Raw genomic sequence first — 113,911 nt, forward strand, 5'->3', positions numbered from 1 at the left:
CCCCCCCCCCCCCCCCCCCCCCCCCCCCCCCCCCCCCCCCCCCCCCCCCCCCCCCCCCCCCCCCCCCCCCCCCCCCCCCCCCCCCCCCCCCCCCCCCCCCCCCCCCCCCCCCCCCCCCCCCCCCGGGGGAAGCCGAGGATATTCGTGACGGTCGTCAGGGGCGGCGGGCATCGACCGCCGGGCTGGAGGGGAGAGGTCCCGGGAGCGGTATACGGGCTCTATCAGAGTTGCCTGTTGTCGACCCCATGGGAACTCGAAGCAACCCGAAGAACCCACGGCTGCCCCCACCCAGCCCGGCGGTCGATGCCCGCCGCCCCAGGTCGATGCCCGCCGCCTCGTTAGAAGCTGAGGAAGTTCTTGAGCATGGTTTTGCCGTGCTCGGTGAGGATGGACTCGGGGTGGAATTGGACGCCGTGGACGGGATGCTCCTTGTGACGCAGGCCCATGATTTCGCCCTCCGCAGTCCAGGCCGTGACCTCCAGGCAGTCGGGCAGCGTGTCGCGCTTCACGATCAGCGAGTGATACCGCGTCGCCTCGAAAGGGCTCGGCAGGCCGGCGAAGATGCCGAGATCCTCGTGCAGGATCGGCGAAGTCTTGCCGTGCATCAGCCGGTCGGCGCGGACGACCTCGCCGCCGTAAACCTGGCCGATCGATTGATGCCCGAGGCAGACCCCGAGCACCGGCATTTCCTTCCCGAACTCGCGGATCACATCCATCGAGACGCCCGCCTCATTCGGCGTGCAGGGACCGGGGGAAATGCAGATCCGCGAGGGCTTCATCGCGCGGATCTGGTCCACGTCGGCGTCGTCGTTGCGGATGATCTTCATCTCCACCCCCAGCTCCCCGAAGTACTGGACGAGGTTGTAGGTGAAGGAGTCGTAGTTATCGATGACGAGAAGCATGGGGGTAAGAGCTGAAAAGCTGAAAAGCTGAAAAGCTGAAAAGCTGAAATGCTGAAATCAATCTTCCAGCGTGCGGGCCAAGGCGATGGCACGTAGCATGCCCTTCGCCTTGTTGACGGTTTCATTGTACTCGTAGGTCGGGTCGGAATCGGCCACGACGCCGGCGCCGGCCTGAACGTAGGCGCTGCCGTCCTTGAGGAGGCAGGTGCGCAGCGTGATGCAGGAATCGAGCGAGCCATCAAAGCCGAACCAGCCGACCGCGCCAGCATAAGCGCAGCGCTTGTTTTTCTCGAGCTCGTCGATGATCTGCATGGCCCGGATTTTCGGTGCGCCGGACACGGTGCCCGCGGGAAAGGTGGCGCGCAACACGTCGTAGGCGCTGTGCCCGGGGGCAAGCGTGCCGTGGACGTTCGAGACGATGTGCATGACGTGGCTGTAGCGCTCGATGATCATGAAATCATCGACCGTCACGCTGCCGTGCTCGGCGATGCGGCCGACGTCGTTCCGCGCGAGATCGACCAGCATCAGGTGCTCGGCGCGCTCCTTCGGGTCCTGGAGCAGGTCGTCGGCCAGGGCGTCGTCCTCGTCCTGGGTTTTCCCCCTCCAGCGGGTGCCGGCGATCGGGCGGATATCGATGCGGCCCGCGATCGAGCGCACGTGGACTTCCGGCGAGCTGCCGACCAGCGAAAAGCCGTCCATTTCCAGGATGAACATGTACGGCGAGGGATTCACGTGGCGCAGCGCGCGGTAGAGATCGACCGGCGAACGCTCGAAGGGCGTGCGGAAGCGCTGGCTGGGCACGAACTGGAACACGTCGCCGGCGGCCACGTATTCCTTCCCGCGGCGGACCATGTCCTCGTATTCGGCCTGGGTGGTGTTGCTTTCGGCCTCGACCGGGTCGATCTCGACCAGCCCGTTGAGAGCCGGCACGTGCAGCGGGCGGGCGAGCATCTCCACGGTGGCGGCGATCTTTTCCCGCGCGGCGATGTAGGCGGCCTCGGAGCTGTCGTGCTCGTCGAGCAGGGCGTTGGCGATGACCAGCACGCGGTGGAGCTTTTGGTCGAAGACCACCAGCGTGTCGGCCAGCACGAACATCGCGTCGGGCACGCCGAGGTTGTCCGGCGGCGGACTGGAAACGGTGGGCTCGAACTGGCGGACGGCGTCGTAGGCGAGGTAGCCGACGAGGCCGCCGCAGAACGGCGGCAGGCTGCCGTGGAGCACCGGCTGGTAGGATGCCATGTGGCGCTGCAGCGCGGCGAGCACGTCGTCCTCGACCGTCTCGGTGGTCACTCCGGCACCCTCGCGGAGGGTGATTTCCTTCCCGCGGGCCTCGATCACGCGCCGCGGGCCGCTGCCGAGGATCGACCATCGTCCGCTCTTGTCGGTGCTCTCGGCACTTTCGAGCAGGAACGAGTGACGGCCGTCGCGCACCTTGAGGTAGGCGGACAACGGCGTCTCGAAATCCGCGGCGAGCTGGGTGAAGACGGGAACCACGTTGCCCCGCTTCGCCAGCCGCGCGAATTCGTCGAGCGACGGTTCGATCGGGATGGGATTCACTTCGCGGCGGAGTGTGGCCGTGAAGCGCCGGCGTGCAAGTCTCCAGCGCCCCGCGCTTGGCCGGTGGATCGCCCCGCGCCCGCCTCAGCGCCCCTTCAGCAGCTCGCGGCTGCTCCACAGATAGTTGGCGCCGGAAATGACGGTCAGAGCCAGCGCCACCCACAGCGAGATCGGCATCAGCCAGCCGCCCTCGGCTGCCGGCTTGGCGAGCTTCCAGAGCAGATCGGCGATCACCCCGCGGGACTCCATTTTGGAAAACGAAAGCCACACCAGCGCGGTGATGACGAAGGTCAGCTGGAAGGTCGTCTTCCATTTTCCCAGCCGATCCGCGGCCAGCACCCGGCCGGCTTCCACGGCGATCTGCCGCAGGCCGGTCACCAGGAACTCGCGCCCGATGATCACGCAAGTCACCCACACCGGCGCGAAACTCAGTTTCGACATGAAAACGAAGGCCGCGCAGACGAGGATCTTGTCCGCCAGCGGGTCGAGCAGCTTGCCGAGCGGCGTCACGAGACCCATTTTCCGCGCCAGATAGCCGTCGAGCCAGTCGGTCGCGGCCGCCACCGAGAAGCAGACCAGCGCCGTCAGGTAGCCGGGAAATCCCGGAAAACTCATGGCCGCGACGAAGATCGCGGCCAGGACCAGGCGGGAAAGGGTGATCGCATTAGGCAGATTCACTTCCCGACTGTGGAGAATGCATACCTGTATGGCAACTAGGGGTTGCGTGAAGCTTTCGCCTTCCTTAACAGGGGCGCCGCTCCCCACCAGAGCCTCCACCATCATGAGCAACAGTGATTTCGGCCTCATCGGCCTGGCCGTCATGGGCCAGAACCTCGTCCTCAACGTGGAATCCCGTGGATTCCAGGTCTCCGTTTACAACCGCACCACCTCGGTGACGGAGGAATTCGTCGCCGAGCACCCGGACAAGAAAATCGTCGGCACCAAGACCCTCGAGGAATTCGTCCAGTCCCTCGCCACCCCGCGCAAGGTCATGATCATGGTGAAAGCCGGCGGCCCGGTCGATGCGGTGATCGAGAGCCTCATCCCGCTGCTCGACAAGGACGACATCATCATCGACGGCGGCAACTCGCTCTACACCGACACCGAGCGCCGCGATGCCTGGTGCAAGGAGCACGACCTCCGCTTCATCGGTGCCGGCGTTTCCGGTGGCGAGGAAGGCGCTCGCAAGGGCCCATCCATCATGCCCGGCGGCCCGCCGAGCACATGGGAGGTCATGAAGCCGATCTTCGAGAGCATCGCCGCCAAGGTCGATGGCGTGCCCTGCGTGACCCACATCGGCCCCGGCGGTGCCGGCCACTTCGTCAAGATGGTCCACAACGGCATCGAATATGGCGACATGCAGCTGATCTGCGAGGCCTACAACATCTTCAAGGCCGCCGGTTTCTCGAACGACGAGCTGGCCAACATCTTCGCCGACTGGAACGCGGGCGACCTCGAGTCCTTCCTCATCGAAATCACCGCCAACATCTTCAAGCAGAAGGATCCGGAAACCGGAAAGGACATCGTCGACCTGATCGTCGACAAGGCCGGCCAGAAGGGCACCGGCCGCTGGACCGTGATGGGTGCCGTCGAGCAGGCCGTGCCGCTTTCGACCATCGCCTCGTCCGTCGAAGCCCGCATCCTGTCGTCGATCCGCGACCAACGCCTGGCCGCCTCGAAGGTGCTCACCGGCCCCTCGAACACTGGGTTCCAACTCGGCGACCTGAGCAAGGAAGAGCTCGTCACCATGGTCCGCGACGCGCTCTACGCCTCGAAGATCGTCTCCTACGCCCAGGGCCTCGACCTCATCTCGAAGGTCGGCAAGGAAAAGGAATGGGGCCTCGACCTCGGCGCCATCGCCCGCATCTGGCGCGGCGGCTGCATCATCCGCGCGAAGTTCCTCAACCGCATCACCGAAGCCTACGAAGGCGACCAGCAACCGACCAACCTGATGCTGGCTCCGTTCTTCACCGGCGTCCTGACCGACGCCCAGCAGAACTGGCGCAAGGTCGTCGCCCTCGCCTGCCTCAACGGCATTCCGGTTCCGTCCTTCGCCGGCTCGCTGGCCTACTACGACAGCTACCGTGCCGAGCGCCTGCCGGCCAACCTGCTGCAAGCCCAGCGCGACTTCTTCGGTGCCCACACCTACGAGCGCCTCGACAAGCCCGAGGGCGAGTTTTTCCACACCTCCGACTGGCCCGAGCTGATCAGCTGAGGCTCCCGGGCATTCATTTTACGAAAAAGGCGGCTCCGATCCCGGGGCCGCCTTTTTTTGGAGCGCCGATTTCATCATCGGCGCTCCATTTCACCGCTCCACGCTGATCATCACCGCGCGCTGCGGCACGCCATGCTCGTCCCGCACGCAGGCCGTCACCTGCGGCTTCTCCCACGCCCAGTCGAACGATAGCGTTCCGAAGTTCGCCGGGCGGAACATTTCCCCCACCCGGTAGCGGTTCGGTTCGGTGCCATCGCCCAGCGGCAGGTTCAGGCTACTCGAGGTGATGTCATACAGCGGGTAGCCCGTCGTTTCCCGATCCACGGAAATCTCCGCCACATGCCGGTCGCCGCTCAGAATGATCACCGGCGGCATCTCCGGCTTCGCCAGCAGGTCGAGCAGCCGCTTCCGCTCCGTCGGGAAGTTCCCCCACTTCTCCCACGGATGCTCGGCCGCCAGCACTTGGATCGACGACACCAGCACGTTCACTTGCGCCTCGCTTTCCCCCAGCACCTTTTCCAGCCACTGCCACTGCGCCTCGCCGAGCATCGCGCCATCCGAGCCGACCTCGTCGCGGAAATAGCGGAGGTCCAGCAGGATCACCCGCACCATCTTTCCCGGCGGGCCGAAATCCGCCACCGAGTAGACCCCCTCCTGCACCCGCCGCGGGCTGTTTTCCGGCACATCCAGGAAATCCAGCAAGGCCACCTGCGCCTCGACCTTCTTCGGATATTCCTTGCCGGCGTCATTGCGGCCGTAGTCGTGATCGTCCCAAGTCCCGATCACCTGCGAGCCCGCGCGGATCCGCGCATAGGCCGGCAGCTCGCGCACCACCTGGAACTTGGCCCGCGTTACCGCCATGTCTTCCGTGTCGGCGTAGATGTTGTCGCCCATCCACAGGAAGACATCCGGGTCCAGCTCCGCGATCGCCTCCATGGCCGGCGCGGGCAAGGCCTGCTGGAAGCACGAGGCGAACGCCAGCTGCTTGATGGGCTCGGCGGCAGTCAACGATGAGACCGACACAAAAAGGGTAAAAAAGAAGGACTTCACGGAACCCCATTGGCCTCCGTGAAGTCCCCGTGGCAAGCCTTTCCCGATGACCGGTCAGACGCCACGATTCACCTCGTCGACCTGCTCGTTCAGCGTCAGGTAGTCGTAGACATAGCCCACGAGGAACAACCCGCCGGTGAGGAGCCAGATGATCCCGCTGAACACCTTGCCCATGTAGAAGCGGTGGATGCCCAGCGGGCCGAGGAAAGTTTGCAGGATCCAGGCGATGGAATAATCGCAGCGGCCCGCCTGGTATCTCAGCCCCGCCTTGCGGTCCATCGAGGGGATCAGGAACAGGTCCACGATCCAGCCGATCAGGAACAGGCCACCGGTGAAAAACCAGATGGTCCCGGAAATCTTACGTCCATAGTAGAAGCGGTGCGCCCCGAAGAATCCGAAGATCCACAGGAGGTAGCCGATGGTCTTGCTGTGAGTCTTTTGCATGACCGGAGCATCGCAGGGCCGGCGCCGCCCGCGATGGGAATTCCCGCCTGCGTTTGGAACCTGAAATGACACCCGCAGCCCGACCGTAACCGCCAGCTCGATGAAACTCCTGCTCCTGGCCTTTCTCATGACCACCCTCAGCTCGCTCGCCGATGGCGAACTCCGCCACCTCGTGTTCTTCAAGTTCTCCGACACGGCCACGCCGGAGAAAATCGAGAGGGTTGAAAAGGCCTTCGCCGAGCTGCCGGAAAAGATCGACACCATCGTCGCCTTTGAGTGGGGCATCAACATCAGCAAGGAGCAGAAGGACAAGGGCTTCACCCACGCCTTCCAGCTCACCTTCAAGGACCAGGCCGGGCTCGATGCCTACCTGCCCCACCCCGCCCACAAGGCGTTCGGCGCCAAGCTCGCCGGCCTCATCGACGACGTTTTCGTGTTCGACTACATCGCGAAATAACATGGCCACGCCCGATCGCCGCACTTTCCTCGGAACCTCGATCGCAGGACTTGCCGCCGCCTTCGGTCCGCCCGCGCGCGCCGCGGAAACGGAGGCGTCGGTCGCGCCCCCCCGCTCCTTCGTTTACCCCTTCCGCATCGGCGAGGTGGAGGCGTGGTCCATTTCCGATGCCGACCTCGAACTCGGCGAGGGCCTCGACCTGATGTGGCCCCGCGAGGCTCATCCTCGCATGACCGAGCTCATGCAGCAGCACGGCGAGTCCACCGCCACCCTGCCGCTTTACGTGAACGTTCTGGTGCTTCGGCACGGAAACGAGGTCGTCCTTTTCGACGCCGGCTTCGGCGGCCGCGGAAACCCGAAGCTCGGCTGGCTGGCGGACGGGCTTGCCTCGATCGGCATCCTTCCGGACCAAGTGACCGCCGGCTTCCTCAGCCACGCCCACTCCGATCACCTCAACGGCTTCATTTCCGACGGTCGCCCTGCCTTTCCCAACGCCGCCTTTCATCTCCTGCCGGAAGAACTCGCCTTCTGGCAGGGCAAGGATCCCGACTTCTCCAAGTCGAAGCGCGACAAGCGACCCATCCCCGGGATGATCGACGAGGTCCGCCGGAACTTCGACATCCTCCGCTCCCACACCCAACCGGTGAAGGACGGCGACAAGCTCCTGAATGGCCTCGTCACGGTTCATGCCGCGCCCGGCCACACCGCCGGCCACGCCTGCTTCCGAATCCGTTCCGGAAACGCCGAACTCCTCCACCTGATGGACCTCGCCCACCACCACCTGCTCATGTTCGCCGATCCGGCGTGGACCATCGCCTTCGACCACGATCCGCAGACCGCCGTCGTGACCCGCAGACGCTTCTGGTCCGGCGCGGCGGAAAGACGCACCCGCTGCTTCGGCTTCCACCTCCCCTGGCCCGGCCTCGGCCACATCGTCAGCGACGGACCCGTCTACCGTTGGCAGGCGGAGCCGTGGCGGTGGTTGGCTTGAGAAGCGCTGCTCAGCCTATTTCCTCGGTGCCGGGATTTCCTCCATTTCCCCGTCCGAGGCCGGCAGACCCACGTCGGCGGGAATGGACTCCACCGACGCATCCGCCGAGAGCACCAGCCGTTTCCGCCCCACCGCAGGCGACACCAGAACCGGGCGATCCGCCGCAGGAGTTCCACCTTCATAGGAGTAGTAGATCCACTCGCCCGCAGCCATTTTAGGAACGGTAAGGACGGTGGTGAGATCTTCGACGCCAGCGGCCTCCAATTGCTCGAAAGGATGGATGCCATCGATCGGCAGGGTGACCTCGGTCTCGGTCTGCACCAACTCTTTGGTTTCCCGATTCGGATACGATCCATACTCCACATCGAACTCGATGAGATGCATCGAGATGCGTTTCATGTTTGTGATCACGAGCGTTCTTTCAGCCGCCTGCTTCTGCCGGAGGATCATCGGTGCCGCCAATCCGGCCAGCGCCGAAATGCCTACCAGCACCATCAAGACATAGCTCGTCACCAAGCCTGCAACCGCGAGGCCTCTTCCGTCCTTGCCCGTCTTCTTGATATCCGACAGCGCGAGATGACCGAGGATCACGCCGACCAGTGAACTCACCCCACACGTGACCAGGCCGGCGATTCCACAAATCAGACTGGCCAAGGCCATCCCGGATCGGGCGGCGACCTGAGAAGGAGGAATGGGCGGCATGTTAGGGTTGGATTCCATATCGCCATCCAAGCACCCGGATTATCGCCCGGCAAGCCTGCCAGCCAATGGGGCGGCGGGCATCGACCGCCGGACAGGGCCGTGGAAGCACGCCTTCCCGGATAAGACGCTCCGAGCCCCTCCGAGCCCTTTCCCGATCAAAAAACCGCCGTCAAGGACCTCGAACCAACACTCCGACGTGGCCACCTCTCCGATCCAGCCCGGCGGTCCATGCCCGCCGCCCCGGTCTCAGCCCTTCGCTGCCCCGCCTCGGCCAGCTGGGCGGGCTCGATGGATTCGATCCCGCGCTGCAGCCTCGTCAGCCAACGGGGCGGCGGGCATCGACCGCCGGGCAGGGCCTTGGAAGCACGCCTTCCCGGATGAGACGCTCCGAGCTCCTCCGAGCCCTTTCCCGATCAAAAAACCGCCGTTAAGGACCTCGAACCAACACTCCGACCTGCCCACCCCTCCGATCCAGCCCGGCGGTCGATGCCCGCCGCCCCGGTTCTCAAGCTTTGGCTGCCTTGGCCATCCGCTTGCGCTCGTTCGGATCGAGGATCCGCTTGCGCAGGCGCAGGAAATGGGGCGTCGCCTCCACCAGCTCGTCGGCCTCGATGTATTCGATCGCGCGCTCGAGCGAAAAGTCCTTCGGCGGGCTGAGCTTGCCACCCTTGTCCTTGCCGGCGGAGCGCATGTTGTCGAGGTGCTTCTCCTTCACCGGATTCACGATGAGATCCTCCGCGCGCGGGTTTTCCCCGACCAACATGCCGGTGTAAACCTCGGCACCCGGACCGACAAAAAGCACGCCGCGATCCTCCAGCGCCTGCAGCGAGTAGGCCGTGGTCACGCCCTTCTCCATCGATACGAGGGTTCCCGTAATTCGCGTGGTGATCTCGCCCGCATGCGGCGCGTATTCCTTGAAAAGGTGGCTCATGATGCCGTGGCCGGAGGTCAGGTTGACCAGCTCGGTCTCGAAGCCGATCAAGCCGCGGGTCGGGATGTGCGCCTGGATCAGGGTCCGGCCGCTGGCCTCGACCTCCATGTTTTCCAGCATGCCCTTGCGGTTGTTGAGCGCCTTGAGAATACCCTGCGAGTACTCGTCCGGCGCTTCGACGTAGAGCGTTTCGAAGGGCTCCATCAGCTGCCCGCCCTCGTCGCGGCGGTAGATCACCGTCGGCCGCGAAACGAGCACCTCGTATCCCTCACGGCGCATCGTTTCCACCAGCACCGCGATCTGCATCGCACCGCGGGCCGAGACCTTGAACACGCCGGCCTTGTCGGTTTCCTCGACCATGATCGAAATGTTCGTCTTCACCTCGCGCATCAGGCGGTCGAAGATCGCCCGCGAGGTCACATGCTTGCCGTCCTTGCCGGCCAGCGGGCCGTCGTTGATCGAGAACTCCATCTGCACCGTCGGCGGATCGATCGCCACGAAGGGCAGCCGCTCGGCGTCCTCGTTGGCGGCGAGCGTGTCGCCGATGTCGATGTCATCCATGCCCGCCGCGATCCCGACGATCCCGCCGGCGCTGCCGCCTTCGGAGTCGTGCGTGGCGAGGCCCGAGTAAGAAAAGGTCTTCATCACCTTCGAGCGCTGCTTGGTGCCGTCCTTGCGGAGCAGCCAGACGCTGTCGCCCTTTTTCACCGATCCACCGAGCACCTTGCCGATCGCCACCCGGCCGACGTAGTCGTCCCAGTCGATGTTCGAGACCAGCATGGAAAACGGCGCGTCCTCCTTGGCGGCCGGCTCCGGGACGTATTCGACGATCTTTTTCAGCAGCGGCACGCAGTCGACCCGCTCGTCGTCCGGCGAGTCCATGAAGTAGCCGTCGCGCGCCGAACCATAGAGGAAGGGTGCCTCGAACTGGTCCTCGGTCGCGTCGAGGTCGAGGAAAAGCTCCAGCACCAGGTCGTGAACCTTCTCGGGCGTCGCCAGTTCGCGGTCGATCTTGTTGACCACCACGATCGGCTTCAGGCCTTCCTGCAGCGCCTTTCGCAAAACGAAGCGGGTCTGCGCCTGCGGGCCACCGGTCGCATCCACCACGAGCAGCACGCCGTCGACCATCTTCATCACGCGCTCCACCTCGGCGCCGAAGTCGGCGTGGCCCGGAGTATCGACGATGTTGATCGTGTAGCCCTCCCAGTGAATGGAAGTGTTCTTCGCCTTGATGGTAATGCCCTTCTCGCGTTCGAGGTCCATCGAGTCCATCGCACGCTCCTGTTTCTCCTGGTTCTCACGGTAGGTGCCACCGGCCTGCAGGAGTTGGTCGACCAATGTGGTTTTCCCGTGGTCGACGTGGGCGATGATGGCGAGATTGCGGATATTCAGGGACATGGCGTCGGCGGCGTTGGCGGAATTGCCGCGGCCCTATGGACGCAATCCCGCCCCATGGCAAGCCCCGAGGCGGGACAGGGGTCCTCACGGGTCCATCCAGGCCCGCAAGTCGAGCTCCGGGTCGATCGTGGTCCCATCCACCAGCCACTCCGCCAAGCGCCGCGCCACGCCCGGCGCATAAAGCGATCCCTTCGAGCCCAGCCCGTTGAAAAACACCTCGCCCTGCCACTGCCCGATCAGCGGCATGCTCCGCCGCACGATCGGCCGCACCCCGGCCTCGTGGTTCACCACGTGGAAATCCCCGACTCCCAGAGTCCGCAAAATTTCCTCCACCCGGGTCCGGCCCGCCCCGGTCGGTTCGCCATCCAGATGGTCCCATTCGTAGGTCGCGCCGGCCTTGAAAAACCCGTCCCCCACCGGCACCAGCCAGCCGCCTCCCCCGATCAAAATCCGGGACTCGTCCCACCCCGGAATCCGCACCGTCAGGATCTCGCCCTTGGCACACCGGTGCTCTCCCAACTTTCCGGCCACCAGATCAAACATCCCGCCACATCTCACCACGCGTCCCTTCTTCGATCTTTTATCTTCGATCTGCCATCTACCGATCGTCCCCTCGCAAAACGCCCGCGCATCTACCCGCCCGCCGCCTTTCAGCCACACCGCCGCCCGCCAGCCATCCACGTTTTCCTCCACCCGCTCCACCCACCGCGCCACCTCCGGCAGCTCCAGCTTCTTCGCCACCTTCGGCCACTCTTTTTCCGCCACCAGGCGCACCACCGGATGGGGAAACCACAGCTGCCTGCCCAGCTCGCGGCCGATCTTTTCGAAAAACGCCACCGACTCCGGCAGGAACTCCGCGATCCGCCAGCTCGGCTGGTAGTTTTTTCCCGTCACTGGATTCACCAGCCCTGCCGCCACCCGGGAGGCCTCGCCGCTCCGCCGCTCGCCCACCAGCCGCACCTCCACGCCGCGCGCCCTCAGCTGCCAAGCCAGGCAGCACCCCGCCAATCCGGCCCCCACGATTTCCACCCCTTCCGACATGCCCGGAGATGTAGCTGCCTCCCCCCCCGCCAGGCCACCTTAGAGTGCGGGGATTCATCCCAGCTTTCCCAAAGGCGATTCATCGCCGTCGCCTCACCCCACGGGCCTGAAGTCCCCACCCTGAAGCTGCGACCAATCGCACCCGTCGAAATCCACAGTGCCCACGCTACCCCATCACGTCCTTCTATCTCCTTCCCGCCCTCGGTCCGATCCGCTAGATAACCCACCATGAAACCCAGCCTTCTTCCCCTGCTGGCGGCCTTGGCCGTGCTTCCCGCCCGCGCCGAGACCGACCTCGGCTTCGCCGAAAAGTTCGCCGACCCCGCCACGCGGACCGAAGCCTTGTCCGAGCTTGTCCCCGGCACCCGCGACTGGTTTTTCCACACCGCCCTCGACCAGCAGCTGCGCGGCGACGCCACCGGCTTCGCGAAAACCCTCGCCGACTGGCGCGCCGCCTCCGAGCGCAAGCAGAGCCCGGTCGATCGCGACGGCCTCGACTCCCTCGCCACCCGCGAGCTGCTGCTCCGCTATGAGTCGGATCCGGAAAAATGCCTCACCGACCTCGCCCGCACTTTCCACCTCAAGTTCGAGGATGCCCGTCCCGACGCCCGCGCCGTTGAGAAGCTGCCCGACGCCCTCGACCCGCAGCTCGTCTCCGACGAAGCCTTCGAGCAAGCTGCCGCCCGCGAGGTCAATGGGACTCCCTGGCGCAGCTACCGCGAGGAGCGGCTCCTCGCGTCCCTCGATCAGCTCGACACCTTCACCGAGCCACGCCTCCGCTACTACCTCAGCACCCTCCGCCGCGCCGACCATCCGGGCATCGTCCGACTCGTTGCCCGCGGCCTTGCCCTCGATCCACCGGTCGCCTTCGGCCAAAGCCCGCTGCACGAAAAACTCACCCTTGCCCAGCTCGACGAGCTGCTCCAGCTCCAGCCCGGGCTCAATTCCAGCCAGGCCTTCGTCACCGCCCGCCTGCGGAAAATGCGGCGTCACACCCACGACGAACTCGTCCGCCAACCCGAGCTCCACCTCGCGCTGCTCCAGCGCCTCCGCGAGGCCACCAACGATCTTCCGCCCGCGCTCATCTCGCTCCGCGCGCACATTCTTTTCCACCTGCTCCGCCTCGAGCGGGAAACGGGCGAACCGAAGCTCGACGACTTCCTCGCCTACCTCGCCATCCCGCGCCGCAGCCACGAGCTGCTCGCCACGGACGAAAATGCCGACGCCCCGCGCATCGACCTCTCCGAAGAATGGCAGGACATCACCGACTGCCGCCCGATCGGCGACGATACCCCGCTCATCCGCGACCTCCTCTACCATTTCCTCGCCACCACCGACTCCGCCGACCGTTTCGCTCCCTTCATTCCCCACCACCTCCTCACCCCCATCCACGCCCGCGCCCGACTCCTGGCCGGGGCCGATCCCGAACGCTGGGGCAAACGACTAGAACCCTCGGAGTTCGCCGACCTCCGCGACAGAACCCTCATCGAGTTCGCCCCCGGCCGACCGGATGTCTTCGACGCCGAGTCCGCCGTTTCCCTCCGCCTCGACCTCAAAAACACTCCCGAGCTGCACATCCGCATCCACGAGCTCGACCTGCCCGGCATCCTCCGCCGCCACGGCCGCCAGCCGGAGGTCGATCTCGACCTCGCCGGACTCGTCGCGCATCACACGCGCACCCTCGTTTTCGAGCAGCCGCCGCTGGTTCTCCATCGGGAAAAGATCGACCTCCCCGAACTCGCAGGACCCGGCGCCTGGATCGTGGAATTTGTCTCCGAGGGCCACTCCTCCCGCGCCCTCATCCGCAAGGGCAGCCTCGTCCCCTATCTCGAGCCATCCGCCAGCGGACAAGTGCTCCGCATCTTCGATGAGCACGGCGAGACCGTCACCGGCAGCTCCCTCACCCTCGGCACCGAGACCTTCACCGCCGATCAGGCCGGCCTCATCTCGATTCCCGATTCCGACCTGCCCGCCGCCGGTCCCGCCGTGCTATCCCGCGGCCGCTTGGCTTCGCTCGTCGAAATCGGCAGCCGCCAGGACCGCTTCCAGCTCGCCACCCGTTTTCATGTCGATCGCGAGCAGCTCCGAGCCGATGCCGAGGCGCGCGCCCGCATCCAGCTCCAGCTCTCCAACCACGGCATCCCGGTCGACCTCGACCGCATCGAAAACGCCCGCCTCACCCTCGCCGCCACCTTCGTTTCCGGCGTGACCACCGAGCACGTGGTGTCCGATGATCTCCAGCTCGCGCCCGTCTTCACGGTCCCGTTTCAGGTTCCGGCCGACTCCATTTCGCTGACCCTCCGGCTCGATGCCACCGTGGTCCCGCGGGAAAAGGCCGACCCCGTCGAGCTGAACGGCTCCGCCACCTTCCACTTCAATTCGCTGCTCAAGGACGGCTTCGCCCACGCCCACCTCACCGCCACCGACCAAGGCCATTTCCTCGAACTCCGCGGTCGCAATGGTGAGCCGCTGCCCGAACGGGCCATCGACTTCCGTTGGAAACGCGACGGCTTTTCCAATACCATCGATACCCGCCTCCGAACCGCTTCGAACGGTCGGATCGAGCTCGGCGCGCTCGACGGCATCGTCAACTTCACGGCTTCACTGAACGGGAAACCCATCCTTGAGATCAGCCAGTCCGAGCTGCGACCCGTGATCGACCTGCCAGCTTCCATCCGCATCGCCTCCGGCGAAACGATTCGCCTGCCCCTCGAGGGTTCTCTCGACCGACTCCACTACTCGTTTCTCGAGCTCGGCATCGATGACCGGCCCAAGGCCGATCGCTTCGACGCGCTTCGCGCCACCGACGGCCAGCTGGAGATCGCCGGGCTTTCGGCTGGCAGATACTCCCTCGCCACACCCGGCTCATCCGTTTCCGTCCACGTCCTCGCCGCCGAGGAAAAGAACGGCCTGCTCCTCACGCCAAGCCTCATCGTCCCTCACCAGCCCGCCGAGCTGCCGGTCACGCTTGCGGCCGCCATCGAGCACGAAACCCTGACCCTCCGTCTCGCCCGGACCACCGCCAACACCCGCGTCCACCTCATCGGGACCCGCTTTCTCGAAACGCCCTTCAGCGACCGGCCACTCATCCCGGTCTCCGCGTCCAGCCGGCCAACCATTGAGGCGGCCTTCATCCCCTCCGGCTACCTCACCGACCAGACGCTCGACGAGGAAACGCAGTACATTCTCCGCCGCCGCAGCCTCAACCATTACCCAGGCACCCTGCTCCCGCGGGCCGGGCTCCTTGCCCACCGCTGGAGTGAGGAGGAAAGCACCGGAGTCCTACCCCCTCCGATGAAGGGTGAGGCAGGACGCCTCGAGCCGGCGCCGTCACGGGATGCGAGCCGCTCCGGAGGCACCGATCCCTTCAGCGCCGGCGGCGGAGGCTCTGCGGACGGATTGCCGGACTATCTCGACTACCTCTCCAGTTCCTCGGAGGTGCGCTATGATCTCACGCCCGCCGAGGACGGCACCATCGCCCTACCCTTGGCCGGATTCGAGCGCTGCCAATCGATCCGGGTGGTCATCACCGACCGCGACTACTACGAACGCCGTATCATTCCCCTGCCGGAAAGCGAACTCCCGCTCCGTGACCGCCGACTCGCCCGGCCACTCGATCCCGAAAAGCACCACGTCGGCACCCGCCGCGCCGCCGCCCTCATGCAGGGCGCCGAGGCCGTCATCGACAACATGCTCGACGCCGACTGGCGCGCCTTCACGACCCTCAAGGAAGCGCACGGCTTCCTCTACGGCGCCACCCGCAGCGAACGACTCCGCGACATGGCCGGCATGCTCGATTGGCCGGAATTCGACGAGCAGTCGAAGCTCGCCTTCTGGTCCGACCACGCCTGCCACGAACTCCACCTCTTCCTCTCCCGGCGCGACCCGGAGTTCTTCGCGAAATATGTCAAACCCATGCTCGAGCAGAAACTCGAGCCCACCTTCATCGACGACTACCTGCTCGGCCGCGACCTCACCGCCTACCTTCGCCCCTTTGCCTGGGACCGCCTCAATGCCGCCGAAAAGGCTCTCCTCGCCCGTGCCCTGCCCGACGCCAAGGCGCGCATCGTTTCCGAACTCGAAAACCGCTGGCAACTTGAAGCCCCCGCCCCCGAGCAGGAAGCCCGACTCTTCACCCAAACCCTCCGCGGCACCGACCTCGCCACCTCGGACTCCCTTGGTATGGCTCGAAATGAAGCCAGCGACACCGGAGGCGTGATCCAGAAATCCGCCGGTTCAAGTTACGTGCTTCAAAAGCTCAAAAACATCGTGATTCCGGTCATCGACTTCGAGGACACCAGCGTTGAGGAGGCCATCGATTTTCTCCGAGTGCGATCCATCGAACTCGACACGATCGAAGCCGATCCTTCGAAAAAAGGCATCAATTTCTTCCTTCGGAGACCGCGAGGCGGAGGCGGATCGTTTCAGACGGGCGTCGATGACGGAGGTTATATCGAACCGGGGGACCAACGCATTGCCGAACTCCGGCTCCGCAATGTCCCGCTGTCCGAGGCACTAACCTACATCTGCGAAGCCACCCGCCTCCGCTGGTCGGTCGATGATTTCGCGGTGACGATCAAGCCCGCCACCGAGGTGGGTGAGGACCTGTTTACACGCAGCTTCCGCGTCCCGCCGGACTTTCTGGCGAGAATCTCGGGCTACGGCGCTGACGATAGCGGGGTAGACGATCCGATCGCCGTCACCGGCGATAGAGGGGCGTCCGCCCTCGCTCCAAGAATGAGCATCATCGATGCCCTCAAAGCTAATGGCGTGAAGTTCCCCGAAGACTCGGCCGCTCAGTTCCGGGCTGCCGATGAGATGCTGATCGTCCGTTCGACTCCCACCAACCTCGACCTCATCGAACAGATTGTCAGCGCCACCGGCGTAACGTCGGGATCAGGCGGTGCGGGACTCGATCCTGGAGATTCGGATCCCTTCGCAGCACCCGAACTTCCGAACTCGGTCGGAGGTAGCTTCTACTTCGGCCGCCAGTCCTGGTCCGGCGATCGCTCGCAAACCCGCATCTGGTCCGAATCGAACTACGATCACCACCGTAGCACCGACACCGGCGAGTCGCTGATCCCGCTCAACGCCTTCTGGCTCGACCTCGCCAAGTGGGACGGCAACGGCCCCTTCCTCTCGCCGCATTTCAATGCCTGCACCCACTCGCACAACGAGGCCCTCATGTGCCTCGCCCTGCTCGACCTACCCTTCTCCGCCGAGCGGCCCGAGGTCCACACCGATGGCCCCACGCTCCGGGTGAAGGCCCGGGAACCGATGCTGCTTTTTTACAAGGACACCCGCGAGACCGACCAGGTCGCGCCCGAGTCGCCGGTCCTCGTCCGCCAGACCTTCCACCGCCTCGACGACCGTTTCCGCACCGAAGCCGGCCGCCAGATCGAGAACACCCTCACCGGCGATTTCCGCACCGGCACCGCCTATGGCTCGTCGCTGGTTGTCACCAATCCCACCGGCGCCGGCCGCCGCATCGACGTCCTCGCCCAGATCCCCGCCGGGGCGATCCCGTTGTCCGGAAAAGACGCGACGCTTTCCGAGACCCGTGAGCTGCCACCCTATGGCGTGCTCACCTTCGACCTCGCCTTCTATTTCCCGGAGCCCGGCGACTTCTCCACCTACCCGCTCCACGTGGCCGAGGGAAAAACCATTCTTGCAACTGGTCCGCAGCGAACGCTCCACGTCACCGCCGACGATCCGGTTGAGGACAAGGCTTCGTGGAAGGTGATCGCCCGCGACGGCACGGACGAAGATGTGCTGGCCCGCCTCCGCAGCGAGAACCTCCATGCCATCGACCTCAGCCTTATCGCCTGGCGGCTGCGCGAACGAGGCTTTTACAACCAGGTCATCGCCACCCTGCGCGACCGCCTCATGCTGCCGCAATCGATCGCCCGCTACGCCTTCCTCCACGGGGACACCGCCACCATGGGAGCCTGGATTGAGGCCGAGGTTTTCCCCCAACACCTGCCCTCTTTCTTGAGTCTCGGCGATTTCCTCACCTCTCCCGTCCTCGACGTCCGCCCGACCGTTCACCGCGGCTGGCAGTCGCTGGAATTCGATCCGCTTGTCAACCCGCGAGCCCACCAGCTCGGCGACAACCCGCGTTTCCACCAAGATGCCGTGCAGTCCCACTATCGCGACTACCTCGACCAGCTCGCCTGGAAACCCGCGCCCTCCGGCGACGACCAGCTTCACCTCACCTGGTTCCTCTTCCTCCAGGACCGCATCGGCGAGGCCCTCGACCGCTTCGCGGAAATCGACCGCAGCCAGGTCGCTACGACCCGCGCCTACGATTACCTGCACGCCCTCGCCCTCTTCCATCAGTCGAAGCCCGGCGAAGCCGCGGCCATCGCCGCTCAATACGCCGAACTTCCTCCCGGACCGTGGGCCGAGCGCTTCCATGCCGTCATTTCCCAAGCCGCGGAAATCGCCAAGCTGACCGACCAACCGGATTCGAAAGACAGCAACGCCGCGCCTGAAAAAGAAGCCCTGCAGCTCGAACTCGGCATGTCCGAAAACGGCAAACTCCGAATCTCCGGCCGCGGCCAGGAGCAGGTCGAGCTTTCGCTCTATCAGATCGATCTCGAGATGCTTTTCTCGCGCAATCCCTTCCTCCAGGAAGCCGGCGAGCTCCCCGGCACCCGGCCGAACCGGGTCGAGACCGTGGCCACCGACGAAGTCGATCTGCCCTCCGGATTCCAGCGCGGCAATGTCCTCGTCTCCGCCGAGTCCGGCACCGCCAAGACCTTGCGCATCCTCGACAGCCGGGACCTGGAAATCGCCTGCCGCCGCGCCGATCCCGTGCTGCAGGTCCGCGCTCCCGACGGCGCCCCCATTTCCGCGGCCTATGTCAAAGTCTATTGCGAGCGCGCCGGCGAGGCCGAGTTCCTCAAGGACGGCTACACCGACCTGCGCGGCAAATTCGACTACCGCACCCGGACCGACGACCTCGCTCCGCCAAGCGGTCGCATCGCCATCCTCGTCACCCACCCCGACCACGGCTGCCGCACCCTCGTCGTCGAGTAAGGGGGCGCGAGCCTCCGGCTTGTGACAGGAGCGACGGACCTCCGCGAACAGGAAACAGCAGCCCGCCTCTACGACCTCTGTCCTCAAGGACCCTTAAAACGAATCCCTCTCTTTTTTCTCTGGAAATAAATAAGATGGCACTTTTTATACCTCCGTGCCTGAAACGGAGTCAGAAAACCTCTCCCTCGATTTCACCGTCATCCGCGATCTGCGCAAGCAATCGGGCCTGACCTTGCAGCAGGTCTCCGATCAATCCGGGCTTTCGATCGCCTCGCTGTCCAAGCTCGAGCGGAACCAGAACCTCATCGAGCTGCCCACCCTCCACCGGCTGGCCCGCGTGTTCGGGCTGTCCGCATCCGACCTGCTCTCGCTCGCCGAGTCGCCCACCGCACGGCGGAAATCGGCGACGCACTACCGTTCCGGGCCTTTCGAGTTCGAAAAGATCGCCTTCGATGGCGTCGAGCTTTTCCACGCCACCGCCAAGGCCGGCGACTCGCTGCTCCACCCGGAGGCCCATGGCGACGAATTCGAGATCTGCTGGGTCCGCAAGGGCCGCGTCCACATCGCCTTCACCCACGAGCAGCACACCCTCGAAGCCGGCGATGCGCTCAAGTTCGACGCCGTCCTCCCCCACACCTACGAGATCCTTGCCGACGCCGAACTCACCATCGCCCACCTCACCAAAACCCACCGGTTCTAACTATGGAGAAGGAGTTTAAAACTCCTTCCCCCCATTCCCATGATCGACCTCTCCACCCCACCCGCCCTCCAAACCCTCGCCCCCGCCCTCGATCGCTTCTTTTCGAACGCCGGGGAAAAAATCGCCGCCATCGATCGCGAATACGACGATTCCCAGGGCTCGCCCGTTTTCACCGTCGGCGGAAAATACACCACCCGTGGCTGGACCGAGTGGACCGAGGGCTTCCGCTACGGCATCGCCATCCTCCATTTCGACGCCACCGGCGATGAGTCATCGCTCGGGTCCGGCCGCCGCCGCACCGTGGAAAAAATGGCCAGCCACGTCAGCCACATCGGCGTCCACGACCACGGCTTCAACAACCTCTCCACCTACGGTAACCTCCGTAGGCTGATGCTCGAAGGCCGCCTGCCGGAAAACGAGTGGGAACGGCACTTCTACGAACTCGCCCTCAAGGTCAGCGGCGCCGTCCAGGCCGCCCGCTGGACCGAGCGCCAGGGCGGTGGCGGCTTCATCCACTCCTTCAACGGCCCGCACTCGCTCTTCGTTGATACCATCCGCTCCTGCCGCATCCTCATCCAGGCGCACCAGCTTGGCCACGTCCTCATGGGCGAGGGCGACAAGCCGATTTCCCTGCTCGAACGCGCCCTGCTCCACATTGAGTCCACCGCGAAATACTCCGTTTTCTACGGCGAGGGACGCGATATCTGGGACGTGCCCGGCCGCACCACCCACGAAGCCATCTTCAACACCAAGGACGGTGCCTATCGCTGCCCGAACTCGCAGCAAGGCTACACCGGCTTCTCCACCTGGACCCGCGGCCAGGCCTGGGCGATGCTCGGATTCGCCGAGGAACTCGAACTCCTCGCCACCCTCTCCGACGCTGCGCTCGAACCCTTCGGAGGCCGGGAAAAATGGGAGTCGCTCATGCTCCGCGCCGCCACCGCCATCGCGGAGAACTTCATCGAAAACACCGCCGCCGACGGCATCAGTTACTGGGACCAGGCCGGCCCGAACTCCCACCGGCTCGACCTCAGCCAGCCCGCCGATCCCTTCAACGAGTGGGAACCCGTCGACTCCTCCGCCAGCGCCATCACCGCCCAAGGCCTCTTCCGCCTCGCCCGATATTTAAAGGAGCACAGGCGTCCCGCCTGTGAATCGGATGCCGCCGAACGCTTCGAAAAGGCCGCCCTCGTCACCGCCGCCAGCCTTTTCTCCGAGGCCTACGCCAGCGCCGACCCCGCCCACCACGGCCTGCTGCTCCACAGCATCTACCACCACCCCAACGGCTGGGACCATCGCCCCGAGCCCGACAAGGTCCCCTACGGCGAGTCCAGCATGTGGGGCGACTACCACGTCATGGAACTCGCCGTCTACCTCCAGCGCCTCATTCAGAAAGCCCCTTATCTCACCTTCTTCTAAAGGAGCACAGGCGTCCCGCCTGTGAATCGTTCCAAGCCACTCCTCCTCCCCCGTGCACCGCCTCGCCATCCACACCATCACCACCAAGTCGTGGGACCTCCCCACCGCCGCCGCGAAATACCGCGCCGCCGGGGTGCGAGGCATCGGCGTCTGGCGGCAGTGGCTTGAAGGCCGGTCACTCAACGAGTCCCGGCGCATCCTCGACGACCACGGCCTCAGCGCCGTCTCCCTCGTCCGCGGCGGGTTCTTCCCCTATCTCAGCGCGCAGGAAAGACAGTCCGCCATCGACGACAACCTCCGCGCTCTCGACGAAGCCGCCGCCATCGGCGCCCCGCAGGTCGTCCTTGTCTGCGGCGCCAAGCCCGAGCTTCCGCTCAGCGAATCCCGCAAGCACATCGAGGAAGGTCTCGCCGCCTGTCTCGACCACGGCCGCGCCACGGGCGTGAGGCTCTCCATCGAGCCGCTCCACCCGATGTACGCCGACTGCCGTAGCGCCATCAACACCCTCGGCCAAACCAACGACCTTCTCGACCGCCTCGGCTCCCCGCCCGAAATCGGGATCGCCGCCGATGTCTATCACCTCTGGTGGGACCCGAACCTCGAGGCCGAAATCCAGCGCGCCGGGAAGCGCATCATCGGCTTCCATGTCTGCGACTGGCTCACGCCCACCGCGGATTTTCTCAACGACCGCGGCCTCATGGGCGAGGGCTGCATCGACATCAAGGGGATCCGCCGCCAGGTCGAAGCCACCGGTTTCAACGGCTGGATCGAAGTCGAGATCTTCTCCCACCGCTGGTGGTCCCATGATCCGGATGAGTATCTCCGGCGCATCGTTCGGGCCTTTGAAGCACATGTTGAGTTCCCTTGATTCACGAGCGGAACGCCTGTGTTCCTTTTTATGAAAACACATCGCATCGGCATCATCATGAACGGCGTCACCGGACGCATGGGCACCAACCAACACCTGCTGCGCTCGATCGACGCCATCATCAAGCAAGGCGGCGTCAAAGTCTCGCCCACCGAGACCATCATGCCCGACCCCATCCTCGTCGGCCGCAACGAGACCAAGCTCAAGACGCTCGTCGAAAAGACCTCGGTCGAGAAATACACCACCGACCTCGACTCGGTGATGAACGACCCGGCCTACGAGATCTACTTCGATGCCCAGAGCACCCTGCGCCGCTTCGATGCCGTCAAACAGGCCGCCGCCGCCGGCAAGCATGTCTATTGTGAAAAGCCGACCGCGATCAAAACCGAGGACGCCTACAAGCTCTACCAGATCTGCCGCGATGCCGGCGTGAAGAACGGCGTGGTGCAGGACAAACTGTGGCTTCCCGGCTTGGTGAAATTCACGCGGCTCAAGGAGAACGGCTTCTTCGGCGACATCCTCTCGGTCCGCGGCGAGTTCGGCTACTGGGTCTTCGAAGGCCACACCGTCCCGCCCCAGCGCCCATCGTGGAACTACCGCAAGGAGGATGGCGGCGGCCTGATCGTCGACATGCTCTGCCACTGGAGATATGTCATCGACAACCTCTTCGGCCCGGTGAAAAGCGTCTCCACCCTCGCCGCGACGCACATTCCCGAGCGGATCGACGAGGCCGGCCAGCCCTACCGCTGCACGGCCGACGACTCCGCTTATAGTACTTTCGAACTCGAGAACGGCATCATTTGCCACTTCAACTCATCCTGGAACGTCCGCGTCCGCCGCGACGATCTGCTCACCATGCAGGTCGATGGCACCAAGGGCTCCGCGGTGATCGGGCTGCGCGATTGCTGGATCCAGCACTACGGCAACACCCCGCGCCCGGTGTGGAATCCCGACATCCCGCAGCCGATCGACTTTTTCGAAGGCTGGAGCAAGGTGCCCGAGCAGGAGACCTACGACAACGCCTTCAAAACCCAGTGGGAGATGTTTCTCCGCCACGTGGTGCTCGACGAGCCGTGGCACTACAACCTGCTCGAAGGCGCGAAGGGCGTGCAGCTCGCCGAGCTCGGGCTGCGGTCGAGTGAAGAGAGGCGATGGCTTGAGGTGCCGGCTCTTGAACCCTGAATGACAGCCTGAACCTTTCACAGGCGGGGCGCCTGTGCTCCTTTTTCCCCTCATGATCACTCTCATCACCGGCGGCAGCCGTGGCATCGGACTCGGCATCGCGCTCGCGCTCGCGAAGGAAGGACACTGCATCGCCATCAACGGCATGCGGCCCGAGGAGCAGGTAACCGACGTGCTCGACCGGATCCGGCAGGCCGGCGCGCCGGAAACGATCTACTGCCAGGGCGACGTCGGGAACTCCGAGGATCGTCGTAGTATTCTGGAGAAAATCCGCTCGCACTTCGGCGGCTTGGGCATGCTCGTCAACAACGCGGGCGTCGCCCCCACCGAGCGGAAGGACGTGCTGGAAACCACGACCGAAAGCTTCCGGCGCCTCGTTTCCATCAATCTCGAAGGCCCCTACTTCCTCACCCAGGCCGCGGCGAACTGGATGATCGAACAGAAGCAGGCCGACGACTCGTTCCAGGGCTGCATCGTCAACGTCAACTCGATCAGCGCCACCGTGGCGTCGGTGAACCGCGGCGAGTACTGCGTGAGCAAGGCCGGCCTGGCGATGGTCACCCAGCTCTTCGCCGCGCGGCTCGGGGAATTCGGGCTGCCGGTTTACGAGGTGCGGCCGGGGATCACGCGCACCGACATGACCTCCGGCGTGACGGAAAAGTATGACCAACTCATCGCCGACGGCCTCTGCGTCACGCCGCGCTGGGGAACGCCGGAAGATGTCGGCAAGGCGGTCGCCGCGCTGGCGCGCTTCGATTTCCCCTACTCAACCGGCCAGACGATCCTGATCGACGGCGGCCTGACCCTGCCACGGCTGTGATGTCCTATTCGAAGTTCCGCGGCTCGCGGGCGTGGAAGAGGGCTTCCTCCAGCGTAATGTAGCCCTGCTGGAGCCGGACCTTGATCGATTGGTCGATGGTCCGGTTGCCCTCGCGCGACGAGATCTCCATCAAGCCGACCAGTTGCTCGATCTTGCGTTCGCGGATGCAGGCGCGGATGCCGTGGGTGGCGCGCATCACCTCCGAGGCGAGCACGCGGCCCTCGCCATCGGCGCGGGGGATGAGCCGCTGGGAAATCACGCCCTCCAGCACGCCGGCGAGCTGGGTGATGATCTGCTGCTGCTGCTCGGGCGGGAAGACATCGACCAGCCGGTCGATGGTCTGCGGAGCATCGACCGTGTGCAAGGTGGCGAGCACGAGGTGGCCGGTCTCCGCCGCCGTCAAGGCGATGCGGATCGTTTCCAGATCCCGCAACTCGGAGACGACGACCACGTCCGGATCCTGGCGCAGGGCTTGGCGCAGCGCGATCGGGAAGCCCTTGGTGTCCCGGCCGACCTCCCGCTGCTTGATGAGGCAAGAGTTATGGGAAAAGACATACTCGATCGGGTCTTCGATGGTCACGATCACGCCCGAGCGGGTCTCGGAAATGCGCCTGAGCATCGCGGCGAGCGTGGTGGTCTTGCCGGAGCCGGTGATGCCGGTCACCAGGATGAGTCCGCGCCGGAGGTTGCAGAGGTCGGCCACGGTCGAGTGGTGGCCGAGGTTGTCGAGTTCCGGGATCTCCTCGGGGATGAAACGATAAGCCGCCTCATGGTGTCCGCGCACCACGTGGACGTTGCCGCGGAAACGGCCGACGTTCTCGAGCTGCAGGGCGTAGTCGAGTTCCAGGTTTTCCTCCAGGTCGGCGCGTTGTTTCTCGCTGAGCGACTGGTCGATCACCGACGCCACCGTTTCCGGGTCGAACAGGAAGTCCTCAAGCGGCACCATCGATCCCGATACGCGGGCGGCTGGCGGCGCCCAGCCGGAGAGGTGGAGGTCGGACCCGCCCAGCTCGACGGTCTGGCGGAGGTAGTCGGAGATTTCCTTGGGTTCGCTCATGGGATGGATCAGGAAAAGCCTCGCATCGCCCGATCAAAGTCCTGCGGCCGGTCGCAGGCCGAGCGGGCGGTATCGCGGTCGATGATGTTCTGCTGCGTCGCTGCGACGAGATAACGCAGGAACGCGCAGGCGGTGCGGGCGTCGCCGTTATCGACGTGGTCGCGCAGCTCGGACACGCGGTTTTCTCCGATGAGGCGTCGGGTGGAGGCGACGTTCTCGAAGTATTCGAGCATCGGCACCACGCCTCCATCGAGCCGCGGCAGAAGCTGCTGGGCCATCACGCCGATCAGCTGCGAGGCGAGCAGGTAGGAGGTGCCCGCCATTTCCGCCCCGAGCAAGCGGGTCAGGCGCTCGATGGCGATCGGCACGCCTGAAACGCCAGCGGCGTGCAGCGTGGAGATGACGAGGTGGCCGGTTTCCGCGGCGCGCAGGGCCGAAAGGGCCGAGCCAGGATCGCGGATTTCCCCGAAAAAGATGACGTCCGGGTTCTGTCGCAGCGACTGCCGCAGGGCCAGGTCGAAGTCCCCGGTGTCGCGGTGAATTTCCCGCTGGGAAAAGAATGACCGCTGATTCTTGAAGAGGTACTCGATGGGATCCTCCAGCGTCACGATATGGCGAGAATGGTGGCGGTTGATCCACTCCAGGCAGGCGGCCACCGTGGTGGACTTGCCGGAGCCGGTCGGTCCGCAAATGAGGATCAGGCCCGAGCGTCGCTCGACCCATCTCTCCAACATTTCGCCCGGCAGACCGAGGTCACCGAATTCGGGAATCTCGCTCTTGATCGGGCGCATCACCACGGCCATTCGGCCGAGCGTACGGTAGACGTTGACGCGGAGCCGCCCGATGCCCTCGGCCACGAAGCTGGCATCGCCGTCGGCGACATGTTCGGGATCCAGCCCGCAGGCTTTCCAGATGGCGCTGATCGAAGCGGGGTCGAGGGCTTCGCCGTGGGCGATGATCACCTCGCCATCCTGGCGGACCCGGGGGCGTTCCCCTTCCACCAGAAACACGTCACTGGCCCCGCCACGAAAGGAAGTGGCGAGCAATTCGAGCACGAACGGATCCATTCGCCCCCGACGCTAACAGCCGCGGTGCCGTCGCAAAGGAGAATCCCCGCCGAGTCTGAATCAGCCGGAGTCGTCGGAAAAATCGACCTCCGCAAAATCGGCCGCCGCGCGTTGGCAGCAACACTTCTCCGCCAGCGATTCCGCCAGCACGCCGGCATCGTCGCCGAAATCGAGGGAAGCGGCGAACTTCTCCGCCACCCGGTAGGCAGCCTCCTCGAATTGGCCGAATTGAAGCAGCGACACGAGAATCAACGCATCGCGCACTTCGCCGGGGACGCTGCCCGCCGCATGTCGTCCCGCTTCGTCGATCAGGCCCCCCATCGCGACGCAGTCCTCGCCCTTTGGCGAAATGAGATGCCGGGCACACAGACGCTCGATCCGGGCCAACTGACGGACGCCCCGCTCGAGGCGGGCTCGGATCAGGCGGCTCAGCGATTGATCCGAAACCTGCCGCGACAGCCCCGGCAAGGCCGCTGACAGCTGGTTTTCCAAGCTGTAGAGGTCCCGCAGACGGCTGAAGTAAAGCTCTTGGAGGTTCTGAATCATGGTCGGGTGGGGCCGAGGCGTGCCGGCAGCGACGGAGGATTCGCGCGGACGATCGTTTCCCCGCCGACCGCGGAGTGAAGGAGACGGGCCGGCCGCCGACCGGGGCGGCCAGCCCGTGAGGGAATGGAAGAAAGACGTCATTTGGCCATCGCGCTCTCCCCGCTGTCGTCGCCGGGTGAGCTGATGCCGATCACGCCCGCTCCAATGCGACTGCCGGCATTGCCGGTCGGCTGGCCGCCGTCGTCGGCCTTTTCGTGGATGATCACGGCCCGGCCCACGATCGGGTCCTTGCCGCTTGTCAGCGAAATGTTGTCCACGGTCAGGGTCAGAGTGGCGTTGCCATCGTCATCGGCTTCGAGGTTGCCGAGGTCGCCCGCGTGGCGCTTGGACTCGGTGGGCAGCGCGTGGTCATTTCCCTCCGGATTGTAGTGACCTCCGGCGCTGGTGCCATCGGCGGCGGTGATATCGCCGAACTGGTGGATATGGATGCCGTGCTTCGAGTTCGGCTCGAGACCGCCCACCTTGGCGGTCACCTTGACCCCGCCGGACACCTTCTCGAAAAGGACCGAGCCTTTCACGTTGCTGCCGCTCACCGGCTCGATGGCGGCGACCAGCTCGGTCACGTCGGCGAATGCGGTCGTTCGGGCAGCATCCTTTTTCATGGTTTCGGCCATCTCGTTGTCCTCCATGGCACCCTCTTTCATGGCGGTCCCGGATTCCTTGTCCGGAGTCATATCCTTGGAGTTGTCCATGGGCATATCCTTGGACGTACTCGGATCCATGTCGCCCTCGGCGGCGAGGGCCGGCGGCAGAGACATGCCGAGCGTCAGGGACACGGCCATCAGTGCGAATCGGTTCGAAATCGTTTTCATGTTCGTTATGGGTGGGATCGGTTTGGTGGATCGGCTCCGCTCCGGTTTCGGCGGATCGCCGGGGCTTAGCTTTTCGCAGGGAACGTTCCTTCCTCCGAATCCTTGCTGCGCCGGGGCCCGCAGCGACCATCGCGCTTCATGGGCCGTGCTAGTTGCACGGGCTATCTCGGGATTTGCAATGATCCCCGGCCCGCAGCCGCCGGAAAAGCTACCGGCCGGGCGCTTGCCACCGTGGGATCGCCCGCCCGCGCGCTCTTGGCATGCCGCTGGCGAAAGGATCCGGTGTTATGAAGAACATCCAAAACCTTCGTCTTGTCCTTGCCAGCATCGTCACCGCCTCGGCCGGCCTTCTCGTCACCTCCTGCGGGCCGGGCTACTCGAATGCCCAACGCGACGCCGCCACGGGCGCCCTCATCGGCGGCGCGGCCGGAGGCATTATCGGCCACCAGTCGGGCCGCACCGCGGAAGGTGCCGCGCTCGGCGCCGCCGTGGGCGGAGCGGGTGGCTACGCCGTGGGCAACGAAAAAGACAAGCGCGGCTACTGAACTTTCACTCAGCCCGACTTCTCGCCGTCGATCCGCTGCCGGGTCGACGGCGTTTCTTTTGGAGGTGAAGCGAAAGGCCCTCACCCTCCCGCAAAGGGGGGTGACTTCACCCGGCGTCCCGATAGCGTCGTGAAACACTCCCGTCCATGACCGGCCGATTTTTTCCCGCTGCCACCGTCCTGCTCGCGCTTGTGTCCGCGGGCCATGCCGAGCCCGCCCGCGAAGTGCGCCTGCTCGACGACTGGGCTTTCCGCCAGGGAGCGGTGCTCGGCTCCTCCGACCTCAAGCCGGCCGAAGACGCCGCCGCCGAGTTGCCGGATGGGCCATGGTCGATGGCTCCTCGGACAATACCTTCGATGAGTTGCCCAGGGAGATCGAGGGCGCTTCGTGGATCTCGACCAAGCGACTCTCCGATCCGACCAAGAAGACCGACCTGACCTTCACCCTGAAAGCCGACGCCACGGTGATGGTGATGCACTCGACCGGCACCTTCCCGGCCATGGTGCTGCGGACCCCGGACCCGGCGCGGGTGGAAGCCGCCAGGGCGCTTTCGGCCGACCTTCAGGGCCTCGGTTTCACCCGATCCGAAGGGCCCGCCCGCTGGCGCGGCCACGACCTGTGGCTTGCCGATGCCGCGGTGTGGTCCAAGCAGGCCAAGGCCGGCGAAACGATCGCCCTGCCGGGACGCACCCTCGACTACGTCATCCTGATTCGCCGTTAGGATTCCCCCTTGGACGGGTGAAACACGCTCGCCGCCTCGGTCGCAGAGACCGCACGCCAGCGTCCCCCATAACGCCGGGTCGATGCCGTTTTTATTTCCCCGGCCCCTGTCGGGGGACCCATCCCCCCACTTTGGTGTGGGCACCTCCAATCGGGTTGACGCCGAGAGATCGACACCCCTTTAATGCGACTCATCGCAGTGAAACAAGAATCGTTTCTCATGCGGTTATTGAACAGCCAACCCCACCAGAAAACCCCTCCATGAAAGCATGCTTCATCTTAGCTACCCTGCTGGCCACCCCCGCCTTTGCGGCGTCCGTCGTGATGACCGGTGGCGACGGGTTCGGAGCTTCGTCCTTCAACTCGGCCGGCTCCTGGGATTCATCGGCCGCCCCGACCGCTGGCAACGACTATGCGAACAACGGTTTCCTCCTCCGCACGCCGAACGCGACCAATGCGAGCTTCACCTTCGCGGGTGATTCGCTGACCATTTCCGGGTCCGCATCCTTCTCGGGCGTCAACAACGAAGCCTTGATGTGGAAGGGCAGTGGCACCGGCGCGGTGATCACGGTCGGAAACCTGATCGTCAACGGTGGTCAGCTCCGACACGGGCAAGGAGATGGCGATTCGTTCACCCTCGCCGGAAACATCAGCGTCGGCCCCACCGGTATGGGCGTCGCCGCCCAGGGAGGATTCGACATTGCCTCGGCGATCTCCGGGAACTCCTCGATCACCGTAATGGCCAACGGCAGCGGCTCGACCGCCCGCATGGTGACCTTCAGCAGCCCCTCGAGCACCTTCAATGGCAACTTGTCGCTCAACAACGTGCAGAGCCTCGCCACTTTTGCCGACGATGCGGTATTCAACTTCCTGATCGGTTCAGCGGGCGTGAACAACAGCATCTCAGGCACGGGCGTGCTGAGCTTGAACGGTGATTTCATCCTGGACCTGACCGGTGCCGGCACGACCTTGGGTGACAGCTGGCAGCTGGTGGACAACGCGACCCTCGCGGAAACCTATGGCTCCACCTTCACCGTGGCCGGCTTCACCGACAACGGCGACGACACCTGGTCCTCCGGCATCTATCAGTTCGACGAAGCCACCGGGCTGCTCTCCGTGGTACCCGAGCCCTCGGTCGCCCTGCTGGGCGGACTGGGCATGCTCGGAATGCTCCGCCGCCGGCGCGCCTGAAACAGGCCGGTCGATTTTTTTGAAGCGGCATCCCCGGCGGGGGCTGCCGCTTTTTCATTCGTCCATCCCGAAGGCCTCGCGCAACTCGGCAAGGGCCTGGTCGGGCATGGGGACCAGCTCGCCGAGCGACTGGCTCAGCTGCAGGGCTTCGGCGGTGGCTTCGAGGACCTCAAGGCGGTCGAAGGCATCCAACAGGTCGCGCCCGACGATGAGCGCACCCTCGTTCTGGATCAGAATCACCGGCCGCCGCTTGAGGTCGATGTGGTCGGCGAGCGCATCGGCATCGTTCACGATGCAGGAAAACGGGACCTTCGGCGCGTCGAGGAGCACCAGGTAGCTTTCCGGAATGGTCCGCGTCGAAAGCTCGGCCGAACTCACGCAGTAGGCGCTGGCCGCGGCGGGCTGGGCGAGGATCACGGCGCCGACGTCCGGATGTCGCTCGTAGATGCGGGCGTGCAGCAGTGCCGCGCGCGAGGGCTGACCGCCGGCCTCGCAGCTGCCACCTCGCGTCCGCACCAGCTTGTCGCGCTCGATTTCCATCCGGTCCCGGCGGTGCGGCGTGACGACGAATTCGTTTCCATCGAGCCGGGCGGAAAAGGCACCTGCGGTGCTGATGAGCAGCCGCTTCTCATAAGAGCGGCGGACGAAATCGCAGATCGCGCCGCGCAGCTCACGCTCGCGGTTGCAGGGCGCCCGGTCCACCAGCACGCCGAACTCCGCGCGCGGCGGGTGGCGCAGGATTTCCGTGGGCACGGAGGTGATCGAGCCGAGCCGGTGGGCGTGAATCAAGGTGCGGGCGACGAACTCCAAGGTCTCGAATCGCTGGAAGGCATCCTGGAGGTCGCTGCCGCCCACCACCACCCCGTGATTCTCCAACATCACGCAATCGGCTCCACCAGCGAAGGCGTCGGCGATGTTGTCGCCGAGTTCATCGCTGCCCGGAGGGGCGTAGTCCGCATAGGCGATCTTGCGGCAGACCTCGTAGGCATGGCTCTGGACGCGGAGGTCCGGCATCTGGCGGCAGATGCTGTAGGCAACGAGCGCGCCGGGATGGGCGTGGACGACCGCGCGGATGTCGGGCCGCCGGCGGTAGATCGCCTTGTGGAAGGGAAACTCGGACGAGGGGGCGACCGTTCCCTCCCGGCTCCCGTCGGGAAACACCTGGACCATGTCCGAGGCACGCAGCCGCCCTTTGTCGAGGCGCGAGGGGGTGATCCAGATGCTGCCGTCCGGGTCGTGGATGGAAAGATTTCCCCCCGAGGTGGTGGTCATGTTGTAGCGGTAGATCCGGGCCATGGTGCGGACCAGTTCCTCGCGAGGATGCAGCCAGCTCGATTCCATGCCCTACCCTGCGTCCGGACCGCGCCCTCTGTCCCTCACTTTCTTGCCGTTTCCTCCCTGAATCATCGCATGGGATTCCGGCTCCCCCGCTCCGCAGACCACGGAGACGACGCCGTCCGGAGGGAGGCTGACACACTCCCCCGCTTGTCGGCGATTTGAACCTTGCCGCGGGATGGGTGGAGCCCGAAAGCTGTAGGACAACCTTTTAAAAGCCCCAGCCGCCCAAACCCATGTCCGATTCCTTGAAGCCAGCCGGTCGCTACCGTTACCGGATCCTCGCCCTGCTCTTCGCCGCGACTTCGATCAACTACTTCGACCGCAGCCTGATGGGCATCCTGTCGCCCGAACTGATTGAATGGTTCGGGTGGACCAACGCGGATTACGGCAAGATTCTCGTGGCTTTCCAGATCGCCTACGCGATCGGCATGCTGAGCATGGGGGGCATCATCGACCGTCTCGGCACGCGCAAGGGCTACGTGCTTTCGATCGGAATCTGGAGCCTTTGCGGCATGCTGCACGCCACCATCGGCCGTGGATTCAGCCTGATCGGTTTCTCGCTCGCCCGCTTCGGCCTCGGTTTCGGGGAATCCGGCAACTTCCCCGCCGCGATCAAGACCACCGCCGAGTGGTTCCCGAAAAAGGAGCGCGCCTTTGCCACCGGCATCTTCAACGCGGCCACCTCCATCGGCGCCATCGCCGCACCGCTGGTGATCGCGGCCTGCGTTTCCTGGAGCGGCGGCGAGCGCGGCCAGGGCGAGTTGATGCATTGGCGCTATCCCTTCCTGATCACCGGGGCGCTGAGCGCGATCTGGGTCATCCTGTGGCTCAAAACCTACCGCAAGCCGGAGGAGCACCCGAAACTGCCGGCCGGGGAACTGGCCTACATCAACAGCGACTCGGTCACGGAGGCGAAGGTCACGCCGTTGTCGTGGTCGAAGGTCCTGCCCAAGCGCCAGACCTGGGCCTTCGCGCTGGCAAAGGTCACCGATGCCGTGTGGTGGTTCTACCTGTTCTGGGGCGCCATCTTCCTGGCCCGCAAGTTCGAGGTGGACATCAAGCACATGGGTGCGCCGTTCTTCGTGATCTATGCCATCGCCGATACCGGCAGCATTTTCGGCGGTTGGCTTTCCGGCAACTTTCTGGGCCGAGGCTGGTCCACCAACAAGGCCCGCAAGATGACGCTGCTGATCTGCGCGCTGATGATCCTGCCCGTTTGCTACGTGGCGGTGACCGACATCAAGTGGGTGGCGATCGTGCTCATCGGCATCGGGGCCGCCGGCCACCAGGCGTGGTCCGCCAACATCTTCACGCTGGTGTCCGACGTGTTTCCGAAAAAGGCGACCGCCTCGGTGGTGGGCATCGGCGGCATGGTCGGCGCGCTGGCCGGAATGGTCAGCAGCTACGCGCTGGGCAAGGCTCTCGACGAAGCCGGCAACACCGGCTTCTTCTGGGCTTTCCTAGTGGCCGGATCCGCCTACCTGGTGATCCTCGGGTTGGTCCACCTGCTCATGCCCCACATGAACCCGCTGGATGACAACCTGGACCCGGTGGAGGAATAGCCCGGCACGACCCGCGGCGCGTTTTTTCCCGGATCGGCTGGCCTCCGGCGGACAAAGGGGCCACCCTCCAGCCCGGCTATGAATCCTTTCCCATCAATCGCTCTCGCCGCGGCCATGGGCACCGCCGCAACGGCGGAACTCACTACCGACGGCGTGCTCACCGACATGAAACGGGCCGCCGACTGGCAGCTCGAGCACCCCTCCGACCATCCCATCACCGACTGGACGCAGGCCCCGTATTTTCTCGGCCTGCTGCAGCTCCATCAGGTGAGCGGGGAAACGAAATACCTGGAGGCGGTGAAGGATTTCGGCCAGCGGGTCGACTACGAGCCCGGCAAGCTGGTGTTGCATCCGGACGATCACGCGGTGATGCAGGCGTGGCTGGGGCTCTACGAGATGGACCGCGACCTCGCCAAGCTGAAGCCGACGATCCAGCGCTTCGACCAGATCAAAGCCAAGCTGCTGGGCAAGCCGGCGGTGTCCGACTCGGGCGGGACCTTCACCTTTTCCTGGTGCGACACGCTTTTCATGTCACCGCCGGTGTGGGCGCATCTCAGCGAAATCACCGGCGACGATCGTTTCCTCGAGTGGTCCGACCGCGAGTGGTGGACCTGCACCGACATCCTCTACGACCCGCAGCACTGCCTCTACTACAGGGACCGTAGGTTCTTCGACCACCGGTCGGAGGGCGGCCACAAGGTATTCTGGTCGCGCGGCAACGGCTGGGTCATCGGCGGCCTGGTGCACGTGCTCGACTACCTGCCCGCCGACCATCCCTCGCGGGAGAAATATCTGGGCCTCTACCACGACATGATGCATGCGCTGGTGAAGCTGCAGAACAAGGACGGCCTCTGGCGCACCAGCCTGCTCGACCCGGATGGCAAGGTCGGCGAGGCGAGCGGCACCGCGTTTTTCGTCTATGGCATGGCCTGGGGCCTCAACCGCGGGCTGCTGGAAAAAGATATCTTCCAGCCCGCCCTCGAAAAGGGCTGGCAGGCGCTGGAGGGCTGCATCCAGCAGGACGGCATGCTCGGCTTCGTCCAGCGCATCGGCGACCGGCCGGACGCCGCCGGTCCGCCATCGACGGAGGTCTACGGCACCGGTGCCCTGCTGCTGGCCGGCTCGGAAATCGTCCGCGGCCTCGATCCCTCCAAGGCCCGGCCCGACCTCGCGAGCTTCGAGGGTGTGAAGCTGCCCGATCGTTTCCTGCGGGAAACCCCGCGCGTGGTGGTGCGATACGTGCCGGAACGCATGGACGACTTCGCCTTTGAAAACGACAAGGTGGCCTTCCGCGCCTACGGCCCCGCGCTGCGGTCGGGCCCGGAGGATGGCGGCATCGATGCCTGGCTCAAGCGCGTCCCCTACCCGGTGCTGGACAAGTGGTACCTTGAGGACGTGACCCAACTCACCGAGTACCAGACCGCCGAAGCTTCGAAGCGCGCGGAATGGGGCGCGAAGACCTACCATGCCGACCAAGGCGAGGGCTATGACGCCTACAAGGTGGGCGACACCCGCGGCTGCGGGGGAATCGCACTGTGGATCGACGGCAAGCCGGCCAACCTGGAAACCTGGGCGAGCTTCAAAATTCTCGAGGACGGTCCCGATCAGGGCGTGTTCGAGCTTTCCTACGAAAACCCGCTGCCCGACGGCCGCGTGGCCCGGGAGACGAAGCGGGTCACGATCGTCATGGGCAGGCACCTGATCGATTGCGTTTCGTCCTTCACCATCGATGGCCGACCGGGCGTGTTCGAAGTGGCGATCGGCCTCAAGCACCAGACGGCCGAGGCCGATTTCATCGCCTCGCCTGCCACCGGCCGCTTCGCCTTGTGGGAAACCTTGGACGACCTCGGACTCGGGACCGGTGTCGTGGTCGACCCGGCGCAGGTGGTGACCACCACGGCCCAGGGCGCGGGCGAGGACGTGCAGTCGCTGGTCATCGCGAAGACCGACGACCAAGGGCGCATCGCGTGGTCGACCGGCTTCGGCTGGGAAGGCCAGGGCGGGATCAAGACCAAGCAGGACTGGATCGATTATCTGCGCGACGCCCGCTGAGCGGTCGTTTCACTCCTCCGCCAGGCGGCGGATCCGGTCCGCTCCGAGCGAGGCCTCGAAAATCGTGACCTCGTCGATTTCACCGCGGAATCCGCGGCCACGCTCCGGGCGGTCGGTGAAGCCGACGACCACCGGCATGGAGGCCTTGCCGCGGGTGCGGGTCATCGGCCCGACGATCCGCCGCGGTTCGATCGACGAATGCTCCAGGTCGAGCTCTTCCGGCCGGCCATCGACATAGAGCCGAACCACCGGGCGGTCCTTGCCCTCGGTGTTGACGTGGAAGCTCGCCGCGACGTGGTGCCATTTTCCGTCGGCCAGATCGGTGCTGCCGGAAAAGATGTATTGGTCCAAGGAAAAGCGCAGCACGGTCGGCGCGTCCTTGGACGGCTGGAGCAGGAGCAGCTCGCTCTTGGCGGCCAGGCCGATGGTGGGATCTCCCCAGGCGACGATGGTCTGATACTGGCGCCAGGGCTGCCCGGGATCGGTCCGGATCCAGGCACTGATAGTCCGCGGAGCCCGGCCATCAACCCCCCGCCAATCGGTGGTGACCTGCATCCGCTTCCCTGCGAAGGAGGCCGCCATGCCGTGCGGTCCCCGCACCCACCGGACGCCGCGTAGCGGCTTCACCTTCATGGAGGCGGCTTCCGGATGGGTTCCGACGGCGTGCAGGGAGCCGTCGGCACCGGGTTCGAATCCGAGCCGGACATAGGGCAGATCGTCCGGCAGATGTTGATAGAAAAGATCGGGATCCACCCGGATCGGCCGGAGTTTCCCATTCAAGGCCACGCGAACAGCGGAACCAGCCGCGAGCGTCTTGGAATCACGCAGCCCGGTGCGGGCGGTGACGGCCACCCTGCCCTCGAAGACATGAATCTGCGGGTCTTTGTCCGGGCGGTCGATGATCCCGAAGTCGGTGCCGAGATCGACCGCCTGCCAGCTGCTGCCCGTGGCGCGGAAACCGGTGGCTTGGTGGGGCACATGAAACCGTCCCATGCCTTGGATGAAACGGACCCACTGGCGGTTCTCGAACACGAATTCCGCCGGCGCCTGAATGATGGCGGCGACACCGCTTTCGAAGTCGAGCTTCAGCGTCCCCTGATCAAGCGTCACGCGGCTTCCCGGCGACAATTCGGCGGCGGAGAGCGGACGCCCACTGGGATCGCTCATCGAAAACTGCGAGTTCGGCGCGGCCACGATCGTCAGGGGCGGTGCCACCGTGCGGGATTGGACAAGGTGCAGGGCCAGGGCCGCCGCCAACATCACCACCGCCGCGGCGGCCAGGGCGAGGCGCACCGATTTGCGGCGCTGGCGACGGAGGATTTCATCGACGGGAATGACATGGGTGGAGGTCAGCGTGGCCGAGGCTCCGGTGGCCTCAAGATGAAGCATCTCGTGAAGCAGGTGCGCCTCCCGATACTGCCGGCGTTTCTCGGGCGATTGCTGAAGCTCCTCTTCCAAGGCCCTGAATTCGGCCTCGGAGCACATGCCCTCCATCTGTCTCTCGACGAGTTCCTCGAACTGACGGCGGTTCATGGGGAGAGGGGGTGGTTCTGGAGTTCACGCTCGACGCATTTCCGCAGGGCGATCCGCAGGCGGAAAAGCATGGCCCGCAGGGCGGCGGCGCTGCGGCCGCTGCGTTCGGAGTGGCGGGTGACCGCGCCGTGCTCCGAATAGCGGTCCAGCAGCAGCCGGCGTTCGGTCTCCGGCACCTTTTCCAGGCAGCGCCGGAGGGCCGGCAGGCGTTCTTCCATGCTCGGGTCGGCCTGCTCGAATTCCTCGGCCAGCCGCTCGATCAGTTCGTCGCTGAAAACCAACCGCCGGTCCCGGCGGGCCTTCTTTTGCCGGCTCATCACCACGAAGCGGGCGCAGGTGAAGGCCCAGTTCTTGAAGCTGGTGCCCGGCTCGAAGGACTCGCGCTTTTTCCATAGCAGGAGATTCACCTCCTGCAGCGCGTCAGCCCGCGCATCGACGATCGGCAGCAGGTGCCCGATGAACGCCCTCAGCTCGGGCTGGATTCCGATCAGTTGGCAGACGAAATCCCCTTCCCGCTGTTCGGAAACGGGATCGGCGGACTTGGCGGAGGTGCGGAAGGTCATGGCGGGGCGCACGGGGAGGAACAACCTCCCAAGTGGGCATGTCCGGGAAAGCGGAAACGTTCGGAAATTCCCCGGTCACCGGGGAAATGCTTGGAAATCTCCCCCACCCGCACGAGGGGTGGCTCATTGATGGAAGCGATCGGCCCCCATATCTGGCACCGCAGCTACCGGCTTGCCTTCGCCGGGCTGGACATCGGCCGCCACGTCACGGTCATGCGACTGGGCTCGGGCGCATTGGTCATCCATTCGACGGCTCCGTTTTCCGAGGACGACGCGGCGGAGATCCGGGCGCTCGGCAGGCCGGCATGGATCACGGATCCGATGCTGGACCACGACACCTTCGCCGCTGCAGGCGCCGGAGCGTTTCCGGAGGCGATCTACCTGGCACCGCCCGGGTTCGCCGACATCGGGCGGCGGGTCGAGCCGCTGCTGCCCGCGCCGGAGTCATGGCAGGGGGAAATCGAAGTCCTGCCGATCGAGGGTGCGCCGGGGTTTTCGGAGCACCTTTTTTTCCACGCCCCCAGCCGCACGCTGATCGTGTGCGACCTGCTGATGAACTTTCCCTCGCCGGGAAATCCGTGGCAAAAGCTGCTTCTGCGCGCCGGGCTTGGCGCGGAGCGAAATCCGGGCACTTCGCGGCGGTTGCGCGTGGCGGTGCGGAACCCCGAGGCCTTCCGCAAGTCGGTCCGGCAGATGATGGCCTGGGATTTCCAAACGGTCATCGTCGGCCACGGCGAGCCGCTGCGCGAGGATGCCAAAGCCCGGGCCCGGCACGCCTTCGAGCGGGTCGGCTGGCTGTAGCCGGCGATTTCGCCGCTTGCGGAAAGCGGTCGATCGCCTTGAATGCGCGGTATTGAAACTCCTGCTGCCATGGTTGATGGGCGTCCTGTCACTGCCCGCCTTGCTGACGGCGGGCGAGAGGGTGGTGATCGCCACCGCCAATCTGACCAGCGGCCATCGCCAGAGCTATCGGGAGGCGGGTGACCGCATCCTTCAGGCGCTCAAGCCGGACATCGTCGCGGTCCAGGAATTCAACGTCCCGGACGCCGGCGGGCCGCGGGCCTGGGTGGACCGCGTGTTCGGGGAGGACTTTCATTTCATGATCGAGGAAGGCGACGACCCGATCCCCTGCGGAGTGGTCAGCCGCTACCCGATCACGGCCGCGGGCGAGTGGCAGGACCCGCAGGTGCCTGACCGGGATTTCGCCTGGGCAACGATCGATCTCCCCGGCGCGATCGACCTGCACGTGGTCAGCGTCCACCTCCACGGCTCCGGCAAGCGGGCCTCACGGAAAAAGGAGGCCCGGGTGCTGGTCGGGCAGGCCGCCGAGTTCCCGGCGGCCGACTACATGGTGCTGTGCGGCGATTTCAACGCGACCGACCGCGACGAGCCGGCGGTCAAGGTGCTGGAGCAGCTCTTTTCCGACGCGCAGGTGCCGCTGGACCAGAACGGGAACTCGAACACCAACCTGAACCGCAACAAGCCCTACGACTGGGTAATGCCCGACGCGGAACTCGAACGTCTGCACGTGCCGCTGGAATTCGCCGGGCGAACTTTTCCCCACGGCATGGTCTTCGATTCACGGCTGTGGGATCCCCCGCCCGCTCCCGCGCGGAAGGAGGATTCCGCCGCACCGATGATGCAGCACATGGCGGTGGTGAAAGCCTTCGAGCTGCCGGAGGGAAAAAACGCCGGCCCGCCATCAAACGCTGCCGGCCCGGACGGGTCGGCAGCCCTCCGCAGGCGCCACGCCGGGGCGCGGATCAGCAGGTGACGGCGCGATTTCGTGTCCCGAGCAGGGCCTCCGTTTCCTGATGGCTCATGAGGTGGCCGCGGGGCGGCAGGCTGGCATCGAAGCGCAGCAGCCATTGCCCGAACACCCCGCAGATGTGCTCCGCCATGTCGCGAACTTCATGCGGATGAGGCTCGATGCGAGCCGACACGTCGGCTTCCTGACAGGCGACGCAGTGCCCGACCATCACCCGGCAGACGTTCGGCAGCTCGTGGGTGGCATCCATCGCGGCCGAGCCGAAAAGCACGACTCCGCCGATGGAGGCGAGTCCCCGCAGGACCCTTTCGTAATCGTTCCACTCCTTGTAGCGGGAGTCGGCCAGCCCCGCACGGACGAGGATGTAGCTGCGGATCGCGGGATCACCGGCGAGTTGCCGGATATCCTGGGGATCGAACTCGTGAAAACGGGCACCGTCGAACCGACCCGCGCGGTTGAGCCGGGAGGCGATTTCTTTTTCCAACAGGAAATGATCGCAACCGCAGGTGGCACCCACGGCGAGAGAACAGGGGGGAGAAGGCACTTCAATCCAATGGCTGAAGCGCCCGACCGCGGAACAACGGTCGATCATGGTTTTCATGGGATCCGTAGCTTGGTCCCGTCGCCGCGAGGAATCAATCTAATCCTTGGGTGGATCCGGCCAGAATCCGCATTTTTTGCTCAACGGCGCCGGCGCAGCACCAGCAGCAGCCCGATCCCACCCAGCAGCGCGACTTCCGGCTCGGGTACCAGATCGATATGTTCGACGATCACGCCGTCATTGGTCGATCCGATCCGCGAGGCGATCAGGATATCCTGGTAGCCGTAGCCGTTGTCCGGGTTCCCCGACTCGTTGATGAGGACCCACAGGTGGTAGTTCTGCGCCTCGTAGGTCTCGTCGATGTTGGCCGTGGAGAGCTGGTTCAGCCAGCTTTGCGCCAGCTTGATCGCGTTGTTGCGGGTGGTGTTGGACTGGGTGCCCACGTAGATGTCGCCACTGGTGGAGCTGAGGCTGAGATCGGAGTCGTGGGTGACCTCCCACAGCGCCAGCTGAAAGGCTTGGGTGAGCGGCTGGCTGCTGATGTAGGTCCAGTCGCTGAGGATCTCCGAGGGTGCGAAGTGGTCGAACAGCCACTGCGCCCGTGCCGCGCGGAGGTTCCCGATGCCGCCCGCCGGGATGCCGGAGCTGGCCGTACCGGCCTCGCCCGCCCGTCCGGCGGCCGCCAACTGCATGGGGGCGAGGTGGAAGGTGTAGGAAGAAACACTGATCGGTTCCGCCAGTTCGGTGCAAAAGGTCACCAGCGGGTCCATGGCGTACGCGGTGCCATCGACATCCGTGATTTGCGCCTGGAAGCCGATGGCATACACCGAGTTGACGCCGGCACCTCCTTCGTGGAAGCCGGTATAAGTGTTGCCGGGTTGGCCGGAATCGAGGGACACGGAGAACGAAACCCAGCTCTGTGCCTGCAGCGGGCTGGGGGCCAGCAACAAGCACGCAAGGGCCGTCCTTACGTACGGAAATGGGGTCATGTGGGGGTTGCCCTCCCAAGGGGTGGGGAGGGCCAGGGGTGGGTGAACTAGCGCGGGTGACGCCGGGGGTTCCCGGTGGGGACGTCCCGTTCTTCCACAAACCTCACTTCAACTCCATTAAAATCTTAGTTTGCTTAACTAAATGCGCAAGGTTTCCCGTGAGCGGGGGGTGACCCCGGTCACGGGATGATTGACGGCTGCTGGCGCGGGATTACTCGATGCCGAGCCGCATGAAGCGGCGCCCATCGCCCTGATCCACGCTTGCGCGGATCATCTCGCTATCCCCATCGTCGCTGATCACTTCGGTGCTCACCCCCAGGCTCGACCACTCCGCAAGGTCATCGGACCATTCGATGGTCAGAGTCCCCTCGGTCGAGGATTTCAGGTGAGGGAAATCCATGACCAGTTCGCTTTCCACCACGGAGCCGGTCGGGCCGGCGCTCGGGGCGGTGGGGTCGCTACCCAGGTAATACTCGAGCAGGTTGGAGAGACCATCACCGTCCGGATCGCCGCCGAGGGTGGTGTCAACCGGCGCATAGCCAGCGATCCAGGTGGCGAAGGGCACCGTCTGGGCCACCGTCAGCGTGAAGCTCTGGGTGACCACTTCATCAAGACCGTTGTAGCGCTCGATCTCGATCGCGTAGTGCCCCAGCGGAGCGGTGACGGACCCCGAAATCGCCCCGGTGTTGGGGTCGAGGGTCAAGCCCTCCGGCAGCGAGGTGCCCTCGGCCAGCCGGAACAAGGCCGGAGAATCGAAGGCCGCGGCACGGAGGTCCGCCACAAAGCCCGCATTGTCGCGTTGGTTCCCGAGGGCGGGCGTGACACCGGCACCGGTCGGGCTCGTCGGCGTGCGGTCGGCATTGGTGACGGTCCAGTTCGAAGAGGTCTCGAGCCCGTCGGTGTTGTCCAGCTCGTAGTAGATCGCCTTGTTGTTCTGGATGTTGCTGAAATGCGGGCCGGGGCCGGTTCCCGCGCCCCAGGAAAAGGCCGTCTGCACGGTGTCCTCGTCGTCGCGGAAAATGACCGCATCCCCGCTGTTGGTGAAGCCCGGCCATTCTCCGGAGAACAAGCTGAGGTCCTTGCTGGAAATGACCATGGATCCGCCCGCCAGCTCACGATCATCCGCAGGCAGCATGGTATCCTTGGAAAGCCCGTAATAGATGACGATCAAGGTGCCGGCCGGCACCGATTCCCAGGTTTCCACATCGCTGAAGGTCAGCCGCTTGGTGGAGTCGTAGTCTCCGATCGACCAGCCGACGAGCGAGGTCTCACGCACCACCAGGATTTCCATCCACTCCGCCGGGCCATCGACGCCCTGGCTGAATTCATTGACGATCGCCCAATGGCTGTACTCCGCGGGCGTACCACGGAGCACCAGCTTGCTCTGGTAATCGTAGGTGGCACCGCTTTCGACCACCATCTGGGGGCGATCCAGCACATTGACCGTCCCGGTCGTGAACGGATCGCTTTCCAAGCCGTTGGCGCTGGCGACGATCTGGCACCGCCAGAGCTTGCCGGAGTTTTCAGGTGCCGCTGGAAGAGTGGACCCCGTTTCCGACGAAGCCTGCCAATTGCTGCCATCCGACGAGTATTCCCAGGTGTAGGAAAATGTGATCTCGTCGCCTTCCGGATCGGAAGCCGTCAGGTCCACCACCGACAGCGGCTCGTCCGAATAGGCGGGGCTCGACGGTGAAATCCCGGCATCGGTGATCTTCGGAGGCTGGTCTCCGATGATGATCGTCACGGCAGCGGAAATGGCGGAAGCCCCCTCCGAATCGGTGGCGATGGCGGTCAGCGTGTGGTCGCCCTCGGTCGGCGTGAAGGAGAAGGTGAACGGCGCCTCGGTGACCGTCCCGACCGGGGCGTCCCCGTCGAGAAGTTCCACGCTCGCAACCACGCCAGGCGCCCCTTCCAGGGTCAGGTCGTCGGCGGAGACGTCCACCGTGACCTCGGTGCCGACGCTGAAAGAATCGCCGGAATTGGGCGACACGATCTGCACCGTGGGGGCCGGATTCTGGGGTCCGTCCGGGGTGCCATAGATCTGGAGGGAGGCCAGGGTCAGCGTTCCGGTCGAACCGGGAGAGGTATCCGCCACCCGCAGGGTCCAGATTCCGCCGGAGTTCTCCCCCCAGTGGTGGGTGCTGGTGAACTGCCATGAAAAATAGTTGGCGTTATCGTCGCCGTGCTGCTCGGCAAGCACGCTCTCCGTCCCCGAGGGCGAAGTCAGCGTGACCCGCAGGTCCCCACGGAAGGGGTGCGTGGCACTCAGCGTGAGCCCCACCCTCTCGCAGCGAATGTTGGTGCTGCTCATGTCGAAGGTGGTGGTCACCCCGTCGGTGTTGCCATCGGGAATGGCGAGGCCCAGGGAACTCTTGACCATTCCGACCGAAGTCCGGGGTTCGAGATTGGTCCACCCTTCGGCCATGTTCACGGCGGCGGTGGCGTCCACCCGGCCGGCCCCATACTTGTGGTTGAAATGGAAGCCGGCCCCGTTGTCGACCCAGTCGTCATCCGTTTCGTCCACCTTGGCAGCGGTGCGGATGAGAATCTCCTGAACGTCCCGCCAGCCGAGGCCGGGGTTTTTCTCCAGCATCAGAGCCACCACGCCGGCGACCGTGGGCGTGGCCGAGGAAGTTCCTCCGAAGGTGGAGGTGTAGTCGGTGGGATCGTAACCGTCGGCTCCAACGATGTCCGTGGTGGTGATCCCCAGTGCGCCCAAAGAGGTGCTGCCGCTGGACGGGGCGGTGAGCAGGATGTTGGCTCCCGGCTCGGCGTAGTAGGATTGGTGGCCGAGGCTGTCCATCGCCGTGACGGCCATCACGTTGATGTTGTTGGCCCAGCCATCGTAGTTCGAGTTGTCACTGGATTGCAAACCGTTGCCGGCCGCCCACAGGAACACGGTGCCGAGGCCGCCGCGGCCGTTTTTCACACCATCTTCGATCGCGGCGCGCGCCAGCGAGCCGGGACCGGCCAGCAGCTGGCCGCTGTCCATCGGACCCCAGGAGTTGGTCTTGATATCGATGATGTCGTTCTTGTGCGCCATGGCGCTGGCTTCCTGGCTGTCGGTCGTGGCTCCCGCAATCAGCCGCATACCCACCAAGGTGGCCTCCGGGGCCGAGCCGCACACGCCAAGGTTGTTGTTGCCCTCGGCGGCCACGTCACCCGCGCAGGCGGTACCGTGATAATCGCCCACGCCGGGACTCGGATTGGTATCGCCGTCGTTCCAGTCGTAGTCGATGGACGGGTCGATGTTGTTGATCAGGTCGGGGTGGGCGTTCTGAAGACCGTCGTCGCAGACGCCGACCACCACTCCGGCGCCCCGGACGCCGCCCTCGCCGCCGTAGTTCCAGGCTTCCTCCACGTTGATGTCAGTGCCTTCGGCGGTAAACCCGTTGTTCTTCAGGTGCCACTGGTTGCCGATCAAGGTGTCATTGGGCATCGTGCGGCGTGACAACTGGCGCGCCAGCTGGACCTCGGCCATGAGGACGCCGTCCTCCTGCTGCAGTCCGCCGACCGCGGCCAGCGCGGCAAAAGGATCAGCCGCGGAAATGACCACATGGTCCGGCGCATACGACGGCCGTTCCTTGACCTTGAGGCCGGCGGGCAGCGCCACGTCCCCGCCCGCCTGCGCGAGCTTCACCGTGATGTCGTTGGTCACGATATGATAGACACCGGGCATCTGCTCGGAATAACACAGCGGCTGGACCGTGCCCTCCACGTTCATGGCGGCGAGGCGGCCCGGCAGCTGCTCGGCGGTGGCGGGAGGATCGAGCTTGACGATGCGGTCGTGCCCGTCCGGCTGGCGCACCACGGCCTTGTCCAGCATCAACTCATAGGAAACCGGAGCTCCGTCCCCTCCCCGGCCGACAAAGGTTCGGCTGACCGGATCGGCGACATGACCCGCCACGGTGGGAGTGATCGAGGCCGCGGCGGCAGGGGTCTCGGAAGAAGCGGTACCGGGAGTGGATCGTTGGCAGCAAACGACGGCCACAAAGGCCAGTCCAAGTCCGGCAGGAAGAAGGAGATAGTGGGATTTCACGATGGGGTTGAGCTAGCAGGCAAAATCGGTATAATTACTAAAATCGGGGATGCAAAGTGCGGGGTTTGACAAAATGACTCATTATTTTCCCTTGTGTCACCGCGGATCGACCTCTCCCCGCCAACGCTGTTAGTTACCGCCGCCGTGGCCGACTTCTCTCAACGGGGACAAAGTAAAATCGACGAGGCCACCGCCGCGGGCGATTTGCTTCCGAAGCTGCCGGGGACCCCTCTGGACCTCGGCGCCTGCTTCGCCGCACCCGCCGAATGCAGGGCCAGCCTGTCCGTGCTCAAAAGCCACGGCTGCCTGCCACCGGAAATCGAATGGAGAAAGCGGAGCGAGCGTCTTGGGGCCGACTTGAAGGAAGTTACGGATCCCGCGGAGAAATCCCGCCTCGCCGCCGGATTGAGGAGCTGGAAGCGAAGTTCCGGATGACCTGTTCCCGTCGCGCCCGGTGACTTTCAGGCGCCAAAACGAGGGGAAATCCGCCGTCCCTTGACTTGCGGGCGATTCGTCGATCCGCTGGAATGGCCTCGTGTTCCTGCCGAAGCTCAATGCCTTGTCCGCCCTTTGTGCCCTCGGCCTGTTCTTCCTGCCTTGGCTCGATCTCCGCTGCAGCGGCCGTCCGGTGCTCACGCAGACCGGTTTCCAGACCATCACCGGCAGCTACAAGCGCTCGGCGGACTTCGAAATCGGATCGCGTCATCAGATCGAGCGCCAGCTCGATCCCGACCGTCCGCCCCGCGCGCTGCTGGTCGCCGGCGCCTTGGCTGCCACGATCCTGGCCCTCCTGTTGGCCTTCGGAGGGATGATCTACGGTGCGCCGGACGGCGGTGCCCTGCGTTCCGGCCTGCTCGCAGCGCTCGCCCTGGTGCTGCTGGTGATGCAGGACTCACGCGGCTTTCCGCTCGATGAGGAAACCCGCGCCGACCGCAACCCCCATGAAATGGCCGCCCGCGCCTTGGTCGGCGGCACCCTCGACGTCCGCCGGACGCTCTGGTTTCACGCCACCTTGGGCACGCTGGGATTTTCAACGCTGATCGGACTGAACGCCTTGGTTGATCGCTCGCGAAGGAAACGCTGACCCTGTGGGATCAGCGCATCCTCGAGCTGTTTCACCGGGTGGGGCGAACCCGGTCGGTCAAGGCCCCTCGCGGCGCTCCATGGCGTCCAGTTCGGCCGGCCGTTGGGGCGGAGTGGCGGGCGGATGTTCGATGTCGTCCAGATTTTCCTCGGCGTGAGGAGAATCCTTGGCGCGGTCTTCCTCCTCGCTCTCGACCGTTTCACGCAGGTCGTTTTCAGCGGAATTGACGCCGCCTTCGACAAGCTCCTCGACCAAGCGGTCCTCGCCGGGTTCGGGAAGCTTGGCGCTGGTGTCGCCGGACGGGACGGAAGAATGGGGATCCAATGGCATCATGATTTCGTGGATTTAGGTTCGGCACAGGGTCTCGCAGAACCTGTTCCAACGAAGGCGCGCCTTCATCATCCGTTGATGATCTCCCCGCCGTTCGGATGGATCACCTGGCCGGTCACGTAGTTGGCCGAGGAGCTGGCGAGGAATACATAGCACTCCGCGCATTCCCAAGGCTGCCCCGCCCGGCCGAGGGGCGTGGAGGTGCCGAAGCTCTCGACCTTTTCCGCCGGGAAGGTGGCCGGGATGAGCGGCGTCCAGACCGGGCCGGGGGCCACCGCGTTGACCCGGATCCCCTTCGGTGCCAGCTGCGCGGAAAGCGAGCGCGTGAAGCTGACGATCGCTCCCTTGGTCGCCGAGTAGTCGACGAGACCGGCGCTGCCGCGGTAGGCCGTGACCGAAGTGGTGCTGATGATCGAGGAGCCGGGTTCCTTCTCCAGATGTGGCAGCGCGGCGCTGGTCAGATAAAAGAGCGGGAACACGTTGGTCCGGAAGGTCCCCTCCAGCTGCTCCTCGCTGATGTCGAGAATCGAGTCCGCCCGATGCTGTTCCGCGGCGTTGTTGACCACGATGTCCAGCCCGCCGAGTTCCTCCACCGCCGTCTCCACCGCCTTGCGGCAGGCATCCTGCGAGCGCACGTCGCACCGGTGACTCACTGCCTTGCGGCCCTTTTCCCGCACCTCGCGGCAGGTTTGCTCGGCATCGGCATCTTCTTCCAGATAAACGATCATCACATCCGCCCCTTCCCGGGCAAAGGCCAGCGCGATCGCCCGCCCGATGCCGGAATCGCCGCCGGTGATCAGGGCACGTTTGCCTGCCAGGCGGCCGGACCCCTGGATCTCGGCATTCTCCGAGACCGGCCGCGGCCGCATCGATTCACGTCGCCCCGGTTGGTGCGATTGAGTCTGGCGAGGCGGAGCGGAGGGGGTCGGCGCGGAAGTGGATGAGTTGACCATGATCGGCCGCCTCGCAGACGGGGCACCACCCGCGGCGCGGAATTTTCCCCCGCCATCTCAAGGCTGGAGGCGGACGGTCGTGAAGCCCCAGCGCGCGACCGGGCGATCTGCCTTCATCCACCATGCTTTCTGCCCGCTTCCGCGTCACGAAAGGCCGCAGCAATGCCGGGTCGGCCGACCCCGTGCCATGTCATCAGCGCCGCGGTGGTGCCATGGGGGTAATTGAAGAAGTTCGCCACCGAGCTGGCGCGCACGAACCCCTTCGCCCGACATTTCAGGGACAGGACCCCGGATACCACCAAAAGCAGGCCGAAGATCCATCCATACATCATCTGAAACGTCACAAAACCCGCCACCAGACTGGAAAAGGCTCCCTGGCCGGAAAACCTCTCAACCACATCGACCGGGTTGGCCAGGCCCGCCGCACCGATCGCGGTCACCCTCCACCAACCCAGGCCGGAGAAGACCAAGCTCAGCAGTCCGGCTCCGATCTGGAGCAGTCCGACGAAATAGAGATATCCCTCGCCGCGGCGGAAGGGATCGGCAGTCATGGAGGCGGTGGTTCGGTTCATCTTTTTTACGATGGGGTTGCCACCACGCTTCACTTCGATTCCGAAAAACGCAAATCCTCTCGATCTATCTGGTTGATTCATGCATATGGCACGAAACCGCGCACGAACCATGCAATTGTCAGCCCGGCAAGGCGACGACACCGGATCCAGCGCCTGAAATTCAATGCCCGGCGGGTGGTGCATCGCCTGCTCGGAAGACCTGATCCGGAGCCGGCATGTCGAGATGCCCGATGGCTCGAACCCGATCTCCAAGATGCTACGTTTTCTCCCCTGGCGCCTCCTTTTGAAATATGCCGCCCGCCGGTATGGCATGCTCGATCCCCTCACCTTGATGGCGCGCCTGCGCAGCTTCGCCCAGCCTTCAGAAGTGGCCGAGCCCATCGAGCTGCTGCGCGCCGGGATGGTCTTTCATGCCCGCGGCCTGGTGAATGCCAAGGCAATCCAGCACAACCTCGACTGGGTCTGGCCGTTCTGGGTCGAGCGCCAGTTCAATCCTTCGGATCCGTCCTTCGTCCCCCGGGCCTTTTCCTTCAGCCACATCAACCTCACCCACCGCAACTGGACCGCGCTCGGCACTCCGGACCTTCCCCTCTACCCTCTGGTCGATCCCCGGGGACTGGTCACCCCGCTTTACGACGGGTGGTCGATCGATTTCTGGATCCTTCCCGATGAGGGCCCGCGGCTCCTGCCGAGCAAGCTTTCCGAGGATCAAGTCCAGCAACAGCTTCAGCTCGATCCCGACCTGGCCGTCCACACCCACTGCCAACGCGGCGGGCTACGTCTTTCCCAGACCGCACGTCTGGTCGATGCCGGGGACGGCCTTCCCGAACTCAAGCTCACCGCCGCGGCCGCGGCCGAGATGCCCGGCTGGCTGGCGGTCGCCATCCGCCCCTACAACCCGGAAGGCATCCAGTTCGTCCATGAAATCGCCGTTCAGCCTGACCGTCGCCGGGTCCGGGTGAACGACGAGGCGACGCTTGCCTTTGACCGCGAACCCGACGCCATCCGCATGGCGCGCTACGAGGAGGGCGACGTTTCCCTCCACCTCAAGCGCGAGGCGCGCGGCACCGGGATCGACTGCGAGGTCGGCCTCGCCACCCTCGCCGCCCTGTTCCGGATCGAGCCCGGCCAGCCGACTTCCGTCGATCTGCGCGTCGACCTTCCCCCGGGAAAAGCCAGCCCGCCACCGGCCGCGCCGATCGCCACCCGCTGGGAACGCGCGCTGGCCCCGACCGCGCGCCTCCGCATCCCCGACGAGCGCATGCGGTTTCTCTACGATGCCGCCGTGCGCACGTTGCTGATGCTTTCGGCCGACGACTATTTTCCCGGCCCCTACACCTACCGCCGTTTCTGGTTCCGCGACGCCTGCCTGATGCTCCAGCCGCTGCTGGCGATCGGTCTGGACGACCGCGCCGAGCGGATCCTGTCCGGCTTCCCATCGCGCCAAACGCTCGGCGGCTACTTTTCCTCCCAGGAGGGCGAGTGGGACTCCAACGGTCAGGTGCTGTGGATCTCGGCGCTGTTCCAACGCTTCAGCGGACGCCGCGTGCCGGCCGATCTGAATCGCGCGCTGCGCAAGGCGGTCGACTGGCTGCGTCAGAAACGTCTGCCCGCCACCGCCACGCGCGGCACCGCCGGCCTGCTGCCGGCCGGTTTCAGCGCCGAGCACCTGGGGCCGAACGACTTTTATTACTGGGACGACTTCTGGGCCCTCGGCGGGCTCCGCGCGATGGCCGCCGAGTGGCGCCGCAGCGGTGAAACGGAGGCCGCCGACGAGGCCGCGGAGCTGGCCGACGAGTTCGAGGCCGACCTCCGCGACAGCATCGCCACCATCCCCGACAGCCGCTCGCTCGGCGGCATTCCGGCCGCGCCGGGGCGCCGCATGGACGCGGGTGCGGTCGGCTCGATGGTCGCCGACTATCCCCTGCGGCTTCACCCGCCCGGCGATCCGAAAATCATGCGCACGCTCGAGTTCCTGCTCGAGCGCTCGTTCCACCGCGGCGGGTTTTTTCAGGACATGATCCACTCCGGCATCAATGCCTACCTCACGCTCGATCTCGCCCAGACGCTGCTCCGCGCCGGAGATCCGCGCTTCGCGGAGCTGGTGCGCACCGTCGCCGATCTGGCCAGCCCGACCGGCCAGTGGCCCGAGGCGATCCACCCGAACACGCTCGGCGGCTGCATGGGCGATGGCCAGCATGGTTGGGCCGCCGCCGAGTGGATCATGATGATGCGCAACTGCTTCGTGCGGGAGGAGGACGAGGCGCTGGTCATCGGCGCCGGGCTGCTGCCGGAGTGGCTGGAAAACGAAGCGCCGCTGGAGTTCGGCCCGACCTCGACGCCGTGGGGAAAGATCACGGTCCGGCTCGCCGACGGAAAGCTGCGGATCGAGGGCGCCTGGCGCGACGAGCCGCCTGCGCTACAGGTCCGCGTTCCCGGATTCCAGCCACTCGACCTCGTGGCCGGGACCGACCCCATCGAGCTCACCCCCGCATGAACCTCGCTCTTTTCACCAACACCTACGCGCCCTTCATCGGCGGGGTCGCCCGCTCGGTGCAGACGTTGGAAAACGAATGCCGCACCCGTGGCCACGAGGTGGCCGTGGTCGCGCCCGAGTTCGATGGCGCCGCGCCCGCCGGCCACGTCCTGCGGGTGCCCGCGATCCAGGATTTCAACGGCAGCGGCTTCTGCGTCCGCATCCCGCTGCCGAACCTGGTGCGGGACTTCATTGATGACTTCTGCCCCGACCTCATCCACAGCCACCACCCGTTCCTGCTCGGCGATGCCGCGTTGCGTGAGGCCTGGAAAATGCGCGTGCCGCTGGTTTTCACCCACCACACACTCTACGAGCAATACACCCACTACCTGCCGCTCGACTCCCCCGCCCTGCGGCGCGCCGCCATCCAGCTCGATACCGAATACTGCAACCTCTGCGACCGCATCATCGCGCCCAGCGGCAGCGTCCGGGAGCTGCTGGTCAGCCGCGGGGTCGAGACGCCCGTCGAGGTCATCCCCACCGGCATCTGCCTTGACGACTTCGCCTCCGGCGATCGGGCTCGCGGTCGCGAAAAACACGGCATCCCCGCCGACGCCAAGGTGGTGGGTCACGTCGGACGCCTGGCCAACGAAAAGAACCTCCCCTTTCTCGCCGAGGCGGTGATCGACGCGCTGCGTCAGCGCGACGACGCCGTGTTCCTGCTGGTCGGTGATGGCGACGCGCGCGAGGCCGTGGAAACGACCCTGCGCGACGCGCTCGGCGAGCGGGTGTTCGTGGTCGGCGGCCAATCGGGCCAGGATTTGTTCGATGCCTACGCGGCGATGGACCTGTTCGCGTTCAGCTCGCAGTCGGAGACCCAGGGCATGGTCCTCGCCGAGGCCATGGCCGCCGGCCTGCCGGTGGTCGCGCTCGATGGACCGGGCGTGCGCGACATCGTGGTCGATGGCAAAAACGGTCGCCTGCTCGACGCCGCTGCCGGCAGCTCCGAACTCGCGCTGGCGGTCACCGATTTCCTCGACGATCCCGGCCTCCCGACCGCCTGGCGTGAGGCGGCCTTGGCACGCGCCGAGGACTTCGGCACCGAGGCCTGCGTCGAGGAAATGCTGGCCTGCTACGGCCGCGCGATCGCCGACTATGAACATCGTAGATCGGAGGATCTCGGCGTGTTCCAGCGCCTGCTCGACGGGGCCGAGGCGGAGTGGGACCTGATGTCCGCCAAGCTCGCCGCCGCGGCGGCCGCCGCCGTTTCCCCGCTGGTTCCGGAGACCTGACATGATCAGCCGCGTCCATGTCCGCCTGCGCTGGCTCCGCCGCAAGCTGAGCCGCACGCATCTCGCCGCCCGCTTCCTCGGTGTCACGCCGCCGCCCGGCGACAGCGAGCAGGGCGGGCTGATCCTGATCCAGCTCGACGGCCTTTCGCGCGAACAGTTCGATCACGCGCTCCGAAGCCGCAAGCTGCCCTTCCTTTCCCGGATGATCCGCAAGGGCCACTTCAAGGCCGAGGACTTCTACTCCGGCATTCCCTCGACCACGCCCGCGGTCCAAGCCGAGCTGTTCTACCACCGCCGCACCGCGGTGCCCGCCTTCCAGTTTCTCCACCGCGAGACGCGCCAAATCTTCAAGATGTACGAGGCCGAGTCGTCGCGGATCATGGAGGAAAAGATCGCCGCGGAGTCGCCCGAGCCGCTGCTCCGGGGCGCGCACTCGTACTCGAACATCTACCTCGCGGGCGCCACCGAGTCCCGCTACTGCGCGCAGGACTTGTCGGTGGACACCCTCATCCAGCGGCTGCATCCGCTGAAGACCGTCATCCTGTGCCTCGCCCACATCGTGCGCCTCATCCGCATGCTGGGACTGGCGCTGCTGGAGGTCGGCTTCGCCTTGTTCGACCTGGTGAAGGGACTCTACGAAAAACGGGATTTCTGGAAGGAGCTGTCGTTCGTGCCCGCGCGGATCACCATCTGCATCCTGGTGCGGGAGGCCATCCGCTTCCGTGCCTTGCTCGACCTCGAACGCGGCGTGCGCGTGATCCACGCCAACTTTCTCGGCTACGACGAGCAGGCGCACCGCCGCGGGCCGACCTCGATGTTCGCGCACTGGACGCTCAAGGGCATCGACCGCGCGATCCGTGACATCCAGCGCGCCGCCGTGCGCTCGCCGTATCGCGAATACGAGATGATCGTTTACTCCGACCACGGCCAGGAAGAGACCGAGCCGTACGAGCGGCGTTTCCAGCGGCCGGTGGAAGAGGCGATCGCCGAGGTCTTCGCCTCCGGCCCGGCGGCCGGGCACGCGTTATGGTCGAGCCGCACCGCCGCGCCACTCGGTGGCACGCTCGGGCGCTGGCTGAGCCTGTTGAAGCTCGAAACGCCGGCCACCCAGAAGGCCGACGCCGACCAGATCGTGCTCACCGCCATGGGTCCATTGGGGCACCTCTACCTGCCGCACCCACTCGATGAAACGGCGATCCGCCGGTATGCGCGCGAGTTGGTCGCAAAGGCCGGCATCCCGCTGGTGCTGCTGCCCGCCCGCGGGGGCGAGGCCGCCGCCTTCAATGCCCGCGGCGGGTGGGTGCTGCCGCGGGACTTCGAGGAAGTGGTCGGGCCGCACCATCGCTTTGCCAGCGAAGTGGCGGAGGACCTCGTCGCGCTCGCCGGTCATCCGGATGCCGGCGACTTCATCCTCAGCGCCTGGTCGCCCACGGGAAAACCCCTGACCTTTCCGCTGGAAAACGGCGCCCACGCCGGCCCGGGCTACCAGGAAACGCGCGGCTTCGTGCTGCTGCCCGAGCGCATCGACCGCTGGCACCACGAGCGGGATCCGGAAAACGATCGCCCGATCCGCGGCGCGACGCTGCACCGCATCGTCCGACATTTTCTCGACGAGGATCCGGTGCTCGCCGGCACCATGAGGACCGGCGAAGCGAGCGCTCCAGCGACGCTGCGGGTCGCCACCTACAATGTGCATAGCTGCGTGGGCCTCGATGGCCGCGTGCGGCCCGACCGCATCGCGCGCATCATCAACAGCCTGGCGCCCGACCTGATCGGGCTACAGGAAATCGACGTCCACCGGCCGCGCAGCGGCGGACTCGACCAAGCGCACGAGATCGCCCGCCGGCTCGACATGGAGCACGTCTTCCACTCGATGCTCGAGGAGCACGACGAGCGCTACGGCATCGCCATCCTGTCGCGCCACCCCTTCGAGCTAGTGAAAAAAGGCCTGCTCACCCCGCCCTCGAAACGCCCTTGGCGCGAAGCCCGCGGGGCGATCTGGATCAAGGTGCGGGTGCCGGATTTTCCGCAGCCGATCCACTTCGTGGTCACCCATTTCGGCCTCGGCCGCGACGAGCGGAAACGCCAGGCGGAGATCCTGCTCGGGCCGGAGTGGCTGGGCGGCATCCCGGCCGACGAGCCGGTGATCCTCGGCGGTGATTTCAATTCCGGCCGCCGGTCGGTGGTGTGGCAGCGCCTCGCCGGATCGCTGGCCGAGGCGCAGGCACAGTTCGCCGGGCAGCGTCCGCGATCGACCTTTCCCTCGATGAAACCGCTGGTTGGGCTCGACCACGTGTTCCTGAGCCCCCATTTCAGGGTCCGCGAGGTGCTGGTCCCGGACAGCCCGATGACCGTGCGGGCGTCCGACCATCTGCCGCTGCTGGTCGAACTCACCCCGCCCACCGACAAGGCCTGATGCTCCGATTTCTCAAACAACATCCCGGAAAAGCCGCCACCGCGTTGGTCATCCTGATCGCCGCGGCCGCTCTGTTGTGGGCGTTCCGCGATCGGTTGGATGCCGATCGGTGGATCGACTTCGGCAACACGCTGCCGATCCCCGTGCTCATCCTCGCCTTCCTGGTCCTGCCGCTGCTCGGCGTGCCCATTACGATCTTCCTCGTACTTGCCGGGATGCGCTTCGGCGTGGTCAACGGCATGCTGATCTCCACCGCCTGCATTTTTTTCCACAACGTGGCGGCCTACAAGCTGACCCACGGCATTTTCCGCCGCCGCCTGCGCGCTTGGCTGGAGAGCCGCGGCCGCTCGATTCCGCCGATCAGGAAGGAGCGGCAGGTGCTTTACACCGGACTGTTCGCCGCGGTCTCGGGGCCGCCGTATGCCTTCAAGCTCTACCTCTCGGCCCTCGCCGACATTCCCTTCCGCGTCTACCTGTGGGTCGGCGCGCCGATCTATGCCGTGTTCAGCCTGATCCCCGTGGCCACCGGTGCCGCCGCCTCAAGCATCAAGCCCGTATGGATCGTGGCCGTGCTGGCCGGGGCGTTCCTGCTGACCCTCGGCCTGCGCTGGGCGGTCAACCGCTTCCAGCGCCGGGTGGCCCGTGCTCCGAAGGCCTAACGGTTTTTCATCCGCTTCTTCAGAGCCGGCAGCTTGTCCAGCCAGCGGCGCGACCAGTCGAACTCCAGCGCCAGGATTGCGAGGCCGGCCGGGATGACGATCAGTGCCGGTCCGGGCAGAAAAATCAGCGCCACGCCGACCAGCAGGACGAGGCCGCCCGCCACGGACACCGCCACCCGCCGGACCTGGGTCATGGCGGTGCGGGTGCCGGCGTCGGGCGGCTTCGCATCCTGCGGCGGACCGTCATTCATGGGACTGGATCCAGGTCAGCGCGGACAGCCGGTCTGAGATGGGGAAATAGCGGATCTCGGCACTGGTGAAGGGCTTCATCAGGCCGCTCATCCACTTCTCCCACTTCTTGTCGCCCACGATGGCGATCTTCGACAGGTCGTTGGCGTGGCGGACATCGAAGCCGACGTCCTTGCCGAAGCCCTCGATCGTCCAGCCGTCGCAGTCGATCATTTCCCAGAACACCCGGATCTTGCCGTGGTGCTCGATGTGACTTTCGAGGGTGGGGATGATCGACTCGTAGTCGGTGGCATCCAGCTTGCCGCTGAGCCGCAGGGCAACGACGTCGTCGCGGGTTTCAGGTAGGATTTGGTGCATCTTCGTTCGGGGGTTCGGATTTCAAAGTCGGCCCTCTTCCAGATCGTAGACGTCGAACCAGACATAGACCGGCCGATGTTTCGGCACGCATTCCTCGATGTAGCCTTCGAGGAATTCCTGCAGCCCGTCGTCCATCTCGCTGATCCGGAGATAGCGCAAATGATTGTTCCACTTGATGACTTCGATCGGCTCCTTTTGCTTCGCATTGTCCCGTACCCAGGCGTCCATCTCGTCGTCGGTGGCTCCGGTCTCGACCTGCTTGCGGAAAGCGTCGGCATCGATCCCGCTGAACTCGAGGAACATCTGGTCCAGCGGGCAATTGTAATGGTATTCGCCCTCGGTCCCGGCGCACACGGCGCGGCACTTGTCGAGGGTCCGGCAGGCCAGCACGTAGCCGCCCAGCGTTTCCCGAGGGCTGCGGGGGAAGTCTTTCGTGAGGTCGCGGGCCAGCAATTTGAGTGAGTCGTTCACGGCGATCAGTTGTTGAGTGTCACGTTCACCTCGATGTTCTTGAAGCCGGGCTCGAGCAGCTTGTAGATGGGGCAACCCTGCTGGGTTTCCTCGACCGCCTTGCGGAATTCCTCCTCGCTGTGCCCCTCGACCATGCCCGCCACGTCGAGCTGGAGGGTGTCGACCACCGGTCCGTCGTCGGTCAGGCTCAGGGTCACCCCGGCCGTGACCACCAGTTGCTCGGCGATCATGTCGTGTTTCCCCAGCGTGGCGCTCAGGGCCATGCTGAAACAGGAAGCGAGCCCGGCGGCGATCAACTCCTCCGGATTGGTGTGCACGTGGTCGCCCTGACTGGTGCGCTTGCTGAAGGAAAATTCCTGCTTCACCAGCACCTGGCTGTCGGTGGTGACGAGTCCATGACCCTGTTCAAGATTCCCCTTCCAGTCGGCTTCCGCTTTTCGAGTGATGGTTTTCATAGGCTATTCGAGATATTCGTTTGGCGGGCGGAAAACAGCCGCCCGAGGGTCCACCCTAGGACCGATGTGCTTGATGAAAAGGGGAGACTTCGTTGGGTCTTATTTCGAGGCCTCGCCCTCGTCGTGGACGATCCAGCCCCGGAGCCAACGCCAATCCCAAGCAGCCGGCCATCGGATGCCGCCGCGCTCATGACTTCGTCAGTTCCGAGTGGAGCTTGAGGACTCGGTCGCCGTCGTCCTGCTCGATAAGATAGGCGGGGTTGTCACCGCTGCCCTTGCGGGTGATTTCCTCGCCCTTAAGGGTGCGGGTGACCTTTTTGTGAAAGACTTCGCGGACCTTTCCTTCGGCGCTGCCGTTCCCCCAGTTCCAACTGACCTTCGAGTTCGTGGCGTAGGATTTCATGCCCGCCTGCACCGCACCTCATGTGCCATCCGTCTTTTTGCCGGAATCCCCGCCATCCGCGATGCCCGGGAACCGGAAAGGATGACGGCTTGCAAGCTCGGCCGCTCAACTTGCACGCCCGCTCAGGGGGACTCGAGGCGGTAGAACCCTTGGGTCGCGGACGGCCGGTCGAGGATCAGGAAAAGGCAGGGATCCTGAGTGCTGAAGGTCCTGACCGGGGCCGGTCCGAAGCCGAGGCCGGAGTCCTGTTTCACCTGGATCGGCACTCCGGTCGGCGGTTCCGCGGCGAACACCCACGCCTGCGAACCATCGAGTCCGACCAGCTGGCTGCGGAAGCGCTGCGGCGAACCGCCTGCGAAGACATCATCGAAAACCCGACCGGCCAGATGGGCGTGGACCTTGGTGGTCGGTGCGATTTCATCCCAGAAAAGATAAGTCGAGCCGGGGTTTCCGAAGTAGTCGCGGTAGGGCGTGGGGCCGGTGTCGAGATGATAGCTGTCGAGATCCGTGAAGCCGAAGCCCGCGGGGTTGGCGCTCAGCTCGGAGAGGTAGTCGTTGGGATCCACCAGCGATGTCCGCATGCCGGGAAAAAGCCCGCCGAACCAGTTCTGCCGGTAGGCATCCAGGTCCGGTTCAAGGTCGAGCACCAACTGCTGCAAGGCCGCCAGGGAAGCTGGGGGAAGCAGCTGTTTCACAAAGGGAGCGATCGTGACATCGGCCGTGCTGAGCATCAGGTAATCGCGCAGGCCCAGCGTGTAGGCCAGCTCGGCCATGCGGACGATCTCCTCCTGCGCGGCGACGCCCAGGGCGTTGAAGAAGCCCTCGTCCTCGCCCGCGAAGAGGATCACGACCACCGCCGAAAACACGGCCGACTGGGACCAGTAGATCCCGAGCGAGCGGTCGTAAGCGTAGTCCGCGATTTCCGGGTAGGACGGCATCACGATCCCGCCGAAGGCCGAGAAGTTCAGCTTCGGATCGTAATCCATGTGCAGCAGCCATGACAGATATTCGACCCACACCGGACCGTTGGTGACTCCTCCATTGAAATACTTGTCGGGGTCGGCGCCCGGGTTTTCCGTGGCGGAAAGACTGTCGCCGAACACCACCGGATGGGCGTAGCCGCCCCTCCGCACCGGCGGCGGAGTGGGGCCGGGTGCCACACCCTCGGCGCGCGCCCAGCCGAAGCCGAGGATATCGGTATAGGTCGGCCCGCCACCGGGGACGGTGCGCTTGACCCCGAACTTGGCGCTGATCAGGCGGAACGATCCGGTTCCGAGATCCTGCGTCAGGTCGTCGGTCGCCGGGGGCATGCCGGGCTTCTGCAGCCACTCCAGCTCCAGCACGTAGGTTTCGGACGAACCGGCGGCGGTGAGGTCCAGGGCGACCTCCACCGACGGTTCATTGAGCGGCTGGTCGGTACGGATGAAAAGTGTGTGCGTGCCGGCGGTGGCGTTCAGCGTGTAAGACGTCGATGGCACACTGAAGGTCACCGAGGAAACGCAGTCGGCATAGCGACCCTCGTATTCCGCGTTGAGTCCGTCGGGAACGGAGTCGTCGAGTTCGAAGCTCACGTGGAAGGCCGCGCCGGTCGGAAAGTCGCCGCTGGCATCGGTCAGGTTGAGCAGCTTGCCATCGATCTCCACCGTCCGGGCTCCAGCGATGGGGATGAGCGACAAGAGGGAAGTGGCGAGGAAAAGTCGGGGGATTTTCATCGAAACAACAAACGTCCGAGCCTAGCGAAAAGCCCGCCCGGCCTGAAGCCGCAATGTCTCGGAATTACGCGCGGAATTTTCCCGCTGGCACCCATGGCGATCCACCGGAGGGTATGGCATGCCACCGGTCCTCCGCCATTTCAGCGACGACGGCGAAACGCCCAACCATCCCCAGCTGCCGGTCGTCATCCAACATCTCGACGACCTGGGCGATCGATCCGATCCGGCCGGCTGGCTGGAGCAAACCTTCACCCGCCACGGTTGGACCGGGACCTGGAGGTGGGGCGTGTATCCCTTCCACCACTTCCACACCACCGATCACGAGGTGCTTGGCGTGTTCGCGGGAAACGCCACGCTGCAACTCGGTGGCAAACGGGGCGAGCGCTTCGAGGTGACGCGCGGTGACGTGATCGTGCTGCCCGCCGGCACCGGCCACAAGTGCCTTGAGGCCTCGCCGGACTTCCAGGTGGTCGGCGCGTACCCGCAGGGTGACTCGCCCGACCTCGTCCGCTCGGGCGAGGGGGACCTGGAGGCCGCCCGCGAGCGGATCCTGCAGGTCCCGCTGCCGGAGAACGATCCCGTCCACGGGGCCGACGGACCCTTGATCAGAGCCTGGACCGAGCCATGAACCGCGTCGCCCGCCGCTGCCGGATCGGCATCTCCGGCTGGACTTACCCCCCCTGGCGCGGAGGGTTTTATCCCGAAGACCTGCGCCACAAGGACGAGCTTCATTTCGCCTCACGGCAGGTGAACACCATCGAAATCAACGGCACCTTCTATTCGCTCCAACGGCCGGAAAGTTTCCGAAAATGGAGGGAGGAAACTCCGGACGACTTCGTGTTCTCCATCAAGGGCGGGCGTTTCATCACCCACATCAAGCGGCTCAAGGACGTCGCCACGCCCCTGGCCAACTTCTTCGCTTCAGGAGTGCTCGCGCTGGGAACCAAGCTCGGTCCCTTCCTTTGGCAGCTGCCGCCGAGCTTCCGCTACGATCGCGGGGTGCTCGACGAGTTCCTCGGGCAGCTCCCGCGCGATACCGGGGAAGCCTCGCGGCTCGCCCGCCGCCACGACGACAAGCTGACCGGCCGCAGCGTTCTCACGCCGGCGGCCGACATGCCGCTGCGCCACGCGCTGGAGATCCGCCACGAGTCCTTCGAGAACGAGGAGTTCATCGAACTACTGCGTTTCCACGAGGTCGCTCTGGTGATCGCCGACACCGCAGGCAAGTGGCCTTTCCTCGAGGACATCACCGCCCCTTTTCTCTATCTGCGGCTGCATGGCGACGAGGAGCTCTACGCCAGCGGCTACACCAGTGAGGCCCTGGAAGGCTGGGAGGCGAAAATCCGCAGCTGGACCCGCGGCTCGACTCCCCGGGGCTCGAAGTGCGTCGCCCCCCGCCTGCCGCCGCGAAAATCGGGCCGGGACGTCTACGTTTACTTCGACAATGACATCAAGGTGCATGCGCCCTTTGATGCGATGTCACTCGCCTCCCGCCTCGGGCTCCGAGCTCCGGAGGTTTCCCCGGACGACCTGCCCGGTGTGTGACGGGCCGCGCGGATTCCGCCCACGCGGGCGAGTTGGACGAACCGGAAATTCCGGCGATGGTATCGCATGCTTGGACTCAAGGCGAAGATCATCCTCAGCATCATCGTCTGCGAACTTCTCGGGGCGTGGAGCGGTTTCTCCACCGTGAGAACCATCGAAGGATGGTACGACCGGCTCATCCATCCGCCCGGGACGCCGCCGGACTGGGTCTTCGGGCCGGTGTGGATCGCGCTCTACGCCGCCATGGGGGCGGCCTTCGGGCTGGTCTGGGAGCGCGCCCCGGCGGGCATGAAGAAATGGCAGGCCATGGCCATGTTCGTGGTCCAGCTGCTGCTGAACCTCGTCTGGTCGCCGGTCTTCTTCGGCATGCGCCGCACCGAGATCGGGCTGGTGATCGTCGCCGCGCTGTTCATGGCTGTCTTCATCACGGTGCTCGCCTTTCACCCGCTGGAAAAGAAGGCCGCGTGGCTGCTGCTGCCCTATCTGGCGTGGACGGGCTACGCCGCCTACTTGAATGCCGGCATTCTGGTCCTCAACGGCTGACACGATTTCCCCCCTCCGGGTCGAAAGTTTTCCCCCGCCTCCGGGCTACAGGGGGAATGGTTTTCCGCTTTCTCACCGCCGCCCTCGCCGCGGCGGCCTCCTGCCACGCCGCCTCGGTCCAGCTCGGCGAGCTTGACCTCGCCTCGATGTCCACCGGCTGGGGCCAGCCGCAGGCCAACCGCTCCGTCGATGGCAACGCCCTGACCATCGGCGGTCGCCGCTTCGAGTCCGGTGTTGGATCGCACGCGACGAGCGTCTACCACGTCAAGGTCCACGGCCGCGCCAGCAGGATCACGGGCTTCGTCGGCGTCGATGACGAGGTCGGCCACCGCGGCAGCGTCCGCTTCCGCATCCTCGCCGGCAGCCGCAGCGCCTTCGATTCCGGCGTGCTTCGAGGGGGCGACGCGGCCAGGCCTTTCGAGGTCGACCTCACCGGAGTGGACGACCTTTTCCTGATGATCGACGACGCCGGCGACGGCAACACCTACGACCACGCCGACTGGGCCGAGGTGGCGATCGAATACATGGGCACCAAGCCTGCAGCCGCCGAGGTGCCGGAGGAAAAGCCCTACCTGCTGACGCCCAAGCCCGGCCCCGCCCCGCGCATCAACGGCGCCACCGTGTTCGGCGTGCGGCCGGGCAAGCCGTTTCTCTACCGCATCCCCGCGCAAGGCACACGGCCGATGCAATTCCGCGTCGAGGGCCTGCCGGACACGCTGCGGCTCGACACCGCCACCGGCATCCTCACGGGTCGCGCGCCGGCCGAGGCCGGCGACTATCCCCTCACCTTCCACGCGGAAAACGGCGCCGGTCAGGACCGCTTCGCCTTCACCTTGAAGGTCGGCGACACCCTGGCCCTCACGCCGCCGCTCGGCTGGAACGACTGGGCCACCAACTACACCGACATCTCACAGGACAAGATGGAGGCCGCCGCGCAGGCGATGATCGACAGCGGCATGGCCGACGTCGGCTTCTCCTACGTCTGCCTCGATGACGCCTTCACCCAGCGCAAGGGCGACGAGCCTTACCGCCACGAGAACGGCACGCCGGTGCTCAACGAGCGCTTCCGCGACCTCGGGGAAATGGCCGCCCGGATTCACTCGCTCGGCCTGCGCGCCGGGCTCTACAGCTCCCCCGGGCCGTGGACCTGCGGCCAGTATCTCGGCAGCTGGGAGCACGAGCGGACCGACGCGAAATTCTATGCCGACATGGGTTTCGACCTGCTGAAATACGACTGGTGCAGTTATGGCGACGTCGCCACCGGCGAGGGCCGCGAACGCTTCAGCCAGCCTTACGAGGTGATGGACCAGTGCCTCAACGACCAAGACCGCGACATCCTCCTCTACATGTGCCAGTATGGCATGGACAACGTGTGGGAGTGGGGAAAACAGGCCGGCGGCGAGCTGTGGCGCACCACCGGTGATATCAACATCAACTTCAGCTTCGCCAACGTCACCCGCCACGCCGGCGTATGCCTGGAGCACCGCCGGTTCACCGGCCCGGGCGGCTGGAACGACCCCGATTTCCTGATGGTCGGGTCCATCGGCCGCGAACAGGCCTACATCGACGGCTTCCACGACAAGAACGTCGAGATCCCGCTCATCCCCGTACCGCTGACTCCGAGCGAACAGTACAGCTGCGTCACCCTGTGGGCCATCCTGCCGGTGCCGATGATCTTCAGTGGCAGCATCACCCACCTCGACGAGTTCACCACCAACCTGCTGACCAATGCCGAGGTCATCGCGGTGAACCAGGACGCCCTCGGTGCCGCGGCCGAACCGGTGCGTCAGGACCTGCTGTCGTGGGTGCTGAAAAAACCGATGCAGGACGGCTCGACCGTCGTCGCCCTTCTCAATCTCCACAGCGTGGAGCAGCAGGTCACCGCCACCTGGGAAGAGCTCGGCCTCGACCGCCCGGCGCGGATCCGCGACCTCTGGCGCCAGAAGGATGGTGCCCCGGCCTCCGCGGGAGTCGCCGCCCGTCTGCCGCGCCACGGCGTGGCCTTGCTGCGCCTGTGGCCCGGCAAGAGCTGAGCCCTCTCCATCCGACGGTTCCGCCATCGCGGGATGGGGATGGGGGACCAAAACGTGCATCATTTCCCTACCCCCAGCGCGGCCGGCTTGCTTCGGCCGCGGCTTCCTTACCTGCCTGTCCGCACCATGAATCCGCTCATGCCCCGTACCCTCGCGTCCCTGCTGCTCGTCACGGCAGGCACCGTTTCGGCCGCCTCGAAAAACAAATCGATCTACCAGGATCCCGCGCGGCCGCTGGGTCTTTCCCCCGTGGCCAAGGTTTCGGCCGCAGGCTCCGACGCCGCCGCGGCTTCGTTCCAGCTCGAGACGCTGCCGGTGCTGCTCCAGTTCGTGAACACCAATCTCGGCGAGTCCCAGGCCCTGGCGGACATTTCCGCGGTGTCGCTGGATCCGCAATCGATCACCCTCAGCCAGGATGCCAGCGTGCGCGTCTACTTCGTGAGCGACGGCGCCGGTTACTCGAACACCCTCGGCTTCACCGCGGCCGATCTTTCCACCGGGGAAACAACGACCCAGCTGATCTTTCCGGACGCCTCCTCGGAAAACACCTACTACACCAATCTCAGCCGCCTCTCGAACTCCAACGCCCTCCGCGACAACGCCGCTCCGCTGGTCCCGGGCGACTTCGTCGATCTCGGAAAAGTCAGCACCTCGTCCGTGCTCGACTTCTTCCTGATCGCCGACGGCGCAAACGGTGGGACGCAAATCTATGGCACTGATGCCAGTGCCAATCCGGACCTGCTTTCCCACATCGTGGCCTTCGCCCTGGAGGACAGTCCCTTTCTCCTGATCGGCTTCGAGGACGTCTACGGCGGCGGCGATCTCGACTTCAACGACCTCGTCATCGCGGTCGACATCGGTGCTGCCAAGGTCGCCCACCTCGCCAATCCGGAACCCGCGACGTGGCTCATGATGGGCGCGCTGGCCGGAGCCGGCTGGTGGTTTCACCGCCGCCCGGGATCGACGGCTTCCCGCCGGGCCTGATCGACTCCCTCCAATTGGGGGTCGCGCGAAGGCGGTATGGTTTCTCTCCGTCCACTTGGGCAGAGTTCGCACCGATCGCCGCGGGGCCTCAGCCCGCCGGCCAACCATCACCCACCCTACCTCCCCCTGCATCCGATGAAATCCGCCACCCAACCTGACCACGCGCAGCTCGCCCTGGGAACCACTCCGGCCTGCCACCGCAGCCGTCGCCTCCGCGCCGCCTGGCTCGCCGTCCTTGCCGCGACCGTGCCGGCCGCCGAAGCCCAGACCCAGGCCAGCTATCAAGACCCCGCCCGCCCGTTCGGGCTGAGTCCCGTCGGCCCGGTCATGGCCGCCGGCTCCGATGAAACCTCCGCCTCGTTCCAACTGAACGACCTCCCGAACCTGCTCAAGTTCGTCAACACGAACCTCAGCGAGTCAAAGGCCCTCACCGACGTGTCCGCGGTGGCGCTCGATCCCCAGGCCCTGACGCTCGGCCAGGAGTCGACCGTCCGCGTTTACTTCCTCAGCGAAGGTGCCGGCTACCGCAACACCCTCGGCTACACCACCGAGAACATCACCAGCCACGACACCTCGGAGGCCCAGCTCATCTTCCCGGACGCCTCGTCGGACAACGTCTACTCCAGCAACCTCCATAAACTGACGTCGAAGTCCCTCCGCAACAACGACACCCCGCTCGTCCCCGGCGACTTCGTCGATCTCGGCACGATCGGCTCCGCGACGCTGATCGACTTCTTCCTCATCGCCGACGGCGCCAACTACGGCGGCAACATCTACGGGGCCGATAGTAGCTCGAACCCCGACCTCATCCAGCACGTGGTCGCCTTCGCCCTCGAGGGCAGCCCCTACCTGTTGATGGGCTTCGAGGACATGTACAACGGCGGCGACCTCGACTTCAACGACCTCGTCATCGCCATCGACATCGGCGCCGCCAACGTCGCCCGCCTCGCCAACCCCGAGCCCGCCTTCTGGCTCATGATGGCCGCCCTCGCTGGTGCCGGCTGGTGGTTCTACCGCCGCAACCCCACCCTTGGCTCCGCCACCGCCGCCTGATCCCCGTATGAAACGACTCGCCTGGATTTCCCTCATCGTCGCCGTCCTCGCCGGCGTGGCGTTCACCGGATGGTTCGTCCACCGGAAATCCAGCGAGCGTTCCGCACAGGCGGAGCGCAACGAGGCTTTCGAACGCGCGGGGGACCTGCTGCAAAGCGGACGCGCCGATGAAGCCCTGGAGCTTCTCCAGTCGAAGTTCCAGCCCGACCTCGCCTTCTCCGAGCTGGTCGCATGGCCGGACCGCATGGCCGAAGCCGCCGCCGCGTCCCGCCACTTCGGCCAGCTCGAAAACCTCGTCGCCCGCTACCCCGCCATCCTGCGGGAGGTCGAGCCCGCCGCGCTCTGGTGGCTGCGCATGCAGCTGCACCGCGACCGCTGGGACGCCACCGGCACCGTGCTCGACCACTGGCCGGCGGAGCGCCAGCAGCACCCGGACCGCTGGAAGCTGCTCGAGGCCGACCACCTGCTGGTCGACAAGCGCATCCGCGAGGCTCGCGAGTCGCTCGAGTCGTGGTCCGGCGAAGGCGAGGACGAGGTGAACCGCCAACTCCGCCTGGCCCTCTTGTCCGGCGATGACGAAGCGAAGATCCTTTCTGCGCTCGATGCCGCCCGCCAGGCGCTGCCGGAGTCCGTGGACCTCCACGCCACCGCCGCCCGTTACCTCGAGCGCTTCGGCCACGCCGTGATGGCGCGCCGCGAGTACATCGCCGCCTTCCTGCTGGAGCCCGACAATCCCTTCCACGGCGACCAACTCGCCCGCTTCTACCTGCGCACCGCGGCCCTGCCCCAAGCCATCGAAACCTGGCGCCAGACCGCCGGGAAAACCGGCGACGTCCGCAGCTGGTGGAACGTCTGGTTCTGGGAACGCGTCACCGTGCCGCGCGGCGAAAAGCTCGAGCCGAAGACCGGCGACTGGTGGGCCGGCGTGGCCCTCGATGCCGCGGAAACGCCCGACGCCGATTTCCTGCCCGCCGCCCTGCTCGGCGACGACGTGCCGCCCATCCTTTCGAAGAACGAGGCCTACCACTGGCTGCGCGTCCTCCAGGCGGCGAAGGGCGGCGATGACGCCCGGGTGCTGGCCGAACTCGACGGCCTGAACGTGGAGAGCGACTCCATTTCACGCGACCTGCTGGCGGTGATGAAGGCGCTCTACCAGTTCCGCGTGAACGGCGAGTGGCCGGAAAAGATCGAACTCACCCGCGGCCCGCTCAACCACCGCTTCCTGCAGGAGCTCGCGAAACTCCGGCCGGCCGAGGCGGCAGCGCTGAAGGACTTCCTTTCCTCGAAGCTCGCCCCCGCCGCCGTGCTGCTGGCCAACGGGTGGACCGGCGCGGCCGACCGCCTGGTGGCTACGGCAGACATCGTAGATCTGCCGCCGATCGCCGACTGGCTGCCTTTCGCCTGGACCAAGTCCACCGCCCGCCTCCACGGCCCGCAGGCCGGCCTCGAGGCCGCCGCCGCGTTTCCCGAAGACATGGCCGTCCGCGGCCTCGCCGGCGAGCTGATGCTTTCCGCGGGAAAAACCGACGAAGGCCTCGAGCAGCTCGAAACGGTCGCGAACGAACCCGGCGGCGTCGGTTTCCGCGCCAGCTACCTGCTCGCGCTGGCCGATCTCGAACGCAGCCGCTTCGACGAGTTCGATACCCGCATCGCCGGCCGCAAGGACCTCGCGGAATCGGTCGGCGGGCGCGAGCTGACCGCCCGCGCCGCACTCGCCCGCAAGGACGAGGCCAAGGCCCGCGCGATCTACGACGCGCTCGGCACCGAGTCGGTCGAGGGCTGCGTGTTCCGCTACCGCGCCGCGATGGATGCCTCCGACAAGGCTGGCGCGCGCACGATTCTCCAGGACCTCATCCGGATCGCCCCGAACGAGCCGGTCTTCCACCAATGGCTGAATGAACTCGATCGCGGCAACTCCTGAGCGCAGGTGGGCGCACGGCACGCCCGCGCGGTGGCTGCTGGCCGCCATCTTTCCGCTGATCTGGCTGCTCGACCGCAGTTGGTGGCAGCTCTCGCCGGATGTGCTCGTCGTCGCGGCGATCCTTCCACTCGCGTGGAAGCTGGCCGCCGCGCATCCCGCCACGGAGGGCCCGAGGCCGCGCCTCGTGGTGCCCGCCGCGGTGCTGCTCGCGCTGGGCATCATCACTTCCCGCATGTCGGTCATGGCCTTTGCCTGGGCCTGGCTGGCGGTGGTGTTTTTCCTGCCGAAAAGCGCGATCCCCGCCGGCCGCCTGTGGCTGCTGGTGGCCGGCGCGTTCCCCTGGGTGCTGACCGATGGCAACACGCTCGGCTGGCTGTTCCGCCTCAGCGGGGCGAACCTCACCGCGCGGATTTTCGAGGCCACGGGCTACGAAGTCATCGCCCACGGCACCGAGCTGACGATCGGCGGCGTGCCGATCTCGGTGGAGGCCGCGTGCGGCGGCATGAAGCTGCTGCAGGTCCTGATGAGCGGCGGCCTCGCCCTCACCGCCCTGCGTTTTCCGCGCAGCCGGGCGTTCTGGATCATGGTCGCGCTGCTGCCCGCACTCGCCTGGGCGGCCAACACGCTGCGCATCATCGTGATCACCGCCTGGGGCCTGGCCCACGGGGTCGCCTCCGCGGCCGGTGCCTTCCACACCTGGGGCGCCATGGTCGTCATCGTCGCCATGCTCGCCGGCTACCTCGCGCTCGCCGCGCTGGTGGCGAAACGCTTTCCGCTAAGCCGCCCATGAGGCCCACCCCGACCCAGCCCGGCCGCGCCGCGCCCCTCCTCGTGTGGGTGGCGGCGCTGGCCGCGGCCACGTCCCAGTGCCGGCCCTTGTTCATGGCCTGGCTGCACGATCCCACGATGCGCGGCTCCGGCTGGGTGTTTCTGCTGTGGCTGCCAGCCGTGGCCAGTCTGTGGCGCTGGCCGGCGAAGATGCCGTGGGCGTGGATTCTCGGCGCCTTCGCGCTGCTGTTCCTCGGCATCCTCGGGGAAATGCAGGCCCTGATCTACGGCGGGCTGTCCCTGCTGCTGTGCCTGCCGGTGCCCAAGCTCGGGGCACGGCTCGGCTTCGCCGCCACCAGCGCCGCGTGGATGCCGCTTTGGTACTGGGCGCTGCGCCCGCTGGCCGGCCCCTCGATCGCTCTCTGGACCCTCGTCGGCAGCGCCGCGCTGTTGGGCGGCCTCCTTGTTTTCACCCACCTCACCCTTCGCCATGAGCCAAAAGAAGAGTCTCATCCTGTTTAGCGGGCTGCTCGGCCTCATCGTTCTTGCCCTGGTTGCCCGCAGCATCGACCTGCCGGATGCCAGCGAGCGCATCGCGCGGTTTCCGACGGCCGGCCCGGCGTTCTCGTCGAAGCCGGTGGAGCTGAGCGATTTCGAGAAGGACACGCTGGGCGAGGCGCAGGGCTACAAGGCGATCTACCAGTGGCGTGGTCTGCGCTACGCGATCACCATGATCGATGGCACCCGCAACCGCCAGGCGGTCCACGACCCGCGCTACTGTTTCCGCGGAGCGGGCTGGAAGATCGGCGAGGAGTCCACGCTCGACCTCGCGGGCGGCCAGGCCCGCCACGTCCACCTCGAGCGCGAGGGCGACCAGGCCGACGCGCTGTTCTTCTACTCCGATGGCAAGCGCGCCTTCGACTCACCGGTCGAATACTGGGCGCGCACCACCGCCCGCCGCTGGCTGCGCGGCCTCGGCGGCGAGGAGCCGGTGCTGGTGATGGTCCAGCCGCTCGATCCCCGCATCGGCCTCGATCCCGCCGTGCACGGGCTGCTGCCGCTGCTGGGGATCCCGTGACGCAGGGGTCGCGGGACTCCTTCTTTGCGCCCCGGCCGGACCCGCGCTAGGATGGAAAATGTCTGACATTTCCACGCCCGACATCGTCCTCCGCCCGCTCGATTCCCTCGATGCCGATCATTTCAAGCAGCTCAGCTCGGCGCCGCCCTGCGGCGGTCAGGTGGCCACGCTGCTGCTGCCGATGGAGAAAAAGGGAGCCGAGACGCGGAAGAACCGGATCACCTTCAAGAACGCCCTCGGCGACCTGCGCGAGCAGTTGGAAGCACTCGGCATGAAGCAGGGCAAGCTCGCCGTCGCGCTGCGCGGGCTGGCTCCGCTCGACGCGCCGACGCACGCCTTCTGGCAGCACCAGCGGGAGGGCCTGGCGATGATCCTGCGAGAGGATGGCCGGATCGACTGCTTCGGCCTGCCCTTCCGGCCGGACGCCTACGTTCATCTCGGGGAAACGCCGTACTTGCGCCCGCTGGCCCGCCTGATCGGGGGCTTCGAGGCCCACGTGCTGGTGCTCGACCTCGATCGAGTCCGGCTTTTCCGCGCCACCCGCTGGCGGGTCGAGGAAATGGAGCTGCAGCACACGCCGCTCAGCCTCGCCGAGGCGATGGCCACCGACGACCCGGAGAAAAGCCTCCAGCAGCGCACGGTTTCCTCCTCCAACCTCGGGGGTGAGGGCGGTGCCACCACCGCTTTCCACGGCCACGGCATTACCGGCGACGAAACCCGCCGCAAGCGCGCCCGGCGCTTTTTCGAGCAGGTCGAGAACGGCGTCCGGGCTACCATCGGAAAGCTCGAGCTGCCGCTGGTGCTGTTCGGCCCCGACGACGAGGTCGGGCTCTATCGCTCGCTCAACCATCACCCGAAGCTCTGTCCCGGCGATATCCGTTTCAATGCCAGCCACCTCGATCGCGGCCGCCTGGACACGATGATCCGCGACTGGATGGCGGAGCGCGACGCCGCCCAGCGGACCAAGAATCTCGAGTCTCTCCACGCCGGCCTCGCCAAGGGCGGCGCGCTGGACCGCATCGATGAAATCGTGCGCGCCGCCGACAACGGGCGGGTCTCCACGCTCTTTCTGCAGACCGGCGCGCGGCGTTTCGGCGTGGTCGATGCCGAAGGCGCGACGGTCCATCCCCAGCCCGAGCCGGGCGATGAGGAACTGCTGGGTCGCGCCGTGCGCACGGTGGCCAGCCAGGGGGGCGACATCCATTTCCTCGCCGCGGACGCCATGCCCGATGGGCGGCCCGCCGCGGCGCTGCTGCGGTTCTGAGGACGGGAGGACCTCACCCCGCCCGGTGTTCTTGGTCAGCGGTTTTCCTCCAAGGCGTGGATCACCGCTCCGAAGGCGGGGACTCGGATCTTCCAGACGCGCCCTAAAAAGAACCGTTTCCTGAAAGATCACCGTCCCGTCCCACGATTCCCCCTCCGTGCGCTTCCGCGTCCTTCTTCTCATGCTCCTGGCTGGCTCCGCCTTGGCGGAAAAAGCGGACCATTTCACGCCCGGCGAACTGTGGCCGGACGATCAGGGCGTCCCCATCAACGCCCACGGGGGCGGCGTGATTTTCCATGGCGGCGCTTATTACTGGTTCGGCGAGCACAAGATCTCCGGCCAAGGAACTCGAACCGCCTCTCCCTCCAACCCTGCTTCCCTCGCCCTGCCCGGCGGTCAATGCCCGCCGCCCCCGGGAGCCTCTCTTTTCGGAAAACGGCTTCCAGAGACGCGATGCAACTCGCAGGGGGGCGGCGGGCATCGACCGCCGGGCTGGGTGGTTGAGCGCTTTTCCCACGCGAGATACTTCGAGGTCGGACCGGCGCTTCCCGCGGACAATCGGGCTGCAAGGAACGCGAACCGCCTCTCCCCCCAACCCCGCTTCCGCCACCCTGCCCGGCGGTCAATGCCCGCCGCCCCAAAACCGCTCCCACTCCTCTTCCTTGAAGCCGGTCAGCGCGACGCCATCCCCGATCACGAACGGCCGCTTGACCAGGTTGCCGGTCTTCGAAAGCAACTCGAACGCTTCCTCCTCGCTCATCTCCGGCAGGCGCTCCTTCATGTTCAGCTCGCGGTAATCGCCGCCCGCCGTGTTGAAAAGGCGCTTCAGGTCGCCGAGCGATTCCTTCATCTCCCGCAGCTCCGCCACGCCCGGCGGCTGCTCGCGGATCGCGATCTCGTCATACGAAATGCCGCGCTCGTCGAGCCATTTGAGCGCCTTGCGGCAGGTCCCGCAGTTCTTGTAGGCATACACTTTCATGATCTCTCCTTCTCGACGCTCACCCCGACCCACTCGGTCTGCGGCAGGATGAACTTGCGGATTTTCACCCGCACCACCACCGCGCCGAACTCGCCGAGTACCAGATCCGCGATCTCGTCGGCCAGCGTCTCGACCAGCTTCCGCTCGCCGGCCGCCGCCAGCTTTTCCACCGCCAGCGAGACCGCGTGGTAGTCGATCGTTCGCGCCACCTCGTCGGCCATCTCGGAAAACGAAGCCGCCGGCTTCATGTCGAGATCGACCTTGAGCGCCTGCGGCTGCGCCCGTTCCTCGTCCGGCACGCCGATGCGGGTGGAAACCTCCAGCCCCCGGACATGGATCCAGGCCGCGCTCATGACTCGGAACCGCCGAGGACTTCCTCGATCAACGTGCGGGTCGGTTGATTCAGATCCAGCTCCAGCGCCTCCTCCGGCGTCAGCCAGCGGAATTCCTGGGCCTCGTCGTTGAGCTTCACCTCGCCGGAAGTACGGCGGGCCACGTAGTTCAAAAGCAGGAAGTGCTCGGGCCGCTCGAACTCGGTCGAGTCGATGCAGTCCTGCACCATCACGAAGACCGGGTCGTCGATCTCGAGACCGGTTTCCTCGCGGACCTCGCGCACCAGGGCCGCGGCGGAGCTTTCCCCGCGCTCGATCTTGCCGCCGGGGATGCCCCAGCGGTGGCCCCACTTGTGGGTCTTCACCATCAGCACGCGGCCTTCGTCGTCCTCGATCAGCGCGCCGACCGTCGCCACCGGCCGTTGTCGCTCGCCGGGACGTTCCATCAACCGCCGCAGGCCGTCGAGATCCTGCACCGTCAGGTGCGGCCGCGAGAGCGCCAGCGCGCCGGCGTGGGTGTAGCCGGTCAGCACCGCCACCGCCGTGAGCTGCGCGTGGTGCGCCGTCTCGACGTCGTGGGTCATGTCGCCGACGAAGGCCGTCTCCGCCGGAACCAGCCCGTGTTTCGCGACCAGCTCCAGAATCACCTCACGCTTGTCGAGCACGCCCGAGTAGGTCGCCTCGAAATACGAGCCGAGCCCGAACTCCTCGAGCTGGCTGTGGAAGGCGTCCGAGTCCATGCTGGTCAGCACGAAACAGCGGACCCCGCGTTGCCGGCACCACTCGAGTTTCTCGCGGGCGAAAGGAAGCACGGTCACCTTTTCGGCGGAGCCGGAAAAGGCGCGCCGGAAGTGGACCTCCAGCTCCTCCAGCGGGACCTCGGGCAGGACCTCCGCGTAGAACTCGCGGTAGGGCAGCCGGAAGCGCAGCCGGAACTCCTCGCGGTCGAGCGGCGGGATGCCATAGACGCCGAGGACCTGGTTGGTCGCGTCGAGCACCGGCGGGAGGTCGTCCACCAGGGTGCCGGACCAGTCGAAGATGAGGTTGCGGAACATCAGCCGAGGGAGAAACGGATCGACTTCACTTTTCCCTCGCCGAGGGAGTCGCGGAGGTTGGCGAGCAGCTTGCCCTTCATCTGCTCGAGCTGGAAGCGCATCGCCGGCTGCAGGACTTTCAGGGTGAGGCAGCCGTTTTTCAGCGAATCCGGCGAGGTGTGGCGGGCCACGAGATCGCCGGCGATTTCGCGCCACAGTTCGCGCAGGCGTTCTTCATCGACGCCTTCGGCGGCGCCGGCGGACTTCAGGATCGCCGCCAGGTATTCCGCGGGCCGGTGGACGCCGCTGTCCGGGTGCTTCGGCTCCTCGCCCCCCCACCATTCGGCGAGGATGGCGCGGCGGATCCGGGACATCCGGTCGCCCCTGGCCATGGCCTTATTCGCCGTCGTCGCCGATCGCCTCGACCGGGCAGCCCTCCATGGCCTCGCGGCACTGGGCTTCCTCCTCGTCGTTCTCCGGCTGCTTGTAGACGTACGAGTAGCCCTCGTCATCCGAACGGGTGAAATTGTTCGGCGCGGTCTCGCGGCACAGGTCGCAGTCGATGCACTGGGTATCGACGTAGAACTTGCCGGCGATGTTTTCTTCGTTCTTGTCTTCGGGATCGGCCATGGTGTGTGGGTCCGGGGTTCTCTCCCCCTCCAATCGCGCCACCCGTCCGCCCGTGCAATCCTTTTCCGTGGCTGTGCCCGATCCGTTTCCACTGGCCAAGTCAGCGGGCGATTCCTATCACGGCCCCGTCCCATGCCCGAAGAGCCCGACCAAGAACCCACGCCGCGGCGCCATCGTCCGCGGCTGTCCGACCTCGCTGGTGAAACCCTCGAGGACGACTTGTGGAACCTCGACGACGACGGGGCAGCCCCCCAATCGGAGATCGAGGTGCAACCGCGCAAGGGCATCGGGGGATTTCCGCAGAAGTCACCGAAGACAGCCGAGCCCGAGCCTGAAAAGGAGCCGCAACCGGCGGCGGAAGCGGAGCCCGCCGTCTCTCTGCCGGAAGACGACGAAGAATCCCCGCCGCCCCAAGCCGCCCAACCGGCCGCCGAAAAGCGCCAACGCCGGGATTTTCCGCTCCGCCCGGCCGAGGACGACCTTGCCCTGGATGATGAGGACGAGGATGCGGGGAAAACCGCTGAACCCGCCGGGGCCGAGTCCCGCGAAGCCGTCGTTCCGGACAAACCGCAAGAGGAACTCCCCAAGCCCGAGAAACCCGCGCCGGCCGCGAAAGCCGAGCCGAAATCGGACGGACCGCCCACGCCCTCGCCGAAGCTCGAAAAGATCGGACTCATCTCGACCGCGGTCGTTCTGGTCGCGATCGCCCTGTGGTGGATCATCGGATCCTTTGCCAATGTCAGCACCACGGAGCTGGGCGCGGATTTCCCCGATCTGCCGGCGAAAGGCGAGTACGCCCGCATCGACGAGGTGGACACCTACTGGCGGAAGCCCGTCCGCGAGGGCGACCAGGTCGACGCCGCCACGGCCGAGGCGGCCTACATTCCCGTCGTGCTGGTGACCCTCCACGAGCAGGGCTCCGGCACGCTGCGGGTGTTGTTCCGCGACAGCGACGGCGACTTTGTGGGCGATGCGATCTCGCGCTCCTTTCGTGACGGCGTGTTTGAAAAAACCGGCTCGGCCACAGCCGAGTTCGCCGCGACCGACGGCTTCCACGAAGTGGCCGACTTCAACGGCTACCGGGTCGGCGAGGACCGCTGGCAGGCCGAGATTTTCGAAGGTCCCTCGGAAAACGCATCCGGCAAGAGCTTCAAGTCGCTGCTGGTCACGCCCTTGTTTCCGAAGCATGACTGAGGCTTTCGATCCATTGATCCCATGAGCGATTCCAACTCCTCCGTTCCGACGCTCGTGCCCCGCGAAGGCTGGCACGTGATGCACCTTTTCTATCAGGTCGAGCACTCGCAGTGGGCGCTGCTCGACGATGAAGACCGGCGCCAGGCCAAGACCCGGCTGACCGAGCTGGTGCAGGAAATCCGCAGCACCGAGGACACCCACCTGCTGATCTTCGCGGTGGCCACGCCCAAGGCCGACCTCGGCTTCATGATGCTCACGCCCGACCTCCAGGTGGCGAATGCCTTCGAGAAACGGCTGACCCTTTCCCTGGGACCCGACATCCTCACGCCGGTTTACTCGTACCTTTCGCAGACCGAGAGTTCGGAGTACACCACCACCTCCGAGCAGTATGCCGAGGAAACGCTGAAGGGCGAGAAGGGCCTGAAGCCCGACTCCCCCGAGTTCGCCGCGGCGATGAAGGAGTTCGAGGAAAGGATGGCCCACTACCTGAAGCACCGGCTTTATCCGGTGCTGCCGGACTGGCCGGCGATCTGTTTTTACCCGATGTCCAAACGCCGCAGCGGCGAGGACAACTGGTATTCGCTGCCTTTCGAGAAAAGGAAGCAACTGATGGGCGGCCACGCCCGCACCGGCCGCGCTTACTCGGGCCGCATCCTCCAGCTCATCACGGGCTCGACCGGCCTCGACGAGCACGAGTGGGGCGTGACCCTGCTGGCCAAGGACACCATCGACATCAAACAGATCGTTTACGAGATGCGCTTTGACGAAGTCTCCGCCCGCTACGGCGAGTTCGGAGACTTCTACATCGGCATGCAGCTGCCGCTGGCCGAGCTTTTCAAGCGCCTCTGCCTCTGAGGCTCAGCGGCCGTAGGGCTCCATTTCGCGATCGAAGCGGCGCATGAACTCCGCCATTTCCTCGAGGTGGGAACGCATCGCATTGGCCGCACCGCGCGGGATCGGCACCACCCGCGGGCGGGGGGTGCCGGCAGCCATGCCCGGGTCCCCGCCCTGGCCCGGCAGCTGGGCAAGCTCGGGCGACACGCCGTCCTGCTGGAGCAGATCGACGATGCGTGAGGCGGGGATGATGTAACTCCGCGTGCGGTCGGTGCGGGAGATGGAAACGCCCATCACCTTGCCGCTCAAATCGACCACCGGTCCGCCACATTGCTGCGGATGGAGCTGCATGTCGCTCTGGATCACGACCGGGAAATCATCGCCCCTCACACTCGTCGCGCCACCCATGGCCCGCATCGCCTTCAGGCGGCCCTCGGGGATCTTCTTATACTTCGAACGGTCGCCGAGCACCACCCGGGCATCTTCGATCTTGCCGCGGTGGCGGTATTTCACGTTCACCGAGTCGCCCGGTGCCATGTCGGTCAGGATCTTCTTGAGCTCGAACGGCTCGTTGATTTCCTGATCGTCGACGGAAAGGATGACGTCGCCCCGGCGCAGCCCGGCTTCGTCGGCACCGCCGGACTTCTCCAGCTCCTCGATGACCACCTCGCCCGAGTCGGACTTCACGAGGTAGACGCCGAACAGCGCTTGGTCGGACAGGCGCACGCTGCGCTCACCCACCGCCACCACGCCGATGCGCAGAGGCGTGTCGGTCGGCGAGGCCGCGACCAGGAAGGCTCCGACCGGTGGCGAGGGCTCCTCGGACCAGATCACCGGAGTCAACGGCTTTTCCGCATCCACCAGCTCGAGCACGGCGAGGTCGTCATCCTCGTACACGCCGACCAACTCGGCCCTGGCCTGGGATTGATCGCCGGCCACCACCTGCAGCGGCCCGCGGGCGAAGCCGATCTGGCTCCACTTCGTCAGCACCCGCCGGCCATCGCCGATCACCGTGCCCATGGCCACCATCCGCTTGCCCGACCAGACCCACACCGTCGACCGGGACGCCTCCAGAGCCACCGGCCGCACGGCATTGAAGAGGGCCGCCGACTGATTGTCGGTCACTTCCTTTTCCTCCGGCCGCTGCAGCGGCACCTCCGCCTCCACTTGGGCGCGGAGGGGCGCCACGGCCGCCAGGATACACATCCACCCAATGCTGCTTCTCATCGCTGATAATCTTGAATCTTGTCCAAACGGGTCAGGGTCGCCTCGACCTCGAAGGTCTCGCGCCCGCGGCGGACGCCCACTTTGACCGTGTCGCCGCCTTCCTTCTTCATGATCAGGTTCACCAGCCCGCGTCCGCCGCGGATCCGGGTGCCTTCGAAACTGACGATCTCATCGCCTGCGCGGATCCCCGCCTTCTGGGCCGGGCCGGCGGCGGTCACCGCCCCGACCACCACCGCGCCGTCGCGGGTCTGGCCGGCGATATCGATGCCGAGCACCGGGCGCTCCTCGTTGATCATCGGGTCGAGCTGGAGTTCGCCCCACGCCTCACCCGCCAGTAGGCGGTCCCAGTCTTCCTGGAAACCATCGACTCCGGCGTGGTTGTTGTTGGACCAAGCCTGACCGATCGACGAGTTCACCGCCACCAGCTTGCCATCCAGGTCGAACAGCGGCCCGCCGGAATCGCCGCCGATCAGGGTGCAGTCGGTGGTCATGAAATTGCCCGGCCCATCCGACACCACGCGGCCAAACCGAACCGGCGGCGGGCGGCTGGGATCGTAGCCCTCGCTGTGGCCCATCGCGATCACCCAGTCTCCGGCCTGGAGCGGCTTCGACTCGCCGATCTCGACGTGCGGCCACGGGCCTGGATCGGTGATTTTCGCCATCCCGATGTCCTTGGAAAAGTTCGACCCCAGCACCTCGGCGCGGGTCTCGCGGCCGTTCGGGAACACCACCCGCACGACTTCCGAGCCCTGCGTCACGTGCGCCGCGGTGAGGATCAGGCCGTCCTCGTTGACGATCGTCCCCGACCCCGACGCGCCGATTTCATCGGAAATCAAGGCCACCACCGAGGGCAGGACTTTGGCGGCGACGGCTTCGGTTTTCTGCTCAAGATTCCGGACGTCTTGCAACGAGTTGACGGGCTCCGTGGCACCCCATAAGGCGCAGCTCAGCAGCGAAAAGACGCCGGCATACAAAATTCCTGATTTCTTCATCGCTTTATCAACCGTCATAGCGACGCAATTTCCGCGCTTCGTCTGCAACCCGCCCGATCGCGCTCTGTTTCGGAAGACATTCCCCAGCCCATGGCCAAACGCAAATCGAACGAAGAAACGCCCGCGTCCTCCAACCGTCGCCGCAAGCCGGAACGCAAGCGCCATGGCTTGGGAACGCTGGTCCTCCTCTGGCCGTTCTTCCTTCTCCAGCGTCTCACCGCCGGCCTCCCCCTGCCCGTCCGCTGGGGCCTGCGGGCCATCGGCCACCCGATCGTGCTCGGCCTCTACGCCGCCATTCCGATGGTGCTTTTCTACTACGCCCGCGCGCGGAACTACGACATGGCGAAGGTCTCCGAGATGCCGGAGCGCAGCATCGTGCTCGACCGCCACGGCGAGGAAATCGGCCGCATCCACGGGGAAAAACGCGACATCATCGGCTACTCGGACATCTCGCTGGACTTCATCTACGCCATCGTCGCGCGGGAGGATGAGCGCTTTTTCACCCACCACGGAGTCGATTGGATCGGCTTCGGGCGCGCGATGCTGCGCAACCTGAAGGACCGCGGCATGACCCAGGGGGCCTCGACCCTGACCATGCAGCTGGCGCGGAATTCCTACCCGCTCTACGCCAGCTGGCTGGACTTTTCCTCGCCCCTCCAGGAGCTGGACCGGAAGTTCCTCGAGCTCGCCGTTTCCTACCGCATCGAGGCCAACTACTCGAAGGAGGAGATCCTCCAGCACTACGTGAACCGGATTTTCTGGGGCCACACCATCCGCGGCATTGAGGAGGCCTCGCGCACCTATTTCGAGAAGTCGGCCAAGGACCTCGACCTCTCGGAGGCCGCCATGCTGGCCGGCATCGTCCGCGGACCGAACGCCTTCTCGCCCTTCCGCGACCTGTCGGACGCCATCCGCGAGCGAAACACCACGCTCGACCGCATGGTGATCGCGAAATTCATCACCCCGGAGGAAGCCGAGGCCGCCAAAGCGGAGGAAATCCCGATCCGGCCCGAGTGGCGGCGGGTTTTCCACGACAGCTGGGCCATGGATTCCGTGCGCCGCGAACTGGAACGCGTGCTGGAGGAGGAGCACATCGAGTTCGGCGGTCTGCAGATCACCACCACCATCGACCTCGCCATCCAGAACAAGGCCGAAGAGGCGCTCAACCGCCACCTGCGCACCTTCGAGCGCCGCGCCGGCTACCCGCACGAGACCCGCGCCGCGTGGCAGGAAAAACCCGAGCCGCGACCGAATCCGGCCTACCTCCAAGGCAGCCTCGTGGTGATCGAGAACATGACCGGGGCGATCGTCGCCACCATCGGCGGGCGCGATGCCGACGAGTCGAAGTTCAACCGCGCCACCCAGGCCAAGCGCCAGATCGGCTCGACCTTCAAGCCCTTCGTCTACGCCGCCGCCTTCGAGGACGGCCTGCGTCCGGACGCCATGATTTCCGACGACCGGCTCGCCCGCGGCGAGGTCCGCGGGGCGAAAAACTGGTCGCCGCACAATTCCGACGGCAGCTTCCTCGGCTACCAGCCGGTCGAGGTCGGCCTGATCCGCTCGCGCAACACCATGTCGGTCCGCGTGGGTGACTATGCCGGCATGGACCACGTGGCGGAAATCGCGAACGCGGTCGGCTTCGAGCAGCCGATGCAGATGAGCCCGGTGTCCTTCCTCGGCACGCTCGAGGCGTCCCCGGAAGAAGTGGCCTCGGCCTACACCGTGTTTCCCAATGGCGGCCGCCGCTGGCCGCCGCGGCTGATCTCTGAAATCCGCCGCCACGACGGCACTCTGGTTTACCCGGACCCCGACCAGGAGCGCATCATCTCCTATCAGCCGCTGATGGGCGATGCCGCCAGCACCACCGCGCGCATCCTGGGCAAGGTCATGGACCGCGGCACCGGCGCGGCGGTCAAGCGGCTCGGCTTCACCAGCCCCTGCGGGGGGAAAACCGGCACCACCGACGACTACAAGGACGCCTGGTTCACCGGCTTCACCTCCAGCCTGACCTGCTCGGTGTGGGTCGGCTTCGACCAGCCGAAAACCATTTTCGACCGCGCCTACGGCTCCACCATGGCGCTGCCGGTATGGGTGGATGTGATGAAAACCGCCGAGCGCCTCGGCTACAAGGCCACCGGTCTGAGCTCCACCGAGCCCTTCACCGAGGCGCGGGTGTGCCGCACCTCCGGCAAGCGCGCCACCCAGGGCTGCGAGGTCGCCGGTACGGCCTACACCGAAAGCCTGCCCGCCGACCAATTACCGGCCGAGGGCGACTTCTGCCACGAGCACGACGACGTGCTCGCGGAATCGCTCGACAAGGTGCTCAAGGCCAAGGTCGTGGATCCCAGCGAGGCCGAGCTCGAAGCCGCGCCGAAGGCCCGCCCGGTCGAGGGTGAGGCCGTGCCCAAGGCCCTGCCCGTCGAAGAAGAAAAGATTCCCCGCGCGGTGCCGGTCGACTAAGCAGCGCCGGCCCCGGCTGACTCCGGGCTTCCCGAACCATGTCCACCTGGCGTCCCGTTTCCCGCCCCCCACGCTGGCTTGCGTGGCTGCCCGGCTGGGCCCTGACGCTGCTCAAGCTGAGCCTCTGGATCGGCGGCGGGCTGGCCGTGCTGGGCCTGTGCGTGGCCCTGTTCTACTTCGCCCGCGCCGGGCGTTTCGATCTCGACGAGGTCGCCGCCATGCCCGCGCGGACGACCATCCTGGATCGCGACGACCATCCGATCGAGGTCAGCTGGGGGGCCTCCCGCCACCTGGCGAAACGGGAGGACCTGCCCGATTTCCTCGTGCAATGCCTCGAAGCCCGCGAGGACGCCCGGTTTTTCGACCACTGCGGCGTGGATTTCCGCGGCCTCGCCCGCGCCACGATCCGCAACATCAAGGACCGGGACTTCACCCAGGGCGCCTCCACCCTGACCATGCAGCTGGCGCGGAATACCTTCGACATCCGCGCCAAGTCGATCCACCGCAAGCTGCTGGAAATCGCGCTCACCCTGCGCATCGAGGGCCGCTATTCGAAGGACGAGATCCTCACCCACTATCTCAACCGCATTTACTTCGGCTCCGGCTGTCACGGCATCGACGAGGCCGCGCGGACGTACTTCGGCAAGCCGGTCTCGAAGCTCCACAAGGGCGAGTGCGCGATGCTGGTCGGCATCATCCGCGGCCCGCACATCTTCTCGCCGGCCCGCAACCTCGAAGGCGCGCGCGACCAGCAAAGCGAGGTGCTCGACCGCATGATCGCCATGGGCCGCATCACGCCGCAGGAAAAGGAGGCCATTCAGGCGATGCCGATCGACATCGTCCCGGAAGACCAGCGTTCCGCCGAGCGGTCGTATGCCGTGCAGGCCGTGCGCCACGAACTGGGCGACATTTTGGAGGCTTCGGACATCCGGCTCGATGGGCTCGTCGTTCACACGACGCTGGCCACCGGCTGGCAGTTGAAGCTGGAAACGGATCTCTCGAACACCCTGCTCGAAGCCGAACAAGGCGCGGGGTGGGACCATCCGGTCCACCGCGAGTTCACGCCCGGGGAAACGCCGGCCTACCTCCAGTGCGCGGCGGTCACCCTGGAAAGCCGCACCGGTGCCGTGCTGGCGCTCGTGGGCGGCCGGGATTTTCTGGACTCCCGCTACGACCGCACCACCGGCGCCCGGCGCGATCTAGGAAGTGCTTTCACGCCGTGGGTTGCCGCCGCCGCCGCGGAACGCGGAAAGCGCGTGCTGCCGGGAAACATCATGCTCACCGGCCGCCAGATCGGCCCCCGCGAGGCGGCCCGCATTTCCCAACGCTGCGGCCTCGGCGGGCCTTTCCTCGAGACCGAGGACCTGTTCCGCGGCAGCGCCGCCTGCACCCCGATGGAGGCCGCCGTCGCGCTGGCCACGCTGTCGAACGACGGCAAACGGCCCACGCCCTACCTGATTTCCCGGATCACCAATGCCGCCGGCGAGACGCTCTTTCAGCGCAAGCCCGACCTCTCGCAGGCCATCACCACCGCTGCGGCGAACGAGGCCCTGGAGCTGTTCGACGAGGTCGGGATGAGCCGCTGCTTCGAAGGCCAGACCGGCTCCGAGCGCGATGCCTGGCTGCTACGCGTCGGTCCCGGCGGCTCGACCTCGATCTGGCTCGGCTTCGACGAGCCCACGAAGATCTGCGAGGACGGCCGGCTGCGGAAGGTTCTCGATTCCCTTGGCCAGCGGCTTGGCGAGTGAGTGAACGGGGCGGCGGGCATCGACCGCCGGGCGGGATGGCGGGGGTGAGGCACAGGGTGGAGAAGCTTCGAGGTCAGTCAGGCTCGGCTCACTGGCGGCCTCCACCCATCGGCGGCCGAAGGCACGCCGCTCCTGTCGCCCATGGGGGCGGCGGGCATCGACCGCCGGGCGGGGTGGCGGGGGTGAGGCACAGGGTGGAGAAGCTTCGAGGTCAGTCAGGCCCAGCTCACTGGCGGCCTCCACCCATCGGCGGCCGGTAGGCTCCCCGATCCTGTCGGCTCCGGTTCCCCGGCTGACCGCTTTCAGGACCTCGAAGCGACTCGTTGATCTCGCGACCTCTTCCCTCCCGCCCGGCGGTCGATGCCCGCCGCCCCGCGCGTCAATGCCCCCCGCGGCCCTTTGTCACTGGCCGCTGGTCGGCGGCGGCGATGGCGTCCCGCTCACCTCGGCCTCGGGCAAGGGAGCCGGCGGCGCGGGCGGCGCGGGCTTCGGCAGCGTGTCCTCCCATTGGAAAAGCTGCGTCCCCTGGCCCAGGCCGCCGATTTCCCCAATCAGCTCGCCGCAGCGGGTGCGCCACCGATCGTAGTCCGGCGGGCGGCGTTCCTTGTCGCTGCTGCCGGGGAACACGAGATAGGTCACCGTCAAGTCGCTCACCGGCCGCGAATACGGCGACGAGCGCGGGTTGATCTGCTTGGCCATCCGCAGCGAGGCCTCGCCCACCTTGAAGGTCGGGCCGCCATCACCGACGATCGCCGGATACAGCACACCCTCATGCGCCACCACGGCGTAGTCGCCCACCTTCGGCGCGTAGGGATCCCCTCTGGAGGTCAGCAGGTTCACCGGGATCACGATGAAGGGATCATACTCCGCGATCAGGAAGCTCCGGTATTTCATGTCGGCGATGCCGGGCTTCAGGTAGTTCTCGATGCGGTCCCGCAGCCACGCCTTGCGATCGGCGGTGGTCCCCGGCTCCGCCAGCTCGCGGCGGGCATTGCCAATGCGCGCCTCCCAGCCGGCCACCATCGGGTTCGGCGTGCGGGTCTGCTTTTTCCAGCCATAGCTGGTGAAAGGCTGGTAGTGGGTCGAGTTGACGATTTCATCCGGCATCTTCGCCAGCCGGTCGCCGTCCGAGCCATCGGCCACCACGTCCATTTCCGCCTGCATCAGAAAGAGCCGCCGGCCCGTGTTCGGGTCCTTGAGGTTCAGGATCGTCTCGCAGTCGTAGAAGTTGTGCCGCGTGAGCAGCGCGTTGAGCTGGGTGGCATCGCGCCGCAGCCGCGTGGTCTTGTTTTCGTAAAGTTTGTAGAACCAGCGGGAAACCTCGGCCTTGGGCAACATCGCCGCCACCCCCGGCAGCATCCGGCCGAGGCCCGGGCTGACCTTTTCCAGATCGACCAGCGTCTTGGAGGGCTCGGGCACGCGGACGCTCAGCTTGTAGGTGGCCACGTAGGCGTCGTCGTTCTTGCGCTCGATCGAGGCCAGCGTTCCGGGCCGCACCTCGACTTCGGTCTTGAGCGTGATCTCCGAGCGCAGCTTGCGCACATCGCCGCCACTCTGGGCGGTGTGCTCGTTGACCGGCGGCAGGGCCGGGTCCGGCTCCCGCGAAGCCTTTTCGGCCGCCGCCTGAGCGTCCTTGGCCTGCTTTTTGAGCGCCTCGAGGTCGGCTTCATACTGCTCGCGCAGCCGCGCCTCGGCCTGGCGGTAAAGATCGGCCTCGTCGGCGTTGCGGGGCTCGAAATCGCCGGAAATCCTGCGCTTCACCGCTCCCAGCAGGGCTTTTCCCTGCTCGGTGAAAGGCAGCGCCGCGGCGGCCACGGCCAGCACGAAGATCGACATCCGGATCCACGGAAATCCCCGCCGTTTCCGGCTCCGGGGTTCACCGGGTCCCACGCCATCGATCTGATTCGGATCCCTTTCCGTCATGCCCCGGCACCCTATCACCCCCGCTCGGCCCGGCCAGCGCGATCGATCCGGCATTTCCCTCAATTATCCAATTTCCCAATCTCCCAATCCCTTCCTAGAGTCGCCGCGTGAGCTATCAGGTCTTCGCCCGGAAATACCGGCCCCGCACCTTCGACGACATCCTCGGCCAGGATCACGTCGTGCGGACGTTGAAAAACGCCATCGCCCAAAACCGCCTGGCCCACGCCTACCTGTTCGTCGGCCCCCGCGGCACGGGCAAGACCACCACCGCCCGCATCCTCGCCAAGGCCCTCAACTGTCCCGGCGGACCCAAGGCCGACTTCAACCCGGACGACACCATCTGCCAGGAAATCGCCGAAGGCCGCTCGCTCGACGTGCTGGAAATCGACGGCGCGTCGAACAACGGCGTCGAGGAAGTCCGCCAGCTCCGCGAGACCGTCCGCTACGCGCCCTCCAGCGGCCAGTTCAAGATCTACTACATCGACGAGGTCCACATGCTGACCAACTCGGCCTTCAACGCCTTGTTGAAGACGCTCGAGGAACCGCCGGAGCACGTGAAGTTCATCTTCGCCACCACCGAACCCCACAAGATCCTCGCCACCATCCTGTCCCGCTGCCAGCGCTTCGACCTCCGCCCGATCCCCGCGGAGATCATTTCCAAGCACCTCCTCTACATCGCGTCGAACGAGGGCGTGAAGCTCGAGGAAACCGCCGCCTGGGCCATCGCCAAGGGTGCCGATGGCGGCATGCGCGACGCGCAGTCGATGCTCGACCAGTTGGTCGCCTTCTGCGGCGAGACGATCACGGAGGCCAACGTGCTCGACGTCTTCGGCTTCACCTCGCGGGAAACCGTCGCCGCGCTGGCGACCGCGCTGCTTGAAAAGGACAGCGCACGCGCCCTGGGCATCGTCCAGCGCGAGGCGGATGCCGGGCGCGAGCTCTCCCAGCTGCTCGGCGAGCTCATCGGCGGCCTGCGCGCCATCCTCGTGGCCCGCATCGATCCCACCGCCAGCGGCGAGGGCATCCCGGAGGAACTCTGGCAGGCTCTCGTCCAGACCGCCTCGGCCCACCCGCCCGACCGCCTGCTGGCCGTCATCGACGGCTTCGCCGAAACCGAAGGCCGCATGCGCTGGGCGACCAACAAGCGCATGCATTTCGAGCTCGGCCTGATCAAGGCCGTCCAAACCCTCGGCGAAGTCCGCATCAACGACCTCATCAAGGTGCTCGCCGGCGTCGCCGACCAGATGCCTGCGGCTCCGCCCGCGCCCGTTTCCCCGCCGGACCGACAGGCCCCGGCGCCGCCCGATTCCGCACCGGAACCCGCGCCAGCCCCCGAACCGGAGCCCCCCGCGGAAAAAAAAACGGCACCCGTAGCGGTCCGTAGTTTCGACGACCTCGATGCCTCCTTCGACGCCCTCGAAGCCAGCGCCCCCGAGGCCCCGCCCGAGCCCGAGCCTGCCCCCGTCCCCGAGGCCAACACGGCCCCGTGGGAGGAAACCCCGGCCACCCCCGCCGAGTCCGCCACTCCCGCCGCGGACGAGTTTTACAAGGACCCTCTCATCCAAAAAGCCCTCGAAATCTTCGAAGCCAAATTGCGCTGATCTCCCATCTACCATCTTTTCCACCATGAACCTCCAGAAAATGATGAAGCAGGCCCAGGCCATGCAGGCCGGCATGCTCGCCAAGCAGGAAGAACTCGCCGCCATGGAATTCACCGCCTCCGTCGGCGGCGACAAGGTCACCGTCACCGCCACCGGCGGCGGCGACGTGACCTCCATCAGAATCGATCCTGCCGTGGTCGATCCCGATGACGTGGAATTCCTCCAGGATCTGGTCCTCAAGGGTGTCCAGGAAGCGATCGCCAAGGGCAAGGAAGCGACCGCTGCCGAGATGAAAAAACTGACTGGCGGGCTCGGTATTCCGGGTCTCTGAAACGCGGGTTTCGGCCGGTTTTCCGTCTTCCCATCCCGCCGTGGATGGTCCAAGTTCCGCGCCCGTTCCCATGAAAGCCGCCGCTCTTTTCCTGCCCCTCGTCCTCGCCGCCTGCGCGGCCAAGGACGCCGTGGTGGAGGAAGAGCCGGCCCCGGCACCGCCTCAGGAAACCAAGGTCGAACCCCAGCCGGAGCCGATCGCCCAGGAGGATCCCCTGCCCTCGCCCGGCGAGGATCTGGGCCTGCTGGAGCCGAAGGAACTCACGGCCATGCCCGAGGATCGCGACCTGCGGCCGACGGTCGATCCCGGCCAGGCCAAGCCGATCATTGCGGCGCCGCCAGCGGGCCGGTGACCTGCCTCACCACCCCGCGACCGGCGCCCGCCAGCGCGGCGCCCAGGCCGAGGAAAATGCCGCACATCCAGCCGCACAGGTGGCCGACCACATCGGTCTCCACGCCACCGGCACCGAACATGCCCAGCAGCGTGGCCCCCACGGCCAGCGGCACCGCGAGCGGTTTCAACGCGCCGTAGCGCCGCTGCCGCCACGCCCGCGCCAGCCCCGCGCCGACGATCAGGCCCAGCGCGCCAAAGGTCGCCGTCGAGGCGCCGATCGAACGGAAGGGACCGTCGAAATGAAGGTGCAACCAGCCCGTGGCCAGGTTTCCCAAAAACCCGCTCAACAGGATGAGCGCCCAGCCGCGCCAGGCCCCGAGCACCGTTCCGACCATCACGCAGAAGGCTCCGCCGATCAGCAGGTTGCCGAGCAGATGGCCGCCATCGCCGTGCAGAAACAGCGCCGTGAAGGCCCGCCACCATTCGCCGTCCTGCCAGACCTTCACCGCATCGTTGGCACCGCGCCGGACGATCTCCGGGTGGGTCTCGCGAAACACGTGCACCACCCCGAGCGCCAGCGCCCACGACAGGGCCAGACCCCAGCCGGCGGGGCGGATGATTTCCTCCGGCACCGGCCGACGCTCCTGCTCGCCGGCGTAGAGCTCGATTTCCCCGCGCACCGGCTCGGCCCGCTCCGGCGCCACCTCCAGCGTGAACGCGTCGTCCTTCGGCATCACCCGGCAGTCGGTGCGCATCGCCAGCGCGACGAGCGCGTGCTCGTCGGCCTCATCGACCGACGACCATTCGCCGACTTCGGTCCATTCGTCGTCCACTCCGCGACCTTGAACCGGAATGCGCGATTATCAAATTTCCCATTTCCCGAAGATCCGCTGGAATCCCCGCCATGCGCTTTCCCCACGGCCACCTCGCCTACTGCACCAACATCCACCCGGCCGAGAGCTGGGAGGCGACCCACGCCGTGCTCGCCCGGCACACCCTCGCCGTCCGCGATCTCGTCGCGCCCGCCGCGGGACCGTTCGCCATCGGCCTGCGCCTGTCCGCCCGCGCCGCCCGCGAGCTGCTGGCCGGCGACCAGCTCGCCCGCTTCCGCGACTGGCTGGAAAAGGAGCGCTGCTACGTGTTCACCATCAATGGATTCCCATACGGCGACTTCCACGGCACGCGGGTGAAGGAAAACGTCTACCGCCCCGATTGGACCGACCCCGCCCGCGTGGAATACACCAAGGAACTGCTGACCATCCTGTCCGAACTCGCCCCGCCCGAGTCCGGCGGCTCCGTTTCCTCCCTGCCCGGCTCGTTCAAGGCCTTCGCGGCCGATGAGGAGCTGATCCGCTCGAACCTGATCGAGCTCGCCGGCTTCATCGACGCCCTGGCCGAGGTCTCCGGTCGCGACCTCCACCTCGGGCTCGAGCCCGAGCCGCAGGGCCATTTCGAGAACACCGAGGAAACGCTGCGCTTCTTCGACCGCCTGCTCGACGAGGCCCACGACCACGAGCAGGTCAAGCGGCGGATCGGCATCAACTACGACTCCTGCCATTTCGCGCTCCAGTACGAGGACCCTCGTAGTTCGCTCGGCGCACTGACCGCGGAAGGGCTGCGGATTTCGAAAATCCACCTCTCCGCCGCCGTCGCGCTCGACCCCCGGACGCCCGGAGCGCTGGACGCCATCCGGCGCTTCGACGAGCCGACCTACCTGCACCAGGTCATCGAGCGTCACCCGGACGGCCGGCTTTCCCGCCACACCGACCTGCCCGACGGCCTCGCCGCCAAGGAGCACGGCTCCGACGCCGAGCAGTGGCGCGTCCATTTCCACATCCCGCTCGATGCGCAGCCCGCCGAGCCGCTGCGCTCGACCCGCCAGCACGCCGCCGACACGCTGGCCTGGTGCCGCGAGCATCCGGGTGCCTGCTCGCATTTCGAAATCGAGACCTACACCTGGGGCGTCCTGCCCGCCGAACTTCATCGAGAAGTCCAAGACCAGATCGCCGCCGAGTATCGCTGGGTCATGCAGCACGCCTGATCCATGCGCCCCCTGCTCGCCAGCCTCCGCATCGCCAACGCCCCGAGCGTCGTCAGCAACACGACCTTCGGCGTCCTGTTAGGCGGCTGGTATTGGGGCTTCGGCCTCCACGAAAGGTTCACCACCGGTGAGGTCCTCGTCATCGCCGCCGCCGTCGGCCTGCTGCTGCTCTTCGCGGGAAACCTCCTCAACGACTGGCACGATCGCGACTGGGACGCCGAGCACCGCCCCGAGCGCGCGCTGCCGATGGGCCGGTATTCGCCGAAACTCTACCTCGTCATTTCCGTCGCCCTGCTCGTCGCCGCCAGCGTGGCAGCCGCTTTCCTCGGGACGGCATCGCTGGTTCTCGCCCTCGCCATCGCCGGCTGCATCGTCCTCTACACCGTCTTCCACAAGCGCCACGGGTGGGCCGTCCTGCCGATGGCCGCTTGCCGCGCGGGACTCTACGGCTTCGGCTTCCTCTACTTCTCGCCGCTCGGACCCGATGAGATCGACTACGCGCTCACCGGTGGCGGATTTCTCGGCAACCTCGAGCCGCGAACCCGCGCCATCGGCTTCGCCATCGCGCCGATGATCGGACTTTTCAGCTACCTCGTCGGTCTCTCACTCAACGCCCGCTACGAGAGTCTCGAGCGCTCGCCACCCGGCATGGTGCTGATCGCCCGCGTCCTCCTCTTCCTCCCGCTGGCCACCCACTCGTGCTGGTGGATCCCGTGGTATCCGAAAATCGGCGCCCTCGCCCTGATCCCCTTCGCCCTGTGGCTGGGAGTCGCCTTGCTGTTTTATCGGAAACCCCTGCCCGCCTTCGTGTCGGCCTTGCTCGCCGGGATCCCGCTCATCGATTTCATCGGCATCGCCCCCGCCGTGGCCACCGTCCTCGGGCCCGATCAGCTCATCAGCGATGATCCCAAGGCCCTCATCGGCTTCGTCGTCCCGCTCGGTGCCTTCGCCTTGGCGCGACTGCTGCAAAAAGTGGCACCCGCCACCTAACGCCACATCTCGCACGCATGCGCGGCGAAGCCCGCACCGAAGGCGGTGAGCCACCAGCGGGCATCGCCGTTCGCGGTCGCCAGCGCGCGTTCGGCGGCGAACATCACCGACGGGCTGCTCATGTTGCCGCAGTCGGCGAGCACCTCGCGGGTCTCGGCCAGCGGCACGCCGAGACGCTCCTCGAGCGCCTCGATCACGTCGCGGCCGCCGGAGTGGGCCAGCACCCGGTCCGGCTCGCTACGGCGTTTCTCGTACAACGACCCCACCGCCTCCGCGGCCAGGGCGGGGACCGCCTTGTCGAGCTGGTTGCAGAGCTTGCCGCCGGCATTGACGAAGCGGATTTTTTCCCGCTGCTCCGGCCGGTGGATGGTGGTGAAATGGCCGGCTTGCCATTTTCCCCCGCCCGGCTGGTCCGACCACACCGCGGCCGCCGCGCCGTCGCCGAACAGGCACATGGAGATCAGCACGCCGGGATCGTCATTGGCGTAAAACGCGGCCGAGCAGACCTCCACCGCCACCGTCGCCACCTTCGAGCCGGGATGGGCGGCGAGGAAACCCGCGGCGGCGCGCCAGGTCGGAATCGCCGCGCCGCAGCCGAGCCCGACGAGGTCCTGCAAGTACGCCGAGTCCCGTAGACCGAGGATTTCCGCCACGTGGCTGGTCACGCCGGGGCACAGGTAGCCGGTGCAGGTGCAGACCAGCAGCGCATCCAGCTCCTCCGCCGCGATGCCCGCCTTTTCCAGCGCCTTGCGGAGGGCCTCGGCCGCCAGGGCGGGGGCCTCCTTTTCGAAGACCTCGTTGAGCTGCTGGGCATCGCGCCCGACCACGGGACCGATCTCCGGCAGGCAGAAATGGCGGTTCTTGATGCCCGAGATGCCGTTCGCCAGCACCTTGCCGACCAGGGCCTGCGAGCGCGGCTTGAGTTCATCGAAAAGCGCCGTCTCCTTCAGCGCCGAGAGGCACTCCGGCTGGCTGAATCGATGCGGTGGCAGGGCGGTGGAGAGGCTTTCGAGATACATCATCGGACAAGGGAAAGGAGGGGCCGGAAAGGCAGCATGCCGTGGGTGGCGAGGGCCTCGATGAGGTCCTGCCCGCGGCCGTGGAGCAGCACCCGGTGCAGGGCCAGCGCGCTGCGCAGCCGGCGGCGGAAGCGCCGCTCGCCGAGTCCGCGGATCCGCCGCACGGCCTCGCTCCAGGCGAGCTGGCCGCGGGACCACTGGACCAGCGGTTCGAGCGCCAGCTCGGCGCTTTCGAAGGCCATGCTCATGCCATTGCCGGTGAAGGGCGGGATCATGCCCCAGGCATCACCGATGGCGCACAACTCCGGCTCCGCCGGCTGCATGCCGAGGCGGAAACCTGCGACGCCGCAGCAAGAGGAGTCGTCGATTTCCGCGGCGCGGAGGCGCTCGACGAGGCCGCGATGACCGCCGGCTTCGAGGTAGGAAAACATCAGCTCCGCGCCCTTGCCGGGCATCGCGCGCTCGATCCGGAACAGGCCGCAGACATTCACGCGTCCGTCTTCGACCGGCGACAGCCCGGCATAGCCGTTGGGGCCGAGATGCATCTCCAGGCCGCCCTCGTCCGCGAGGCGGAGGACGTGGCATTTCAGCCCGATCCAATGGCTCTTGACCGGCAGCCGTCCGGCAGCCCAGACCCGGCCCTCGGCCGGCTCGCGGCGGAGCCTTTTCCCGCTCAGCAGCTCGCCGCCCGCTGCGCGAAACGACTGCTGAAGGCGCTCATCCAGCCGCCAGCGCGAGATGCCGAGGGCCGGCTCGGGAAGCTCGGTATCGAGGATTTCCCGCCCGCCGCGGAACCAACGGGCGTGGCGGTGACGGCGGACGTCGGCAAGGGACGATGCGATGCCGAGCGTTTCCAAGGTCGATGGGGCGACGCCCGAAATGAACTCGCCGCACACGCGGTGGCGCGGGTAGCGACCGGCTTCGCACACCGTCACCGGCACGGCGGATCGACGCAGGCCGAGCGCGAGCGATAGCCCGGCCAGTCCACCGCCCGCGATCCTTATTTCCTTCATGCGTCCCGCCAAGCTAGCACGCGCAGCCCGCCGCGCCATGAGGTCCTCTCGGAAAAGCGCCAACGGCCGAGTCCGAGTGCGGGTGCCAGCTCGCCGATGCGGAAGCCCGCCCGGATGCTGGCCTCCATGTCGTGCCGCGTGACCGGCCCCACGAAAGCGTTCATCCCGCGCCCGAGCTGGAGAGCCCGGGGCGATCGGAACGGCTCGACGGCGACCAGCAGCTCGAAGTTTCGCGCCAAATTTCCGAGCGCGGCGAGCGCCTCGCCCTCGAAATGATGCAGGAAAAGATTCGCCACCAGGATGCCGCCGGAACGGTCGGCCGCCAGCGCGTCGCCGACCTGCCAGGCGATGGTTTCCGCCAGCCCGGGTGGCCGCGGGACGAGATCGATGCCGGTCGCCGGGCCGAACTCCGACAAACGCCGTAGCAACACGCCCTCGCCTGCTCCGAGTTCGACGATGCCTTTCTCCGCGACGGCGCGATGCCGCGCGACCTGGCGCAGGATCCAGCGCGAGTTGCCCATCAGGAAATTGATCCGTCGCAGGTCGGCGCGGCTCCGCACCGCCTCGGGATCGTCCGGCGGCAGGCGGTCGAGGATCTCCTCCGTGACGATGCGCAGCATTCGTCCGAACATCCCTCGCTGCTTGAAACTGCCAACTTGAAACTTGAAGCTCCGCCCATGACCGCCCGCGAGTCCGCGACCGAGCTGGCCCGCCGCCTGACCGCGGCCGGGCACGCGGCGCTGTTCGCCGGCGGCTGCGTGCGCGATCGGCTGCTCGGCCACGAGCCGAAGGACTACGACATCGCCACCTCGGCCACGCCCGCGGAAGTGCTCGGACTTTTTCCCGGCTCGAACGAGGTCGGCGCGCACTTCGGCGTGGTGATCGTGCGCCACGGCGGCCACTCCACCGAGATCGCCACCTTCCGCACCGATGGCTCCTACAAGGACGGCCGCCGCCCCGAGCAGGTCACCTTTTCCACGCCCGAAGAGGATGCCGCCCGGCGCGATTTCACCATCAACGCGCTGTTCGAGGACCCCGCCTCCTGCGAAATCATCGACCACACCGGCGGGCTCGCCGATCTCAAGGCGAAGCGGCTGCGCACGGTCGGCAGGCCGGCCGATCGCTTCAGCGAGGACGCGCTGCGCCTGCTGCGGGCGGTTCGTTTCGCGGCGCGGCTGGATTTCCAGATCGAAACCGAAACCTGGTCGGCGGTGCGCGAGCTGGCCCCGACGCTTGGGCGCATTTCGATCGAGCGCATCCGCGACGAGTTCTCGCGCATCCTCACCTGCCCGAGCCGCGCCCGCGGGCTGGACCTGCTGACGGAGTCCGGCCTGATCGACGTCTTCCTGCCCGAAGTCCGCGCGCTGATCGGCTGCGAGCAACCGCCGCAGTGGCATCCGGAGGGCGACGTGTATGTCCACACGCGGATCATGCTCGACCTCCTGGCCGACGACGCGCCGCTGCCGCTGTGCCTCGCCGTGCTGCTGCACGACATCGCCAAGCCGCCCACGCAGACGGTCGATGCCGACGGACGCCTCCGTTTCAACGGCCACGACGCGCTCGGTGCGGAGATGGCACGGGAAATCCTGCATCGCCTGAAGTATCCCAACGCGGTCATCGACGACGTCGTTTTCATGGTCGCGCGGCACATGCAGTTCATGCACGTGCAGGACATGCGGGTGGCGAAACTGAAGCGCTTCATGGCCGCGCCGACCTTTGCCGGAGAGCTCGAGCTGCACCGGGTCGACTGCGCGTCGTCGAACGGCTTCACCGACAACCTCGAGTTCCTCATCGCCAAGCGCGAGGAGTTCGCCAACGAGCCGATCGTGCCCGCGCCGCTGATCACCGGCCGGGACCTGATCGAGCGGGGCGAAAAACCCGGCCCGCATTTCAAGGCAATCCTCGAAGATGCGCAGACCGAGCAGCTGGAGGGTCGGCTGGCCTCGCGCGAGGAGGCGCTCGACTGGCTGGAGGCGCGACTCGATTCCTGAGACGCGTGGACGAACGATGGGCTTGAACCGAAAAGTTGTCGGACTACTTTTCGACCGAATGGAAGGAGACGACCCGTTTTTCCACCACTCCGAGGAGGACGTGCAGCGACTGTACCCCATCCTGCGGGCGATGGCGGGCGAGCGCATGGCTTTCGAGCGCGCGGGCCACACGCTGCAGCCGACGGCGCTGGCCCACGAGGCCTGGCTGCGGATGCGCCGCGACGAGGCGCAGAGCTGGAAAAGCTCGTCGCATTTCTGCGCCGCGGCCGCGGAGACCATGCGGCGGATCCTGATCGATCGGGCGCGGCGCAAGAAGCGGATCAAGCACGCCGGCAAGCTGACGCGGGTGCCCTTCGACGCGGCCGAGGAGGAGGTTTCCGAGGAGGACGAACCGGCGCTGCTCGTGAGCGAGGCGCTGGAGAAGTTCAAGCAGACCAACCCGCTGCGGGCGAAGGTGGTGCTGCTCAAGTTTTTCGGCGGCCTTTCGAACCAGGAGGTGGCCGCCGAGCTGGGCGTGACCGAGCGCACGGTCGAGCGCTACTGGGCGTTCTCGAAGGCCTGGCTGTTCCGCGAAATCCAGCGCGAGGTATGAGCCGGCGCGGCAAGACCGGCGAGCTCGCGCCGGAGGAGGTGGTGGAGGATCGTCACTCGATCGAGAACGCGGTCTTCGGCGCCGCCATGGAAATCCCCGACCGCGCGCAGCGGGCGGAATTCCTCGATCGGGTTTTCCACGACGATCCGGCCGGTCGCGCGGACATGGAGGAGCTGCTGGCAATGGCGGGTCGTTCGTCGGCCTATTTCCTGGAGGGCAAACGGCGTACCGCGATGCTGGCGCGCGACCTGATCGGCGAGTTGCCGGATCCCCCACCGGAGATCCCGGAGCCGCCGGCGGCGGAAAAGGAAGGCACCCGGATCGGCCGCTACGAACTGCTCCGGAAGATCGGCGAAGGCGGGTGCGGCGAGATTTTCGAGGCGGCCCAGGACGGCATGCGGCGGACCGTGGCGCTGAAGATCATCCGGCGGGGCATGGACACCGCGTCGGTGGTTTCCCGCTTCGAGGCGGAGCGGCACGCGCTGGAGATCATGGAGCACCCGAACATCGCGCGGGTGCTCGATGCCGGCAGCACGCCCGGTGGCCGGCCGTACTTCGTGATGGAGCTGGTCCGCGGGCCGCGGATCACCACGCTGTGCGAGACCGAGCGACTCGGCATCCGGCAGCGTCTCGGGCTTTTCCTCGAGGTCTGCCAAGCCATCCAGCACGCCCACCAGAAGGGCATCGTGCACCGCGACATCAAGCCCTCGAACATCCTCGTCGAAAGCCTCGACGGCCACTTCGTGCCGAAGGTGATCGACTTCGGCATCGCCAAGGCCATGGATGCGGGCTGCGGCCGGGGCGACATCACGCTCACCGACCAGCTGCTCGGCACGCCGGCCTACATGAGCCCCGAGCAGATCGAGATGAGCGGCGGGGACATCGATACCCGCACCGACATCTACAGCCTCGGCGCGCTGCTTTACGAACTGCTGGCCGGGTGCCCGCCCTTCGACACGGGGAAGCTGATGGAAAGCGGCTACAGCGAGATGCGGCGGACCTTGCTGGAGGTGAATCCGCCGCTGCCCTCGATGTCGGTGATTTCCGGCGGAAACGGAGCCTCCCTGCCCGAGCCGAAGGAGCGCTGGGCAGCCGGGCTGCGGGGGGATCTCGACTGGATCGTGTGCAAGGCCATGGAAAAGGAGCGCAACCGCCGCTACCTCACGGTCAACAGCTTGTCGATGGACATCCAGCGCCACCTCGACAACCAGCCGGTGCTCGCCCGCAAGCCGAGCCGGCGCTACTACCTGCGGAAATTCATCCGCCGCAACCGCATCGCCTGCGCGCTGGGTGCCTCCATGCTGCTTTCCCTCATCGGCGGGCTCGGCACGGCCACGGCGCTGTATTTCCGGGAAAAAGAGGTGCTGGCCGAGCAGGCGAAACTCAAGCGACACGCCCAGGCCCGGGCCAACGTTTCGCGGGCGGCGATCCTGCTCAGCGAGGGCAAGACCGAGCAGGCCGACCAGCTCCTGCGCGCCGACCCGCTGGAATCGATCGAGGCCTCGCCGGAGGCCGCGGAGGTGTTCCGCTCGCTGGGGCGCTGGAATGCGGTGTTCGGCCGCTGGGAGCAGGCGGCGCATTGTTTTCGCCTGATGAACGAAGCCAACCGGCTGGGCGATCGGACCCGGGTGGTGGAGGGCGTGGATCTGCTGATGACCGCCCCCGCCTACCTGGAGGCGGGGGATCTCCGCGCCTACCTGCGTTTCCGGGCGGACGTGCTGGAGCGCTACGTGCCCGCGGAGAACGCCCTGCAGGCCGAGCATCTGTTGAAGGTTTGCCTGCTGCTGCCGGTCGATGCATTCGTGCTCGAGCGTCTGGAGAGCACCTTGGAGAAGTGCCGGGGAAAGGCACCCACCGCCGCGGGCACCATGCCGTTTCCAGAGTGGAACGCGCTCTCGCGCTCGCTCTACCACTATCGGGCCGGCGATTTTCAAAAAGCCATCGTCGCTGCCAATGAATCGATCGCCGTCGATGATCCACCCGGCAGCCGGGTCGCCACGGCACGGCTGCTGCGTGGCATGTCCCGCTCCGGGCTGGGCCGGAGCGACGAGGCGGCGGACGACATCCGCCAAGCCCGCGAAGCGCTGCGGCGGGTCGAGTCCCAGGTGGACGAGTCGGGCTTCCCCTCGATCGGCACGTGGTTTTCGTGGTCGGTGCTGAGGGTGCTGCTGCGCGAGGCGGAAGCGACCACCGGGCTCTGAACCGGGGGAGAAAGTTCGCTGTCGGGTTTGGGACGAGGGACGGCGCATAGGTCGAAGAAGGCTGTGCCGGCATCCGGCATGAACCCGGCCTCTCGTTCCAAACCCATGGAAAACCCCATCCCTATGACCCGACCCATCCTGCGAACCGCCGCGGCGGTTGGCTTGACCTCCGCCCTGCTGGTGCCCGCCCGGGCCGACACGATCGTCCAGACCGTGGGCAACATCGACTGGAACGCCGCCATGTGGGGCGATCCCGCCGCCGCCCCGGTCCTCGGCAATGACTACGTCTCCGCCACCGGCGTGCAGGACGAGCGATTCCGCATCTCGGCCGATGGGGCCTCCTCGACCTTCGGAGGAGACTCGCTGACGGTGAACACCGGCAGCCGCGCCCTGATGAAAAACCAGAACGGCGCCATCGCCACCATCAATGGCGATCTTATCCTCGCCGGCGGCCGTTTGTCCTACGGACCGAACGGCGGCCCCCACACCGGGACGCTCGACGTGGTCAACTTCGTGGTCATGGGCACCGGGTCTTTCATCGACCCCAGCGGCGCCGTCACCCAGCTGACCATTGACGGCACGCTCACCGGCAGCGGCGACCTGCTGCTGACCCCGGAAAACGGAACCAACATCAAGACCGTGGTGTTCACCGACGTCGGCGACTACACCGGCAACCTGACGGTCGCATCGACGATCCTGCTGGATTTCGACGTCGATCATGTTTTCACCGGCACCCTGAATCTCAACGGCACCGGGGCCCTCAACGTGGACCAGACGCTGACCTTCGACGCCGGCAAGCTGCTGGTCGACGGCGAGCCGGTGCCGCCGGGAACCTACGCTGGCAACGACCTGTTCGACCTCGGCGAAAACTTCTACGAAACCGGCGGCACGCTCATCATCAGCGGCAGCCTGCCGGATGCCGATGGTGACGGCCTGCCGGACTACTACGAGGATCTCATCATCGCCTTCGATCCCGACGACGCGGTGGACGGATACGAGGACATCGCGGGACCGAACGACGCACCGGCCACGACCGACTTCGACGCCGACGGCCGCTCGGACGCGGACGAGTACGCGGACGGGGTGACCGAGAACCAGACGGACCCCACCGACCCGGATGGCGATGACGACGGCCTGCTCGACGGCGCGGAAGTGGCGGGCACGGACAATGCCGGGAACCCATCCGGCTACGGCCCGACCGATCCCCTGAACGCGAACAGCGACGGCGACCGCTTCGATGATGGGGACGAAGTCCGTTATGGATCGGACCCGAACGACCCGCTCGACGAACCCGGCGATCCCATTCCGCTGGTCAACGGCAGCTTCGAGGATCCGGTTCTGCCGGTTTACGGCGAGGGCCTCAGCATCGCCGGCGGCACCGTCCCGGGCTGGAGCGCGGTGCTCAACGATTTCTACGTGCTCGATTATTTCAGCGTGGCGAACATCAACAACCCGAACTTGGCCAGCGACGGCGAACAGTTCGCCACCGCGGGTCGCGATGCCCCGGTGCCGGAGGCGGACGCTGCCACCTTCGAGGGCGGCATCGATGCCTCGATGGTCATGCGGCAGGACATCGACGTGTCTTCGCTGGCCACGCCCATCGACGAGGGAGCGAAGACCGTGCTGCTCGACTTTGACTGGCGTGAAAACGACGGCGCGGACCAGGGCGTCATCACGGTGTCTTTCCTGGACGGCTCCGGGGAGGAGACCGGACATGCCTCCGCCTTCGAGACCTCCGGCTCCGTGCAGGCCTGGACCACCACGCGGCTCGCGGCGTTTCCCCCGGCGGGCACCCGGACCGTGCGGGTGACGGTCGCGGCCCACAAGACCGGCACCGGAACCTCGTCCGTGCGCAACGTGCATGTCGACAACTTCATCGCCCGGCTGGTCGACTTCGATGCCGATGGCGACGGCCTGCCCGATCCATGGGAGGATCGCTACGGCCTCGATTCCAACAATCCCGGCGATGCCACGGTGAGCTCGGATGACGACTCCCTGACCAACCTCGAGGAGTTCGCGCTGGGCACCGATCCGACGTTGGCGGACACCGATTCGGACGGGATCCACGACGATGCCGAAGTGGCGGCCGGCACCGATCCGCTGGATCCGAATTCACCGGCGCCGGAGATCCGTTTGCAGGAAATCCAGCTGACCAAGGACGGAGAGGGAGCCATCACCGAGGTCCGGGTGACCTTCAGCGGGCTCAACCCCGCCGTGACCTATCAGCTGATGCGGAGCACGGACCTGACGGACTTTTCGGAAACGGCGGACACCTTCCAGCCGGCCAGCCCGACGGACAGCTTCTTCGATTTCAACCCGCCGGCCGGCGGGGCGTTCTATCGCCTCGAAAGTCCCTGACGGACTTCCGGCATCCGTCCCAAAAAAATGCCGCCATCGTCCCCCCCGGGGCGATGGCGGCTTTGCTTTGGCGTTTCCGCTCAGGCGGAGTCCCCCACGCTGTTCGTGATCCGATCGGCCTCGATGGCGATGCGGCTGTAGATGGCGTCGATGTCCTGGCGGCTCAGGTTGAGCTCCGGCACGTCCTCCTCCAGGGTCGCCAGCAGGTGCTTCACGAATTTCCGGAGGTGATCACGGCGGATCCCCTTGCCGGCATGAACCTGCCTCAGGGAATGGCCGCTGTAGAAAAGCGGTCCGCCGAGCGCTTCGCTGAAGAATTCCTTCTGCATCATCTTCAGACGGTCCATCGGAGCGTGGGTGAAAAACGAAGCGAGCTTGGGATCGCGAAGCACCCGGTCATAGAACTTCCCGACCAGCAGCTCGATGCCCTGCTCGCCGCCGATGGCCTGGTAAAGTCGATCGGGCTCTTGGCTCATTGTGCCGATTGTTCACCGCCCGGTGCAAAATCGACTAGGCATCGCTTGTCATTGACCGCGCGGGTTTTCCTGAAATTCGTTTGGACCTCGCGACCCGCACCCCTAGTTTTCCGGCCATGCAGCACGCCGTCCCCGTCGAACACACCGATTCCACCAACGCCAGGATCCTCGCCATTTCCGAGGACCTGGTGGCCGGGTTCCACGAGCACCCGTTTCACGTGATCGCCGAGGAAAGCGGCGTCGACCTGCCGACCGTGCTGGAGCGCATCCGCGCCATGCTCGAGGCCGGCGTGATCCGCCGCGTGCGGCAGACGATGCTGGCCACCAAGCTGGCCCATGGCGCGCTGGTCGCCTGGCGGCTGCCGGAGGAGAAGCTCAACGAAGCCTTCGACTTCATGTCCAAGGAGGACCCCTTCTCCGGACACGTGGTGATCCGCTCCACCGATACCGATGTCTCCGGCTCCGGCTACCGGCTGTGGACCACCCTCAAGGTGCCGGTCGGCGAGTCGCTCGACGAACACGCCACGGTGCTGAAGCGTCTCGTGGGAGCGGAGGAATACCTGCTGATGCCGGCCCACGGCGTGTTCGCGCTGGGCGTGGGCCACGTGCGCCGCAAGTCGATGGAACCCGGCGAGAAGGCCGAGGAACCGGCGGTGATGATGACCACCGCCACGGTCGATCTTTCCCCGGAGGAGTGGGAAGTGCTGCTCGTCCTGAAGGAAGAGCTGGCCCCGGAGGAAATCGTCGCCGAGCCCTGGGACCTGCGCGCGGCGCAGCTCGGCATGCCGGTCGAAAGGTTCTGCAAGATCGCCAAGGGCCTGAATGCCAAGAAGGTCGTCGGACGTTTCTCGACCTTTCTGGAGCACGTCAAGCCCTCCGCCGCCGGCGAGCGGGTCACGCGCTTCAACGGCCTGTTCCACTGGGCGGTGCCCGCGGGCCGCGAGATCGAGGCCGGCGGCCAGGTCGGCCGCCACTACTGCATGACGCACTGCTATTGGCGCGAGGGCGGTCCGCAGTTTGGAAACGTGAACATCATGGGGGTCGTCCACGGCACCGAGAAGGAGCGCGTGCTCGCCCACAAGGCGGCGATCGATGCCCACCTGGAAAGCGTCGGCATCCCGGTCAGCTACACCAACGTCTTCTGGGGCGGCCGCTCGGAAATCAAGCCGTCCGAGATTTCCCCGAAGGTCTACCGGGAGTGGCACCAGCAGCACGCCTGAGCGGCGATTTTCCCCGTTTGCGACGATTTCGTCACTCTGAGCTGGTTTGCCCGGTGACGAACGCGATCTAATCGATGGCCAGCATGCAACGCATACTGATCGTCGAAGACGAAAGGGACATCGCGGACCTGATCGGATTCAATCTCGAGCGCGCCGGATACCAGATCCTCAAGGCTCATGATGGAATTCACGGGACCTCGCTGGCGATCCACGAGCAGCCCGACCTCGTCATCCTCGACCTGATGCTTCCGGGAAAGGATGGCTTCTCGGTATTCAAAGAACTTCGCCGGGACGCCCGCACCCGCGATACCCCGGTGATCATGCTCACCGCCCGCGCCCAGACCGAGGACCGCATCCAGGGCCTCGAAGCCGGCGCCGATGACTACCTCACCAAGCCCTTCTCGCCCAAGGAGCTGCTGCTCCGCGTGCAGGCGATCCTCAAGCGTTCCAACGCCGCGCCGGGCTCGGTGGTGGTCGAGCACGGCCCCTTCCGTTTCAACAAGAACGACCTCAAGTTCTACCTCGACGGCGAACCGGTCGACCTGACCGGCACCGAGTTCAAGCTCCTGCTCTACATGACCGAGCGGCCCGGCGCGCCGCAGGACCGCAACGACCTGCTGCGTTCGGTGTGGGGATACAGCGACGATGTCCACAGCCGCACGCTCGATACCCACATGAAGCGGCTCCGCCAGAAGCTCGGCCCTCACGCCGAGATGATTGAAACCGTGAGGGGCGTCGGGTACCGTGTGGTCACGAACTGAACATGTCGGAATTTGTCGTCACGACGGCCATCGCCGCAGCCTTGTGCGCGGTGGTGGCCTTGACGCTCCTGGCCGTCCAGCTCCGCCGCGCCCGGCGCGGATTCGAGCAGGAGGTGCGGGCGTGGAAAAACCGCCTGGAAATCGATCTCCAGAGTGCCCGGACGGAGCGCGACAAGATGCTGGACGCACTTTCCGATGCCTTCCTGCTGGTCGACGCCTCGGCCGAAATCCGCATCGCCAACGGTGCCGCGCAGCGCTTTTTCAACGGTCGTCCGCTGGTGGGTCGGCCGGTCGCCGAAGTCATGCTCGACCGCAACCTTTCGGGCGCGGTGAACGATTGCCTGGAAAGCGGGGCGCCGGTCACGCGGCGCATCCCCCTGCTGCAGCCGCAGGCGAAATCTCCACCGGGCGGCGTACCGGGAGCGAAGGGGCAGGTCGTCTGGGACGTCGATGCCGCCCGCATCGAAGGCATCCCCGGGCAGGAAGGATTCACCCGCATTGTGCTTCGTGACGTGACCGCCGAGCACCAGACCGAACAGATCCGCAAGGACTTCGTGGCCAACGCCTCCCACGAGCTCCGCACGCCGCTGGCAATCATCAACGGCTACCTCGAGAACCTGATCGACGACGACCTGGTGACCGACCCGGACATCACCCGGCGCTTCCTCACGATCATGCGCAAGCACACCGAGCGCATCGCCCGTATCGTCGAGGACATGCTGGTCATTTCCCGCCTCGAAAGCGGCGAGGCGGCGGCGCTGAAAATCGAGCCCTTCCGGCTCCGCTCCTGCGTTCAGGACGTGCTCGAGCGCCTCGAGTCGGTCATCCGCCAGCAAAAGGCGGAAATCCGGATCGAGATGCCCGATGAAGGACTGCAACTCACCGGTGACCGCTTCTACTGGACCCAGGTTCTGTTCAACCTGGTCGAAAACGCCCTCAAGCAGAACCCCCGCTCCGGCCTGAAAGTCCGCGTCGGCGCCACCCGCGACGAGCGCGGCGTGACGCTCTGGGTGGCCGATGATGGCGTGGGGATTCCGAACCAGGACCTGCAGCACATTTTCCGGCGCTTCTACCGGGTGGAAAAACACCACTCCCAGGAGGAGATCAAGGGCACCGGGCTCGGGCTCTCGATCGTCAAGCGCGCCATCGAGGCCCACGGCGGAACCGTCGACGTCTCATCCACTCCGGGCGAGGACACCCGTTTCACCATCCACATCCCCGCAGCGGAGGAACAGGTGCTGGTGGAAAAAATGGAGGCCGAGCAGAGTCTCCGCCCGGCCTCGTGAAGAAAGTTGGAGCCCGTTGCCGGATTCGAACCAGCGACCCCCAACTTACAAAGATGGTGCTCTACCAGCTGAGCTAAACGGGCGTTCCAAGTCGCGCAGAGACTAGCCACCGACCGGGCACCCGCAAGCTTCCTTTGGCAGCCGCGGGAAACTTCGACGCGCTGGGTTTCGGGCGGTCGCAAACTCAGCGCCGACGCCGGAGTCCGGCCGACGCCAGGCCGAGCCCGGCGATGACCAGCGCGGAAGGCTCGGGCACGGCGGTCCCGAACACATCGATCTCCGCGATCCCCGCCGCGCCATTGTCGGCATCGGTGAACTGGAACTGGACGTAGCGCACGTTGCCCGCCACATCGCCTCCGCCATCGTCGATGAAGCGGTGCAGGTTGGTCACGGGAGTGCCGATCACCCCGGTGTCGTCCGTCCCCTTCAAGTAGGAGGCGAGCAGGGTGAAGGTCATGCTTTCATCGGCCACCAGCACATTGAAGGAACTCTCGTCCCGGCCGGAGTCATTCCAGCCAAGAATGACGTCGATCTGGGACAAATGGTAGAGCGCGCCGAGGTCGTAGGTGACAAAGGCGTCGATGTCACTGCCCCCCACCGTCGCCACCGCCACGCCATAGGCCAGGTGGGCGACGGCGTTGGGCACACCGCCGTAGACGGTGGTGATCGAGCCGTCGTTCCACGCCGACTCCCCACGGGAGTCCTCATACTGCGTGTTCCCGGAGCCGCCGGTGTAAGTGACGGTCGGGGCGAGTCCCGTCAAAAGATCCGTGGCCGAGGCGGCGATCAGGTCGGGCGACCCCGCAAGCAAAGGGTCGTGGGGCGTGCCGGCCAGCCCCCCGCCGGGTGCCACGTTGGTGAAGTTCTGGATGGTCACCGCCGCCCGGGCGGAGGTGGCGAGCGCGAGAATGGCGCCGAGGAAGGCGGACGTTGCCCGGATGCGGTGTTTCATGGGAGGTGGGGATGGGGTTGCTCGGGATTCTTGTTAGGACCGGATCTCATATCTCCGGCATCCGGCCATCCTCCCCCATTCCGATCGGGCCTCAAGCATGCTTCGACCGCATCGCCACGATTTAAAACGCCGATTTTTGGACGACTCCGCGGCGTCACACCTATCTTTGGACGGCCTCCCGAGGCCTCGGAAAGCGGTGAGGGCGACCCGCGAGTCGGGCCGCCTCGTTCAGGGATTCAGGGAAAGGCCGCCCGGTAAAATCGGCTCGCCGGCGGGTCGCTGAGGTCGGTGGCTTCGAACATGCCGGAGGGTCCCGCCTGCAGGGTCGCGAGCAGCTGCCACTCCCCTTCGCTGCCGAGATCGTCGGAAAACTCCACCCGGTAGACCCGGCCAGGCACGCCTTGGAAGACCACCCGGCGAGAACGGTCACCCTGGTAATCGATCATCTTCGAGGCCGCTTCCGGCGCATCTTCCGGGATCAGCGTCACCCGAACCGATCGCATCTCCAGCCCCCCGTCGGGCATCCTCACGGTGTAGTTGAACCAGTCATCACCGGCCACGGATCCGTCCGGGCGGTAGATGAGCAGGCCATCGACGACTTCGATCGATGCACCTCCCACGCTGACCGCATCGGCGGAAACGAACTCCGGCACCGGCACCCCATCGTTTCCCAGCAGGGCGGAAATCTCCAACCGCAGCGGCACCCCGGCGTCGTGCTGCGCGGAATCGGTCCCCGGAGGTACGGTGCCCGTCGTAAACCAGTAGCGTCCGGATTTCACCTCGAACACCGCGGCTCCGCCCTCCATCCGCAGGAACTCCACCCCCTCGGCGTCGGCCACGGCTTTTCCCGACTCCTTCACGGCAGCCTCACTCTCCGCCGGGACGAACACCGTCGCCCGCGCATTGGCGGGGATTTCCACGCTGAGCGCGAAGCCCTCCTCATGCTGCATCCAGCGGCTGGAAACCCGGCCCCGGATCGTGTCGAGGCTGGCGCTCGCCTGGTCGATCTTTCCGCCGGGCACGGGGCGGATCACGATGTCCTTGTAGCCGGCGGTGTCCGGCTGCTGGTCGATGCCTCCCACGGCCGAGTAGAGCCACTCGCCACATGATCCGAGCGAGTAGTGGTTGAAGGAATTCATGATGGTGCTTTGGAAACCCTTGTCCGGCGTCCAGCCGTCCCAGCGCTCCCAGATGGTGGTGGCGCCATATTTGATGGAGAAGAGCCAGGACGGGAAGGTGTCCTGGTGGATGAGCTTGTAGGCCACGTCGCTTTTTCCTTCGGCGGTGAGCACCGGCAGGAGGTAGCCGACGCCGACGAACCCGGTGGAGAGGTGGTCGCCCTTGGCCGCGATGTCCGCCGCCAGGTAGTCCGCGGCGGCGGAGCGGAGGGCGGGCGGCAGCAGATCGAACTTCAGCGCCATGGCATAGGCGCACTGGGTGTTGCCGGTGATCCTGCCGGTGGCATCGACATACTTGTCATTGAAGGCCGCCTTGATCGCCTCGAACTTCGCTTGATACGAGGCGGCTTCCGTCGTTTTCCCGAGCACTTCGGCGGTCTTTGCCACGAGATGGGTCGAGTAGGCAAAGTAGGCGGTCGCCAGCAACTCCTTGCTGGTATCTGCACCGATCGAGAGCCAGTCGCCATAGTCCGAGCCTCGGTTTCCACTACGGATGTAGTTGTTGCTCTGGCTTTCGCACCAGGAAATCCACGCGACCATCGAGTCCCAGGCCTTTTCCAGAACCCGCTTGTCGCCGTAGGCCTGATAAATCGTCCACGGGCAAATCACTCCCGCGTCGCCCCAGGCCGGCGTGCCCACCGAGGGCCCGGCGTAGGGACAAACGTCGGTGAAGCGACCATCGGCGAGCTGGCTGTCGGTGACGTCGGCCAGCCACTTGTTGAAGAATGCCGCAACATCCGAGTTGTAGGTGGCGGTGCGAACGAAAACCTGCGCGTCCCCCATCCACCCGAGCCGTTCGTCCCGTTGCGGACAGTCGGTCGGCACGCTGAGATAGTTCCCGCGCTGGCCCCATTCGATGTTCGACTGAAGCTGATTGATGAGTGGATCCGAACAGGAAAAACTGCCGGCCTTCGGCGTGTCCGACCCGATCACCACTCCGGTCACCGCGTCCAGAGGAGGTTGCTCGTCCACCCCCGTCAGCTCGACATAGCGGAAGCCATGGAAAGTGAACTTCGGCTGCCACGTTTCCTCGCCGCCGCCCTGGCACGTGTAGTGGTCGATCGAGGGCGCGCCGCGGAGGTTCGCCGTGTAGAGGGTCCCGTCGGGATTCAGCATCTCTCCATGGCGGAGCGTGATTTGGGTGCCGGCGGGAGCGGTGATCTTCAGCCGCACCACGCCCACCATGTTCTGCCCCAGGTCGTAGGTCCATTTTCCCGCCGCCGGTTCGGTGAGTTCCTTCGCCGGCAGCGTCATCAACTCGCGCGAGGGCTCCATCACCTGACCCGTCATCGCCCGGGGCTCGACCGTCCGCAAGGTGACCGGGGTCCATCCCGAGTCGTCGAACCCGGCCGCGTCCCACCCGGGGATCTCGCGGCGGGCATCGTAGTCCTCGCCCAGCATGAAATCCGTCGAGACCAGCGGTCCCACACCGATTTTCCAGCTTGAGTCGGTCACGATGGTCTGCCGGCTGCCATCGACGTATTCGATCTCCAGCTGGCCCAGCAATGCCGGGCTGCTGCCCCAGTACTGATAGCCCCCATTCCCGATGTGTCCGGAAAACCAGCCGTTCGCCAGCTGGGCGCCCCACACGTTTTCCCCTTGGTCGATCATCGGAGTCACATCGTAGACCTGATAGTTGAGCCGCTGCTCGTAGTCGGTCCACTCCGGTGCCAGCACATGGTCGCCGACCCTGCCGCCATTGATCCGGAGTTCATAAATGCCGAGTGCGGTAACATAGACCGTGGCCCGGCGGACCGCCTTGTCGACCGCAAAGCTTTTCCTCAAATACGGCACCGCCGCCGGCACCGCGAGGTCCGCGGGAAAACGGAACACCGTGTTCTCCTCGACGAATTTCACCATGGAAAAGCCATCCTTTTCATAGGTGATCCTGAGTCGCTTCAGGTGATCCGCCGCCGGATCGCCGCCGAGGCTGTCGTTATCGACCGAGAGCACGAACGGCCCTTCGGCCGCCAGCGCGGTCAGGATCGGGGTCACATCGCGTGCCCCCGCTCCATCCAGGGCCTCGTAGCTCGCTCCCGTGATGGCGACCGCCACGAAGGGCGGCAGATCGTCGGGGAAATGAAAGGTCGTGTTCTCCGGAAACGCCGCCTCGAGTCGATAGCCGTCGAGCTCGTACACCACCCGCAGCTGCTTGACGTGGTTGTAGGCCGGGTCGTTGCCGAAGCTGGCATTTGAAACCGGGAGCTCGAACTCGCCGTCGCCAGCCAGATGGGTCAGTTGAGTTGTCACATCCAGCGAGCCTGCCCCATCGAGCGCTTCGTAGGACGCGCTGACGAGGGTCGGCAGTGTTTCAGAGCCGGCCGCGATCCGATGACCATCCACCCACTGCGCCGCCCAGTCGCCGGGCTGCAAGAGACCCATCGTCCAAGAGGCGGGAGCGCTCCACTCGGATCGTTCGTCGCTCCCGTCCCACACCCGGACCTTCCAGAAGCACCCGTCGCGCGATGCCAGGTCGGCGCCCTCGTATTCGATCTGGCAGGTCTCCTCCGACACGACCTTGCCGCTGTCCCACCGGTCCCCATCGTTGGCGGCGAGTTTCTCCGCCGTGGAGGAAACCAACACCTGCCAGGCCGTCTGAACCTGGTTCCTTTCCTTCGATTCCACGATCCACGACAACCTCGGCGCCGCCTCGTGGATGCCGCGGGGCTCGGACAGATACTCGCAGCGGAGCTTCGATGGCGACAGGGCTGCTTGCAGGCACGGGACCACCAGGCTGCCGGTGCCGATCAGGGCGATGCTCATGACGTTCATCATGGAGCGGACCTTGGCGGCCACCCCGGTGGTTGCGGTGTTCAATCTGCTTCCCATGTCTTCCGTTTTCCCCTTCTGGCATCCGATCCCTCGGCCGTCGAACCCTGCGATCCCGCACCTCCACGTTACAAAACGCCTATTTTTCGATTGCTCCGCCACCCTCGCGACGGCGAACCTCGGAGGCATCGTTTCATTTCGACGCCATGCCACGACCCAAGGGACAGGCCGTTCACGGCCACTACATCCGATCGAGCCGGGAAAACGCGGGCCTCACCCAGGACGCCCTCGCCACGCAATGCGGCCTGACCCGCGCCCTCATCCAGAAAGCGGAACGGGGCGGCCCCATCTCCGCTTCCAGCATCAGCGCCGTCGCCGCCGCCCTGTCGGTGGCGGAATCCGCCCTGGTGGTGGAAGAGGGCTGGCACGGGTTCGCGGAAGAGCGCCTGATGATGCCTTTCGAAGCGAAATCCGAACCGAAAGTCGGCAACATCTGGGGCCAGCCACGGGAGACCCTCTATAGCTTGCAACCCCGTGCCCTGCTGGTGATCGCCACCCGCTCGACCGCCCGGGTGCTGCCCGCCTTTTCTCCGAAGAATGCCGCCGGTGCCATCCATCTGCGAAATCTGATCGACGGCATCCGCGAGGCCCGGGACCAACTGGACGCCCTTCTCACCGGCTCACCGCGGACTTCCGCACGTCTCGCCGAGCGCGCCGACCAGGCCTACCTCGCCGCTGGATTCGCCCGCCCGGCCGAGTACGAGGACGATCCCCAGGCCGCCGACGCGGCCTTCGCCGTAGCCATCGCCATCGCGCGGGTGCTCGATTCCCTCGGGCTGGTGGCGGAACGACCGCTTTCCCGCGACGATCCCAACTACTGGCGCGCGGTCGAGCTGGCGACTTCCGCCTGCCATGGATGCTCGCACGCCAGCGTCTACCTCAAGACGCCCACGCCCTTTCTTCGCTGCGCCACCTTCGATACCCACGACGTCCGGAACCAGCCGAACGCCGTGGAGGTATTACGCAAGCCCGTCTGGGATGCCGGCCAGATCCCCGGGGTGCTCGAAATGTTCATGGCGCGCTTCATCCGGCTCGAGTTTTTCGATTCAGCCAGCCGCATCATCTGGCGGAACTGGGCCAAGAAATCCTTCCACGAACCCGCGCCACGCCGGGCCGGCAAATGATGACCTCATGAAAAAACGAAACGGGCAGGCCGCTCCGGACCCGCCCGTCGTTCAGAAAAGACCTGCCCGCGTGTCAGCGCGCGGCGGTAGCCGGTGCCTTGCTCGTGTTGCGCTCGATGGCGGCATCGGACTGCGACTTGAACCACTCGTCGAACGCCTCGGCCGGAATTACCTCCATCTGGCCCGCCATGTTGCCGTGGCCTTCACCACAGAGCTGGGCGCAGACGACCGAGGTCTCCAGGGTGCGGGTCGGCGTGAACCACATCGGAATCTCCCGCCCCGGGATGGCGTCCTGCTGGACCCGCATTGGAACGATCGAGTAGTTGTGGATCACGTCGTTCGAAGTGATGTTCAGGATCGCCGGCCGGTCCTTGGGCAGACGCAGCACGGAAGTCGTGAAGTCATCCTGGGCGTTCGGATCGGCGAGATCGATGCCGGGATCACTGGAGCTGGTCTTCAGGCGATGGTCGATGCGCCCGAAACGCCCGTCGGCGCCCGCGTAGTGATAGGTCCAGCCGAATTGCCAGCCGATCACGCGAACCCGGACCGGATCGCGCTTTTGAACCAACTCCCAGGAGTCGGTGCGGTCCTTCCACATCGGAAACGCGAAGCCAAGCAACAACACCGCTTCCAGAATGATGATCCCGATTTCAATGTGGGTCGAAAGGTGGTTCCGCACGCCGTGATACGACGCGCGCTGCTGCACCGAACGACGGTAGCGGACCAGGCTGAACAGGAAGAACAGGGTCCAGCCGATGAACAGGGCGATCATCAGCCAGTGCACGACATCGATCAAGTGGTCCACGCGGCCGCCATGAGCGGAGTAGGCGTCGGGAATGCCGAGGAATTTCGAGGGACTCAGGGAGTTCATGGAGAAAAATCAGGGGAAGCCGGATGGGCGGGCGGGCTGTCGGGAGTCTTAATGGTCGCGCAGTTCGGGATCGAGATTCTCTTCCTCGCGGCGGGCGATCCGGACCATGCACCAGATCACGCCACCGAGCACCGGCACGATGACCGCCAGCAGGAACAGGATCGACCAGCTCGCCGCATTGGCGTCGTCCTTGAAATTGACGGAGCAGGTGGCGCAGGAGAGAAGGGTATCAAGCATGGCTTCGGGTCAGAGCAAGAGGTTGCGGGCCTTGCGGTAAAAAAACACCCCGTAGACGGGCATTCCCACGGCACCAAGGGCACCCAGAACGCCGAGTCCGGTCACCATGCCGGATTTCTCCGCCGCGAAACCAAAGGCCCAGACGGCGAGGAACACGAAGAGCAGCGTGCTCAGCGTGACGAAGACGATGTGGAAGGTTCGAAGGGACATGGTGGGAAGATCGTTCGGATACCGCCGAAGGCAAGGATCAGGGCTCCGTCGGCGAAAGCACGGCCGCCGCCTGCCCGCCATCGGAGAATCTGTCGTAATGGATCGGGTCGGCCTTGGCCCAGAAGATCAGAAAGACCATGAAGAAGGCGAAGGCCAGACCGCTGGCAAAGAGCCAGTAGATCGCCTTCTTCTCGTGGTTGAGGTGCATGAAGATCGCCGCCACCAGCGAGGCCTTGGTGGTCGCAATGAGAAGGCCGAGGATCATGTCGACCGAATCAAATCCATGCCGTCCGAAGTCGAGGGCGGGCACGGTGGCCACGAGCACGGTCGCGATCGTGCCGGCGAAAAGCGCGGCACCGATGATGAGATACAGGCGGGTCGCCTTCTTGATATGTTCTACGCTGTCAGCCATGGGATGCGGAGATAGAGGAAATTACATGAGGTAGAAAATCGGGAACGCAAAGATCCAGACTAGATCCACGAAGTGCCAGAACAGGCCGCCGACTTCCACGCGGTTGGCGAGCCACTCCGGATTGGAAAGATACATCCGGCGCCCGAAGAAGAAGTAATACCCGAGCACGATCGCGCCACCCACCACGTGCAGGCCGTGCAGGCCGGTGATGGTGAAATAGATGGCGTAGTAGGTATTCCACCGTGGCGTGAACTTCGAAGCCAGCGCCACCTCGGCGCGGGGAATCTCAAGATGGGGAAAATGATGGCGGCTGTAATCGGGGCCCTTGAAGTGCTCGATCAGCGCGATGTCCTCGCGCGGCGGCGTCTTCGCCTTGGGGTCGATCTTGACGTCCTCCACGCCCTTGCCCTCGTCGATGAGGCGGGTGTAGTAGGCGAGCTCCTGCCAACCCATGCGGTAGCGGTCCTTCGGAGTCGGCTCGCGGCCTTCCTCATGGAGCACCTCCTCGAGCTGGCGGACCCCTTCCTTGTGCATCTCCCAGATCTCGGCGATCTCCGGGTTGTCCTTGACGATCCAGCTGTTCTCGATGGCGATCAGCGGATCGATGCCCTTCTTTTCCGCCATCTCGACGAGATATTGGAAATCAATGCCGTCGACATAGTGATAAACCATCGTCGAGTTCCCCTGCTCGCCCGCCAGCGCGGTGCCATCGCGCAGACTGATCGAGGTCAGGCCGTCGCGGTAATCGGTGATCACGTCGTGGTTGCCGAACCGCAGGGTGAGCGGCGCACCTCCCACCGTAAAGCTGGCGGACGGCACCTCGGGACGCTCGATGTCGGAGAATTTCTTGTAATCGATCACCACCGGCACCGACTCCCCATTGCCGAGCTTGACCGAGTCGATGGTCACGTCGGTGGCGAAGTTGGCGCGCATGCCGGCCTTCCAGCGGGTATAGGCCTTGGCGCGTTCCTCCGGTTCCAGCTCGGAGCCCGCGGGGAAGGAAGCCACGAACGCGGCCTCTCCCAGGAGATTGTTCTCCTTCACGTTCTCCCACTTGATGTCCCAGGCACGCCGCAGGTATTCGGTGCGCTTGCTCTGGTTGAAAGCATGGTTCTCGGTCTGCTTGGCGGCAAGGCGCTTCAGAAGATCGACGCTCAGGGTTTCCCCGGCGGCGAATACCTTGGAACTGTCGGCCGACTCGGCATCAGCGCGGTTGAAGTCGATCTTGTCAGCGAGCTGGATGGTCGAACCCGACTCGCCGGCCTCGGCCAGCATTTCCTCCACCCAGGGCTTGTGGAAGCGGAGGAGGTCGAAGGTGATCGTCTGCGGGACGAAACGGCGGACGTTCATCTCCACTTCGTTGCCGGAGGCATCGAGGACATGCTCGGCGTGCTCGCCGTGTTCCCCGCCGCCCTTCACTTCGTGGTCGATGTGACCTTCCACCATCGTGTAGTCCACCAGGCGGGCCGCCTGGTGGTGGAACTTGACGTAATATTCCAAGCTCTTGAAACCCATGAACACGAGGGCGCATAGGATCGTGATGCCCATGAAGATCTTGAACTGGATCCATTGGCGCATCTTCAACGCCGCCCACGCGAACACGACCGTGACGGACGAGGCGATCAGGATGAAGGTGTTCAGCAGGCCCGGAAGGACGGGAATCGTCCGCTCCGGCCAGGGATAATCCGCGCCGAGGCGGAGGAAGACGTAGCCGGAGAACAGGCCGCCGAAGAGCATGACCTCGGAGGCGAGGAAGAGCCAGATGGCGATCTTCGAGTTGAAGAGACCCGTGTCCTTGCGCGGGGTGACAACGTAGGGGATTTCCATGGGAAGAAGATCAAAGGTTCCGTTTCAAGGCAGCAGGCTTGAAACCGGTGACGCTCAGTGGGCGGGCGAATCGGCGGGTTGGACCTCGGGCTCGGGAGTGGTGCGCTTCGGCTCCACCCATTGCGGCAGGTAGTCGTCTTCGTGGTCGGGACGGCTGTATTCATACGGCCCCCGGTAAACGACCGGCTCTTTGTCGAAGTTGCCGTGGCCGGGAGGCGTCGGGGTCGCCCACTCCAGGGTGGTGGCGTTCCACGGATTGTCGCTGGTGACCTTCCTGCCGGCGAACTTGGACCACACGAGATTGATCAAGAACGGCAACTGGGCCAGTGCCATGCACCAAGCGGCATAGGACATCAGGATGTTCAGGTCGATGTGCTGGGCCACCGTCGTGCCGAACACGTTCGGGCTGTCCGGCACCTTGGCCAGATAGGCGTCGCCCCCATTGTACCACCGGCGGTGGAAACCGGACATGCCTTGGGTGAGCATCGGGAAGAAGATCAGGTTCATGCACACCAGACTCGGCCAGAAGTGCAGGTGGCTGAGGAAGGTGTTCATCTGGCGGCCGGTGATTTTCGGATACCAGTGGTAAACGCCGGCAAAGAGGCCGAACAGGATGCCGGGAGCCACCACATAGTGGAAGTGGCCGATGACGTAGTAGGTGTCGTGCAGGTGCAGGCCCACGAGGTTGAACGCCAGCGGCAGGCCGGTGAGCCCGCCGATGCCGAACATCGGCAGGAACGCGCAGGCCCAGATCATGGCCGGGGTGAAACGGATCGAGCCCTGCCACAACGAGATGATCAGCGAGGTGAGCAGGATCACGGACGGCACCGAAATCAGCACCGTGGTGGTCTGGAACCAGGTCGACACCGCCGGACCCATGCCGGTCATGTACATGTGGTGCGCCCACACGATGAAGGAGAGGAAACCGAGGACCAGCACCCCGTAGACCATGCCCTTGTATCCCCAGAGGGGCTTGCGGGTGTTGACGGGAATGATTTCCGCCACGCAGGCGATGGCCGGGAGCAGAAGCACGTAGACTTCCGGGTGTCCGAGGAACCAGAAAAGGTGCTGGTAGAGCAGCGGCGAGCCGCCCCCGGAGATCTCAAGCAGCCCCTCGGCCTTGGTCACGAGGCCCGATGGCAGGAAGAACGAAGAACCGGCGACCCGGTCCATCAATTGCATGATGCCCGCGGCTTCCAGCGGCGGGAAGGCCAGCAGCAGCAGGAACCCGGTGACCAGCATCGCCCACACGAAGAAGGGCATGCGCATCCAGGTCAGGCCACGGGCCCGCAGGTTGATGATGGTGGTGATGAAATTCACCGAGCCGAGCAGCGAGGAAGTGATCAGCAGCACCAGGCCGATGAGCCACTGCGTCTGGCCCGCCAGCCACTGGTTGACGATCTGCCCGTCGGCGATGCCCGCGAGCGGCGAGTAGTTGGTCCAGCCGGACTTGGCGGCACCGGACTCCATGAAAAACGAGGCGCACATGATCAGGCCACCGGTGAGGTAGATCCAGTAGCTCATCATGTTGAGCTTCGGAAATGCCATGTCGGGCGCGCCGATCTGCAGAGGAGTAACGTAGTTTCCGAAGGCCCCGAAGCCGAGCGGCACCACGCCGAGGAACACCATGATCGTCCCGTGCATCGCACCGAACATGTTGTAGGTCTCCCCGGTCACCTTGCCGTCCTGCAACCAGCGGGACTTCCAGGTGTCCGAAAAAATCCAGCTCATCCATTCCGGCAGCGGCTCATGCGGGAATGCGATGCTCCAGCGCATCACGATCATCAGGAAAAAGCCGAACATCAGGAACAGGCCGGCCGTGATCCCGTACTGCAGGCCGATCATCTTGTGGTCGGTCGAGAAAATGTATTTCCGGACGAAGCCGGGCTCATGGTGATCGTGATGATCGTGGAGATCGTGAGTTTCAGCGTGAGCGCTCATGGCAGGGATGGATAGTGGTGTGAACGCAAGAAGCGGTCAATGAACAGCAAAAAATGCGAAGTGTTGAAGACGAGTCCGGCTCAGAGGGTCATGGGGGCGAAAAAACCGGCGGCCAACGGCCGCCGGCGGTCCTATTCTTCGACGGGAGCGAGCGACACCGGATCGACCTTGGTGGCCGGATCGAGCGGTTCGCCGGGAAGATCCTGAAGGTGCTCGGAATTGAGTTCCTCCTTGGTCACGGGCGTGCCGGCATTGGCACGACCCTCGGAAATCTCGATCGCCTTGGCGGCCATTCCCTCGGTCACCACCTCGCCCTTCTCGTTGCCGAAGGAATTGCGGACGTAGGTCATCACGGAGGCCAAGTCGGTCGGGCTCATGCCGACACCCTGCGCCGGCATCACGCCGAACACCTTGCCGGTGCTGGTCGGACCGGTCAGGCCGTTGAGCACGATCTGCGAAAAGCGCTCGGTCGGGCCCATGGCCCATTCGGAACCGGCCAGGGATGGATACGCACCGCCACCCTTGCCGTCCGGGCCGTGGCAGCCGACGCATTTGGCGAAAACCTTCTCACCCTTGGCCATGTAGCCTTTCAGGGCATCCACCGGCGGCGGCCCGGCGTCCTCTCCTCCGCCCAGCGAGCTCCGGACATAGCCGGGCTCGACGTACGAATGATAGTCGAAAAGGCCGCCCGCATGGCCGAGCGCGAGCCCGGCGGCGATCGCGATCAGGCCGCCGGTGGCGAAAATCCAGTTGGAGACGGGTTCCTGGCCACCCTCGTCCACGCGCTTTTCGCGCGCCACCGCCGCGGCATCGCGCAGCAGGCGCTCATGGGACTCGGTGACGTTCAGCGAATCGTCGAGGTCGGGCTTGTGAGAATCTTGCATCGGATGCGGGAAAACCGGGTTCAGCCTTCGGGGTTGGTGGTCGCCGGAGCGTAGTTCATCGAGGCCGGCACGGCGTCATCGTGCTGGAGGGACATCAGGTAACTGGCGAGGGCCTTGGCCTTGGGACCGGGGACGATCTCATAGCCGGCCTTGACCTCGGCATCGACCGCGCGGTCGGACCGCTGACCCTTGATTTCCTTTTTCTCGAACAGGAACGGCAGGCCCGGGCAGTTGCTCCAGGCAGCCACGGCGGGATCAAGCCGGGGATTGTAGAGGCGGCGGTAAAGATAGCTTTCCGCGTCCGCCGGATGGTCCCTGAGCAGGCGGCGGCCGTAGTTCATCAGATCCGGACCGGAACGCGTCACGCCGATGGGTGCGAAGTCGAGGCCGAGGTAGTCGAAGGGATTCGACTCACGACGGGTGTCCCCACGGTCCGGGTCGGCGCTGAGTCCGGCGAAATCCGGACGGCCGAGGTCGTTGCCGGCGTAGGTCGGACGCGCGACCTGCGTGTGGCACAGGTAGCAGCCGTTCTCAGCATAGACCTCGTAGCCGTTGACCACCCGGCCGGCGGTCTTCGGGTGGTAGATGCCGGTCTGGGCGTCGATGCCCTCCTGGAAGGCGACCGGCGCGAGGTCGCGCATGGTGAAAAACGGCACGACCACCACGGCGAGCCAGGCGAGGCCGAAGCTGGCGGTGAGTCCGATGGCGAAATTGCGGAAGTTCATGTCGCGGGAAAATTCAGGCAGCGGATGGGCTCAGTGGACGATCGGTCCGGTGTTGTCGATGTCGCCCTCGGGCCCGTGCGGGCTGTCGGCGTGACCATGGACCAGCAGCGTCGGATGCGAGCTGCGGCGGCCGAGGCGGAGCCACATCAGGGTGAGGTGGATGAAGAAGAAGAAGTTCGAGATCAGCAGGAAGCACCAGGCAATGGTGGTGAAGACCGCATACGGCTGGCCGCGGCCGGCGGCATCTTCCCAGCCACCGTTGATGTTTTCCTGGCCCACCCCCTGCATCAGGCCGCCGAACAGGGCGATCACCGCAATGCCGCCCACGGCGTAGACCGAGAGGAAGAAGTGCGAGGTGATCAGGCGCCGGGAAAGCCACTCCCGACGGGTGACACGCGGGACGATGAAATAGATCGCGCCGAAGGCGATGAAGCTG

At 65.8% G+C, this 113,911-nt stretch carries 100 protein-coding genes and 1 tRNA gene (1 of these 101 cut by a window edge); 49 read left to right on the forward strand and 52 right to left on the reverse strand.

The features are described 5' to 3' along the window. Positions 1-338 precede the first annotated feature (338 nt). The 3 genes from ABXH26_RS10635 to pgsA all read right to left on the reverse strand — a co-directional run bounded on the left by ABXH26_RS10635 (position 339) and on the right by pgsA (position 3,137). Positions 339-902 (reverse strand): anthranilate synthase component II, encoded by a 564-nt coding sequence (locus ABXH26_RS10635; RefSeq protein WP_353567046.1) that lies wholly within the window; start codon positions 900-902, stop codon positions 339-341. Positions 903-959: 57 nt separating this feature from the next. Continuing rightward, positions 960-2,459: an anthranilate synthase component I gene (gene trpE / locus ABXH26_RS10640; protein WP_353567047.1), complete on the reverse strand. Its 1,500-nt coding sequence runs from the start codon at positions 2,457-2,459 to the stop codon at positions 960-962. Between the two features lie 84 nt (positions 2,460-2,543). Then, the gene (gene pgsA / locus ABXH26_RS10645; RefSeq protein ID WP_353567048.1) at positions 2,544-3,137 is read right to left on the reverse strand and encodes a CDP-diacylglycerol--glycerol-3-phosphate 3-phosphatidyltransferase; all 594 of its coding nucleotides are present in this window, start codon (positions 3,135-3,137) and stop codon (positions 2,544-2,546) included. A 103-nt stretch (positions 3,138-3,240) separates the two neighbouring features. Here pgsA and gnd point away from each other — a divergent pair, with 103 nt between their 5' ends. Further along, positions 3,241-4,674, forward strand: a complete 1,434-nt coding sequence (gene gnd / locus ABXH26_RS10650) for a decarboxylating NADP(+)-dependent phosphogluconate dehydrogenase (protein WP_353567049.1) — start codon at positions 3,241-3,243, stop codon at positions 4,672-4,674. A gap of 90 nt (positions 4,675-4,764) precedes the next feature. Here the strand turns inward: gnd and ABXH26_RS10655 are convergent, their stop codons facing one another. Then, complete coding sequence (locus ABXH26_RS10655) at positions 4,765-5,682, reverse strand: alkaline phosphatase D family protein (RefSeq protein WP_353567050.1); 918 nt, start codon at positions 5,680-5,682, stop codon at positions 4,765-4,767. 96 nt (positions 5,683-5,778) lie between these two features. Further along, a complete protein-coding gene (locus tag ABXH26_RS10660; protein ID WP_353567051.1) occupies positions 5,779-6,168 on the reverse strand; it encodes a TM2 domain-containing protein in 390 nt (129 codons plus the stop codon). A gap of 100 nt (positions 6,169-6,268) precedes the next feature. Between ABXH26_RS10660 and ABXH26_RS10665 the strand changes: the two genes are divergently transcribed. Together ABXH26_RS10665 and ABXH26_RS10670 are read left to right on the forward strand one after the other, a co-directional pair. Continuing rightward, on the forward strand, positions 6,269-6,625 hold the full coding sequence (locus ABXH26_RS10665; protein WP_353567052.1) for a Dabb family protein: 357 nt from the start codon (positions 6,269-6,271) through the stop codon (positions 6,623-6,625). 1 nt (position 6,626) lies between these two features. Then, complete coding sequence (locus ABXH26_RS10670; RefSeq protein WP_353567053.1) at positions 6,627-7,616, forward strand: MBL fold metallo-hydrolase; 990 nt, start codon at positions 6,627-6,629, stop codon at positions 7,614-7,616. 15 nt (positions 7,617-7,631) lie between these two features. Here the strand turns inward: ABXH26_RS10670 and ABXH26_RS10675 are convergent, their stop codons facing one another. The 3 genes from ABXH26_RS10675 to ABXH26_RS10685 form a co-directional block, all read right to left on the reverse strand. Next, entirely contained in the window at positions 7,632-8,348 is a 717-nt protein-coding gene (locus ABXH26_RS10675; RefSeq protein WP_353567054.1) for a DUF4190 domain-containing protein, read from the reverse strand. Positions 8,349-8,823: 475 nt separating this feature from the next. Next, the gene (gene typA / locus ABXH26_RS10680) at positions 8,824-10,647 is read right to left on the reverse strand and encodes a translational GTPase TypA (RefSeq protein WP_353567055.1); all 1,824 of its coding nucleotides are present in this window, start codon (positions 10,645-10,647) and stop codon (positions 8,824-8,826) included. Positions 10,648-10,731: 84 nt separating this feature from the next. Then, positions 10,732-11,688, reverse strand: coding sequence for an NAD(P)/FAD-dependent oxidoreductase (locus tag ABXH26_RS10685; RefSeq protein ID WP_353567056.1), 957 nt, complete (start codon positions 11,686-11,688; stop codon positions 10,732-10,734). 228 nt (positions 11,689-11,916) lie between these two features. Here ABXH26_RS10685 and ABXH26_RS10690 point away from each other — a divergent pair, with 228 nt between their 5' ends. The 6 genes from ABXH26_RS10690 (at position 11,917) to ABXH26_RS10715 (ending at position 23,718) form a co-directional block, all read left to right on the forward strand. Beyond that, positions 11,917-18,729: a hypothetical protein gene (locus tag ABXH26_RS10690; RefSeq protein WP_353567057.1), complete on the forward strand. Its 6,813-nt coding sequence runs from the start codon at positions 11,917-11,919 to the stop codon at positions 18,727-18,729. Positions 18,730-18,883: 154 nt separating this feature from the next. Beyond that, the gene (locus tag ABXH26_RS10695; RefSeq protein ID WP_353567058.1) at positions 18,884-19,429 is read left to right on the forward strand and encodes a helix-turn-helix domain-containing protein; all 546 of its coding nucleotides are present in this window, start codon (positions 18,884-18,886) and stop codon (positions 19,427-19,429) included. 39 nt (positions 19,430-19,468) lie between these two features. Then, on the forward strand, positions 19,469-20,848 hold the full coding sequence (locus tag ABXH26_RS10700) for a glycosyl hydrolase (protein WP_353567059.1): 1,380 nt from the start codon (positions 19,469-19,471) through the stop codon (positions 20,846-20,848). Between the two features lie 52 nt (positions 20,849-20,900). Further along, the gene (locus ABXH26_RS10705) at positions 20,901-21,716 is read left to right on the forward strand and encodes a sugar phosphate isomerase/epimerase family protein (protein ID WP_353567060.1); all 816 of its coding nucleotides are present in this window, start codon (positions 20,901-20,903) and stop codon (positions 21,714-21,716) included. A gap of 30 nt (positions 21,717-21,746) precedes the next feature. Further along, complete coding sequence (locus tag ABXH26_RS10710; RefSeq protein ID WP_353567061.1) at positions 21,747-22,898, forward strand: Gfo/Idh/MocA family protein; 1,152 nt, start codon at positions 21,747-21,749, stop codon at positions 22,896-22,898. A 52-nt stretch (positions 22,899-22,950) separates the two neighbouring features. Next, positions 22,951-23,718, forward strand: coding sequence for a 3-ketoacyl-ACP reductase (locus tag ABXH26_RS10715; RefSeq protein ID WP_353567062.1), 768 nt, complete (start codon positions 22,951-22,953; stop codon positions 23,716-23,718). A 4-nt stretch (positions 23,719-23,722) separates the two neighbouring features. Here the strand turns inward: ABXH26_RS10715 and ABXH26_RS10720 are convergent, their stop codons facing one another. From ABXH26_RS10720 to ABXH26_RS10735, 4 genes are all read right to left on the reverse strand, one after another. Continuing rightward, positions 23,723-24,775, reverse strand: coding sequence for a type IV pilus twitching motility protein PilT (locus ABXH26_RS10720; RefSeq protein WP_353567063.1), 1,053 nt, complete (start codon positions 24,773-24,775; stop codon positions 23,723-23,725). Positions 24,776-24,783: 8 nt separating this feature from the next. Then, positions 24,784-25,842 (reverse strand): type IV pilus twitching motility protein PilT, encoded by a 1,059-nt coding sequence (locus ABXH26_RS10725; RefSeq protein WP_353567064.1) that lies wholly within the window; start codon positions 25,840-25,842, stop codon positions 24,784-24,786. 60 nt (positions 25,843-25,902) lie between these two features. Beyond that, positions 25,903-26,388 carry a YciE/YciF ferroxidase family protein gene (locus tag ABXH26_RS10730; RefSeq protein WP_353567065.1) on the reverse strand — a complete coding sequence of 162 codons (486 nt, stop codon included), beginning with the start codon at positions 26,386-26,388 and terminating at the stop codon, positions 25,903-25,905. Positions 26,389-26,525: 137 nt separating this feature from the next. Then, positions 26,526-27,260, reverse strand: coding sequence for a superoxide dismutase family protein (locus ABXH26_RS10735; RefSeq protein WP_353567066.1), 735 nt, complete (start codon positions 27,258-27,260; stop codon positions 26,526-26,528). A 287-nt stretch (positions 27,261-27,547) separates the two neighbouring features. Between ABXH26_RS10735 and ABXH26_RS10740 the strand changes: the two genes are divergently transcribed. The 3 genes from ABXH26_RS10740 to ABXH26_RS10750 all read left to right on the forward strand — a co-directional run bounded on the left by ABXH26_RS10740 (position 27,548) and on the right by ABXH26_RS10750 (position 29,716). Then, entirely contained in the window at positions 27,548-27,805 is a 258-nt protein-coding gene (locus ABXH26_RS10740) for a YMGG-like glycine zipper-containing protein (protein ID WP_353567067.1), read from the forward strand. Between the two features lie 325 nt (positions 27,806-28,130). Continuing rightward, the gene (locus ABXH26_RS10745) at positions 28,131-28,526 is read left to right on the forward strand and encodes a hypothetical protein (RefSeq protein ID WP_353567068.1); all 396 of its coding nucleotides are present in this window, start codon (positions 28,131-28,133) and stop codon (positions 28,524-28,526) included. 260 nt (positions 28,527-28,786) lie between these two features. Then, positions 28,787-29,716, forward strand: coding sequence for a PEP-CTERM sorting domain-containing protein (locus ABXH26_RS10750; RefSeq protein WP_353567069.1), 930 nt, complete (start codon positions 28,787-28,789; stop codon positions 29,714-29,716). 54 nt (positions 29,717-29,770) lie between these two features. Here ABXH26_RS10750 and ABXH26_RS10755 read toward each other — a convergent pair whose 3' ends face one another. Beyond that, a complete protein-coding gene (locus tag ABXH26_RS10755) occupies positions 29,771-31,057 on the reverse strand; it encodes a class II aldolase/adducin family protein (RefSeq protein ID WP_353567070.1) in 1,287 nt (428 codons plus the stop codon). Between the two features lie 230 nt (positions 31,058-31,287). Between ABXH26_RS10755 and ABXH26_RS10760 the strand changes: the two genes are divergently transcribed. Continuing rightward, entirely contained in the window at positions 31,288-32,616 is a 1,329-nt protein-coding gene (locus ABXH26_RS10760; protein ID WP_353567071.1) for an MFS transporter, read from the forward strand. A 78-nt stretch (positions 32,617-32,694) separates the two neighbouring features. Continuing rightward, positions 32,695-34,668 (forward strand): glycoside hydrolase family 88 protein, encoded by a 1,974-nt coding sequence (locus tag ABXH26_RS10765; RefSeq protein WP_353567072.1) that lies wholly within the window; start codon positions 32,695-32,697, stop codon positions 34,666-34,668. Positions 34,669-34,677: 9 nt separating this feature from the next. Here ABXH26_RS10765 and ABXH26_RS10770 read toward each other — a convergent pair whose 3' ends face one another. Then, positions 34,678-36,201 (reverse strand): LamG-like jellyroll fold domain-containing protein, encoded by a 1,524-nt coding sequence (locus ABXH26_RS10770; RefSeq protein ID WP_353567073.1) that lies wholly within the window; start codon positions 36,199-36,201, stop codon positions 34,678-34,680. Then, positions 36,198-36,776, reverse strand: coding sequence for a sigma-70 family RNA polymerase sigma factor (locus ABXH26_RS10775; RefSeq protein ID WP_353567074.1), 579 nt, complete (start codon positions 36,774-36,776; stop codon positions 36,198-36,200). The genes ABXH26_RS10770 and ABXH26_RS10775 overlap by 4 nt, the downstream gene beginning before the upstream one ends. Positions 36,777-36,893: 117 nt before the next feature. Here ABXH26_RS10775 and ABXH26_RS10780 point away from each other — a divergent pair, with 117 nt between their 5' ends. Both ABXH26_RS10780 and ABXH26_RS10785 read left to right on the forward strand, forming a co-directional pair. Next, a complete protein-coding gene (locus tag ABXH26_RS10780) occupies positions 36,894-37,565 on the forward strand; it encodes an MBL fold metallo-hydrolase (RefSeq protein ID WP_353567075.1) in 672 nt (223 codons plus the stop codon). A 52-nt stretch (positions 37,566-37,617) separates the two neighbouring features. Continuing rightward, positions 37,618-38,538: an endonuclease/exonuclease/phosphatase family protein gene (locus ABXH26_RS10785; protein WP_353567076.1), complete on the forward strand. Its 921-nt coding sequence runs from the start codon at positions 37,618-37,620 to the stop codon at positions 38,536-38,538. On the opposite strand, the gene ABXH26_RS10790 is transcribed toward ABXH26_RS10785, so the two are convergent. The 3 genes from ABXH26_RS10790 to ABXH26_RS10800 all read right to left on the reverse strand — a co-directional run bounded on the left by ABXH26_RS10790 (position 38,528) and on the right by ABXH26_RS10800 (position 44,101). Next, positions 38,528-39,133, reverse strand: coding sequence for a hypothetical protein (locus tag ABXH26_RS10790; RefSeq protein ID WP_353567077.1), 606 nt, complete (start codon positions 39,131-39,133; stop codon positions 38,528-38,530). The two genes, ABXH26_RS10785 and ABXH26_RS10790, sit on opposite strands and share 11 nt — an antisense overlap. Positions 39,134-39,213: 80 nt before the next feature. Beyond that, on the reverse strand, positions 39,214-39,972 hold the full coding sequence (locus ABXH26_RS10795; protein WP_353567078.1) for a hypothetical protein: 759 nt from the start codon (positions 39,970-39,972) through the stop codon (positions 39,214-39,216). A gap of 301 nt (positions 39,973-40,273) precedes the next feature. Continuing rightward, positions 40,274-44,101, reverse strand: a complete 3,828-nt coding sequence (locus tag ABXH26_RS10800) for a S8 family serine peptidase (protein WP_353567079.1) — start codon at positions 44,099-44,101, stop codon at positions 40,274-40,276. A gap of 535 nt (positions 44,102-44,636) precedes the next feature. Between ABXH26_RS10800 and ABXH26_RS10805 the strand changes: the two genes are divergently transcribed. Continuing rightward, positions 44,637-45,185 (forward strand): hypothetical protein, encoded by a 549-nt coding sequence (locus ABXH26_RS10805; protein ID WP_353567080.1) that lies wholly within the window; start codon positions 44,637-44,639, stop codon positions 45,183-45,185. A 57-nt stretch (positions 45,186-45,242) separates the two neighbouring features. Here ABXH26_RS10805 and ABXH26_RS10810 read toward each other — a convergent pair whose 3' ends face one another. The 3 genes from ABXH26_RS10810 to ABXH26_RS10820 form a co-directional block, all read right to left on the reverse strand. After that, positions 45,243-45,518 carry a hypothetical protein gene (locus tag ABXH26_RS10810; protein WP_353567081.1) on the reverse strand — a complete coding sequence of 92 codons (276 nt, stop codon included), beginning with the start codon at positions 45,516-45,518 and terminating at the stop codon, positions 45,243-45,245. A 65-nt stretch (positions 45,519-45,583) separates the two neighbouring features. Continuing rightward, on the reverse strand, positions 45,584-46,384 hold the full coding sequence (locus ABXH26_RS10815; protein WP_353567082.1) for a glucose 1-dehydrogenase: 801 nt from the start codon (positions 46,382-46,384) through the stop codon (positions 45,584-45,586). A gap of 197 nt (positions 46,385-46,581) precedes the next feature. Next, complete coding sequence (locus ABXH26_RS10820; protein WP_353567083.1) at positions 46,582-47,121, reverse strand: hypothetical protein; 540 nt, start codon at positions 47,119-47,121, stop codon at positions 46,582-46,584. Between the two features lie 82 nt (positions 47,122-47,203). On the opposite strand from ABXH26_RS10820, the gene ABXH26_RS10825 reads away from it, so the two are divergent. Genes ABXH26_RS10825 through ABXH26_RS10840 form a run of 4 tightly spaced genes read left to right on the forward strand, consistent with a single transcriptional unit; the run spans position 47,204 to position 53,883 of the window. Beyond that, the gene (locus tag ABXH26_RS10825) at positions 47,204-49,537 is read left to right on the forward strand and encodes a glycoside hydrolase family 15 protein (protein WP_353567084.1); all 2,334 of its coding nucleotides are present in this window, start codon (positions 47,204-47,206) and stop codon (positions 49,535-49,537) included. Beyond that, the gene (locus ABXH26_RS10830) at positions 49,534-50,808 is read left to right on the forward strand and encodes a glycosyltransferase (protein WP_353567085.1); all 1,275 of its coding nucleotides are present in this window, start codon (positions 49,534-49,536) and stop codon (positions 50,806-50,808) included. Before ABXH26_RS10825 ends, ABXH26_RS10830 begins: the two co-directional genes overlap by 4 nt. Before the next feature lies 1 nt (position 50,809). Beyond that, positions 50,810-53,224 carry an endonuclease/exonuclease/phosphatase family protein gene (locus ABXH26_RS10835; RefSeq protein ID WP_353567086.1) on the forward strand — a complete coding sequence of 805 codons (2,415 nt, stop codon included), beginning with the start codon at positions 50,810-50,812 and terminating at the stop codon, positions 53,222-53,224. Beyond that, the gene (locus ABXH26_RS10840; protein WP_353567087.1) at positions 53,224-53,883 is read left to right on the forward strand and encodes a TVP38/TMEM64 family protein; all 660 of its coding nucleotides are present in this window, start codon (positions 53,224-53,226) and stop codon (positions 53,881-53,883) included. Before ABXH26_RS10835 ends, ABXH26_RS10840 begins: the two co-directional genes overlap by 1 nt. Here the strand turns inward: ABXH26_RS10840 and ABXH26_RS10845 are convergent. The 6 genes from ABXH26_RS10845 to ABXH26_RS10870 form a co-directional block, all read right to left on the reverse strand. Then, positions 53,880-54,134: a PGPGW domain-containing protein gene (locus ABXH26_RS10845; RefSeq protein ID WP_353567088.1), complete on the reverse strand. Its 255-nt coding sequence runs from the start codon at positions 54,132-54,134 to the stop codon at positions 53,880-53,882. The genes ABXH26_RS10840 and ABXH26_RS10845 overlap by 4 nt on opposite strands. Continuing rightward, positions 54,127-54,489 (reverse strand): SpoIIAA family protein, encoded by a 363-nt coding sequence (locus ABXH26_RS10850; RefSeq protein WP_353567089.1) that lies wholly within the window; start codon positions 54,487-54,489, stop codon positions 54,127-54,129. The genes ABXH26_RS10845 and ABXH26_RS10850 overlap by 8 nt, the downstream gene beginning before the upstream one ends. Before the next feature lie 21 nt (positions 54,490-54,510). Beyond that, positions 54,511-54,960, reverse strand: a complete 450-nt coding sequence (locus ABXH26_RS10855; protein ID WP_353567090.1) for a DUF5069 domain-containing protein — start codon at positions 54,958-54,960, stop codon at positions 54,511-54,513. A 5-nt stretch (positions 54,961-54,965) separates the two neighbouring features. Beyond that, positions 54,966-55,415: an OsmC family peroxiredoxin gene (locus ABXH26_RS10860; protein WP_353567091.1), complete on the reverse strand. Its 450-nt coding sequence runs from the start codon at positions 55,413-55,415 to the stop codon at positions 54,966-54,968. 187 nt (positions 55,416-55,602) lie between these two features. After that, positions 55,603-55,818 carry a hypervirulence associated TUDOR domain-containing protein gene (locus tag ABXH26_RS10865; RefSeq protein WP_353567092.1) on the reverse strand — a complete coding sequence of 72 codons (216 nt, stop codon included), beginning with the start codon at positions 55,816-55,818 and terminating at the stop codon, positions 55,603-55,605. A 122-nt stretch (positions 55,819-55,940) separates the two neighbouring features. Further along, complete coding sequence (locus tag ABXH26_RS10870) at positions 55,941-57,530, reverse strand: SGNH/GDSL hydrolase family protein (RefSeq protein WP_353567093.1); 1,590 nt, start codon at positions 57,528-57,530, stop codon at positions 55,941-55,943. Positions 57,531-57,648: 118 nt separating this feature from the next. On the opposite strand from ABXH26_RS10870, the gene ABXH26_RS10875 reads away from it, so the two are divergent. The 11 genes from ABXH26_RS10875 (at position 57,649) to ABXH26_RS10925 (ending at position 68,719) form a co-directional block, all read left to right on the forward strand. Continuing rightward, the gene (locus ABXH26_RS10875) at positions 57,649-58,158 is read left to right on the forward strand and encodes a hypothetical protein (RefSeq protein WP_353567094.1); all 510 of its coding nucleotides are present in this window, start codon (positions 57,649-57,651) and stop codon (positions 58,156-58,158) included. After that, positions 58,155-59,075 (forward strand): DUF72 domain-containing protein, encoded by a 921-nt coding sequence (locus tag ABXH26_RS10880; RefSeq protein WP_353567095.1) that lies wholly within the window; start codon positions 58,155-58,157, stop codon positions 59,073-59,075. Before ABXH26_RS10875 ends, ABXH26_RS10880 begins: the two co-directional genes overlap by 4 nt. A gap of 66 nt (positions 59,076-59,141) precedes the next feature. Next, positions 59,142-59,618 carry a TspO/MBR family protein gene (locus ABXH26_RS10885; RefSeq protein WP_353567096.1) on the forward strand — a complete coding sequence of 159 codons (477 nt, stop codon included), beginning with the start codon at positions 59,142-59,144 and terminating at the stop codon, positions 59,616-59,618. Between the two features lie 56 nt (positions 59,619-59,674). Beyond that, complete coding sequence (locus ABXH26_RS10890; RefSeq protein ID WP_353567097.1) at positions 59,675-61,651, forward strand: NPCBM/NEW2 domain-containing protein; 1,977 nt, start codon at positions 59,675-59,677, stop codon at positions 61,649-61,651. 138 nt (positions 61,652-61,789) lie between these two features. After that, the gene (locus ABXH26_RS10895) at positions 61,790-62,635 is read left to right on the forward strand and encodes a DUF4114 domain-containing protein (protein ID WP_353567098.1); all 846 of its coding nucleotides are present in this window, start codon (positions 61,790-61,792) and stop codon (positions 62,633-62,635) included. Positions 62,636-62,770: 135 nt separating this feature from the next. Beyond that, positions 62,771-63,688, forward strand: a complete 918-nt coding sequence (locus ABXH26_RS10900; protein ID WP_353567099.1) for a DUF4114 domain-containing protein — start codon at positions 62,771-62,773, stop codon at positions 63,686-63,688. A gap of 7 nt (positions 63,689-63,695) precedes the next feature. Continuing rightward, positions 63,696-65,609 (forward strand): tetratricopeptide repeat protein, encoded by a 1,914-nt coding sequence (locus tag ABXH26_RS10905; protein WP_353567100.1) that lies wholly within the window; start codon positions 63,696-63,698, stop codon positions 65,607-65,609. Beyond that, complete coding sequence (locus ABXH26_RS10910; protein WP_353567101.1) at positions 65,584-66,399, forward strand: archaeosortase/exosortase family protein; 816 nt, start codon at positions 65,584-65,586, stop codon at positions 66,397-66,399. The genes ABXH26_RS10905 and ABXH26_RS10910 overlap by 26 nt, the downstream gene beginning before the upstream one ends. Next, on the forward strand, positions 66,396-66,899 hold the full coding sequence (locus tag ABXH26_RS10915; RefSeq protein ID WP_353567102.1) for a hypothetical protein: 504 nt from the start codon (positions 66,396-66,398) through the stop codon (positions 66,897-66,899). Before ABXH26_RS10910 ends, ABXH26_RS10915 begins: the two co-directional genes overlap by 4 nt. Beyond that, complete coding sequence (locus ABXH26_RS10920) at positions 66,868-67,455, forward strand: hypothetical protein (protein WP_353567103.1); 588 nt, start codon at positions 66,868-66,870, stop codon at positions 67,453-67,455. The genes ABXH26_RS10915 and ABXH26_RS10920 overlap by 32 nt, the downstream gene beginning before the upstream one ends. Before the next feature lie 58 nt (positions 67,456-67,513). After that, entirely contained in the window at positions 67,514-68,719 is a 1,206-nt protein-coding gene (locus tag ABXH26_RS10925; protein WP_353567104.1) for a baeRF3 domain-containing protein, read from the forward strand. Positions 68,720-69,341: 622 nt separating this feature from the next. Here the strand turns inward: ABXH26_RS10925 and ABXH26_RS10935 are convergent. The 5 genes from ABXH26_RS10935 to ABXH26_RS10955 are packed head-to-tail and all read right to left on the reverse strand — an operon-like array spanning position 69,342 to position 71,694. Beyond that, positions 69,342-69,698, reverse strand: a complete 357-nt coding sequence (locus ABXH26_RS10935; protein ID WP_353567105.1) for an arsenate reductase family protein — start codon at positions 69,696-69,698, stop codon at positions 69,342-69,344. Continuing rightward, on the reverse strand, positions 69,695-70,051 hold the full coding sequence (locus ABXH26_RS10940) for a dihydroneopterin aldolase (protein WP_353567106.1): 357 nt from the start codon (positions 70,049-70,051) through the stop codon (positions 69,695-69,697). The genes ABXH26_RS10935 and ABXH26_RS10940 overlap by 4 nt, the downstream gene beginning before the upstream one ends. Next, a complete protein-coding gene (locus tag ABXH26_RS10945) occupies positions 70,048-71,085 on the reverse strand; it encodes an NUDIX domain-containing protein (protein WP_353567107.1) in 1,038 nt (345 codons plus the stop codon). Before ABXH26_RS10945 ends, ABXH26_RS10940 begins: the two co-directional genes overlap by 4 nt. Further along, a complete protein-coding gene (locus ABXH26_RS10950; protein ID WP_353567108.1) occupies positions 71,085-71,438 on the reverse strand; it encodes a DciA family protein in 354 nt (117 codons plus the stop codon). The genes ABXH26_RS10945 and ABXH26_RS10950 overlap by 1 nt, the downstream gene beginning before the upstream one ends. A gap of 22 nt (positions 71,439-71,460) precedes the next feature. Further along, positions 71,461-71,694: a ferredoxin gene (locus ABXH26_RS10955; RefSeq protein WP_353567109.1), complete on the reverse strand. Its 234-nt coding sequence runs from the start codon at positions 71,692-71,694 to the stop codon at positions 71,461-71,463. A 132-nt stretch (positions 71,695-71,826) separates the two neighbouring features. Here ABXH26_RS10955 and ABXH26_RS10960 point away from each other — a divergent pair, with 132 nt between their 5' ends. Together ABXH26_RS10960 and hemQ are read left to right on the forward strand one after the other, a co-directional pair. Further along, on the forward strand, positions 71,827-72,888 hold the full coding sequence (locus ABXH26_RS10960; RefSeq protein WP_353567110.1) for a hypothetical protein: 1,062 nt from the start codon (positions 71,827-71,829) through the stop codon (positions 72,886-72,888). A gap of 21 nt (positions 72,889-72,909) precedes the next feature. Beyond that, the gene (gene hemQ, locus ABXH26_RS10965) at positions 72,910-73,743 is read left to right on the forward strand and encodes a hydrogen peroxide-dependent heme synthase (protein ID WP_353567111.1); all 834 of its coding nucleotides are present in this window, start codon (positions 72,910-72,912) and stop codon (positions 73,741-73,743) included. Between the two features lie 3 nt (positions 73,744-73,746). Here hemQ and ABXH26_RS10970 read toward each other — a convergent pair whose 3' ends face one another. Continuing rightward, positions 73,747-74,910, reverse strand: a complete 1,164-nt coding sequence (locus tag ABXH26_RS10970) for a PDZ domain-containing protein (RefSeq protein WP_353567112.1) — start codon at positions 74,908-74,910, stop codon at positions 73,747-73,749. A gap of 35 nt (positions 74,911-74,945) precedes the next feature. Beyond that, positions 74,946-75,959 (reverse strand): S1C family serine protease, encoded by a 1,014-nt coding sequence (locus ABXH26_RS10975; protein WP_353567113.1) that lies wholly within the window; start codon positions 75,957-75,959, stop codon positions 74,946-74,948. Positions 75,960-76,031: 72 nt separating this feature from the next. Here ABXH26_RS10975 and ABXH26_RS10980 point away from each other — a divergent pair, with 72 nt between their 5' ends. Further along, the gene (locus ABXH26_RS10980; protein ID WP_353567114.1) at positions 76,032-78,401 is read left to right on the forward strand and encodes a transglycosylase domain-containing protein; all 2,370 of its coding nucleotides are present in this window, start codon (positions 76,032-76,034) and stop codon (positions 78,399-78,401) included. A 38-nt stretch (positions 78,402-78,439) separates the two neighbouring features. After that, positions 78,440-80,149 (forward strand): transglycosylase domain-containing protein, encoded by a 1,710-nt coding sequence (locus ABXH26_RS10985; RefSeq protein WP_353567115.1) that lies wholly within the window; start codon positions 78,440-78,442, stop codon positions 80,147-80,149. Between the two features lie 402 nt (positions 80,150-80,551). On the opposite strand, the gene ABXH26_RS10990 is transcribed toward ABXH26_RS10985, so the two are convergent. After that, positions 80,552-81,985 carry a glycoside hydrolase family 75 protein gene (locus tag ABXH26_RS10990; RefSeq protein ID WP_353567116.1) on the reverse strand — a complete coding sequence of 478 codons (1,434 nt, stop codon included), beginning with the start codon at positions 81,983-81,985 and terminating at the stop codon, positions 80,552-80,554. A gap of 194 nt (positions 81,986-82,179) precedes the next feature. On the opposite strand from ABXH26_RS10990, the gene dnaX reads away from it, so the two are divergent. From dnaX to ABXH26_RS11005, 3 genes are all read left to right on the forward strand, one after another. Continuing rightward, positions 82,180-83,673: a DNA polymerase III subunit gamma/tau gene (dnaX, locus tag ABXH26_RS10995; protein ID WP_353567117.1), complete on the forward strand. Its 1,494-nt coding sequence runs from the start codon at positions 82,180-82,182 to the stop codon at positions 83,671-83,673. Between the two features lie 25 nt (positions 83,674-83,698). Further along, the gene (locus ABXH26_RS11000; protein WP_353567118.1) at positions 83,699-84,004 is read left to right on the forward strand and encodes a YbaB/EbfC family nucleoid-associated protein; all 306 of its coding nucleotides are present in this window, start codon (positions 83,699-83,701) and stop codon (positions 84,002-84,004) included. Between the two features lie 70 nt (positions 84,005-84,074). Beyond that, entirely contained in the window at positions 84,075-84,356 is a 282-nt protein-coding gene (locus ABXH26_RS11005) for a hypothetical protein (RefSeq protein ID WP_353567119.1), read from the forward strand. Here ABXH26_RS11005 and ABXH26_RS11010 read toward each other — a convergent pair. Continuing rightward, positions 84,328-85,170, reverse strand: coding sequence for a rhomboid family intramembrane serine protease (locus ABXH26_RS11010; RefSeq protein WP_353567120.1), 843 nt, complete (start codon positions 85,168-85,170; stop codon positions 84,328-84,330). The two genes, ABXH26_RS11005 and ABXH26_RS11010, sit on opposite strands and share 29 nt — an antisense overlap. Before the next feature lie 71 nt (positions 85,171-85,241). On the opposite strand from ABXH26_RS11010, the gene eboE reads away from it, so the two are divergent. Together eboE and ABXH26_RS11020 are read left to right on the forward strand one after the other, a co-directional pair. Beyond that, positions 85,242-86,378, forward strand: a complete 1,137-nt coding sequence (gene eboE / locus ABXH26_RS11015) for a metabolite traffic protein EboE (protein ID WP_353567121.1) — start codon at positions 85,242-85,244, stop codon at positions 86,376-86,378. 3 nt (positions 86,379-86,381) lie between these two features. Then, entirely contained in the window at positions 86,382-87,368 is a 987-nt protein-coding gene (locus tag ABXH26_RS11020; RefSeq protein ID WP_353567122.1) for a UbiA family prenyltransferase, read from the forward strand. Here the strand turns inward: ABXH26_RS11020 and ABXH26_RS11025 are convergent. The 3 genes from ABXH26_RS11025 to ABXH26_RS11035 are packed head-to-tail and all read right to left on the reverse strand — an operon-like array spanning position 87,365 to position 90,020. Next, positions 87,365-88,390, reverse strand: a complete 1,026-nt coding sequence (locus ABXH26_RS11025) for a type III polyketide synthase (RefSeq protein WP_353567123.1) — start codon at positions 88,388-88,390, stop codon at positions 87,365-87,367. The two genes, ABXH26_RS11020 and ABXH26_RS11025, sit on opposite strands and share 4 nt — an antisense overlap. Continuing rightward, positions 88,387-89,400, reverse strand: a complete 1,014-nt coding sequence (locus tag ABXH26_RS11030; protein WP_353567124.1) for an NAD(P)/FAD-dependent oxidoreductase — start codon at positions 89,398-89,400, stop codon at positions 88,387-88,389. Before ABXH26_RS11030 ends, ABXH26_RS11025 begins: the two co-directional genes overlap by 4 nt. Further along, positions 89,397-90,020 (reverse strand): class I SAM-dependent methyltransferase, encoded by a 624-nt coding sequence (locus ABXH26_RS11035; protein ID WP_353567125.1) that lies wholly within the window; start codon positions 90,018-90,020, stop codon positions 89,397-89,399. The genes ABXH26_RS11030 and ABXH26_RS11035 overlap by 4 nt, the downstream gene beginning before the upstream one ends. 57 nt (positions 90,021-90,077) lie before the next feature. On the opposite strand from ABXH26_RS11035, the gene ABXH26_RS11040 reads away from it, so the two are divergent. The 4 genes from ABXH26_RS11040 to ABXH26_RS11055 all read left to right on the forward strand — a co-directional run bounded on the left by ABXH26_RS11040 (position 90,078) and on the right by ABXH26_RS11055 (position 96,542). Then, positions 90,078-91,391 carry a CCA tRNA nucleotidyltransferase gene (locus ABXH26_RS11040; protein ID WP_353567126.1) on the forward strand — a complete coding sequence of 438 codons (1,314 nt, stop codon included), beginning with the start codon at positions 90,078-90,080 and terminating at the stop codon, positions 91,389-91,391. Between the two features lie 58 nt (positions 91,392-91,449). Further along, positions 91,450-91,983, forward strand: a complete 534-nt coding sequence (locus ABXH26_RS11045; protein WP_353567127.1) for an ECF-type sigma factor — start codon at positions 91,450-91,452, stop codon at positions 91,981-91,983. Beyond that, complete coding sequence (locus ABXH26_RS11050; RefSeq protein ID WP_353567128.1) at positions 91,980-94,184, forward strand: serine/threonine protein kinase; 2,205 nt, start codon at positions 91,980-91,982, stop codon at positions 94,182-94,184. The genes ABXH26_RS11045 and ABXH26_RS11050 overlap by 4 nt, the downstream gene beginning before the upstream one ends. A 123-nt stretch (positions 94,185-94,307) precedes the next feature. Further along, the gene (locus tag ABXH26_RS11055; RefSeq protein ID WP_353567129.1) at positions 94,308-96,542 is read left to right on the forward strand and encodes a hypothetical protein; all 2,235 of its coding nucleotides are present in this window, start codon (positions 94,308-94,310) and stop codon (positions 96,540-96,542) included. An 80-nt stretch (positions 96,543-96,622) separates the two neighbouring features. Here ABXH26_RS11055 and ABXH26_RS11060 read toward each other — a convergent pair whose 3' ends face one another. Further along, the gene (locus tag ABXH26_RS11060; protein WP_353567130.1) at positions 96,623-97,018 is read right to left on the reverse strand and encodes a group I truncated hemoglobin; all 396 of its coding nucleotides are present in this window, start codon (positions 97,016-97,018) and stop codon (positions 96,623-96,625) included. Positions 97,019-97,134: 116 nt separating this feature from the next. Between ABXH26_RS11060 and ABXH26_RS11065 the strand changes: the two genes are divergently transcribed. The 3 genes from ABXH26_RS11065 to ABXH26_RS11075 all read left to right on the forward strand — a co-directional run bounded on the left by ABXH26_RS11065 (position 97,135) and on the right by ABXH26_RS11075 (position 100,285). After that, a complete protein-coding gene (locus ABXH26_RS11065) occupies positions 97,135-98,238 on the forward strand; it encodes an Lrp/AsnC family transcriptional regulator (protein WP_353567131.1) in 1,104 nt (367 codons plus the stop codon). Between the two features lie 83 nt (positions 98,239-98,321). Beyond that, positions 98,322-98,999 (forward strand): response regulator transcription factor, encoded by a 678-nt coding sequence (locus ABXH26_RS11070; RefSeq protein ID WP_353567132.1) that lies wholly within the window; start codon positions 98,322-98,324, stop codon positions 98,997-98,999. A 2-nt stretch (positions 99,000-99,001) separates the two neighbouring features. After that, on the forward strand, positions 99,002-100,285 hold the full coding sequence (locus ABXH26_RS11075; protein WP_353567133.1) for a sensor histidine kinase: 1,284 nt from the start codon (positions 99,002-99,004) through the stop codon (positions 100,283-100,285). A 7-nt stretch (positions 100,286-100,292) separates the two neighbouring features. Here the strand turns inward: ABXH26_RS11075 and ABXH26_RS11080 are convergent. From ABXH26_RS11080 to ABXH26_RS11090, 3 genes are all read right to left on the reverse strand, one after another. Beyond that, positions 100,293-100,368: transfer RNA gene (locus ABXH26_RS11080), tRNA-Thr, on the reverse strand. 101 nt (positions 100,369-100,469) lie between these two features. Beyond that, positions 100,470-101,237 (reverse strand): PEP-CTERM sorting domain-containing protein, encoded by a 768-nt coding sequence (locus tag ABXH26_RS11085; protein ID WP_353567134.1) that lies wholly within the window; start codon positions 101,235-101,237, stop codon positions 100,470-100,472. A 236-nt stretch (positions 101,238-101,473) separates the two neighbouring features. Then, positions 101,474-105,244, reverse strand: a complete 3,771-nt coding sequence (locus tag ABXH26_RS11090) for a family 78 glycoside hydrolase catalytic domain (protein ID WP_353567135.1) — start codon at positions 105,242-105,244, stop codon at positions 101,474-101,476. 146 nt (positions 105,245-105,390) lie between these two features. Here ABXH26_RS11090 and ABXH26_RS11095 point away from each other — a divergent pair, with 146 nt between their 5' ends. Then, positions 105,391-106,368, forward strand: coding sequence for a helix-turn-helix domain-containing protein (locus tag ABXH26_RS11095; RefSeq protein ID WP_353567136.1), 978 nt, complete (start codon positions 105,391-105,393; stop codon positions 106,366-106,368). Between the two features lie 73 nt (positions 106,369-106,441). On the opposite strand, the gene ABXH26_RS11100 is transcribed toward ABXH26_RS11095, so the two are convergent. The 9 genes from ABXH26_RS11100 to ABXH26_RS11140 all read right to left on the reverse strand — a co-directional run. Continuing rightward, the gene (locus tag ABXH26_RS11100) at positions 106,442-107,239 is read right to left on the reverse strand and encodes a cytochrome c oxidase subunit II (RefSeq protein WP_353567137.1); all 798 of its coding nucleotides are present in this window, start codon (positions 107,237-107,239) and stop codon (positions 106,442-106,444) included. 48 nt (positions 107,240-107,287) lie between these two features. Then, entirely contained in the window at positions 107,288-107,476 is a 189-nt protein-coding gene (locus ABXH26_RS11105) for a hypothetical protein (protein ID WP_353567138.1), read from the reverse strand. A gap of 9 nt (positions 107,477-107,485) precedes the next feature. After that, positions 107,486-107,686, reverse strand: a complete 201-nt coding sequence (locus ABXH26_RS11110) for a hypothetical protein (RefSeq protein WP_353567139.1) — start codon at positions 107,684-107,686, stop codon at positions 107,486-107,488. Between the two features lie 37 nt (positions 107,687-107,723). Next, positions 107,724-108,098, reverse strand: a complete 375-nt coding sequence (locus tag ABXH26_RS11115) for a cytochrome C oxidase subunit IV family protein (RefSeq protein WP_353567140.1) — start codon at positions 108,096-108,098, stop codon at positions 107,724-107,726. 21 nt (positions 108,099-108,119) lie between these two features. Next, positions 108,120-109,925 carry a cytochrome c oxidase subunit 3 gene (locus ABXH26_RS11120; protein ID WP_353567141.1) on the reverse strand — a complete coding sequence of 602 codons (1,806 nt, stop codon included), beginning with the start codon at positions 109,923-109,925 and terminating at the stop codon, positions 108,120-108,122. 54 nt (positions 109,926-109,979) lie between these two features. Then, positions 109,980-111,866, reverse strand: coding sequence for a cytochrome c oxidase subunit I (locus ABXH26_RS11125; RefSeq protein WP_353567142.1), 1,887 nt, complete (start codon positions 111,864-111,866; stop codon positions 109,980-109,982). 131 nt (positions 111,867-111,997) lie between these two features. Then, positions 111,998-112,750: a c-type cytochrome gene (locus tag ABXH26_RS11130; RefSeq protein ID WP_353567143.1), complete on the reverse strand. Its 753-nt coding sequence runs from the start codon at positions 112,748-112,750 to the stop codon at positions 111,998-112,000. 20 nt (positions 112,751-112,770) lie between these two features. After that, positions 112,771-113,475 carry a cytochrome c family protein gene (locus ABXH26_RS11135; RefSeq protein WP_353567144.1) on the reverse strand — a complete coding sequence of 235 codons (705 nt, stop codon included), beginning with the start codon at positions 113,473-113,475 and terminating at the stop codon, positions 112,771-112,773. Positions 113,476-113,505: 30 nt separating this feature from the next. Next, a protein-coding gene (locus ABXH26_RS11140) for a cbb3-type cytochrome c oxidase subunit I (protein WP_353567145.1) crosses the window boundary here: on the reverse strand, positions 113,506-113,911 show its 3' portion. Its footprint extends 1,073 nt past the window's final position; 406 of the gene's 1,479 nt are visible here — the last part of the coding sequence; its start codon lies off the right edge, out of view; the stop codon is at positions 113,506-113,508.

The organism is Haloferula sargassicola (assembly GCF_040362925.1).
In the GTDB taxonomy this organism is placed as follows: Bacteria; Verrucomicrobiota; Verrucomicrobiia; order Verrucomicrobiales; family Akkermansiaceae; genus Haloferula; species Haloferula sargassicola.

What these genes read in the sequence shown, in the direction of transcription:
- ABXH26_RS10635 (WP_353567046.1), bottom strand. Translation starts at nt 902, where the DNA reads ATGCTTCTCGTCATCGATAACTACGACTCCTTCACCTACAACCTCGTC.
- gnd (WP_353567049.1), top strand. Translation starts at nt 3,241, where the DNA reads ATGAGCAACAGTGATTTCGGCCTCATCGGCCTGGCCGTCATGGGCCAG.
- ABXH26_RS10660 (WP_353567051.1), bottom strand. Translation starts at nt 6,168, where the DNA reads ATGCAAAAGACTCACAGCAAGACCATCGGCTACCTCCTGTGGATCTTC.
- ABXH26_RS10665 (WP_353567052.1), top strand. Translation starts at nt 6,269, where the DNA reads ATGAAACTCCTGCTCCTGGCCTTTCTCATGACCACCCTCAGCTCGCTC.
- ABXH26_RS10670 (WP_353567053.1), top strand. Translation starts at nt 6,627, where the DNA reads ATGGCCACGCCCGATCGCCGCACTTTCCTCGGAACCTCGATCGCAGGA.
- typA (WP_353567055.1), bottom strand. Translation starts at nt 10,647, where the DNA reads ATGTCCCTGAATATCCGCAATCTCGCCATCATCGCCCACGTCGACCAC.
- ABXH26_RS10685 (WP_353567056.1), bottom strand. Translation starts at nt 11,688, where the DNA reads ATGTCGGAAGGGGTGGAAATCGTGGGGGCCGGATTGGCGGGGTGCTGC.
- ABXH26_RS10690 (WP_353567057.1), top strand. Translation starts at nt 11,917, where the DNA reads ATGAAACCCAGCCTTCTTCCCCTGCTGGCGGCCTTGGCCGTGCTTCCC.
- ABXH26_RS10700 (WP_353567059.1), top strand. Translation starts at nt 19,469, where the DNA reads ATGATCGACCTCTCCACCCCACCCGCCCTCCAAACCCTCGCCCCCGCC.
- ABXH26_RS10710 (WP_353567061.1), top strand. Translation starts at nt 21,747, where the DNA reads ATGAAAACACATCGCATCGGCATCATCATGAACGGCGTCACCGGACGC.
- ABXH26_RS10715 (WP_353567062.1), top strand. Translation starts at nt 22,951, where the DNA reads ATGATCACTCTCATCACCGGCGGCAGCCGTGGCATCGGACTCGGCATC.
- ABXH26_RS10720 (WP_353567063.1), bottom strand. Translation starts at nt 24,775, where the DNA reads ATGAGCGAACCCAAGGAAATCTCCGACTACCTCCGCCAGACCGTCGAG.
- ABXH26_RS10725 (WP_353567064.1), bottom strand. Translation starts at nt 25,842, where the DNA reads ATGGATCCGTTCGTGCTCGAATTGCTCGCCACTTCCTTTCGTGGCGGG.
- ABXH26_RS10730 (WP_353567065.1), bottom strand. Translation starts at nt 26,388, where the DNA reads ATGATTCAGAACCTCCAAGAGCTTTACTTCAGCCGTCTGCGGGACCTC.
- ABXH26_RS10735 (WP_353567066.1), bottom strand. Translation starts at nt 27,260, where the DNA reads ATGAAAACGATTTCGAACCGATTCGCACTGATGGCCGTGTCCCTGACG.
- ABXH26_RS10740 (WP_353567067.1), top strand. Translation starts at nt 27,548, where the DNA reads ATGAAGAACATCCAAAACCTTCGTCTTGTCCTTGCCAGCATCGTCACC.
- ABXH26_RS10745 (WP_353567068.1), top strand. Translation starts at nt 28,131, where the DNA reads ATGGTCGATGGCTCCTCGGACAATACCTTCGATGAGTTGCCCAGGGAG.
- ABXH26_RS10750 (WP_353567069.1), top strand. Translation starts at nt 28,787, where the DNA reads ATGAAAGCATGCTTCATCTTAGCTACCCTGCTGGCCACCCCCGCCTTT.
- ABXH26_RS10755 (WP_353567070.1), bottom strand. Translation starts at nt 31,057, where the DNA reads ATGGAATCGAGCTGGCTGCATCCTCGCGAGGAACTGGTCCGCACCATG.
- ABXH26_RS10760 (WP_353567071.1), top strand. Translation starts at nt 31,288, where the DNA reads ATGTCCGATTCCTTGAAGCCAGCCGGTCGCTACCGTTACCGGATCCTC.
- ABXH26_RS10765 (WP_353567072.1), top strand. Translation starts at nt 32,695, where the DNA reads ATGAATCCTTTCCCATCAATCGCTCTCGCCGCGGCCATGGGCACCGCC.
- ABXH26_RS10770 (WP_353567073.1), bottom strand. Translation starts at nt 36,201, where the DNA reads ATGAACCGCCGTCAGTTCGAGGAACTCGTCGAGAGACAGATGGAGGGC.
- ABXH26_RS10780 (WP_353567075.1), top strand. Translation starts at nt 36,894, where the DNA reads ATGGAAGCGATCGGCCCCCATATCTGGCACCGCAGCTACCGGCTTGCC.
- ABXH26_RS10790 (WP_353567077.1), bottom strand. Translation starts at nt 39,133, where the DNA reads ATGAAAACCATGATCGACCGTTGTTCCGCGGTCGGGCGCTTCAGCCAT.
- ABXH26_RS10810 (WP_353567081.1), bottom strand. Translation starts at nt 45,518, where the DNA reads ATGATGCCATTGGATCCCCATTCTTCCGTCCCGTCCGGCGACACCAGC.
- ABXH26_RS10815 (WP_353567082.1), bottom strand. Translation starts at nt 46,384, where the DNA reads ATGCGGCCGCGGCCGGTCTCGGAGAATGCCGAGATCCAGGGGTCCGGC.
- ABXH26_RS10820 (WP_353567083.1), bottom strand. Translation starts at nt 47,121, where the DNA reads ATGAATCAACCAGATAGATCGAGAGGATTTGCGTTTTTCGGAATCGAA.
- ABXH26_RS10825 (WP_353567084.1), top strand. Translation starts at nt 47,204, where the DNA reads ATGCCCGGCGGGTGGTGCATCGCCTGCTCGGAAGACCTGATCCGGAGC.
- ABXH26_RS10830 (WP_353567085.1), top strand. Translation starts at nt 49,534, where the DNA reads ATGAACCTCGCTCTTTTCACCAACACCTACGCGCCCTTCATCGGCGGG.
- ABXH26_RS10835 (WP_353567086.1), top strand. Translation starts at nt 50,810, where the DNA reads ATGATCAGCCGCGTCCATGTCCGCCTGCGCTGGCTCCGCCGCAAGCTG.
- ABXH26_RS10840 (WP_353567087.1), top strand. Translation starts at nt 53,224, where the DNA reads ATGCTCCGATTTCTCAAACAACATCCCGGAAAAGCCGCCACCGCGTTG.
- ABXH26_RS10845 (WP_353567088.1), bottom strand. Translation starts at nt 54,134, where the DNA reads ATGAATGACGGTCCGCCGCAGGATGCGAAGCCGCCCGACGCCGGCACC.
- ABXH26_RS10850 (WP_353567089.1), bottom strand. Translation starts at nt 54,489, where the DNA reads ATGCACCAAATCCTACCTGAAACCCGCGACGACGTCGTTGCCCTGCGG.
- ABXH26_RS10860 (WP_353567091.1), bottom strand. Translation starts at nt 55,415, where the DNA reads ATGAAAACCATCACTCGAAAAGCGGAAGCCGACTGGAAGGGGAATCTT.
- ABXH26_RS10865 (WP_353567092.1), bottom strand. Translation starts at nt 55,818, where the DNA reads ATGAAATCCTACGCCACGAACTCGAAGGTCAGTTGGAACTGGGGGAAC.
- ABXH26_RS10870 (WP_353567093.1), bottom strand. Translation starts at nt 57,530, where the DNA reads ATGAAAATCCCCCGACTTTTCCTCGCCACTTCCCTCTTGTCGCTCATC.
- ABXH26_RS10875 (WP_353567094.1), top strand. Translation starts at nt 57,649, where the DNA reads ATGCCACCGGTCCTCCGCCATTTCAGCGACGACGGCGAAACGCCCAAC.
- ABXH26_RS10880 (WP_353567095.1), top strand. Translation starts at nt 58,155, where the DNA reads ATGAACCGCGTCGCCCGCCGCTGCCGGATCGGCATCTCCGGCTGGACT.
- ABXH26_RS10885 (WP_353567096.1), top strand. Translation starts at nt 59,142, where the DNA reads ATGCTTGGACTCAAGGCGAAGATCATCCTCAGCATCATCGTCTGCGAA.
- ABXH26_RS10890 (WP_353567097.1), top strand. Translation starts at nt 59,675, where the DNA reads ATGGTTTTCCGCTTTCTCACCGCCGCCCTCGCCGCGGCGGCCTCCTGC.
- ABXH26_RS10895 (WP_353567098.1), top strand. Translation starts at nt 61,790, where the DNA reads ATGCCCCGTACCCTCGCGTCCCTGCTGCTCGTCACGGCAGGCACCGTT.
- ABXH26_RS10900 (WP_353567099.1), top strand. Translation starts at nt 62,771, where the DNA reads ATGAAATCCGCCACCCAACCTGACCACGCGCAGCTCGCCCTGGGAACC.
- ABXH26_RS10905 (WP_353567100.1), top strand. Translation starts at nt 63,696, where the DNA reads ATGAAACGACTCGCCTGGATTTCCCTCATCGTCGCCGTCCTCGCCGGC.
- ABXH26_RS10910 (WP_353567101.1), top strand. Translation starts at nt 65,584, where the DNA reads ATGAACTCGATCGCGGCAACTCCTGAGCGCAGGTGGGCGCACGGCACG.
- ABXH26_RS10915 (WP_353567102.1), top strand. Translation starts at nt 66,396, where the DNA reads ATGAGGCCCACCCCGACCCAGCCCGGCCGCGCCGCGCCCCTCCTCGTG.
- ABXH26_RS10920 (WP_353567103.1), top strand. Translation starts at nt 66,868, where the DNA reads ATGAGCCAAAAGAAGAGTCTCATCCTGTTTAGCGGGCTGCTCGGCCTC.
- ABXH26_RS10925 (WP_353567104.1), top strand. Translation starts at nt 67,514, where the DNA reads ATGTCTGACATTTCCACGCCCGACATCGTCCTCCGCCCGCTCGATTCC.
- ABXH26_RS10935 (WP_353567105.1), bottom strand. Translation starts at nt 69,698, where the DNA reads ATGAAAGTGTATGCCTACAAGAACTGCGGGACCTGCCGCAAGGCGCTC.
- ABXH26_RS10940 (WP_353567106.1), bottom strand. Translation starts at nt 70,051, where the DNA reads ATGAGCGCGGCCTGGATCCATGTCCGGGGGCTGGAGGTTTCCACCCGC.
- ABXH26_RS10945 (WP_353567107.1), bottom strand. Translation starts at nt 71,085, where the DNA reads ATGTTCCGCAACCTCATCTTCGACTGGTCCGGCACCCTGGTGGACGAC.
- ABXH26_RS10950 (WP_353567108.1), bottom strand. Translation starts at nt 71,438, where the DNA reads ATGTCCCGGATCCGCCGCGCCATCCTCGCCGAATGGTGGGGGGGCGAG.
- ABXH26_RS10955 (WP_353567109.1), bottom strand. Translation starts at nt 71,694, where the DNA reads ATGGCCGATCCCGAAGACAAGAACGAAGAAAACATCGCCGGCAAGTTC.
- ABXH26_RS10960 (WP_353567110.1), top strand. Translation starts at nt 71,827, where the DNA reads ATGCCCGAAGAGCCCGACCAAGAACCCACGCCGCGGCGCCATCGTCCG.
- hemQ (WP_353567111.1), top strand. Translation starts at nt 72,910, where the DNA reads ATGAGCGATTCCAACTCCTCCGTTCCGACGCTCGTGCCCCGCGAAGGC.
- ABXH26_RS10975 (WP_353567113.1), bottom strand. Translation starts at nt 75,959, where the DNA reads ATGACGGTTGATAAAGCGATGAAGAAATCAGGAATTTTGTATGCCGGC.
- ABXH26_RS10980 (WP_353567114.1), top strand. Translation starts at nt 76,032, where the DNA reads ATGGCCAAACGCAAATCGAACGAAGAAACGCCCGCGTCCTCCAACCGT.
- ABXH26_RS10985 (WP_353567115.1), top strand. Translation starts at nt 78,440, where the DNA reads ATGTCCACCTGGCGTCCCGTTTCCCGCCCCCCACGCTGGCTTGCGTGG.
- ABXH26_RS10990 (WP_353567116.1), bottom strand. Translation starts at nt 81,985, where the DNA reads ATGTCGATCTTCGTGCTGGCCGTGGCCGCCGCGGCGCTGCCTTTCACC.
- ABXH26_RS11000 (WP_353567118.1), top strand. Translation starts at nt 83,699, where the DNA reads ATGAACCTCCAGAAAATGATGAAGCAGGCCCAGGCCATGCAGGCCGGC.
- ABXH26_RS11005 (WP_353567119.1), top strand. Translation starts at nt 84,075, where the DNA reads ATGAAAGCCGCCGCTCTTTTCCTGCCCCTCGTCCTCGCCGCCTGCGCG.
- eboE (WP_353567121.1), top strand. Translation starts at nt 85,242, where the DNA reads ATGCGCTTTCCCCACGGCCACCTCGCCTACTGCACCAACATCCACCCG.
- ABXH26_RS11020 (WP_353567122.1), top strand. Translation starts at nt 86,382, where the DNA reads ATGCGCCCCCTGCTCGCCAGCCTCCGCATCGCCAACGCCCCGAGCGTC.
- ABXH26_RS11025 (WP_353567123.1), bottom strand. Translation starts at nt 88,390, where the DNA reads ATGATGTATCTCGAAAGCCTCTCCACCGCCCTGCCACCGCATCGATTC.
- ABXH26_RS11030 (WP_353567124.1), bottom strand. Translation starts at nt 89,400, where the DNA reads ATGAAGGAAATAAGGATCGCGGGCGGTGGACTGGCCGGGCTATCGCTC.
- ABXH26_RS11035 (WP_353567125.1), bottom strand. Translation starts at nt 90,020, where the DNA reads ATGCTGCGCATCGTCACGGAGGAGATCCTCGACCGCCTGCCGCCGGAC.
- ABXH26_RS11040 (WP_353567126.1), top strand. Translation starts at nt 90,078, where the DNA reads ATGACCGCCCGCGAGTCCGCGACCGAGCTGGCCCGCCGCCTGACCGCG.
- ABXH26_RS11045 (WP_353567127.1), top strand. Translation starts at nt 91,450, where the DNA reads ATGGAAGGAGACGACCCGTTTTTCCACCACTCCGAGGAGGACGTGCAG.
- ABXH26_RS11050 (WP_353567128.1), top strand. Translation starts at nt 91,980, where the DNA reads ATGAGCCGGCGCGGCAAGACCGGCGAGCTCGCGCCGGAGGAGGTGGTG.
- ABXH26_RS11055 (WP_353567129.1), top strand. Translation starts at nt 94,308, where the DNA reads ATGACCCGACCCATCCTGCGAACCGCCGCGGCGGTTGGCTTGACCTCC.
- ABXH26_RS11060 (WP_353567130.1), bottom strand. Translation starts at nt 97,018, where the DNA reads ATGAGCCAAGAGCCCGATCGACTTTACCAGGCCATCGGCGGCGAGCAG.
- ABXH26_RS11065 (WP_353567131.1), top strand. Translation starts at nt 97,135, where the DNA reads ATGCAGCACGCCGTCCCCGTCGAACACACCGATTCCACCAACGCCAGG.
- ABXH26_RS11070 (WP_353567132.1), top strand. Translation starts at nt 98,322, where the DNA reads ATGCAACGCATACTGATCGTCGAAGACGAAAGGGACATCGCGGACCTG.
- ABXH26_RS11075 (WP_353567133.1), top strand. Translation starts at nt 99,002, where the DNA reads ATGTCGGAATTTGTCGTCACGACGGCCATCGCCGCAGCCTTGTGCGCG.
- ABXH26_RS11085 (WP_353567134.1), bottom strand. Translation starts at nt 101,237, where the DNA reads ATGAAACACCGCATCCGGGCAACGTCCGCCTTCCTCGGCGCCATTCTC.
- ABXH26_RS11090 (WP_353567135.1), bottom strand. Translation starts at nt 105,244, where the DNA reads ATGGGAAGCAGATTGAACACCGCAACCACCGGGGTGGCCGCCAAGGTC.
- ABXH26_RS11095 (WP_353567136.1), top strand. Translation starts at nt 105,391, where the DNA reads ATGCCACGACCCAAGGGACAGGCCGTTCACGGCCACTACATCCGATCG.
- ABXH26_RS11100 (WP_353567137.1), bottom strand. Translation starts at nt 107,239, where the DNA reads ATGAACTCCCTGAGTCCCTCGAAATTCCTCGGCATTCCCGACGCCTAC.
- ABXH26_RS11105 (WP_353567138.1), bottom strand. Translation starts at nt 107,476, where the DNA reads ATGCTTGATACCCTTCTCTCCTGCGCCACCTGCTCCGTCAATTTCAAG.
- ABXH26_RS11110 (WP_353567139.1), bottom strand. Translation starts at nt 107,686, where the DNA reads ATGTCCCTTCGAACCTTCCACATCGTCTTCGTCACGCTGAGCACGCTG.
- ABXH26_RS11115 (WP_353567140.1), bottom strand. Translation starts at nt 108,098, where the DNA reads ATGGCTGACAGCGTAGAACATATCAAGAAGGCGACCCGCCTGTATCTC.
- ABXH26_RS11120 (WP_353567141.1), bottom strand. Translation starts at nt 109,925, where the DNA reads ATGGAAATCCCCTACGTTGTCACCCCGCGCAAGGACACGGGTCTCTTC.
- ABXH26_RS11125 (WP_353567142.1), bottom strand. Translation starts at nt 111,866, where the DNA reads ATGAGCGCTCACGCTGAAACTCACGATCTCCACGATCATCACGATCAC.
- ABXH26_RS11130 (WP_353567143.1), bottom strand. Translation starts at nt 112,750, where the DNA reads ATGCAAGATTCTCACAAGCCCGACCTCGACGATTCGCTGAACGTCACC.
- ABXH26_RS11135 (WP_353567144.1), bottom strand. Translation starts at nt 113,475, where the DNA reads ATGAACTTCCGCAATTTCGCCATCGGACTCACCGCCAGCTTCGGCCTC.